The sequence below is a fragment of the Paenibacillus planticolens genome (assembly GCF_013141725.1).
GTDB classification, from domain to species: domain Bacteria; phylum Bacillota; class Bacilli; order Paenibacillales; family NBRC-103111; genus Paenibacillus_E; species Paenibacillus_E planticolens.
Window position 1 is genome coordinate 1 of the sequence record NZ_WHNZ01000086.1, and the last position, 115,343, is coordinate 115,343.

Consider the following 115,343-nt stretch of genomic DNA (forward strand, 5'->3'; position numbering starts at 1 on the left):
TTTTCCCTGATAGCTCAGTTGGTAGAGCACTCGACTGTTAATCGAGTTGTCACAGGTTCGAGTCCTGTTCGGGGAGCCATTTTTTATCCTATACCAGGCTTTTCATGGAGAGGTGTCCGAGCTGGCCGAAGGAGCACGATTGGAAATCGTGTAGGCGTCACAAGCGTCTCGAGGGTTCGAATCCCTCTCTCTCCGCCACTTAAAGCATGAGTACATAAGAAAAGCCTGTTTACGAGGCCCGTTGGTCAAGTGGTTAAGACACCTCCCTTTCACGGAGGTAACAGGGGTTCGAGTCCCCTACGGGTCACCATTCCTATCTTAGAAGTTTATTCCCATGGAGGCTTAGCTCAGCTGGGAGAGCATCTGCCTTACAAGCAGAGGGTCGGCGGTTCGATCCCGTCAGCCTCCATTTTTCCTTTTTTAATGACGCGGGGTGGAGCAGCTCGGTAGCTCGTCGGGCTCATAACCCGAAGGCCGCAGGTTCAAATCCTGCCCCCGCAACCAACCTCTTGTTGAGGTGCCTTTTATGTGTGGAGCCGTGGTGTAGAGGCCTAACATGCCTGCCTGTCACGCAGGAGACCGCGGGTTCGAATCCCGTCGGCTCCGCCATTTTTTATGCAGTATGAGTCATTAGCTCAGTTGGTAGAGCACCTGACTTTTAATCAGGGTGTCGTAGGTTCGAATCCTACATGACTCACTTTTTTTTATTTCCATTATATGCGGTCATGGCGGAATTGGCAGACGCGCACGGTTCAGGTCCGTGTGGGCTAACCCCCCGTGGAGGTTCGAGTCCTCTTGACCGCATCACCAAAAGCTTTCTTGCTTCCTTTTCGAAGGAGTAAGGGAGCTTTTTTTGTACATCCATCATCACTTTACTGTTGACATTGATTATTATTATCACTAATATCAGTATAGGCGGTAGATATGAGCGGTGGAGGTTGAACGGCATGAAAACGATTAAATACTGCTGTAGAAATGAGAAATTCGGATCCAAACAAATATACAAGTCATTGAAAAATGAATACCCGGACCTGAAGCAGAAAAAGAAGGATTGCTTAGGGAACTGCAGACACTGTAAGAAAGAATGTATCGCAATGATCGGCAAAAAGGAGCTGCTATGCGCCTCTTCGCCTGACTTACTATATGCGCAGCTCAAACAGATTATTGCTGAATCCAGAGCTGAAACCGTAATGGCTTAGACGATAACCTTTTTAAAAATTATGACTTCCGTTTGTATTTGTATGTGAAGTTCTGGTAATCTTGTATGTATGGGGAATACGCAATATATAACCATACAGAAGGGATGTGCAGCACATCATGTTAAAAGATGAACTAACGGAAGCGCTCAACGATCAGATGAACTATGAATTTTACTCTGCGCACGTCTATTTGGCGATTGCTGGTTATTGTGCGGCAGAAAGCTTGGATGGGTTCTCGAACTTTTTCACCGTGCAAGCGGAGGAAGAGAAGTTCCATGCCATGAAGATTTTTAAATTTATCAATGATCGCGGCAAAAAGGTTTCCTTCGCCGGCATGGATACGCCAGTGAATGAATACAAATCGATTCTGGACGCGTTTGAGCATGCTTATTTGCATGAACAGGAAGTTACAAGACGTATTTACCATCTGTCTGATTTGGCCCTCAACGACCGTGAGCATGCCACGATGCAGTTCTTGAAATGGTTCATTGATGAGCAGGTAGAGGAAGAAGCGATGTTCGACAGCATTATCAATAAGCTGAAACGAATCGACAAAGACAGCAATGCCTTCTTCATGTTGGATGCTGAGTTTGCGCAGCGTACGTTCACTCCACCGGCTGGGGAATAATTACATACAATTACTTAAGTGTACAAAGACTTACTCGTTTCGCGGTTAATCGCGAAGGGTAAGTTTTTTTCTTTTTTGCTGACGTATAGCTGTCAGGGGTTATTTTTAATGGGGGACCCGGATGGAGATGTCTTCGCAAATGCCTCTGAAGCGCTCTACACGCGTTCCTATAGTATTATGGGCATTTGTAAGAGTGAAAGAAAAGACTTTACTGTAGCCAAGCTGGAGGGCTTGTGGTGGGTAGATGGATATTGCGTTATCCTGTACAGGCTTTAGGAGTGGTGAAGGGGTGATTTTTGCGGTAAAATAGAAGAAAATGTCGGGCTAACGGGAGGGAAGGCGGATGCAGGCACGTCATATTTCTGCGATTAGTCATGCGCTCGGCGTTCTGGTGATTGTGATAGGATTCATGTTCCCTGTCTCTGCAGCCCATGCTTCCTGGCTCGATAGAGTGAAAGAAATTTATGAGCTCCCGGAGAATATGCAGCAAATTCAGAAAGATTACGAGGCAACGAAACAGCAATTAGAGGAGCAAAAGGACAAGCTTTCGGAAACGATCCGGCATTCGCAGGAAACGGAATCAAAGCTCCTTCAGCAAAACGAGACGCTTCAAAAGGAAAACCAGCTTCTGCAAGAGCGCTTAAAGACCATGGAGCAAGTGGCGCTGGATAAAGAGAAGCGGAATCGGAAAATAACGAATATGATTATCGCGGCTGTGCTGCTTGTCGTGCTTTATTTTATACTTGGACGAGTGTTTAGGTATGTGGTTTGGCGGAGACAGAAGCGTCATATGAGATAAAAGGGGTGAGTAGCATGGAAGTAGTTTTCGAATCTGCAAGCTCACTGGCAAAGATGGCCAAGCTGCGCATCGAGCAGGACGAAGCCATTCATGTGCTGCATCCGAACCAGATCGTAGCCTTTCAGGGTAGGTCCGAGCAACGGGAGGACTCCTTGATGAAGCTGCCCAGCATGTACCGCAAGAAACGTTTCATACAGTCGCGTGTACGCGGTCCTGCACAGCTCATGCTCGGGCTGCCCGAAGGCTACAGCATGTCTGTGGTGCCGATTGGCGCTGACGATGATCTTTTGTATGAGTTTCGCCATGTTTTGTTTTATACCGAAGGTGTCAGCTTCACTTCTCATCTGCAAAATGTTAAAAATACGCTCATTACGCAAGACCTCGTAAAAATGCAGTTCAAGGGACCGGGTACGCTAGGACTTCTGACCGCCGGCCCGTTGTATCAAATGACGCTGGATCCGAAGCAGCCCTTATATGTGGATATTAGCTGCCTTATTGCGTATCCGCGGAATGCCAAGCTGCGCCTTTGTGTGTACGGCAACACGTTAGCCAGTCAGCACATGAATTATCATTGGGAAATGACGGGACAGGGGCATGTACTGCTGCAGCCTTGCAAGCCGGATGCCAAGTTGGATGAGCATATGAAAAATGACAGCTTATTGCGACGAGTTGCCAGAGAAGTGATTCCGTTTGGCGGCATTTTTATAAAATAAAGATTGGCAACAAAAAACATTTGCATTTGTTCTGAAATCCTGATATATTATTCCTTGTCGCCTCTGAGAAAAGTTGATGAAGCGACATTCAAGACATACCGTGCGGAAGTGGCTCAGCGGTAGAGCATCGCCTTGCCAAGGCGAGGGTCGCGGGTTCGATCCCCGTCTTCCGCTCCATAAGCGCCCTTAGCTCAGCTGGATAGAGTATTTGACTACGAATCAAAAGGTCGGGAGTTCGAATCTCTCAGGGCGCGCCATTTCTATCAAGCAACATCATATATCGGGACGTAGCTCAGCTTGGTAGAGCACCTGCTTTGGGAGCAGGGGGTCGCATGTTCAAATCGTGTCGTCCCGATAAACACGCGGGTGTAGTTCAATGGTAGAACTTCAGCCTTCCAAGCTGGTAGCGTGGGTTCGATTCCCATCACCCGCTTCACACAAAGAAAGAGCCACCTTCGGGTGGCTTTTTCTTTTGCTGCGGTGAGGGAACGGTGCAGCGCAAAGGTAAGTAGGACCGCGCGCCATAGTCTAGCGCCGATTGTTTCCGCATGGAATATGTGCACGAATCGTAGTCGTGGAGCTTCCCTGGGAGTTCGAAAGGGAACTGAAGTCCGCTATTTGGGCCAGATCGGCCGGATTCCCAGTTTAGGGGGAACTACAGGGTCTTGTATGCTTCCTGCGGCTGATTTATTAGGCAAATTGGAGCAATAGAGGACCATAGTTCCCATTCAGAGGCGCAAGATGCCATCTTCGAGTAAATAACGGACTGTAGTTCCCCCAGCCTCCATATAATCATAATGCAGCGAGAGATATCTGCCTGATGCCCCTCATCTCTTGGCAAACAAAGATGAAAGCGGTATACTTTACATTGTTAACGTGTGCATACCGATGAGACAATAACCAATGAAATGAGGCTGACGACTATGAAGACGAAAAAGCTTGGAAATGCCGGATTTGACATCACGACGATGACATTTGGCTGCTGGGAGCTGGGCGGAGGCCCGTGGGAGTTTACGAACGATCAAAACAACATCGAGCTCATCCGCAAAGCATTCGAGCTTGGCATCACAACGTTTGATACGGCTGAAGGCTACGGAAATGGACATTCCGAAGAAATTGTCGGAGCCGCTTTGGCAGATATACGTAAGCAATGTATCATAACGACGAAGGTGAGCCGAAGCAATCTAAGTCCTCAGGATGTGCGGAGATCGGCAGAAAACAGTTTGAAACGTTTAAATACAGATTACATAGATATTTATTACATTCACTGGCCAAGCTTTGAAATCCCGGTGCAGGAAACACTTTCCGAATTTGTAAAGCTGAAAGAGGAAGGCTTGATTCGATCCATCGGCGTATCCAATTTCTCTTTGGAACAGCTGAAAGAGGCTGTGAGCTATGCGCAAATCGATGTGATTCAGCCGGAATACAGCTTGCTGCACAGAGCGATCGAGCAAGAGATTGTGCCTTTTTGCCGGGAGAATAGCATTGGTATAATGAGTTATAGCTCGATTGCGAAAGGGATTCTGACAGGGGCTTTCCACCTTCATGGCAGGACGCTGAAGGATGGAGACTTCCGCAAGGAGAGAAGGCTATTCCTTCCAGAGCATCTGGAGGCGGAGAAGGAACTTTTGGCGGTAATGAAAGAAATGGCGGATGCCAAGGAAACCAACGTTACACAAATCGCCATTGCGTGGCTGCTCCACCAGGAGGCGCTTACTTCAGCAATTATAGGCACGCAGGACGTACATCATCTTGAAAACAATATCCAAGCAGCATCACTCTCTTTATCTTCTTCAGAGCTGGAAACTTTGAACACGGTCAGCGATCAAGTGCTGTCTGTGATTGGCTACTAACGGCTGAACCGCCCGGTGGGGCGGTTTTTTCATGGGAAAATATCGCAGCAGCGCCAGTAAAAAAAGGTTGACTGGAAAAACTTACTACCACGCAAAAGTTGTATCTATCAAATAAACTATGCTAGTCTAGCATAGACAAAAAATGCCGAATCTTGGAGCAGCAAAAGCTCCGGTACGGGGGACTTCTTTACTTGGGGTGAATGAGCGCCGCTAATGCGAGCGTACTAGGGAAAACCTCTTCCCGAACCCGTCAACTAACCTCGGAGGCGTCAAGGAGGCAAGGTTTTGAAATCTTTTTCTTCACGTCTTATTTGTTCATGCGCAATTTTTTGCGCCGCAGTTCCTATGTTTACAGCACATGACGCCCAGGCTGCTGCACCTACGGACCGTTCTGTCAAGGTTCAGGTCAATGACGATCTGCTGCAGTTTCCGGAAGTGCAGCCTTACATTGATGACAAGGGCATCATGCAGGTGCCGCTTCGAGTTCTATCCGAGAAGCTGGGTTATCAAGTGAGCTGGAAGAAGCTGGAGAATGAGATTGAGGTCACACTGATCAATAAGCAGCAGTCGATCTTACTCGTTACAGATCAGCAGCAAGCGGTTGTAAACAGCAAGAGAATCAGTATGGAAAGCAGTCCAACCGTGTACCAGGGGAATACTTATGTGCCGCTGCGATTCATCACGGAAACTTTCGGTTCGCCGATTGAATGGAATGAAGCTAACCAGATCGCGATTGTGGATGTGGACGGAAAGTCGCACAAGCCTGCCTGGATCGCACCGCCGCCGGCACCCAAAGCCGCTGCTGCTCCTGTTGTTCCGTCTGTGACGGAGCAAATTATCCAAACAGCAAACGCCTATATGGGCGTGCCTTATGTATGGGGAGGAACAACGCCGAATGGATTTGATTGCTCCGGTTTTGTGCGGTTCGTGTACCAAGCGAAAGGGATCGACCTGCCTCGTACGTCAGCGGAAATGCACAGTGAAGCAGGCACGAGAGTTACGGATTTGAAGATCGGAGACTTAGTGTTTTTTGCTTCAAAAACTGTGAACCACGTGGGCATTTATCTCGGCAATGATCAATTCATTTCAGCGACTACATCCAGAGGCGTGGCTGTGGACAGTCTTTCGAGCTCTTATTGGAGCGCAAGGTATGTCGGAGCGAAGAGAGTTTTGTAAGGATAGGACTATCGAACACTTGTTTTCAATGTCATTCGAATGAGGGCATAGAAGGCGAGTGTTTTTTTTCGTCCGCGGAATCATGCGATTTTTATCGAAATTTTATGTTTTTTAGCCTATAATGAAGAAATGCTTGGAAGAAAGAAAGAGCAGGTGAACACGAGCACATGCAATTAAGTGTCTGGAAGAGCTGGTTATATAAAAAGAGACATTCGAATAAAGCAGATAGCATGTATACCGTGGATAAAGGTCCTGCGATGCCAGATGAAGTCCGGGAAGTCATTCAGCAATTTTTCCGTACTTACAATCATTTCAAAGGCGCTAGAAGCTTGCAAACGGATACGTTTATAAAAGAAGTATTTTACGCAACGAAGCAAGATCCGGGGGATCAAAGAACCATTGAAGAAATGGAATCCTATATCCAACATAAAAATGTGCTGCGATTGCGGTTGAAATCCTATGTCATCGATGAATATTTAAGCCTGGGCGAGAAGATCTGTATGATTGGCGTTACGCGGGAATTCAGCAACAATCATAGGAATCGCGTGCTTTATTTTCTAATCAAAGAAGGCCAGTCTTGGAAGTTTCACCATATCGCAAGGTCCCATCATGGCACTATCCTGGATAAATTTCAAATCAGAGAACAAACGGGTTTTGTCGTAGGCAATGAAAAAGCCGCTCTACTCTTCCTAACGCACTCCAGTTCCGCAGATGCCTCCACCTTTATAACGGGCGATTATGTGCATGCCGAGGGATATTTGGAAGTGGAGCAAGAGGCGAGCAGCCATTTGTATTATCGGGTTGTTCGAATGAACCGTGTTCACTAGAGAACTAGAATCTCGCTACAAGCCGTGAGGGTAAGCTTTGCTCTGTCGAGTAACGCTTATTTGGCGTTAAGATGCCTAAGCCCCTACAGGTTAGCGCCGGGTGTTTCTTTTTAATTCGCGAAGAGAATAGAAGGTTCCTCTCCAGTAAATCCCGCCTTGCTTCCAAGTAAGCCAAACGGAACGAGCGATGGTATATACCAGCAGCGAAGCGCTGACAGGCAGCAGATAGGCTTCATCCCCTTTCATGCTCATGAGGCGGGACATCAGCTTGCGGTAGAGCCAGATTTGCATCATAACAGCAACCGCATAGACGGAACCGCGCCAATCCCAGAGGAGAAGGAGACCGAACCACGGGAATATAAACAAGCCAAGCTGTCCTATGCAAGCGAGCAGGGCGAAGGTGTAGCTGTAACGGAAGCCGGAAAAAAGATTTTTCTCCAGTCCGATTACGGCTTCTTTAAGTGAAGGGTACCATTCGACCTGGAGCAAATGTTTGGCGGAGAGCACTCGCTGCCGGAAGCCGGATCTTTTGAGAAAAACGCCTAGCTGCAAGTCGTCGTCAGGTCTTAACGCGATCGCTCGATGCGTACCAATCGCTTCATAGGCATTCCGGCTCACCATATTGAAGGCTCCGATTCCGATGCCCGGCCCCCGGGAATTGTCAACGTTGGCACGCCAAGGCCGCACGAATAATGAAAATGAGAACAGAAAGAAATGAACGAAACCTTTGAGCAAAGGGCTTCTTGCAATCATATTCGGAGTCAGAGTGAGATGGTGTACGTCATTTTCCTTCATATAAGCGACAGCATCGGTTATCGTGCCCGGGTCAAAAATGATATCCGCATCCGTAAACAGCAAATACTGTCCCCTGGCTTGCAGATAGCCTTGATATAGCGCATGATTTTTGCCAAGCCAACCTTCCGGAAGGCGGGTGATGTGAATGATTTGCAGCTTGATATGCATGTCTTTTTTGCCCTCGGACCATTTGCGCAGCTCCTCCAATTGGACACCGGTAGCATCCCGGGAACGGTCGTTCACGGCGATGATCTCGAGGCGCGGGTAATTTTGGGAAAGAAGATGCCGAACGGTTTCGCGGATGGTGCCTTCCTCTTCTTTGGCAGCAATAATGACAGATACAAGCGGAGGCTTGTCCGGATATTTGGAAGATTTAGGCAGGGTTCGCAGGGCACGCAGTCCTTTTTGCACGTCAAAAGCGACATATAGCCAATAAAGGAGCGTTAGAATAGCGATGATACCGAGAGTGGACACACGATACCTCCTTGTGGAAGAATAGAAGTTGATCGCATTATATCATTCATCCTTAGTAGGGGGAAATTTTGCAAAAAGCTTGTGGGGGAGGAAATGATAGATGGAGGAGCCGCGCAGTACACCGGAGCAATTTTGGAAAAAAATGAATGGCGGGCAGTTGGCCCTGTTTCTTGAAGCCATTGGTAAAACGTCTGGGATGAAGCCGAATGCGCTCGCTTTCGTATGTATCGGGACAGACCGGTCGACAGGCGATGCATTGGGTCCGCTAGTAGGAAGCAAACTTGCTGAATTTGGGTATCCTCATGTTATAGGGACGCTGGAAGCACCTTGCGATGCCAGTAATATTGCGGCGCGGCTGCAGGAAATTCCGCAGGGCAGTATCGTTATCGCGATAGATGCTTGCTTAGGACAAAAGCTGTCTGTAGGCATGTATCAAGTGTCGAATCAGCCTCTGGCTCCAGGGAAGTCGGTTGGAAAAGATTTGCCTCATGTCGGCGATTATACGATTGCCGCAATTGTCAACGTCGATGGACCCAGACAGTACAATGTCCTGCAAACAACATCGCTTTACAGGGTTATGAACATGGCGGATGAAGTGGCGAAAGCGATTTCGCATGCTTTTCCCCTCGAATAGACAGACAGCTTTTGCAGCAGAATGGAGTGGTGTAAATGGGACCAGGCGGAATGGGACGTCTATCCGACAGGGATCGGCCTAAAGCGAAGCTGAAGGATGTTTCGGTCAAAAGAATTCTGACATTGTTCAGGGGTTACTGGGGACAATTGCTAGGCATTATCGGGCTGGCGCTGCTTGCGGCTGTGATCGGACTGATCCCGCCTTTGGTGATGAAGGAAATTATTGATAAAGCGATTCCGCAGGGAAGTATGAAGCTGCTCGCCGAGATGGCGATGCTCATGCTGCTGCTTCCGCTTTTGAGCGGTGTGCTTGGGGTATGGCAAAATCATCTCAATACGAAAGTAACCCAAGGAGTGATCAGGGATTTGGGTTTGTCGTTGTTTCAAAATTTGCAGCGGCAGTCGATGGCATTCTACACGGATGCCAGATCGGGCGAGATCGTTCAGCGGATTACCGGGGATGTGCAGGCGGTACAAGGGGTTGTCACTTCGCTTGTGGTCTCGTCCATTACCCAGCTGGTCATTGTCGCGACAACGATCGGCATTTTGTTTGCCCTTGATTGGAAGCTGGCCATTATCTCTGTGCTGATTCTTCCGCTATTTATGATGCCGGTCAAAAAAGTTTCCAAGCTGCGCAAAGCGCTCCGCATCGAAACGCAAAAGGTGCGTTCGGATATTACTTCGCAGCTGAACGAAAGCTTTGGCATCTCAGGCGCTTTGCTGACTCGTATTTTTGGCAGGGAGCGGCATCAGGAGGCCGAGTTCAAGGCGATGAACCAGAAAGTGATGGATCTGGAGCTGCGGCTCAATCTAGTCGGACGTTGGTTCGGGATGGCGACGAGCACGCTCGGACCGTTAGGGACGGCCATCATTTATTTGTATGGCGGTTATTCGGTCATTTCGGGCACGATGTCGCTGGGGGCGATCGTCGCTTTCGCCGCTTATCTGGGGCGTCTGTATATGCCGGTAGGCACGCTGCTGAACCTGCAGGTCGAGGTGGGGACTGCGCTGGGCGTGTTTCAGCGGATTTTTGAATATCAGGACATGGTGCCTGATGTGATGGATGCTCCCGGAGCGCGGCCGCTGCCCCAAGTCGCGGGACGTGTGGCTTATAAGCATGTTTCTTTTGCTTATAAGCCAGGGCAGTATGCGCTGCGGGACGTGACGTTCGAGGCGCAGCCTGGCGAAATGATCGCGCTCGTCGGGCCGAGCGGCGCCGGCAAATCGACGCTGATCGGGATGATTGCGCGGCTGTACGACCCGACGGAGGGGATCGTCGAGGTCGACGGCGTGAACGTCCGCGACGCCCGGCTTGCCTCGCTGCGCTCGCAAATCGCGTACGTGACGCAGGAATCGTTTCTGTTCCACGCGACGATTGGCGACAACCTGCGCTTCGCGAGGGAGGACGCTACGCGTGAGGAGATGGAGGCCGCATGCCGTCAGGCCTACATCCATGATTTTATCGTGTCGCTGCCCGAAGGGTACGACACGATGGTCGGAGAGCGCGGGCACCGGCTCTCCGGCGGCGAGCGCCAGCGGATCGCGATTGCCCGCGCGATCCTGAAGCGCCCGCGCATCCTCATCCTCGATGAGGCGACCTCGCACTTGGACTCGGAATCCGAGTCCTATGTGCAGGCGGCGCTCGAGGAGCTGATGCAAGGGCGCACGACGCTCGTGATCGCGCACCGGCTCTCCACGGTGCTTGCCGCCGATCACATTCTGGTGATCGAAGCGGGCAGCGTCGTGGAGCGGGGCACGCACCGCGAGCTTCTCGATCTTGACGGGCTGTACGCGCGGCTGTACAGCACGCAGTTCGCCAAGGCGGATGACGAGGCGTAGGGGGTGGCCCTGGAAGGTCTGAGACGACCTTTCGGGGGCGCTTTTTTTTGTGCCGTTATTGCAGCTGCAGGAATGTGCGTGCTGGGCAGGGGTAGCTATATTGCAGTTATAGGAGTGCGTGTGCTAGGTGGATAGTGTCTTTATGGCAGCTATAGGAGTGCGTGTGCTAGGTGGATGGCGTCATTATTGCAGCTATAGGAGTGTGTGCGTTAGGTAGATGGCGTCATTATTGCAGCTATAGGAGTGTGTGTGCTAGGTGGATGGCGTCATTATTGCAGCTAGAGGAGTGCGTGTACAAGGTAGATGGCGTTTTTATGCAGTTAAAGGAGTGCGTGTGCTAGGTGGATGGCGTCATTATTGCAGTTAAAGGAGTGCGTGTGCTAGGTAGATGGCGTCTTTATTGCAGCTAGAGGAGTGCGTGTACAAGGTAGATGGCGTCTTTATTGCAGCTAATGAATGCGTGTGCTAGGTAGAGGGAACTGTGGTCCGCTATTTTTGGCGAAAACCAGGTATATGGCTGGTGGTGGGGAACTACGGTCCTCTATTTTGTTGTTTTCGGCGCAAATGAGGGCAACCTGTGGCAAATAAGACCCTGTAGTTCCGCTCAAAGTGGGAAATAGGCCGATTCCGTAGAAATAGAGCCCTGTAGTTCCCCAAACGCCCCAGGGTTTTTGAGAATGCCAGGCGGGCGTTAACTTTTCGCGTCATAATGCGGTTACAGGAATACTCATGCTAGGTAGAGGGAACTGTGGTCCGCTATTTTTGGCGAAAACCAGGTATATGGATGGTGGTGGGGAACTACGGTCCTCTATTTTGTTGTTTTCGGCGCAAATGAGGGCAACCTGTGGCAAATAAGGCCCTGTAGTTCCCCCAATCACCCCAAGGGGTGTGAGAATGCCATGCGGGCGTTAACTTTTTGCGTCATAATGCGGTTACATGAATACTCGTGCTAGGTAGGAGACGTCTTTGCTTCATCTGCTGGTACACGCTGTGGGGCAAACCTCCTTAACAGAAAGCTGGCATGAGATCGCCATTGTAAACCATGGAGGATTCGCCGAAAAAATCGCCAAATATATAGTATTCCCAAACGACGGATAAAAGGACAAGGAGCCAAACCGATGGTAGAGAACAACCGTGTGCTGGAGGAAATCGTAAGCGATATCCATGCCAAGTTTGGCATGAAGGTAATAAATGTTCATCAGCTTAATAAGGGCTGGCTGAATGTGAAATGGCGGCTAACGACAGGCGGCGGCTCTGTTTTTGTTAAGTTTTATCATCCGGATCGATATAAGCTCCATGTCACGGAAAAAAGAGCAAAGATAGAGCAGACCCTGTATCTGCAGCAGCGATTGTTTAAGTCCGGCCTGTCCTGCCCGGAGGTGTACGCCCTGGAGGGGCGGTTTATTCAGGAGTCGCAGGGAGGCCACCGGTATGCGATTATGGATTGGGTGGAGGGAAGCGTTCCTGATCCCGGCAGCATCAGCAATTCCCACATGTACGAGCTAGGCCGAACTACAGGCCGAATGCATCAGCTGCTTCGGGATGTTCCTCTGGCCCGGCACGCTTGGCAACCGGATCAGAAGGCATGCCTGAAGGAACTGCAAGCTAACTTCGAACAAGCGGCGACTGTTAGAAATATGCCCCTCACAGGCCTGTTGGAAAAGGCGATCAAAAATGTTCAATCGCTAGATTTTGATGTGTTTGCAGAGAGTCCACGTGGCTGGATTCACTGGGATCTGTGGGCGGATAATCTGCTGTTGCGTGAAAATGGGGCAGCAGCGATCGTCGATTTCGACCGAATGGATGTCGCCTATCCGGAAATCGATATCGCTCGTGCTGTTTTGTCCGGTGCATGGGAGAAGGAGCGACTTCGGCCGGATGCCGCCGATTGTTTCTTAAACGGATATCGGGAGCATGCCGCCGCACCAAAAGGAACTCTTCTGCGGGCCGTTCACATGCTGTATCTGATTGAATCCATTTGGTGGCTGCGCACAGAGATCTATGAAGAAACCGGAGTCCCCGCGCGGTTTTTGCAGGAGTTGGCGTGGCTTACCGAGCAGTGGGATGGACTTCCGGAAATCTTTTCTCACATTTCGTAATTTCACCTGATTTGGACATGATAAGTGGAAATAGGAATGTCGACGAGAGGGTAGGATATTGAAAATTTGGCTGAACATCTGGATTGTCATCGTCATGTTGACCGCCGGTTATCATCCGGTTTATGCCGCTGACGGGGCTGAGGCGTTTGATATTGGGAAGGGTGAAGTCATAAAGACGATTACCCATTCGGCAAGTTTGCAAAGTGAAGTCGGGAAGTGGCTGGCTTCCATTACCGGTCCTGTAGGTTCCTTAAACATCGAGCCTGCCAGCGGGATAGCTATTAAGGTTGAGCTTGCTCCTCCTTTGAAAGTCAGCAATCCATGGGTAACAGGAACCGTTACGCAAGTGGTTTTATTTGTTGGGCAGTCGGCAGCGTATACCCCAAAGCTTTTAATTTTTACGCAGGCAAATGAGGTAGTCGCCGTAACTTTCAAGCATGATGTTAAACGGTTTTTAAAATCGAATGGGTTATACAGCCATGAACTAAACTTGGTTATGCCAAATTAGCGGACCGGTCCCGCAGGCGTAAGTCATTGTAGCGGAGTAGCTGCCGAAGTTCGGTGGCTTTTTTAGTAGATAAGAAAGTATAAGTTATATACTTTTGCTTCTCATCTACCTTGACAAACGCGCTCGTCCTGAAAGGACGACGAAGTCGTTTATCCTTGCGTTCGGGGTGTGGTACTATAGAGTTAATATTCTTTTATAAAAAAGGTGATTCGCGTTGGAATTAACGTATTTAAAAACGTTTCGTGAAGTAGCTAAATGGGGAAGTTACACGCGCGCCGCGGAAGTGCTTGGCTATGCCCAGTCGAGTATTACGACCCAGATTCAAAAGTTGGAGGAATCCTACGGGGCCGTTCTCGTAGAGCGTTACGGAAGAAGTATGAAGCTGACTCTGGCAGGAGAAGCGCTATTACAATATGCAAACGACATCCATAGGCTTCATGAGGAGTCCAAGGAGGTCATTTCCCGGCAGTCCAGAGGCATACTTTCGATTGGCACGATTGAAACTTTAGCCGCCTTCTTTCTCCCGCCACGACTTCAGACGTACCGGCAGCATTTTCCGGACATCAATGTCATGATCCAACCGGGCAATGAGCCCTTCATTATTGAAGCTGTAAAAGAAGGGGCGTTGGATGTAGGCTTCATTTTAGATCCTCCATTTGCAGATCCGGAGCTTCATTGCAGCATATTGAGAGAGGAAGAGCTGGTCATTATCGCTAGCCCTGCCCACAGATTTGCTGCTGCGCACGAAGTGCAGATTGGGGATTTGGAGAAAGAATCGTTCATCTTAACGGAAGAAGGCTGCACGTACCGCGCCATGCTGCTCAGGACGCTCAAAAGCAATCAAATTCCTTATTCCTTGTCGTACGAGTTTGGGAATTTAGAAGCGATCAAACAGTGCGTCATGTACGGACTTGGCATTGCCCTATTGCCGCGCATTGTGGTGGCTGAAGATATAGAGAAGGGGCGGGTCATCGCCGTTCCACTTGTTCATCCGGATTTTAAGTTCTACACGCAGCTCGTTTATTCGAAGAAAAAGTGGCAGTCCAAAGCGTTCCTCGGCTTTCTAGACGTTCTCGGCGCATCCAATTATCAAAATGAATGAAGTATGGTATCGAATTCTATCGATAACTCCATGGTTTGAGACTGTGTTATAGTCATTTCAAGTCATTCAGAACTTGAGAATAACATGCAAATGGAGGTCGTATTATGAATAATCAATCTGTATACTCGCTGGTGCTGGAAACGCCTGCTGCTTCGCCGGAAGCTGTGCATCGCCATTTTATGAACAAATTATCGGTAGAAACGGATGTAGCGGATGTGCGTTATGACATGCAGCATGGGGTGGACGATTTCCTGCTGATCGATGTGAGGAGCAGTAAGGCGTATGCCGAGTGCCACATCCCGGGAGCGATCAATTTGCCTTCTAACCAAATCAACGAGGTTACGACGGCTGCTTTTTCCAAAGAGCAAGTGATTGTCGTTTATTGTTGGGGACCGGCATGCAATGGCGGCACGAAGGGCGCTGCCCGTCTTTCCGGGCTTGGTTTTAAAGTGAAAGAAATGATAGGCGGGATCGAGTATTGGCGCAAGGAAGGGAACGAGGTAGAAGGCACGTTGGGGCAAGCGGCTCCATTAGTCGGATAATCGCATACGGGTGAAATGAGGACTGCCGAGAGGCGGTCTTTTTTTTGCGGCGCCGCGTCTGAAATTAATACACAGTCGTTCCACGTACACAACCTCGTTGGCGATTAGGGAAACTACAGGTCGCTATTTTGCCAGAAACGGCCAGTTGAGCGCAGGAGAGGGAACTAGGGTCCGCTATTTCGCCACCTGTGGGCACATATTTGGACGGTTGAGGTGAATAAGACCCTGTAGGTTCCCAATAAACCCCTGAATTCCAGCTTTACCTCGAAATAAGAGAACGAGGTTCCCTTATTCCAATCAGCACCTCAATGCGCTCTTCCGAGCACAGTCGTACCTTGCATTCTGGCTAAGTTGCAGGAGCGGGATGAGCGTATCTTTTTATGCTGATTACACAGGAAAAAGTTTAACAGATAAAACAATTGATATTGATTCTCACTATCAATATAATGATTTCAATAGGCGAACATCCAACAAATACCAGGAGGTGAACGGAAATTGTCTTTTCAGGAGCAAATTATGCTGTGGAATCATGCGGCACTGAAAGTGCTGGACGTTCGCCGTACGATTATGCAGCCGGGCGAAAACGTACTGGCGTATCAGCTTCCGGCGAGCGTGTTTTTGTATGCAACGCGGGGGCGGGCTCAGGTGATGCTTGATGACATCGTGTATACGGCGGAGAAATGCCATATCAGTCATGCGGGCAAAGGGACTTTTCTTGATATTGTCAATGTCTTGGAAACTTTTGAGTATTTTATGGTGTTCTATAGAGCCGTTCTGGCGCTGCCGGCAAGAAAAGATTTGCTTCGGTTGCAGGAGAAAAGCAATCCTTTTAAACTGCAATTCGGATTTATGCCGCAGCATCCGCTTTTGTTGTTTGGAAAGCTGGAGGAGATGCACCATCAGTGGATGCAGCTAGGGACGTTGGAAAAGTTTCATGTCAAAGCGCTATTTCACCAGTTTGTTTATGAAATGCTGCAGCAATTGCGGGAGCAGGGCAGTGAGATGACAGGTCCGGAGCCGGTCGGCCAAGCGATCCGTTATATGCAGGAGCGATACGCCGAACAGATTACATTGCAGGGATTGGCAGAACTGCTGGATTGCAATGCGCGGCAGCTGCAGCGGTTATTCAAGGCGAAGGTAAGTATGGGGCCGATGGAGTATTTGATGCAGGTACGGCTCGGGAAGGCGAAATCGTTTCTGCAGCATACGGACGTACCGCTTTCCGAAATCGCAGAGGATATCGGGTATACGGATAGTTACTATTTTAGCCGAATATTCAAAAAGCATGTTGGCGTTTCGCCGGGACGGTTTAGAGAGCAGTCCGGTCAGATCGATTTCCGTCGCCAAAATCCATGGTTTATGTCGCAATTACCCATTGTTCCCAGTAAATTGCAAAAGTATAGTGGGTTAGGTGAGGATGAATATCATTATCATGATGTGAGCGAAGGGATGACAGCATATGTCTACACAAGTACAAAACCTTCTATAGCTGTCGGCTTCATGCTGACGCTCGCCTTACTACTTAGTGTATGCTCAGGACCTGCAGCCGCTAGCGCTCAGGCGGGTGGAAACACGACGCATCCTAATATAGCTTTGATGCAATCCCAGGCAGGTATAGCAGTATCGAGCGAATTGATTGCCAGCGCTGCTCTGCATAAAGTCCGAACGATCAAACATCTTAAAGGCGAGCTGGTGCTGGACAAAGCGCCTGAGAAAATCGTTGTGCTGGATATGCAATATATCGACCAGCTTTTGGCACTAGGCAAACAGCCAGTCGGCAGTGTTATTGCGACTACGGATGCTTCGGAATTTCCGGCCTATATCTCCCAGCAGCTGAGTGGCATCAAAGTATTGGGAACCAAGGAGAAGCCTGATCTCGAGGCGATTAGGATGGCTGAGCCAGAACTTATCGTTTGTACGGAGTTCCAGGCGCACCTGTATGACGATCTTGTTCAAATAGCGCCAACGCTGCTGCTTGATCGGAATGCCGATTGGCGTTCGACGCTTCAGACGTTTGGACAGATTACGAGCGAGGAAAATGAGGTGCCGGGCGTACTGGAATCGTACCATCAAAAGATCGCAAAACTGCAGACTGCGTTAGCAGGAAAACTGACGGGCGAGACCGTTGCCTTAATCAGGCCGCGTGACAATCAAATTCGGCTTCACACGACTTCGCATCGCACAGCGGATATTTTGTACGGCGATCTGGGGATGCAAGCTCCGGATTGCGCAAGAGATACGGGGAGGTCCAGCAAGTGGATTTCGCTTGAAGCTCTGCAGGATGTCGATCGTCTATTTGTTTTAACGGACGATTCGAATCAGGCATTGACCGGGGAGTTTCAACAATCCGAGATATGGAAAGGTCTGCGAGCCGTACAAGCCAACCATGTATATACATGTAACACAACAATGTGGATCGGATACTATGGCCCTATCGCCATCGATCTCATCGCGGATGAAATAGCAGAAGCTTTGCTGGGAGAAAATACGGGATGGGGAGAGAGAATATGACCATAACGAAAGTGCGACTGATCATCGATTCCAGTGCCGGGGATGAACTGGCGCGCGCGAAGCTGGTCGATCTGCATCAAATTGTCGTTGATCAGGTGATGCGGCTGAAAATGAAGGAAGCGGTGAAAGTTACGATTGAATATGGGGAGGCCGATCCGGATGATCGGCTTTCTTCGCAGGCGACAGACGGCGTTGAGAACGATGGGGGCGGCTTGCAAGCCGGGAAAATGGACAGCTTAAGCGAGAGGCAGCGGCAAATCGCCGAGATGCTGTGCAACCATTATTCGATTAAACGAATAGCGGATGAGCTTTATGTGAGCGTAAATACGGTTAAGAAACATATTCAGAACATGAAAAAGGCGCTGGGTATCGACGCTTCGGGCGCAGATTTTATATATACGGTGAAACAAATGCTGCAAAAGGGGGGCAATGACGAAAAGGTCATGCTTCAATCGGAGTAGCGATATTATCTGATTGGAGAATTTACTTGGTTCAGACTTGTTTGGTATTCTTAAAACATATTAATTGATAATGATTATCAGTATCAATTAACTAAAAACAAGGTCTGAAGGAGTGAAGCATACCATGGTCAATCTTACTGTCACGGAACAGTCCCAAAATACGCGCTATCTCGAAAGCCAATCGCAGCGGGAATCCAACGCGAGATCGTATCCCAGAAGGCTTCCGATTGCGATACAAGAAGCGGAGGGAATTTACGTAAAAGATATGGACGGCAAGGTGTATTACGACTGTCTTGCCGGTGCCGGAACGCTTGCACTCGGTCATAATCATCCTGTGGTCGTTGAGGCCATCAAGGAAATGCTGGACAGCAAACGACCGCTGCACACGCTGGACCTGACGACTCCGCTGAAGGAAAGGTTCGTAGATGAGTTGTTTGCCAGCTTGCCGGACGAGTTTGCTAAGAACGCCCGCATCCAATTCTGCGGCCCGACAGGCGGGGATGCCATTGAAGCAGCGATTAAGCTGGTCAAAACAGCAACGGGCAACCGCAGCATCCTGTCCTTCCAAGGCGGATACCACGGATCAACGCATGCGGCGATGAGCCTCAGCGGAACGCTTGGGCAGAAAGAGAAAGTGAACGGGCTGATTCCTGACGTACACTTCATGCCGTACCCTTACGCATACCGCTGCCCGTTTGGCGTTGGCGGAGAGCGGACGCAGGAGATCTCCTCCCGCTATATCGAGAACTTGCTCGACGATCCCGAAAGCGGCATTGTTTCGCCGGCCGGCATGATTTTTGAAGTTGTGCAAGGCGAAGGGGGCTCTATTCCTGCACCTGTGGAATGGCTGCGCGAAATGCGCAGAATCACGCAGGAGCGGAACATTCCGCTCATTATTGATGAGGTGCAGACGGGACTTGGGCGAACCGGCAAGCTGTTCGCTTTCGAGCATGCCGGCATCGTCCCGGATGTGCTGGTGTTGTCGAAAGCGATTGGCGGCAGCCTGCCGCTATCGGTCGTCATTTACCATAACAAATTGGATGTATGGAAACCTGGTGCCCATATCGGTACGTTCCGGGGCAACCAAATGGCGATGGCAGCCGGTCTTGCCACGCTGAAATATATCAAAGAACACGATATTCCCGGCAAAGTGGAGAAGCTCGGTGAACATCTTCGCAAACATTTGAATGCGCTGAAGCTGGATGTGACTTGTATCGGAGACGTGCGTGGCCGGGGATTAATGGTCGGTGTAGAAATCGTCAACGCCAAAAAGACGTTGGACCCATTAGGCCATTATCCGCAGTATCCTGAGTTGGCCAGACGGATTCAGCAGGAATGCTTCCATAGAGGCTTAATTCTTGAAGTCGGCGGCAGACATTCCTCCGTCATGCGTTTCCTGCCCCCGCTCATCGTCACGCAGCAGCAATTGGATGAGATTGCACGCCTGTTCAGCGAAGCCGTTCAAGCGGCTTACACAGCTTTGGATGCATGATCGGAGCCGGTAGAGAAAGGAGAGATCGACCACGGATGTTACAACAGCAAACGGACGCAGCCGCAAAAAGCGCTGAGCTGGCCGAAAAGGCAACCATACGCGCATTACTGAACTGTTATTTGAGAGAGACCGGGGAAAGAGATCCAAGAGCTGCAATCCCCGGATTGCGTTATTTCATCGAATCCTTCCCTAAGCAGGGCGACCCGTTTATGCTGCATCTTCCAATGATCGGCAAAACGATTGCCGGGGCCATGACTTACTATTCGGCCATTGGACAGCACGTGTATGGCGCGTTCGTATACGAAGCGGTATCCGGTGGAGTATTTCGCGAACTGGATATGGCGCGATTGCTTACACTGCTGCTCTCCGAGCTGGGATGCCGTGAAAAAGCTGGCGATCGCGAGGCGCACGAGCAGATCATACGAACGCGAATCGAGAACAGCTACCGCCAAATGAGCCGGTATATGAAGCATTTCCTTCATCAAGGACAAGCGGAGCAAGCCTGGAAGCCGGAATGCGTCCGTTCGGAGCAGTCGCTCTATACCGGCCATCCGTTTCATCCCTATCCGAAAAGCACCGAAGGCTTCGACTTCAGCGAGCTTGCGGCATACAGCCCCGAGATGGGCGCCTCCTTCCAGCTGCATTACTTTGCAGTCCGCAAGGAATTCGTCCATGAAGAGTGGCTGGCCGGAGAAGAAGATGGGGCGATTCCGCCGTCTGCCATTTTGCACGCTCGTCAGCAGTTGGGGGAGGCAGCGGGCGACTACCGCCTGCTGCCCATGCATCCATGGCAAGCGGATTATGTGATGCGCCAGCCTCAAGTACGGCAATGGCTGAAACAATCCGCCATCATTAGTCTTGGCTTGTGCGGGCCTGTCGTATATCCGACTTCTTCGGTAAGAACAGTATGGGAACCGACAGGAGGCTACGGCTTCAAGCTGCCGCTGCATGTTCGCATTACGAATCTGCTCCGCGAGAATACGCAAGAGCAAGCTGAGCGGACGATGGATGCGGCTAGAGTACTGCATCATCTTAAGCATGAATGCCAAACCGATTGCTTCCAGATCCTGTCGGAGACAGGCTACAGCAGCGTTAGGCTGAAGGGGATGCCGGAAGAATGGTCATCAAGCTTCACGGTCATCTACCGTCCGATGGAACTTCCTAACCCGTTCACCTATGTACTGGCATCGCTCTTGGAAAGTTTGCCGGAACAAACGGAGCCCAAGCTGATCCAGGCCATCAGACGAAGCGGGCAGGGAGTGCTTCCTGATTTGCGCGACTGGTTGGCAGTCTATTTGCGAATTTCAATGGTATCGCTGCTGCGGCTGTTAGCCAAATGGGGAATCTCCTTCGAGGCGCATTTGCAGAATTCGCTGGTGTCCCTGAAGAATGGCATGCCCGACTGCTATTATGTGCGCGACCTCGAAGGCGTCAGCATCGATCACCGCAAGGCAGCCGGAGCGGGCTGGATAGGCAAGCTGATCGCAGAGAGCAGTCCAGTGCTGTACGAAGAATCCGAAGCTTGGATGAGGACCAAATATTATTTCTTCGTGAACCATTTGGGTTCACTGATTCATACGATAGCGGCCTACAGCCGTGAAGGCGAAGAACATTACTGGCGCATAGTTCAACTAGTGCTCCAACAGGAGCGTTTAGATGCGGACGACCCCATGCTCCCTTATATCGACGATTTACTGCACAGCGAAAGTCTGCCGGCGAAAGCCAATTTCACCAGCTGTTTTCTGGCCAGAGGAGAAAGACCGCTGTTCGTCGACATCCCCAATCCGATGAAGGTATAGCCGTGGACAAATGGAAACGCAACTTGTACATCATCTATGTCGGTCAATTTCTGGCTATGGCTTCCACAAGCAGCATTACCCCTTTTTTACCGCTGTATTTGCAAGATCTTGGACTAACCGATCCGAAAAAAGTGCTTTTCTGGTCAGGGATGATCTACGGAGCGAATCTATTGACGGCCTTTCTGTTCTCGCCGCTCTGGGGGAAGCTGGCCGACAAGTGCGGTCGCAAAGTCATGCTGGTGCGCTCCGGCATCGGCATGGCCGTTACGATCACCTTGATGGGCGTTGCCACCAGTCCTGTGCAGCTGCTGCTGCTGCGTCTCGTCAACGGCGTGCTTTCCGGGTTCGGTCCGGCAGCCATTGCCCTTACGGCAACGAATACGCCCAAAGAGCGCAGCGGGTATGCGCTGGGCATGTTACACTCCGGCGCGGTAGCCGGTACGATATGCGGGCCGCTGCTAGGCGGTTTGATGGCCGACCATTTCGGTCTGAGAGAGGTGTTCTTTTATACGGGCATCAGCATTTTCGTTGCGGCATTAATCGTTATTTTCGGCGTTAAGGAAACGTTTGAGAAGAAAGAAAGAACCGAGAAGAAGACGGGGATGATACAGGATTTTAAAACGATCGTGGCTAGAAAGCCAATCGCCTCGCTATTCGTCTCCTCTGCCCTGTTAAGGGCGGCAATGATCGGCACCCTGCCGCTCATTCCGCTGTATGTGCAGCAATTGGCGGCCGGATCCAATAATCTGGTCGTCCTCGCAGGCATAACCTCGGCAGCTATGGGCATTGCCAATATGATCACGGCTCCGCATCTGGGCAAGCTGGGCGACAAATTCGGTTCGCACCGGATCTTCCTCTATGCGGTGTTTGGCGCGATTGTTTTCTCGATCCCGCAAGCGTTCGTCCACCAACTGTGGCAGTTAATCGTGTTAAGGTTTTGCACGGGTGCCTGCATTGGCGGCATGATGCCGTCGATGAATGTGCTCATCCGGCAGTATGCGCCGGCAGGCATGGAGAGCCGGACATACAGCTATGTCAATTGCGCCGTGCTGCTGGGCGGTTTGGCAGGCTCGCTCGGTATGGGCGCAGTAGCGTCCGGCTTCGGCTTGCCGATGATTTTTCTTTGTGCGGCAGTCCTGCTCATCATCAGCAACATTTGGATGAAAGTGAAAGTGTTCCCTTATATCGTGCAGCGCAATGAATCGGCCGTCCTGACAGGCAGCCAGGAAATATACAAATGAGGTGTAACGAATGACCAACACACAATGGGTATCTGCAAGCCAGTCTGATATTGAAGCAAAAGTGGAGCAGCGGGTGCTTGGCCAGTTGATTGAAGCTGTTCTTTATGAAGAAATAGCCGTGCCTTTAAGCGGAATACCGGTTTCCGGATTTGACGGTGAGCTTGTTTTGCAGGGACAGACGGCTGCAGGTGAGCCGGTTAAGTATCGTTTTAAGGCGAAGCGGAAATTTACCTTTGACCGCATACGTATAGCCAGAGAGAAGATCGAGCGGCAGAAAGGGAATGGAGAATGGGAGGCTGCGCAGGTATCCCCGTTCGTAGAAGAAGTTCTCGGTCAGGTTCAGCCGGATCAAGAGCGGCTGGTGATGCTGCAAGATGAGCTGCGGAATACCTTCGCGAAAGACGTGCAGGCTCAGACTTACAGAGCCTCCGTGCCTGAATCGGGGCAGCAGCGGAGCTATGATGAGTTGGAAAGCTTGCTGGACGGACATCCGTATCACCCGTGCTATAAATCGCGAATCGGCTTTAGCGCGGAGGAGAACGCACAATACGGTCCGGAGTTTAGAGGAGACCTGCAGCCTGTATGGCTGGCGGTTTCCAAGGCTGAAAGTCAGCTGTCCCTTCTGGAGGGGGAAGATTACCCGGCCATCCTCCGGTATGAGCTTGGGAGCGAAACCTATCGGCAGTTCGAGTCTGTTTTGACGGACAAAGGGCTGATTGTGGAGGACTACTTGTTCATGCCTGTTCATCCGTGGCAGTGGGAGCATGTGATTGCATCGGCTTTTGAGCAGCAGTTAGCGGAATCTAAGATTGTAAGGCTTGGTCATGGGGCGGATGTGTATCATGCGCAGCAATCCATTCGCAGTTGGGCAAATCAATCGAACAAAGAGAAAGCTTATTTGAAAATGGCGCTGAATATCACGAATACGTCGACGAGACGCATGCTCGCGAAGCATACCGTTCTGAACGCACCGCTTGTCTCACGTTGGCTGCTGTCGCTGACGGAGAACGATGCAGTAGCGCAGAAGCTTGGTTTGGTTTTTCTGGCGGAGTTCGCAGGGATCACTTATCAGTATGAGAAGCTTCCGGAAAACTTGCAGCCGCAGGCGTACGGGAACTTAGGGGTTGTGTGGAGACAAAGCGTACACTGCTTTTTGAAAGAGGGCGAAGGCGCCATTCCGTTAAGCTCGGTTACGTATATAGACGGCAAGCAGCCATTCATTGAACCTTGGGTGCAAAAATACGGCATCAAAGCATGGACGCGCCAACTGCTGGATGTGGCCATCACTCCACTTATCCACATGCTATATGCGCACGGATTGGCGATGGAGTCGCATGCACAAAATATCGTCCTCCTTCATAAGGACGGCCTGCCCGCCCGGCTGGCATTGAAAGATTTCCATGATGGCCTGCGGTTCTCCAAAGCGCAGCTGCCGCAGCCTGAGGCTTGCCCGGATCTGAACCTGGAGCCTGCGGCGCATCGGGCGATCAACCGCCATTCCTATATGCAAACCGACGATTTGGATGCGGTAAAAGATTTTCTGCACAGCGCCTTTTTCTTTGTGTGCTTAGGCGATATCGGCCTATTTTTGCTTGAACGGTATGGGCTTGCAGAGTCGGAATTTTGGCAAATGGTCGCTGATGTGATTCATCAGTATCAGCAGGAGCACCCCGAGCATGGGGCTAACTTTGAAAAATATAATCTCTTCTCCGATACAATTCGGATCGAACAGTTAGCGCGGAGAAGGTTGTGGAAAGACATGGAAGTCGATCCCAAGCATGTTCCGAATCCTTTATCTCACTTTCGTTTCTCACAAGGAGGCCAAGCCTAATGCCAAACAAACTTACGAGAGATAGAGCCGAACAACGTGTCATGGAAGATTTGGTGAATGCGCTGCTGGCGGAACAGTTTCTCGACGATCATGCGTCTGTAGAACGCCTATCCAAAGGGGAATGGGACGCGATTATCACGCAGGATGCGCAGATGAAGGCGGTTCAGGAGCAGTTTGGCGCCGGAGCGGATCTGGCAACGCATGTGTATCGATGGCACCTGGAGGATGCCGTCATTGTGTTTCCCGTGCGGGCGTCCATCGCACAGCCTTATTGGTTTGAAATTTCTTATGGATTGTGCAAAGCAAGCCTCCATGCCGGCAAGGCTGCACTGCTGTCCAAACCCAGCCCTTTGGAGCTGATGGGGCATGTCGTTATGCTGTATATGAACGATCCGGTGGCGGTTGATCCGTACGGTGCGGTAAAGTTCCTGCATATGATCGAGCAAACGCTGCTGCAAACATCATTCTCGCTTGAAAATGAACAGCCGGCTGCGCACATTCTCGGGCTGCCGCAGCGTGCATCCCTTTTGGCAGCCGAACGAAAAGCAGGCTACCGCGACAGGCCGTTCCACCCGGTGTCGAAGGTGAAGCAAGGCTGGGCCTATGACGAGTGCAGCAGCTATACGGCGGAGTTCGGCCGTCGGATCAAGCTGAATTGGATGGCGGTGAAGCAAGATTATGTCGTATCCGGGCTTGAGGAAGGGAAAGAATTGTTTCCTGTCGACCTGCTGCTCTCGGATGAAGAGCGGAGCCAGATCAGCAATGAACTGAACAGACGCGGTCTGGGTGAAGGGGCTTATACGGCTATTCCTGTGCATCCGTGGCAGATGTCGGCCATTTTGCCCGAGCAGATCAAAAGGGAGCTTGAAGAAGGGATTTGCATTCCGTTGGAGACAGAGACGGGAACATTTTACGCTACGTCATCCGTCCGCTCGTTAATGCCCGAAAACGAGAGCCCTTACCATGTCAAACTGCCGTTAGGCATTTACTCGTTAGGCGGGCTGCGCTATTTGTCGGCGATCAAGCTGATGAACGGTCAGCAGGCGGAATGGTTGATGAGGCAAGCTGTGGAGCGGGATGCGGTGCTGAAGACGAAGCTGTTTCTATGCGATGAAACGAAATGGTGGGCGTATTTACCGGAGGATCGCGATTTGTTTGCCGACTATCCCCGGCATCTGTCAGCGCTGGTTCGGGAATATCCCGCCGAACTCGTGCAGGATGCCGACATTCGGCTGCTGCCGATGTCTGCGTTATCGGTTTACGCTTCAGCGGAAAACGGCCATGTTCTCGATGAGTGGCTAAAGCTGATGGGATCGGATCGAAGCGAACCAGCCGCAGTAGTGCGGTTATTTCATGAAGTTCTGGTGTCCTACTTCGAGATCTGTTTCCGCTTATTCCGACTCGGCATGATGCCGGAAGTGCACGGTCAAAACTGCGTGTTGGTTTGGAAACATGGCAAAATCGAAGGGCTGCTGCTCCGCGATCACGATGCGCTGCGTGTGCATGTGCCGTGGTTAAAAGCAAACGGTCTGGAGGACCCTGCTTATACGCTGCGCGCTGGCTACCCGAATTCTCTGTATCACGAACATCCGCAGAAGCTGTTGAGCTTTTTCCAGATGCTCGGCATTCAAGTAAACATTTACGCGATTCTGCGCAGCGTTTCCCAGTATTACGGATTGAGCGAGGAATCCTTGTGGGAAGAGCTGCAAACTTGCTTGGAGGAAGCCATACAGAAAGCAGAATTGCCGGATGAGGTTGCAAACGTCTTGCAGGAGGCTCTGTTCGTTAAAGCCGTATGGCCGTGGAAGCAGGTTGTGCGTCCGCTTCTTAAGAAGCAGACGATGCGCGTACCGGGCAGCATGCCTTATGGGCAAGGTGAAGTGGCGAATCCATTTCACATATTAAATGATTTTAAGAATAGGAGAGATCGCTTATGTTTCGTATTCAACCAAGAGTACAAGGTGTAACGCCTGAGCTGCTGGAGCTGTACCGGGAGATAAGTCCCTCCACCATCGGCCACTTGACGGATTTCGGGTTCCTGCACGGCGCACAGCCGCTATTCCGGCCGATTAGGCTGCTGGGAAATGCCGTTACGGTGCGCACTCCCCATATTGACTCTAGCGCGATTACAAAGGCGATGGAGCTGGTGCAGCCCGGGGATGTGCTCGTCATTGACATGTCCGGCGACGAGCAGCGGGCCTGCTGGGGGGAATTCAGAACCTATGCGGCGATAGCCCAGAAGGTTGCCGGTGTGATTGTTTCCGGCTGCGCTGCGGACGTTCGGGCGATTACAGGGCACGGCTTTCCCGTCTATTCCAAGGGAATCAGCGCGCTTACTACGCGGACGCTGAAGCTTGAAGGCGAGGTTAACACGCCGGTTAGCGTATTTGGGGTCAGCGTCCAGCCCGGTGATTTAATCGTGGGGGACGACGACGGTGTTTTCGTTATTAGTCCGGGTGAAGCGGCAGAAATCGGTATCAAAGCTTTGGAAAAGCAGCGGAAAGAAGAGCAGAGAAGACAAGATTACGGTTATGTGCTGTCGTCGCATGTACTGCCGTCACAGATAAATTAAGTACCCGAGGTGATTCAAGTGAAAAAGCCAAAGAAACAGCTGCATTTGAACCTATTTATTTTGAGCACGGGCCATCATGAAGCCTCATGGCGGCATCCGGACGCACAGCCGCAGCTTGCGACAAGTCTGAGCTATTACCAACAGCTGGCCCAAACGGCCGAACGCGGCAAAATGGACGCTATTTTTTTGGCGGAAAAATATCGGTTAACCCCATTAATTAAATATCGGGTCATTCCCCAACTGGAAGCTTTTACGCTGTTGTCCGCCATTGCGGCTGTGACCGAACGCATCGGTCTGACGGCTACGGCATCAACCACATATAACGAGCCGTACCACATAGCGAGAAAATTCGCTTCGCTGGATCACATTAGCGGCGGCCGTGCGGGATGGAACATTGTGACTTCCACGGGGGATGCGACGGCGCAAAATTTTGGCCGGGAGCACCATTTGGACCATACTGTCCGCTATGCGCGAGGGAAGGAGTTTGTGGAGGTTGTTAAGCGCTTGTGGGCAGGATGGTCCGAAAGCTCGCTGCTCATCGATAAGCAGTCAGGCCTTTATGCCGATATCGGCCAGATCCAGGGAGCAGAATTTAACGGTGAGTTCTTCTCTGTCAAAGGGGCCTTGAATATCCCTCGTTCGCCGCAGACGCATCCCGTCTTAGTGCAGGCCGGATCATCCGAGGATGGCAAGCAGTTCGCTGCAGAGCTGGCGGAAGTCATATTTACGGCACAAAACACAATGGAGGACGCCGCTCTGTTTTATGCCGATGTAAAAAGCAGACTGCGAACGTTCGGCCGTTCCGAGGAGCAATTGAAGATTTTGCCGGGCTTTATCCCATTCGTGGGCGATACCGAGGCGGAAGCCAAGGATAAAGAGAGGGAGCTTAATGAGCTGGCGGTTTCGGAGTATGGCATTAAGAGCCTCTCGGATTTGCTCCGAGTCAATATGTTCAACTACCCGCTTGACGGACCCGTACCGCTGGATGATCTTCCTTCCGTTGACGAAATTCAAGGGCAAAAAGCGCGTTTCCAGCTGTACGTTGACTTGGCGCGCCGGGAAAACCTGACGATCAGAGAGCTGATTATTCGGACTGCAGGCGGCAGAGGTCATTTCACATTTGCCGGCACTGCCGTGCAGATGGCGGACGAGATGCAGCGCTGGCTGGAGAACGGGGCGGCTGACGGCTTTAATTTGATGCCTGCGCTGTTGCCGTGTGGCTTGGATGATTTTGTGAATAAAGTTGTTCCCGAGCTTCAGAATAGGGGCATTTATCGGACGGAATACACGGGGGCGACATTGCGAGAGCATTTGGGATTAACGCTTGATGACACGTTTGCGGTACGCAGTTAGACGGTTTTGAGCGTATGGTTGTCAGAATCGTACAAAAAAGCTGTCGCAAATGTCCATTTTCATCGCGAAGCACTTCCGTATAATAAGAATGAGAATCAATATCATTAACTGAATATAAATTTAGGGGGATTAACAGAAATGGTACGGCAAAAAAAAGCAACACTGCTGCTCGCTGCAATACTGACGATGGCAGCCATCTTCACCGGATGTCAGCCTAAGCAGGAAGCGGCTCCGGCAGCAGCGTCAACGCAAGCGCCGGCACAGGCGACTGCGGACGCGAATAGCGTGAGAGTTATCAAGCATGCAATGGGCACGACTGAAATCAAAGGGACGCCTAAGAAAGTTGTTACTTTGTTTCAAGGGGCGACGGATGCCGCTCTGGCTTTAGGCGTGAAGCCGGTAGGAGCGGTTGAGGCTTGGATCGAGCAGCCTTGGTACAACTATATAAAGGACAAAATGAATGGCGTTACGAACCTTGGATCGGAAAACCAGCCGAACTTGGAGAAACTGGTTGCTCTTCAGCCGGATTTGATTATCGGGAGCAAGTTCCGTGATGAGAAAATCTATGCTCAATTGTCGGCTATCGCACCTACAGTCATGACGGAAGATATATATTTCTGGAAGGATTCTTTGAAGGTGACAGCAGAAGCAACGAATATGAAAGATGCTGAGAGCAAATTTTTGGCGGATTGGAACAAGAAGGTAACGGATTTCAAAGCGAAAATGGGGGATAAATCGAAACTGGAAGTGGGTATCGTTGACTTCCGTGTGGATCATGCCCGCATTGTGTACACAGGGTTCTCGGCATCTGTTCTAGAGGAGCTCGGTATCACGCGTCCAGCCAACCAGAGGGGCAAAGATTGGGGAATTCAGCTTCAATCCAAAGAAAATATTACGCAGATGGATGCTGATATTATTTTTGACCAGACGGCGAATCGAACAGACGGCCGCTTGGAATTGAGGAAAGCGTGGAGCGACTCTCCGTTGTGGAAAAACTTGAGAGCCGTGAAAGCCGGTAAAGTCTTCGAGGTTAATGCGGCGACATGGAATAACGGTTCCGGTCCGCTTGCGGCAGTCCTAATGATCGATGATTTGTATGGCTTCTACGGTTTAACGAAATAGTTGTAAGTTCAAGGCTGTTGACCTTCTATGTCAACGGCCTTCCCTTAATTTTAAAGCAAGTAGATCAAAGGAGGATCCCTGTGAGACCATTATTGCACCAGACACCCTATAAAGCGCTGGGTTTGGTGTTTGGCATCGTTATTTTGCTAGTCTCGTTTGCATTAAGTGTTGTGCTTGGTTCGTCGCATACGAGCTTGGCTTCGGTTATCCAGTCGCTGACTCATTATGATGTCAATTCGAACGAGCAAGTGATTATCCGAACGACCCGGCTTCCGCGAGCGTTGTTTGCTGCGCTGGTAGGAGGCAACTTAGCCGTAGCAGGGGCGCTTATGCAGGCGCTGACACGGAATCCGCTAGCTTCTCCGAGCATTTTTGGCATTAATGCGGGCGCTATTTCTTGTGTCGTCATCGCGATTACGTTTCTCCCTCTTACGTCTATCACCCAATTGATATGGGTGGCCTTTGCGGGGGCAGGCATTGCTGCGTTTGCCGTCTATTTCCTCGGTTCCTTGGGAAGAGAGGGATTGACGCCTGTTAAAATTGTTCTGGCCGGTTCTGCTATGACGGCACTGTTCAGTTCGTTCACGCAAGGCATGCTCGTCGTTCGCGAGGCCACCTTGCAGAATGTGATGTTCTGGCTGGCCGGATCGGTCGCGGGCAAAAACGTGGATACGTTGATCCCCGTGCTGCCCTACATGCTCGCTGCCGGGGTCGCAGCCCTGGTGCTGGCGCATCCCGTGAACATTCTTTCTTCTGGCGATGATGTCGCCAGAGGCTTGGGACAGAAGCTTGGGTTGGTGAAAGTTTCCGTTGCGATCACAGTGATTCTTCTAGCGGGAAGCTCCGTAGCCGTAGCTGGGTCGATCGGGTTCGTCGGTCTCGTCATTCCGCATATCACGCGATCTATTGTCGGCATCGATTATCGTTGGGTGATTCCTTATTGCGCTGTATTGGGGGCTGTTTTGCTGCTATTGGCCGATCTTGCAGCCCGGTTCGTCATCATGCCCGGCGAGCTGCCGATCGGTATTATGACCGCTATGATCGGTGTGCCTTTTTTCATCTATACGGCGAGAAAAGGGCTGGGCTCGAATGGAGGGAAGCCATGAGGCGGTTAATCGCATTTCGAAGCAAGGCCGACCGTTATTCTTTTCTTATTCATGGGAGGACGCTTCTCGTTATTTCCGGTTTGACGCTGCTTACCGTCCTAATATTTTTTGTCAGCACGGGGCTTGGCACCAATTTCACTTCACCACAGGATGTGTTGAAAACGATCTTTGGACAAGGTACCCCGCAGCAAGAGCTGGTGATCGGAACGCTAAGGCTCCCTCGGATTATTGTGGCAATCCTCGTGGGAGCTTCGCTAGGTGTTGCAGGATCGATTCTTCAAGGGATGATCCGCAATCCGCTAGCCTCGCCTGATATTATTGGCGTTACCGGAGGAGGGACCTTGGCGGCCGTTACGTTCATTACTTATTTTGCGGGCACTGTCAGCATTCATTGGATGCCGCTGGCTGCTTTCGTGGGGGCTGCCCTGGTGTCCCTTATCATTTATTTATTGGCATGGCATAAAGGGGTTACGCCAACGAGACTTGTCCTGATCGGGATCGGGATTTCGGCGGCGACCAGTTCATTAACCATGTTAATGATTGTGCTCAGCCCTATGAATTCCGCGAGCAAAGCCTATACATGGTTGACCGGGAGCGTCTACGGCGCTTCTTGGGACAACGTGTATACGTTGCTGCCTTGGGTCGTTGTGTTTATTCCGCTGGCGATTTATTTCGCCAGACAAATTAACGTGCAGGAGCTGGGGGATGATCTGGCCACAGGGTTGGGAGCCAAAGTTCAGCTTCACCGCCTCATGCTGCTGTTCATTAGCGTGGCGCTGGCCGGTTCTGCGGTGGCTGTTGCGGGAGCGGTTGGCTTCGTCGGATTAATTTCCCCGCATATCGCCAGAAAGTTGGTCCCTCCCGCTTATGGGGGACTCATTCCGGTGTCGGCGCTGATCGGCAGCCTCTTGGTCTTGATTTCCGATACGGTGGCGAGGACGGCTTTTCCTCCGCTGGACATCCCGGCGGGAGTGTTTACGGCAGGGGTTGGTGCTCCGTTTTTTATTTTTTTGCTATATCGGAATCGGAATCGATGACGGGGAGAGGCGAAGGGGGTGAAGTGGTCCCTCTTAGCTCATGAATTAACGGGATTTTCTCCCGGTAATTTGTTTGTTTTCGGACACGCTGGGTATTTAAGAGGAAAAACTCCCGTTAATTTGATCTAGAAGTTGCATTTTTTGCCAAACCTGCTTGTTTAACGGGAGAAATTCCCGTTAAATGCTGGGTGGCTACAAATGCGTGGATTTTAACGGTAGTTTTTACCGTTTTTCGGATGCCACTGTGTTTAGGGACATAGCTTTACTTGGCGATACATGAAAGGTAGGGAATGCGGACGGCGTGAGAGGTCCGAAAAGGCTGTCTCGCGGGCGCTGAGCGGTGAGATAGGGCCGAAAGTCGGCGCGAGAGAGTGAAAAAGGCCGTCTCAGACGCGGAGAAGGCATGGAACGGCAGTGAGAGGTCCGAAAAGGCTGTCTCGCGGGCGATGAGCGGTGGAATAGGGCCGAAAGTGGGTGCGAGAGATCGAAAAAGGCCGTCTCAGAGGAGGAGAAGGCGTGGAACAGCAGTAAGAGGTCCGAAAAGGCTGTCTCGCGGGCGATGAACGGTGAGATAGGGCCGAAAGTCGGCGCGAGAGAGTGAAAAAGGCCGTCTCAGACGCGGAGAAGGCGTGGAACAGTCGTGAGAGATCGAAAAAGGCCGTCTCGCGGGCGATGAGCGGTGGAATAGGGCCGAAAGTCGTGTCGAGAGATCGAAAAAGGCCGTCTCAGACGCGGAGAAGGCGTGGAACGGCCATGAGAGGTCCGAAAAGGCCGTCTCATGGGCGAAGAGTGTTGAGAGAGCGAAAACGCGTTTTTCCACGCTATCACAAAGCAGAGCAAAAAGGGGATGGCTGGTGCCCCCCCGTTAGCACGCAGGAGGCTGCACTTGATGGTCGATCCGGCTGCAATCGATATACATCGGGTAAACGACTTCTCTATTCTGAACGGACAATAGCTCCTCTGAGGCTCCAAAATCCTCAAGTCCCTCAAACACCTCAATGACCTTCACGGATCTTTCACTGTTTTCATTCCCATGTTGACTCTGATAGGAGAGCATCATCGACTTGTTCTTTATGAGCACATCTACAAACATGCACAACATGATACCTATAACGAACACACCCAATGCTATGAATCCCAAATCTCGCATCATTGTTGTCCTCCTATGAATCATTTTTCATAGGTTAACGTACTTCGGCTAAAATGTCGCTCGAATGCCGTTGTCGTATTCTGGGTATTTTTCAACAAATAAGGCAGCCTCAAAAGGTCTATGTGCTTTCGGACCTGGAGGGCTGCCTCGTTTTATTATTTTACAGCCTGAGGGCTGGAGTTTTCGCCGCCGGAGACATTGGAAATCGTTGCATTCGCATCCAACTTGGTTTCTTCCCGAAGCAGATAGCCGAAAAACAGGATGTAGTAGGACACGATGATGAAGAAGACACCCGCGGTTACCGGATCTTTGGTGAATTGTGATGGATCGGCCGGATTCATGCTGGCGGGGTTGGCGGAAAGTCCGATGAAAGCCAACCGATAGGCGATACGGCTAATAAACAGCACGAGCACAGCGATTTCGATCCACAGGTGAGTGCGGTAGTACCAGCCGTCCGCCCGATGCTCAAACCGGGTATGGCGAATCGCGGTGAGCCCGAGTCCCGTTCCGGCGGCCAAGCCGATGATATAGCCAATGAAATGAATCGGATGGATGAAGCCCAGCAGGAAAATGAATATACCCAAAATACTGAACAGCGTGAGCCGGAACCTGAGCCGGCCTTTGGACAGCTTTTGAAAGCCGATGGTGCGTTTGGTTCGACGGTAAATAAAAAAGCCAATGAGAACAATCGGGATGGCGTAATGCATCCAATCTTGCATAGGTATTCCTCCATTTCGTTTGCAGCATTTTACTTATTGTAGCAAATTTAGGCAGCTTGTCATGATAAATCTTATTCCGTTTACAAAAAACTGTCATACACTTAATAGTAGTGCTATAAACTTACTATTACACAGAAAATGCGCCGCAAGGAGTTGACATGCAAATGGCTCTAATCACTCACGTTAATGTATGTAATGCAGACAATGAAATTTACTGTTGTCTTCGGAATAAAGTTGTAAAGCTGGATGCCCAGCAGAAGAAACATTTCTGTCAAGGCTGTAAAATGTTTGCCGGCGATGCAGACGCCTATGGGCGCGGCGTAACTTGTGCATGGGAAGATCTGAGAGTCGTCAGCAATCCCCATATCGTCAAAGACCCGCTTGAAGAATTTTCCCAAAACCAAATCAAAGAAGTGCCGACTGAGGGGCCGGCCCTGTTTCTATATACAACAGAATGGTAAAACATATCCTATTTGATTTCGATGGGACACTTGTCGATTCCAGAGCTTTGCTTGTGAAGTTGTACAATGAAATGGCGGGACAGCATCAGTTTCGCAAAATTCGCGAACAGGACCTTGCGCTTCTCAGAACGCTTTCCATTGCGGAGCGGGTCGATCACTTGGGCGTGCCGGCCCTGCAGATTCCTAAGCTCATCATCGCCGGAAGGCAGCTTTATCAGGATAATATTCGTGCGCTTCATGTCGTGCCGGGAATGAAAGAGGTCATAGCCAAGCTCTCCTCCCAGGGGGTGAAAAGTTCTATTCTCTCTTCCAATTCGGAAGCGAACATTCGACTGTTTTTGAAAAAAAACAAGATGGATGGCTTCTTTAAGGAAATTATTTCCGCCAAGCTGCTTTTCGGCAAGCATCATGCCATTCGCAAAGTGATAAAGCAGTGGGGGACAACGGCTGCGCGGATGATTTATGTCGGAGATGAACTAAGAGATATTGAGGCCTGCAAGAAATTAGGCGTGCCGATTGTGGCGGTCACATGGGGGTATGACGACCCGCGTCTGCTGCTTAGAGGACAGCCCGATTATTTTGCAAATTCCCCAGGGGAACTGTTGAAGACTCTTCAGGGGTTAGTATGACTGCGTAAGCTGCCTAAGCACCATAGAGGCGGCTATTTGCGCTTCCGGCTGAGGAGAGCGGGCATGCCTGAAGGCGCAAAATTCGCAGTACCGGCCATGCATCATGTAAAATGGCAAAGAGAGGATATTTTTGATGAAGGGGAAGTGTCATGTTATTTTATTTCATCTTAATTTTGGTTACCGCCGTTGATCAAATATCGAAGGTCTGGATTCGTTCCATGTTGAAAGTGGGGGAATCCATGCCGTTCTATAAGGACATCATTTCGTTTACATATTATCAAAATACGGGAGCGGCAGGCAGTTCGCTGCAGGGATGGGGCCGTTATCTCGGTATTTTGGCCATCGTTATTGTCGCTGTCATTCTCTACTTCCGGAAAACGGGGCGCATCCAAGGCTACCTCATGCAGTCTGGAGCTGCTTTTTTTGCGGGCGGGGCAATAGGAAATGGGATTGAGCGCCTGCTATTCGGGAAAGTAACGGATTTTATCGTTTTCCGTTCGGGGAATGGCATCATGAATGTGGCGGACTTGGCGATTAATTTGGGCGTAGTCTGTTTTGCCTTGGAAATGTTATTCTCATTTCTTCGGAAAAGGTATGGCAAAGAAAAAAGCCTCTCGTAAATATAGGTCTAATATACTATAATTATAGATCTAAAGAACTATAATTATCCTTTTATACGAGAGTATGAATAGGGTTAATGTTAGACTGGAGATGGTTGTGTGAGTCCGGAGAGAAAGGCCTTGATCGATGAATTTTTTGCTATGATTCGTAAGTTGAATCGGACAGGCGCTGATATTATACATGTAAGGGATTTTTTCTGGAAATCTTCCGAAATGCGCAGCTTCGTTCCTCCGACAGTAGAATTCATGACGGTTCTCAAGACGTATAACGCCGTTTTATTTCATGAATTCCGCAAATCGCTCGTCCCCAATACAAGTATGAATATATTGGCGAATGTTCACATGGAAGCGGGAGAAGCGCTGGTTAGCTTGGGGATTACAAGCTTGGAGCAGCTGGAGTTGGCGGTAAAAGGCAAAGTTACGGTACAGGCGAATCAAGCATAAAAAAAGCTGCCCCCAAAGTCATCGTAGATGACTTTGGGGGCAGCTTTTTGCATATGGTTCGTATAAAGGTAACTACTAAGAGGCTATTCTTCCTTGCTCTGCTGCATGGCCGCACGAAGCTTGTCAGCGAGCGAGTTCCCGATCCCTGCTTGATCGGAATACTGCTCGATTAATTGACGATTCGCTTTGGCTGAGGCACGGCGGCCGCCGCCGGAAGCTTCATTGTCCACCTTCTCGACCACGTTGCAGGGACGGCATTGAAAATACTTGCCGGATTTGCCTGTGTGAATCTCCATCTTTTTATGACACTGGGGACAACGGTGATTCGTCAGCTGTCCGTCCGCTTCCCGCTTGTAGGAACATTCCCGGCTGGAGCAAACGAGATAGCGGCCTCTTTTTCCTTTTACTTCCTGAAGAAATTGTCCGCAATCCGGACATTTGCTGCCCGTTAAGTTATGCGGCTTATATGCAGCGTCGCTTTTCTTAACCTCGCTAACTAATTCCACGGTTTTTGCACGAATCCCGCTTAAAAATTGCTCCATGCTTCCTTTGCCTTTGGCAATGCGTTCGAGCTCCTGCTCCCAACGCGCAGTCAGCTCAGGGGAACGCAGCTCTTCCGAGGCGAGCTCAATAAGCTGCTTGCCCTTGCCTGTCGGAATGAGCTGGGAACCTTGACGCTCGATAGTGTCGGAAGCGACCAGCTTCTCAATAATATCCGCCCGTGTTGCCGGCGTGCCAAGGCCCCATTTCTCCATCTGCGACAGCAAAGAGGCTTCATTGTATCTGCCCGGCGGCTTGGTCTGGCGGTTCAACTGGCGGGCCTGTTTGACGGTAACGGGATCCTTCTCTTTGGCCTGCGGCAGCAGTTGAGACGCATCGTCATCCGTATCCGTTTCTTCCCGGTCAGGATCGGAGAAATCGTTAGCGCCGTAAACTTCTTTCCAGCCTGCCTGCTTCACTACTTTGCCTGATGCATACAGCTTCTCGCCGGCTATGTCGACGGTCAGCTTCGTTTCGTCGTAGCGGCAAGGGCCATAGAACAAGGCCAGGAATCTGCGCACGATCAGATCGTAGAGCCGGCGCTCGTCCGCACTTAGAGTGGCAAGCGAAACCGCTTCGCCGGTCGGTATGATCGCATGGTGGTCGGATACTTTGGCATCGTCGACAATGCGCTTGGTAATCGCTAACGGCTTGCGCAGCAGCGGAGCGGCGAGCGGAGCATAGGGACCGATCGCTGCGCCCTTGAGTCGGCCAGCCAAGGTCGGAGCCATATCCGAAGTCAGATAGCGTGAATCCGTCCGAGGATAGGTGACGATCTTGTACTGCTCGTACAATCTTTGCAGGACGTTCGATGTCTGTTTGGCCGAAAAGCCAAACTTGCGGTTGGCGTCACGCTGAAGCTCGGTCAAATCGTAAGCAAGCGGGTGGGGAATCTGCTTCTCCGTTTGTTGAATCTGAACGATGCGGCCGCTTTGGCCCTGCAGCTTCGCTTTCAGGCTGTCTGCGCGCTCGCGGTCGAAAATGCGCGTGTCTCCCGTTTTGGGGTCCCGCCATGCCGCGCGGAAAGAGCCCAAATCGGCTTCGATTAACCAGTAGTCGACGGAACGGAAATCCCGGATTTCCGCCTCACGGTTAATCATCATGGCCAGTGTCGGCGTTTGCACACGCCCAGCTGATAAGGATGCGCCGAACTTGCTGGTCAGCGCGCGGGTCACATTCAGGCCGATCAGCCAATCGGCCTCGGAACGGCAGACGGCTGCTTGATACAGCCGGTTGTAGTCTGTGCCCGGCTTTAGCTTCGAGAAGCCTTCGCGAATGGCCTGATCCGTCTGCGAGGAGATCCAAAGCCGTTTGAACGGCTTCTTCCAGCGGATCAGCTCCATAATCCAACGGGCGACGAGCTCGCCTTCCCGCCCGGCGTCCGTCGCAATGACCAGTTCGGCGAGATCGCCGCGCCGGCTCAGCTGCTCGATCCCACGGAACTGATGCGACGTTTCCTTCATGACTTTGAGCTTCATGCGCTCAGGGAGGATAGGAAGATCCTCCAGATTCCAAGTTTTGTACTTGGTGTCGTAATCATCGGGCTCAGCGAGGGTTACAAGGTGGCCTAGCGCCCAGGTAACGACATATTTGGCGCCTTCGTAATGATGTTTCTGTTTCTGATTGCAGCCGAGGACGCGGGCAATTTCTTTGGCGACGCTCGGTTTTTCAGTGAGCACAAGAGTTTTCATAGGAATAATGACCTCATTTCTTATTACAAATTAGCATAAGCGAAAGACGATTTCTTTTCAAATAGGGATGAAATATGGGTAAATAATCCTAAAGAAATTTGTCGAAAAACGATCGATTTTGCCTGCTTTTGTCCTAATTTCAAGGTATAATAAACGTACGTATGAGATAAGAAAGGAGCTGACGCCGGATGGGACGCAAATTTGCTTATTTCTCCAGTCAATCGATGAAGATGAGGTTTCAAGTGTGGATTGGCGTCGCTATTTTAGCTCTGGCCTTTTCAATTATCGCTCCTTTTTACTGGATAGAAAAGAAGAACCTGATCAATGAAGCGGAAAGTCAGCTTAAACAAATCATTGCGTTGCAAAGCTTATATATAGAAAGATGGAATCAGGAAAAGCTGGATGCGATCAAACGGTTCGCTCTTTCGGATAATGCCAAATTTCACCGGATCGGCGATTTAAAACGGGAGTTCCAGAATTATGCAGGTGTCAATTCCGAGTTTGATTCGCTTAATTTCGTGGAGAAGGACGGGACTATCCATGCGGGCAATAACTCTTTTATGTATGTAGGAGACCGGCCTTTTTTTAAATATGCGCTCGAAAAGAAAAGCTTTATTTCCGGTGTCGACATATCGAAAGAGACGGGCAAGCCGATCATCACGTTTTCAGCCCCCGTACTTGGCGATCAAAATGACTTTAAAGGCGTTGTGATGGGCGTAGTCACGTTGGACATGCTGGATCAGCTAATGCAACAGCTCCGCTTCGGTGAAACGGGAGAGGTTTACGTCTTGGATGCGAAAGGGCAAATCATAACCGCTTCAGGGGAGTCGGGTATTAGCGGCTCGGCCCTTCACACCACAATGTCATCTGAAATTATCCAAAGAGCCAAGATCGGCAGCACGTCGAGCGAGGTGTATACAGGCTTTCATGGTGAAAAAGTATTCGGACAATATCAATGGTCGACAGAGAAAAACTGGATTGTCGTCGGCGAAATCACGCAAAAGGAAGTTTTTCAGAAATTAAATCAATTGATCATCACGATCATTTTCATTTCCCTTCTCGCCTTCCTTGTCAGCATCCTTGCAGCGGTAACGATAGCTTCGCGAATTGAGAGACCGATACGTTATTTGCTTCGTGCAACCCAGCACATCCGCAAAGGAAATTACCACTACCAAATAGATCCAGGTGAAATCAGAAGCGCTCCGGTCGAGCTGAAATTGTTGGTCAACACATTTAATTTGATGTCTGAAAAGCTGAAGCAGACGATTTCTCTTCTAGAGGTTTCCGCTTTGGTTGACCAATTGACAGACATCCCTAATCGCCGGTATATGATGTCCGAAGGGTATGAGCAGCTGAAGGCGTGTATCGCAGCGGGGCATACGTGTTCTGTCCTGATGATGGATATCGACCATTTTAAAAAAGTGAATGATACGCATGGGCATTTAGTGGGAGACCGCGTTCTGCAGCATGCAGCCTCTCTGTTGAAACGGCTGGCGGACAACCAGACGATTGTGGCGCGTTACGGAGGCGAAGAGTTTATTTTATTATGCCTGTGGAAAAATGCGCAGGACAGCGCACTTATGGCTGAGGAAATCCGATCGCGGATCGAGATGGAACCATACAGGGATGACAAGGTTACGGTACAGGTAACAGTCAGTATCGGGGTTGCTGCATTTTCGCCGAAGCTGGAATACGGCACCATCGTGCTTGAAGATATGATCTCCAGAGCGGATCATGCGCTGTATCGTGCAAAAACAGCCGGACGCAATCGGGTAGAGCTGGATCGATGAGAAATCATGGGTCCGGCTTTTTTTCATTTTAAACTTATTTTTTATGTAATTTAGTGGTCAGAACCCCAAAGGATTAGTGTATAATAGTCAAGGAGTTAAAGAATTACCAACATTTGGGGGGTTAACCATGCAAAACGTATCCTTAAGACCGATGGGGATTGGAAGAATCTTAGACCGCAGCTTCCAATTGTATCGTAAACACTTCTTAGTATTAACACTTATCATGCTGATTTTATATGGTCCATTTTATCTCCTGCAGCACCTATTGACCTATCAAGAAACCGCAATGACTTCGGGGTCGATTTTGGAGCAAATTCGAAATGGCGGCTCGCTGGAGGATATGTTTGGACCAAACTCTACTTTCCTGCAAAATGACCCGGCTTCTCGTGGTGAAGGATACTTATGGAGAACACTCACTTTGGTGCTGGTATTGTTCCCGATTATGATGTTAGGCCTCATGCCGGCCTCGATCGCATCTGTCGTTCATCTTGTGAAAGCCAGTCTGTATGGGGAAGAAACGCCCGGCGTAGGGCAATTATTAAGGAAATCGTTCGCTAGATTCTGGCCGCTCGCAGGCAGTACGTTCTTATTCGGACTTATTGTAATCGGAATTTATTTGGGGATGGCTATTATAGTAGGTATTTTTGCTATTATTTTTGCTGTAGGCGGAAGCTTGTCGAATGCTGCAGGCGGCTTTGGCGGCGGTGCGTTAGCGTTTACCATCGTATTTTTTGCCGCTCTTGGTTTGGGATCGCTATTCACGTTTGCATATTTTGTTATTCGTTGGGGTTACTGTTTGCCTATAGTTGCTCTAGGGGAGGAGTCCGTTGGCATTGGCCGCAGCTGGGGATTAACGCGCAAAAGTTTCTGGCGTTTATTCGGGATGTATGTTGTGCTTACCCTAATTTTGTATCTCTTTCTGATCGTTGTTCAGCTTATCGTTGCCGCTGTTTTCGGTTTAGGGCTTGGAGCGCAGCTGCTGCAAAGCTTGATTTCTATCCTGGTTATGTCGCTTTGGTTTCTGCCGTATGCGGTGAGCTTCTTCGATTTGAAGGTGCGGAATGAAGGATTGGGCCTTCAATCTTTAATCGATAGCACGATTCCTGAGGCAGCGAACGAACACATACAAATTCCTATTGATCTGGATAAAAAGAATGATTAATGCTTCTATTTCTTCTTTGCAGGACGATAAAGAGCAATTGCTGGAGATATTGAAACAAAGTGAATATACGGCTTATGAAGCGAAAAAAAACGGATCGCTCTGGTCATGGCTGGAGCCTGTATTTCGCAAGATCAAGAGCTGGTTTCCTCATTTTGAGGTGTCTGACACGGTTACGGATTGGCTGACTGTAGGGGTCGCTATTCTGCTGCTGGGTATTGCCGCTTTTGCGATCTATTGGTTCGTGAAACAAATCCTCTGGCAAAAGAGGGTTCGTTCCCAAGCTTACTTGCCGCAAGGCCAAGTAAGCCGATCTTATCGCTATTATTGGCAGCAGGCAGCGGATCTTAGGGGAGTGGGCGACTGGCGGGAGGGAGTGCGTTCCGTCTTTCTGTCCCTTCTGTTTTACATGGAAGATGCGCGATTGATACGTGTGGAAAAATGGAAAACGAACTGGGAATATGCGGAGGAGCTGAAAAGCGCAGCTTCTTCGTTTGTTCCTTTGTTTGAGGAGAGTTCGCTGCTTTTCGAACGAATCTGGTACGGGAAGGAAGCTGTGACCGAACAGCAGTTTATTTGGCTGTATGAACAGGTTGCCCGGGTTATCGGCAGGAAGGGGGAAGAAGGCGATGACGAAAGGGCCGAATAAGCTGTATGCAGGACTAGCTCTCAGCATCGTGCTGTTTCTCGGACTAGGCTACTGGCTGGTGAAGCCGAAGCTTCCGGACCAACCGCCCTATCTTTCCTTCTCAGCGGACGTAGACGGGACGAAAGCCTGGAAGGAGCTGCTTGGCACGAAGCAGACTGCGGTTAAGGAATGGCGGCTGGATTGGAAATACTTGCCTAGCGGTCGTTCGATGCTGTTAGTCGCCATTCAGCCGTCTGCTGTGACGAAGTCGGACCGGGAGCAATTGCTGAAATGGGTTCAAGCCGGCAATGACGCCATTTTGTTTGATCGCGATCCTGAAAGGTGGACGACTTGGGAGGTCATTCCGGTGGAGGGGAGCGCGAAGGATAACAGCCTCTCGACGATTCGGGTCCAGCCGGGCTATACGCCAGCGGAGGGGACGCTGACAGGCAGAGTGGATACTCGCTACAGAATTATGCCTGACGACGGCGGGCAGGTGCTGTTCGAGGATGACCGCGGCGTGCTCGCCAGCCGCGTACAGGAAGGGGCTGGCAGTATCACTGTGGTGCTGACCCCGGAGTGGATGCAGAATGGGACAATCGATGAAGCGTCCCATTTCGAACTGGTCTGGCCGCTGTTCGCGAAGTCCTGGGACGCCGTGTGGGTCGATGAGACCCATCACGGCTTCGGGACGAAGCCCGGACTGCTGGCCGTCTATCCCGCGTGGCTCGTGCTCGCCAGCGTGCAGCTTGGCCTTGCGCTGCTGCTGTGGATCTGGCTGCGCGGCAAGCGCTTCGGTCCCGTCCATACGCCGCGGGCGTGGACGGTCCGTCGCGGCGACGAAGGCGTGCACGCCGTCGCCGCTTGGTACGAGCGCCTCGGCTACCGGCACGAGGCGCTGGCCCAGCAGCAGCTGTTCCTGCGGCAGCTGCTGCATCAGCGCTGGGGGCTTAGCCCCAGCGCCAGTCCTTCGCAGGCCGCGGAGAGTGCGCACGGCCGGATGTCGGAAGCGCAGGCGGCGCAGCTTGCGCGCCTGCTGGAGCCGCCGCCTGCGAGCGGCGGCGTGAGCGCCAAAGCGTTCGTGCAGCGAACGCGGGAGATGGGCGAGATGATCGCCTACTTGGAGAAGGAGTGAGCGTAATGAATGAACTTATACAAGCGATGGAGCAGCGCGTGCTCGGCCAAAAGCTGAACACCAGGCTGCTCGTTACAGCCCTGTTAGCCGGGGGACATGTCCTCCTGGAAGGGGTGCCGGGCCTTGGTAAAACCAAAATGGCGCGCACGCTGGCGGAATTAGTAGGCGGCGAGTACCGCCGCATCCAATTTACGCCGGATTTGATGCCCGGAGATATTACAGGCAGTGTGATTTATCAGATGCAGGATCACTCGTTTAAGACGATTCAGGGGCCGATTTTCACTCATGTGCTTCTTGCTGATGAAATTAACCGTTCCGGTCCAAAGACGCAAGCGGCTCTGCTCGAAGCGATGGAAGAGCGGCAGGTGACGATTCAGGGGAACACGTACAAACTGCCTAACCCGTTCTTTGTCGTAGCGACCCAAAATCCCGTTGAATACGAAGGCACTTACCCGCTGCCGGAAGCGCAGCTCGACCGCTTCTTGTTTAAACTGGTGCTTGATTATCCCGGCGAAGAAGCCGAGGTCGCCATTCTTCGGGGACATGTGCCGTTTCATCAGCACCAAGAGGAGCCGCTTCAGGCTCTGCTGACTCCTGAACGGATCACAGAACTGCAGCGGAAGCTGTCGGATGTGGTGGTGGAGGATTCCTTATACACTTACATCGCAACGATCGTCCGCAAAACCCGCGAGTCCAAAAAAGTTCAGCTGGGGGCAAGTCCACGGGCCGGTATCGCGTTGCTGATGGCGAGTAAAGCATGGGCTTTGCTGGATGGTCGGACGTATGTCACGCCAGACGATATCAAGCTTGTGGCGCGGCCTGCGCTGCGGCACAGACTGCTGCTGACACCGCAAGCGGAACTGGAGGGCGGAACAAGTGACCACATCATCCAAGAAACGCTCGGTTCTATTCCGGTTCCTAGATAAAACGATCTTTCAGGACTTCATCCTGCCTACGCGAAGATTTATTGGCATCGTGCTGATTGGCGCTGTCGGCATGCTGATCGTCGCTCCTCTGGATGCGGTCCTGCCTGTCTTCTGGTGCTTCAATGCGCTGCTGCTTGTGCTGAGCACGGCGGATCTCCTTTTGCTGCCCAAGCGCGGCAGTTGGAGGTTGCGCCGCACGCTTCCGGAGCAAGCGGATTTGAGAAGCACTTTTGACGTAAATCTTGAGCTTGAGAATTCGGAGCCTTCTTCTGTTCACATAGAGCTTATGGATCATGTGCCTTACACCTTCCGTTTGGTGAGCAGCCGATTAAGCGGAGTCTTTCGCGGGACCTATGCAGCTTTCGGTTATACGACAACGGCGCTCGAAAGAGGCAAGTACGATTTTGAATACGTGTACCTGCGCTATTCGGGTGGCATGGGACTTTGGCAGAAGCAGGTGCGAATAAGTTCCTGCGATGTGATCGAGATTTATCCGGATTTGTCTCAGGTGCGCGGAGTGCTTAGCGCCGTTCAAGATACTCTAATTTTAGAAGGCCACCGTGTGTTTAAAAAGCAGCGCAGCGGCTCCGAATTTCACTATATTCGCGATTATGTGCAGGGGGATGACATCCGGCATATCAATTGGATCGCGTCGGCGCGAACGACGAAGCTGATGACGAACCATTTTCAACCGGAAAAAGGGAAGATTGTCACGCTCGTGCTGGATTGCGGCAGGCAAATGGCGATTGAGCTGGATGGGCAAGTGAAGCTGGACCGTACGCTGGAAGCTGCTTTGACGTTGGCTGCCGTAGCTCTCAAGCAGGGGGATCAAGTAGCGCTCATCGCTTACTCGAACGAAGTCAAAGTGTATGTGCCGGCGGGGAAAGGACTCTCTCATTTGCAGACATTGACGAAGGCCGTGTTTGATCTAAGCACCGATTTCGTTGAATCCGGCCCGCAGATCGCCTTCACGCATGTGCTGCGCTTTCTGAAAAAACGCTCGCTCATCGTATTGTTTTCCGATATGGAAAGCTATTTGTACAACGGGGAAATGCTGCCTTACGTGCAGCGGCTCCGCAGAAGTCACCATGTGCTGCTCCTCTCCTTGCAGGATCCGCTTCTTCATCAATGGGTGCGCATCCGCGCAGAGGACAGCCGGCAGGCTTACAGGCAGAGCGTGGCTCACAAATTTGCGACGGATCGTTACGCTTACGTAAACGAAATGGCCGGCAGAGGCATCCCCGTGATGGATGTCCCCGCCGACCAACTGACGCTGAGCGCGGTTAATGCGTATTTGGATTTGAAAGCGCGCGATCGCTTATAGCGTTAATTGCGGTTGCCCCTTGGCTCTTTTGCGGCTGCCATATACATAATATAGAGCCAGGAGCAGCAACGTAATGCCCGCGATGATGTATTTCATTTCGAGAGATAACGTAGAAGGTGTAATGTAGCCTTCAATGATTCCTGCGATGATGAATAAAGGAATCGTGCCGATCAGAAGCTGGGCGGATTCCTTGGCCGACTCCAGGAAGCGCAGCTTGCGCGGATAGGGTCCTGGCACGAAGAAGCGATAGCCCATGTACAAACCGGCTCCGCCCGCGATAAAAATAGCGGTAAGCTCAATGATGCCATGGGGCAAAATGTACGCCCAGAATACATAGCTTTTCCCGGATTGCATGAAGACAGCGGCTAAGGCTCCGACGAGCAGGCCGTTGCTGATCATGAGGTAGACGGTACCTATGCCAAGCGTCACGCCGCTGATGAAGGCGAGGACGGCGACCCGGATGTTGTTCGTCATGATGGCTGTTGAAACAAGCGGGGAATGTAAGTCGCCGCGGGGATCTGCCGTTTTGGACGGATCGATGCTATCTGCCATGGCTCCCGGCATAATAAGGGACAGATTGAGCGGATCTTTCCAGACCGATAGGAAGCCGAGTAAGCCTCCAAGCAGAAAAAGGACGAAGGCCAAACCGACGAACAAGCTTCTGGCTTGAATCAGCGAAGGGAAGTAAGTGAGGAAGAATTCCTTCAGCTGTGTGCTGCTTTTATTTCCCTCTTTATACATCGCATTGTGCGCTTGGGAGACAAGGTGATTCAAATAAACCGTTGTTTCATGCGCCGGCGAGTACGTTTGCAGCGTTGCCAAATGGGCGGATACGATTTTGTATAACTCGGTAAATCTGTTTATGTGACTGGCTTGTAGGCTGCGTTTTCTCTTGCTGAGCTGGAGCAGCAGCTCTTCGAGCTCCGTCCATTGCGATTTGTGTTCCCGGATAAAGCGCGAGATGTCCATGAAAGCCTCCTAAGCGTTCTACTTGGCAAAACGTAATCGTTGTTGTAAGCGTAAGTGTAGGCTCCCGTTTTGCGTTTAACCTGTTTATTCTATCATATTCAAGTCTTGGATTACCATAATTTTGCAATGTTAAGGAGATGCTATGAACGAGTCTCTGGATAAAGAAGTAACCATCATTACCCCTGAGCAGGTGCAGCTGCAGTTCCAAACTGCCGGGATTGGCAGCAGGACGGTGGCGCATCTCTTGGACAGCCTCATTTTGGCAGGGATTAATGCGATATTGTTTGTATTCGCTATTCTGGTGAGCCGGTTATATTCAGGCGATTGGCTGCCAGCCCTCGCGGATTATGTTCTTGCGATTACCATAGTTTTATGGATTATATTGAACCTTGGTTACTTTATTGGCACGGAAGCTTTTATGGGCGGGCAAACGCCAGGCAAGAGAATACTCGGGCTGCGCGTCATTCAAAACAACGGCCAGTCGGCTACGATTTTATCCATTCTGATTAGGAATCTGTTTCGTTTGCTGGATATGATGCCGGTTTTCTATTTTATAGGAGCAGTCAGCATCTTTTTAAGCTCGAAGGATAAGCGGGTTGGGGATATGGTTGCCGGAACGATTGTTGTGATCGAAGCTCGTTTTGAACGGATTAAACGCCGGAAACAACTGGATAGGGCGATTTCTAGAAAAAACTATCCTGATATCGTGTTGAATATCGAGGATGCTTTCAGACAGGAGATCACCGCGCAGGATTGGCAGCTACTACAGGCTTGGGTGGAGCGAGTACCTACGATGCATGCAGTAAAATTGGCGGAGCTGGCTGCGCCCATTGCGCACTATTTTGCCAATAAGTTGAATCAAAATCCTGGGATTGCCCAAGATGCTTCTGCGTTCTTAGTCAAGGTTTATGAGACTTTGCGAGAAGATTGGGAGATATAAACGTAGGAATGACGTACCAATGCAATTGGCCGTAAATAGGGCTGCTCAGAGGAGGGAAAGTATGGGAACGTCAGCTGTCGTAGCCGGAGGTACAGGGTTAGTGGGACGCGAGCTGATCCGGTTGCTCTTGGAAGATCGTACGTACGATAAAGTTATTGCGCTCGTTCGCAGGGACATGCAAGCCGGTCATCTTCGGGGGCATGAAAAGCTGGTCCAAGTTATTACCGATTATAACCGGTTGGATGAGGTGCTTGAGCCTGTGACGATGGAGGATGCTCACGTATTTTGCACATTGGGAACGACCATTAAAAAGGCGGGCTCTCAAGAGCAGTTTCGCAAAGTAGACTTCGAATACCCGATGAAGCTGGGGGAAATCGCGAGCAGGGGGAAGGCGGGGGTTTTTGCCATCGTGACGGCAATGGGAGCGAACCCAGCGTCGTCTATTTTCTACAATCGCGTAAAAGGCGATGTCGAGCATGGGCTGCGTTCACTGAACCTGCGTTCGCTCTACTTGCTTCGTCCCTCTCTGATCCTGGGGGACCGGGATGAGGTCCGTGTGGGTGAACACCTTGGCAGCCTGATTTCCCGGGCGATTTCGCCGCTGATGATTGGCGGGCTTCGGACTTACCGCCCAATTCATGCGAGCACGATTGCCGCCGGATTAATTGCCTCTGCGAAGATGGGCGAGGCGGGTGCTCACATTGTATTGTCCGCCCGTATTGCTGAGCTGGCTGCGAAGTAGGGGCAGTTGAGGCCCCTTGCCAATATCGACGAATATACATCTTCCTGATATGATTAGAGACGTTAATCATAAACGTGCCAAAATTGTTTGGGGAAAGCAGGTTTTATACCATGATCGATCATATTGTACTCGTGAAATTCGGAGAAACAACAACGCAGGAGCAGCTTCAAGAAGTCGTTGACCGTTTTAAAGCGCTTCGTCCTCATCTGACGGGGATCGTCGATATTCAAGCGGGGCTTAACTTTTCGGAGAAAAATAAAGGATATCAAGTGGTTTTATCGGTCCGTTTCGAGGACAGAGCTGCGCTGGAAGCATATGGTCCAAATCCAGAGCATCAAGCGGTTGCGGCCTATATTCGTGAAGTGGGCCGTGAAGATAGCTTGATTGTTGATATTGAGATTTAAACGGGAGAAAGCTTTCCGCCCCTTATGGGATGGGGAGCTTTTTTTATTGTTGAAGGGGCATTGTGATGCCCCTCTCACGCGCTGCTCAAGTTAACACTGCAGAACTCCCTTATCTCTCCCAGCTCGTGCCCATCCGCCTCTCACGCTCACTCACCTGAAAAAGTCACCCTTACTTTGTCCGTTCCTTCCGATACACGGAAGGTGCGCTGCCGCTCCATTTGTGGAACTGTTTGGAGAAGTAGAGCGCATCGTTGAAGCCGACGGAAGAGGCCACCTGGTCAATAGTCATGGCCGTTTCCAACAGTTGCTTGGCGCGTTCCATGCGGATTTTGAATAAGTATTGCATGGGGGAGAGGCCCGTGGCTTGTTTGAACATTTTGCATAAATATGTTCGGTGGTAGCCTAATGTGCGGGCGAGCTGCTCGATGGAGACGGTTTGCGTGTACTGCAGCTCCAGGTAACGGACCGCCTGATTGACTTGCCGCTGGATGTCCGTTTCTGTGGCGGGCTTCTCCATCACATGAGGATTGCCCGCCCGGCCAAGCTCACGGAGCAGCAGACGAAGCCAGCCGGCGGCTGCGATATCCTCAAGCGCCGGCTGCATCGACGGATGAAAACAGGAGCGGATGCGGCGGTAATAGTGACGGATGGAGCGGGGGGAGCTTCCCGAAATGACGGCATTTTGCGGGGAAGCGCCAATTTGGGTCATCGTCATGCCCGCACTCCGGCCATTAAAAGCGACCCACGTATAGTGCCAAGGCTGCTCGGCATCCGCGGTGTAGCTAAACAACTCACCGGGGAAGATGATGAAGCTGTCGCCGGTTTCGCATGTGTAAGTGCGGTTATGCATCTCGAAAGTACCTTTGCCGGAATGTACGGTATGAATCAAATAGTAATCGTGGACGGCCGGTCCCATCTTGTGAAGAGGGTGAGGCTTGCCTTCTCCGCTAAAAAGCACGGACAGCTCGCTATTGCTCTCATGAGAATTAATGCTGACGGTATAAGAGTTATGTTCCGCAATCATGGTTGCCTCGCATGTTTTTATTTTTAAGTTACCGCAATAAACTACAAATGTCCATATCGGAATTCGTTCAATCCATATGCTTCCTTGAATGCCTGCGTTATAGTGAAGATATGATAACGACTACATATTGGAGGTTGTTCCTACATGTCCAAAATTACATTCCTAGGCGCCGGAAGTACAGTGTTTGCTAAAAACGTGCTTGGAGATTGCCTGCAAACTCCCGCATTGCAAGGCTTTGAAATCGCTCTCTTTGATATTGACCATGAGCGCCTGCAGGACTCGGCAAACATGTTGAATAATATCAAAAAAACGGCCGGAAGCACGTCGATCATCCAAACGTATACGGACCGCAAGGAAGCTCTGCGAGGAGCGAAATATGTGGTGAACGCCATCCAAGTAGGTGGCTATGATCCATGTACGATTACGGATTTTGAGATTCCGAAAAAATACGGTTTGCGGCAAACGATCGCGGATACGGTCGGCATTGGCGGTATTTTCCGAAATCTGCGTACGATTCCTGTTATGCTGGATTTTGCGGCGGATATTCGCGAGGTATGCCCGGATGCTTTGTTCCTAAACTATACGAATCCAATGGCTGTATTAACCAATGTGATGAATACGCATGGCGGCGTTCGCACCGTCGGCCTCTGCCACAGCGTGCAGGCATGCATTCCTGAGCTGTTTAAAAGCCTTGGCATGGAGAAGGAAGGCGTAAAAGCCAAAATCGCGGGCATTAATCATATGGCTTGGCTGCTTGAAGTAACGAAGGACGGCGTCGATCTGTATCCGGAAATCAAGAAGCGCGCGATTGAGAAGCAGAAAGAAAAGCACCCGGATATGGTCCGATTTGAAATGATGCTGAAATTCGGCCATTATATTACGGAATCCTCCGAGCACAATGCGGAGTACCATCCGTACTTTATCAAACGGAATTATCCGGAGCTGATTGACCGCTTTAACATTCCGCTTGACGAGTACCCGCGCCGCTGCATCGAACAAATCAGCCGCTGGAAGCAAATGCGCGAGGATCTCGTGAACGATGCGAATTTGACGCATGTGCGTTCTCACGAGTATGCGTCGTACATTTTCGAAGCGATTGAGACGGATATTCCGTTCAAAATCGGTGGCAACGTGATGAATACCGGCTTAATTACGAATTTGCCGCGCGAAGCTTGCGTGGAAGTGCCTTGTCTCGTTGACCGCAACGGGGTTACGCCTACTTATGTTGGCGATCTGCCGCCACAGCTTGCGGCGCTCAACCGTACGAACATCAATACGCAGCTGCTGACGATTGAAGCGGCGATTACGCGCAAACGCGAGCATATTTATCACGCGGCGATGCTGGATCCACATACGGCGGCTGAGCTGTCGATGGACGACATCGTAGCGATGTGCGATGATTTGATTGCCGCTCATGGCAGCTGGCTGCCTGAGTTCTCCTAATCCTTTTCAGAAAAAAAGAGGATGTCTCATAAATAGGTAGGCGAGGTAAGATAAAGGGAAAATATCCCACTAAATGGCTCGAATGATGACCTTGCAGAGATTTAGAGGGAAAACTCCCCTTAATTTGACCGGAAACAGAGAATTCTTATGAAATTGGTGCAAATAGAGGGAGTTTTTCCGGCTAAATGGATATGACAGTCTTCTGCAATCAGATTAGAGGGAAAATTTTCCTATAATCTGACTACAGAAGCAAAATTGCACAAAGAGGATAACCCATAAAGCAGCAATAGACGCAAAAAGCAAAGGAGTTAAGCAGTTACAAGCCGCTTAACTCCTTTACTCATTTAAAAGTCCATTCTCCCTGAATATAATCTGAGTCCCGCGCCTTTAATTTTCACTTATGGGACGGTCTCTTTTTACTTACCCGCCAAATGCATCGCGAAAGGCGCTGTTTAGGGCTGCTGGATCAACTTTCCAAATAGGAGCAAGCTCAGGTCCGACATTGACGTCAAACCAGTCGGATAGCGCTTTACGGTTGGAACCGTTCTCCACGATGAAGGGGAGATTGAGCATCACCTTTTTGACATACAGCTCCTCGGCCTCTTTGATTTGTTCCGGGGTTAGCCATATTTTCAACCGTTTCACGGTCCGGTACAGCTCCTTGCTGCAAGCTCTCCGAATGCTGCGGGCATTGGGCAGCTGCTGCTTATGTTTCTCACTTTGTTTGTTGTTGATCATGACTGCAACCACACTCCCTCTATGTTATTTGTATGCATAGAGTGGGCTTGGAGCCACTAGGGACAGGAACCTAAGGAGCCCAAGTTGCTGTGTGTCTTACAGCTGCACCGTTTCGGCGTTCCGCTCATTCGAATTGTAGGAGAGGAATATGAACGGAGGGTGCATGTTCGTTTACAATCGAGGGAGACGCACCTTGAACGAGGTGCCTTGGCCCAAATCGCTTTGGACGTCGATGCGGCCATGATGGAGCGCAATAATTTTCTGCGCGATCGCCAGCCCGAGACCGCTTCCGGCATTGGCGCGGTTTCTTGCTTTATCGGCTTTGTAGAAGCGGTCGAAAATTTGCGGCAGTTCATCTGCAGGAATCCCGATGCCGGTATCGCTGATTTCCACCAGAATGTCCTTCTCCCTCAGCTGAATTCCGATCCTCAGGCTATCTCCCGGCCGGCAAAACTTGATGCTGTTCGTAATGAAATTTTGCCACACTTGGTGGAGCAGCCCGGCATCCGCGGATATGGTGACCTCCGGCAGATCAAGCTCTATCGCAATCTCCTTCTCGCTCCACTGCCATTCGGTGACGATGAGAATTTGGCGAATCTGCTCGTCCAGCCGGTAGACGCTCCGCTTGACGACATGGCTTTCTTTGTCCAACGAAGCCAATGTCAGGAGCTGTTTGCTAAGGGAGGAGAGCCGCTTGCTTTCTTCTAAAATGACATGCAGATACCTTTCCTTTTCCTCCTCAGAGGTGCCTTTATCCAGAATTGACTGCGCGAAGCCTTGTATGGACGTCAAAGGTGACTGAATCTCATGCGAAACATTGCCGACGAACTCTTGCCGCATCTCATCCAGCTGTTTGAGCGACTGTGCCATATAGGTGAAATCTCTGGCCAGCTCGCCGATCTCATCCTGCCTGGAAACGTCCATGGCGATGTTGTAATCGCCCCCAACGATCCGTTTCGTAGCTTCCCGCAGCCTTTTGACCGGCTTCACAATGTACTGCGAGAAAATAACGATGAAGAGGATGCTGAATAGAAAGGTAAGCCCTAGCAGAAAGGCCATGAGGACGCGAACGCCGCCGATTTGCTGCTCCAAATTAGGCCGCACGAATAAGGCATATGGCTTTCCCTGCACCTGAAGAGGGACTCCAATGCTGTTTCGCAAACTATTTTCAAAAAAGCCGGTCACCATAAGGAAATGACGCTCGACAAGAATGCCGCGGTAGGTTTCTCCGTTCAACACCTGGCGGATTTGTTCGGGATCAAGCTGATTATGCCGGAAAGGAGCCCCGTAGAAGGTGCCTTCCATTCGATCGTTAACCGCATAAAGCTGAAACCCCATGCCCGCGATATGCGTGAAAAAGACGCTCGGTTCCAGTTCAGGCACCTGTTCATATAACGAGCGGATTTCGTTCGTCACTCGCCAGATTTGTTCTTCATTTTCGTCCCGTAGTTTAGCTGAGTAATAACTGTTTGAAAGCAGCAGGGCCAGCATGCTGCTGACCATCGCAATGACAACGAAGGTCATGACGATCCGGAAATATAGCGTCTTCACCCTCCGGCCACCTCAAGCTTGTAGCCAAGCCCCCGAACCGTTGTAAGAATGAAATCGCCGGTCATGTCCTGGAATCGCTCCCTAAGCCGCTTAATGTGCACATCAATGGTCCGGCTATCGCCTTGGTAGTCGGTTCCCCAGAGCATTTGAATCAGCTGCTCCCGCGTGAAAATACGACCGGGATGGCTGGCCAATTGCGCCAGCAGCTGAAATTCTTTGAGCGGGAGAAGCATCGTTTGCCCTTGGGAAGTCACTTCATAGCTTTTGAGATTGATAACGGTCTGGTTTAACGTAATCTTTTCCGAGGAGACAAGCTGGTAACGGCGCAATAAGGCGCGGACGCGAAACAACAGTTCCTTCGGTTCGAACGGTTTTACCATATAATCATCGGTCCCGGACGCAAAGCCTCGCTCTTTATCTTCAAGCTCTCCCTTCGCGGTTAAAAGAAGAACCGGAATATCGTAATGCTCGCGAATTTCTGCGCATAGGGCCAGGCCATCCCGATTGGGCATCATCACATCGACAACCGCTATATGAATTTGCTCGTGAATCATTAATTCTGACGCTTGCTCGCCGTCCGCTGCTTCAAACACCTTGTAACCTTCCTTGGAAAATACGAAACGAAGCAGTTCTCTAATGTGAGCATCATCATCGGCAACAAGAATCTGGGTTATCAGTTTGCGCACCTTCTTTTCGATAATCATTAAGCTTGGCAACAGTGTAAACGAAAAGAAAGCTTATTGCTACTTTTGTATGCCGATGGAGGAATGGCTAGCCGCTAATCGACGACCAGATAACCGATCATCGGACCGCTATGGGCAATATCGGCATGCGTCATACAAATAATGCGGTAGGTGCCTTCCTGTTCGGCGGTGAAATGGACGACGGTTTCTTTTCCTTTTTTGACTTCACCGCTAATGTTGAGTCCTTCAATCAGAAAAGGATGGCTATCGCCGTTGACGCCGTAGATGCTCAGTTTGATTCTCTCGCCTTTTTGGATAAGGACTGTGCCTGGATCCCACCGGTACGCTTCGATCGTTTTGCCGTCTTTGGTCGTCGATTTAAACTCCCCCACAACCATGTGGATGGTTCTTTCGGACGCGGGCTCGGCCAGCGTAGGGACGATTTTCCCGCGGTTCAAATAGAGCACGCCAGAAAGAAGCAGCAGCAGTACGATGGCTGCCCGATAGAAATGCTTGCGTTTTACAATCCATACTTGGGACATAGGGACCCGCCTCCTGTACAAACATACTTGTACATTTTATGCAGAGGCTTGTCAGCGCATGAATATGTTTATGTACTCGCTGCTGCCAGGCGGCGGGAGAACGGCGAAGCTGGTTGATCAGAGCCCGTCTGTGGTAGAATGAAGGGTAGATTCGGAATGGATAATAGAGGGAGAGAGGGTTCAGGAATGGGTGAGTTGATTCACAATGTTTTGCTTTACTTGGAAGGGCTTGGGTATTGGGGGATTTTCCTCGGATTGATGCTGGAAGTAATTCCGAACGAGCTGCTTCTTGCCTATGCCGGCTACTTGGTATCCAAAGGCGAAATTCATTTTTTTGGTGCTATTGTTTGCGCGGTTGTCGGCGGGACCCTGGCACAAATCGTGCTTTATTGGATCGGACGTTACGGAGGCAGACCTTTCCTGGAGAAGTACGGCAAATACTTGCTCATTAGCAAGCATCATATCGATGTAGCTGAAGCATGGTTCAACCGCTATGGTACGGGCATGATTTTTACAGCCAGATTCATTCCCATTGTTCGTCACGCGATATCGCTTCCTGGTGGCATGGCCAAAATGCCGCTGGGCAAATTTACACTGTACACAGGTCTAGCTTTAATTCCTTATTCTTTTCTCTATGTTTACTTGGGCATGAAGCTCAAAGATAACTGGGAAACGATTGATGAAATCGCAGGACCTTATATTAAACCATTAATCATTGCAGCAATTATACTGACGCTTTTATATGTGGGATATCAAATCTATTTGAAAAGAAAAGCAAAGAATTAGCTTCCTGTATTTGGCGCTTTCGAAGCAATTTGTTACAATAATAAAGAAGAATCATGAAAAAGGAGATGGGTAGCGATGAGCACGAATCTTGCAAGCAAACTGCGCACAGGCTTAAAGCCTCAGCAATTCATTGACAGCATGGAGAAAAATCAAGAGCAATTTCTGGCGTATTACAATGGATTTGAATGGGACAATGAAGAGGACAAGGAATATTTTGATTCTCTCAACAACCGCGACGATCTGCGCTGTCTCATTATTGCTGCAGAATGGTGCGGCGACGTCGTTCGCAACGTGCCTGTCGTATTCAAAGCGCTGGAGAACAGCGGTGTGCCTGTAGAAGTGTTGATCATTGAGCAAAACTACGACGTCATCGACCAATTCCTGACAGGCGGCGGCCGCGCGATTCCGATCGTTGTGTTTACCGATACCGGCGGCTTTGTGCTTGGACACTGGGGACCTCGTCCGAAAAACGTACAGGCGGTCATGACGCAGTTCAAGAAAGAAAATCCAGATCGCGAAGCGCCCGATTATAACGAAAAAATCCAAGTAGCCAGAGCCGAAATGGGCCGTCAATATGGCGAAGGTAACGGGTACCATGCTGTTATCGTGAAGGAACTTCGTGACTTAATCGAGTCGTTCTAAGTGAATTCCAAGGTGAGGGCATATGATTAACATAGATACATTTGTTTTGGGACCTGTAAGCACAAACGCCTATTTATTATCCGATCCGGAAACAAAAAAAGGCATTATCATCGATCCTGGCATGAATCCGAAGTCGCTTATCAAGAAGATTGCCGATTTGGATATTGAAGCGATTCTCTTGACGCATGCTCATTTCGATCATATCGGCGGCGTTGAGGAAATTCGCAAGCTCAAAAACTGTCCCGTTTACATTCACGATCTGGAAGCCGATTGGCTGACGAATCCGAAGAAGAACGGCTCCGCGCGTTGGCCTGAGCTGGGTGTCCTTATTGAAACGGAGCCGGCGGAATACGCGCTGGATGAAGGGCAAACCTTAGACTTTCTAGGCGTCAAATTCAAAGTTTTCCATACGCCAGGCCACTCTCCGGGGAGCGTTAGCTTCCTGTTAGACAAACATTTATTCTGCGGGGATGTCCTGTTTAAACTGTCGGTAGGCCGGACGGATCTGCCAGGCGGGGATAACAATACGCTGCTGGATTCCATTCAAGATAAGCTGTTCGTCCTCGAAGACGATGTCATCGTCTATCCGGGACACGGCGGCAAAACAACAATTGGTTTCGAAAGAGACAACAATCCATATGTGTAAGGCAAGACGGTGTGTCGGGAGTTTGTTCCTGACCGCCGTTTTTTTATTGCACTGCAGCCCCCCGAATGGACTGTCCCACATGTACAAGCGGGCTTATGCCGGAGGCTCGTTCGCCCATGATACGTAACCATTTTTGGGTAAACTGGGTGTTTACCGTGTTCGTGGTAGGTGCTACCCCATAGACTGATGTTGTAAGCTATTCACCCAACATTATCAATAACAACATGAGTTTAATGCTTCATAATTCTAAGGAGGTGCTCCACCATGGAATATGTTAAAGCTCCAAATTATCCAATTGCACCGATGGCGGCTCCAATGCCAATGCCAGCCCCTGCTCCGATGCCAATGCCAATAACTATGCCGATCGCACAACAGCCAGCCCCAATTATGCATCATCATAAACCGGTGCACAATGATATTCACCTGCACGCATCGTACCAACAAACTTCGTTCGTTTTCCCTAAACCTGTTGCCGCAGCTCCGGTAGCCAAAGTTTGCTCGCACCACGGCCACAATAATCTAGGCAGCATTCTGGTTCTGTTTATTTTGCTTGTTATCATTACTCGCTGTATTTGTAAATAATAACAGTCAAAAGAAACAACACGAAATGGACCCACGGCAGGTTGACACCTCTGTGGGTTTATTTTGTTGAACCGCAATGTAGTATCATTTTTTCACAACGTAGAGTCACATTTTCCCCCTTTATCTTGATAAGCTTGAATTGTTAAGAAGGACGATGCAGCGACAATTCAATGATGACAGGGGACTAACGCGATGCAAAAAAATGATGGCATGAATTACGCACCAGTCGGTACATTTAACTCCGTTTGCAAACCGGGGGAGTTTATATTTGCAGCAGCAGCTTTGGATCATGGCCATATCTACGGCATGTGCAACGGGCTTCGCGAAGCGGGCGGCGAGTTGAAATGGGTGTACGATCCCGATTCGGCGAAGGTGGATAAGTTTGTGGCCAAATTCCCGGGCGTTCGCGTCGCAAGCTCCTTGGAAGAGATTCTCCAGGATCCCGAAGTCAAGCTGGTCGCATCTGCAGCGATTCCATGCGATCGCGGACCGCTGGGACTGAAGGTTATGGATAGCGGCAAAGATTATTTTACGGATAAAGCGCCGTTCACGACGCTGGAGCAGCTGGAAGCGGCACGCGCGAAGGTTGCAGAGACGAAGCAGAAGTATGCTGTTTACTACAGCGAGCGTCTTCATGTAGAGAGCTCCATCTATGCAGAGCAGCTTATTAAGCAGGGAGCGATCGGACGCGTGCTGCAGGTGATCGGCCTTGGCCCGCATCGCATCAGCCTGTCGAACAGACCGGACTGGTTCTTTGAGAAGGAGAAGTTCGGCGGCATTTTGTGCGATATCGGAAGCCATCAGATCGAGCAGTTTCTGCAGTTCACCGGCGCGAAGGACGCCAAGGTGGTGCACAGTAAGGTTGCGAATTACCATTACCCGCAGCACCCAAGGTTCGAAGATTTCGGTGACGCGACATTGGTCGGCGACAACGGGGCGACAGGCTACTTCCGTGTAGACTGGTTTACACCGGATGGATTAAGCACATGGGGCGACGGCCGCATGACGATCCTCGGAACGGATGGCTACATCGAGCTTCGCAAATACGTGGATATCGCCAGAGAGCAAACGAGCGACCATGTGTATCTTGTGAATGGAGATGGCGAGCAGCATTTTGCCGTGAACGGAAAGGTTGGGTTCCCTTACTTTGGCCAACTGATTCTCGATTGCTTGCATCGTACGGAGCATGCAATGACGCAGGAGCATGCTTTCAAAGCAGCGGAACTGTGCTTGATTGCGCAGCGGGATGCAATGAGAATTACAAGCAACTAAAACTTTGGTTATGAATTCCGGATAATTCCAATAAGGGTATCGTGTGAGAAGAAGACTTCTGCTGATGAGGCGGTCTTCTTCTTTTTTGTCTTTGGTTTTATGTGGAGTTGGACTTTGAATGTATCTTAGAGTTATTCTGTAAGGTATAATTAACTTTATATTCCCAGAAGAATAGATCGATGTACAAGATATGGACGAGCAAAGATATATTCTTTCAAGCAGATCAAACGGAGGGGAAGTACTGTGCAATCGAAATTTAAATTCGCTGTAGGCATATCCATTGTGGGATATGTAGTAAGTCTTTTAACGGCTCGATTTCTACCGGGCGCACTTAATTTATTAGTGCCGACCACTTTTTCGTTAGGAAGCATTCTCGCACTTAGTCGTCATGATGCCGCAAGAAAAGGCCCCAATATCCCGGATGCTACCAGCGTATCTGCACCGAACACAGAGCCTGCGCGCAGTTCCAATCCGGATAGTAAAGCGGAGCAAAATGTGGAAAGCGATCCATTCTGGGAACCCATATCTGAATATATTCATGTGATCGAAGAGACCGTTATTTCCGAGGGGCAGAAGAGCACTTTAGATGATGAAATCGTTGAAAAGACGCTAAGCTTGCTTTCCAGAGTAGGCCGGTTAATCCCGCAGCTGAAAGAGCTTAACGATCCAAACATGAATCATAACATCCAACGTTTAATTTTCAAGGACCTTAATGGCGCTATTAACCCATTCTTAAAGCTTGGCGGAGAAGCGAAACGATTAAATCGCCGGCTGCTTTTATCCGGGATCAAGGATATCAACTCGCAAATCTCCACTTACGTTGAGACCATTGAACAGAAAGATTTAATTGAACTGCAAACGCGAATGGAACTCATTCAACAACGTTATCGTTCAACAGACTAAAGGAGGAACCGAAGATGTCAACCCAACTGGTACAATTGAAGTCTACAGATTTGCAGAAAGTAGAACAGGAAGCAAAAGAACTGCTCCAAAAGGTATCTGCTACGGATACGATGGAATTAGAAACATTAATGGATTCCATAGGACGTATGGGTTCAAAAACGATGGAACAGGCCGGACAATCTTTGGCCATGCTAGAGCGCCCAGTCAATGAATTGATGTCTGGCAAACGTTCAGAGGTCCAGAACAACATCTTGAAGCTTCGCAACGAAATCGATTCTTTGAGCAAGAGCAAACAACTTGGTTTTTTCGAAAAAATGATGAAAAAGACGCCTCTGAAAAATTATATCTACAAATATCAGTCTGTGAAGACAAACGTCAATGCCATTGTGCAATCCCTGCGCAACGGCAAGGAAACACTCGAAGAAAATATGGCTTATATGAAAACATTGAAGAAGAATTCCATCGAATCTGTCTACAATCTTCAAATGCGGATAGCCATGGGTGAGAACTTAAAGCAGCTCTTTGAGCAAGAGATTGCCAAGCCCGAAAATGAAAGCCGCAAAACGCATCTTGAAAGAGGGCTTCGCAAGGTTGTGACCCGCATACAGTCCTTTCAGGAAATGGTCATCCTCTATCAGCAGGCGATTGCCGGTACGGATATCATAAACGACAATAACGATAAACTGATTGATGCGGTTAATGCGACAATCGATAAAACACAGAATCTTCTTACCGTTTCTGCGATGATTTCTATGGCGATCGAGGATCAGGTACAGACCATTGATGCTGTAAATTCGGCGAACGCGACGCTGAATAAAATGTTTGAGGACAATTCGCGTTTGTTGAAAGAAACGACTCAGAAAACGAACGAATTGCTCGGAAAACCAGGCTTGCAGATGGAATCCATTGAACGAGGCATGACAGATCTCTTCAGCGCCTTGGATATGTTTGAACAGTCCAATCGGACAATTATCCAATCAGCGACAGAGCATACCAAACGTCTCGGCGACATTAGCCAGCAAATGACACAGCGGCTTGGCTTAATGCCCGGAAATAAAACGAATGCGGAGAAAGCATCAGAACTAAGCGGTCTTTTAGAATAAAAAGCTCCGTCTTTAACGGACAAGCCCGGTGCTTTCAATAACGATTTGTGTTTTAACTTGAAATTTGACGGATGAATAGACGGATTGCCAATGTTCCCAGTCGTCTTCTTGACCGAAATATTGGCTTAGGTAGTGAAGACCGAAGCCGTAGGGGTCAACATTGGCATCCCGGATTTTATAAAGCAGCTCTTCTGCCGTCTTGTTGACGGTTGTTTCAAGCCTTTTTTGGACTTCGCGGAGATTGGAGTTCAACACTTTGATCGGACTTTGCTCAATCATTCCGTTCATTTTGAGTGAATACACGACTGTTGGAATTTCATCGTTTGTTATGGAAACATGTTTGGATATCCGTGAGACGTAGAAAGCCAACCGCTTCCCTTCGTAGTCAATGGGGATACCTGAACGGCTGAACTCGTTCGCAGTCATGTTATAGAGGATGGTTTCCATCGGACTTAACCGAAGCTGTTCTTTCGTCTTGTTCAGTAAAGAAAGTTTCTCGACAACGTAGGAATCGCCGTCAAAGCTGACGATGGGAAGGTAGGGATCGAGTCCCTTTTCTTTAAATCGGCGAAAATTATCGAATAAGTGTGCGGTTACGGTGTAGGGGGAAACCGTACCTTCTTTGCCGAAGGTTAAAAAGAAGGAATTGCCTGCCAACCTCTCCGTTGACGGATTTGCCTTTAACAGCTTATTTGCGTTCGGTTCCGCTAGGGCCATATAAGAAATCAGTTGAATGTCTCTTCTTCTGGCGAGCCAATTCAGCGGCTCCTCCATGGATTCCCTCACTAAGCTGTCTCCAAACAAGAACACCCGGCAATGACCAAAATCGAGTTCTTTATCGACATGAGCTTTTATATTCCTAACCGCTTCCGCGATGCTTTTGGCTTCCAAATGTTCGATTTGGCTCTCTGCCATTCCCTCACCGACCTTAGAGGCTGGTATAGCTAGCCGAAGTGTGACGAGATAAGGATTTTCCTTTTTCCCGGTCCAATCCATGCCCATAGCAACGACGAAGAATCTCTTATCAAGGTCCTTGAACCCGCATCCTCCCAGAGATAAACAAATAAACAGCAAAGAAACAGGCAGTAACAAAATCCTCATGCACATACGTTCTCCTTCTTTTTCCTCCATACAAAATAGAGCATCATAAAGAGGAATAGGAATTCCATGAAAAACCGGGCAACGAGCCATGTCTCAGAAATAACCTGGTTCATCTCTAGGCTCACAAATCGCATAAAGACGAAAGATAAGATCCCGGCACCTAACGCTAGCCATTTATTCATATTGGGAACCGGGTCCTCTTCTAAAGCCACAGAACGATTAATGGAATATCTGATCAACATGATGGTTGTATGCCATGTATTCATGACAAATAGCAGCGACAATCCAGTAAAGAGCAGCAAAAAGACAAATAAAACCCGATTAATGAATCCGTACTCCATAATCATGGAATCCGCTGTCATGCTCCAAAGGTAAACGTAATCTCCTACACCTACCGTACCATGAAAACCGATGGGTACGAAGAAAGTAACCAATAAGAAGAAACACCCGAATAAAGGGACGATCCAGCGAAACCGAAAGCGAAACCCTTCAACATGCAAGCGATTCAAAAGAAAAAGGGAGAAATGGCCGGAAAACAAAAAGGTAGCTGAAGCCATGGATACGAAGGATGGCGGCTTGTTCACGTATCCGGCAACGTAACGGACGGCATCCCAGTTAAAGCTATCATTAACAATGGCTTTGATCAGAAACAAAAGCAGCAATGGAGAGATGATCAGCATCATGATTTCATGGATAAACTGGACGGATCGGGTTGACCGGGAGCTTGCCCATACGCCAGCGCTAACCATGAGAAACAAATTTAAGTAAGGATTCATGTCCGGATAAAAGAACATTCGAACCGTCTCCGAAAAGGCGAAAATAACGATGGTTCCTGCCGGCAGCCAGATCAACAAACCAGCCATTAAGCTTAAGGTAACGGTAAGCCATCTGGGTATGTATCGATCGCATATTTCAGGAAAGCCCAGCCCGGGAAACTTCTCAAAAGAAGCCATCATCACGTAAGCGATCACGGAGCCAATCACCATTGCGATAAGCATGCCGGAAATTGCGCCTTGAAATCGATCCCTTATGAGCATTGTCGGCACGAACATCATAATGTTAATCATTCCAACATAGAGCACATGATAATAGGTATATCGAGACATGACTTACTTTGTCCCCTTTCCATGATGATGCACCTTCGCCTCTAACTTCGGAATGTAGAGCGCTAAATAGGGTTGGCCAAAGCTTCGAAGATTGCACCAATATACGATTAATGCAAAAAATGAAACGACGACCCCCAGCAATCCATAAAAAATGGAGACGATCACAAACAGGTATTTAATGAAACGCACGGAGTAACCAAAGCCGTTGTTCGGGATAACAAAATTAGAGATGGCGACAACGGAAGTTACGATAATCATGATGCTGCTCACTAATCCCGCCTCTTGAATGGCTTGGCCGAGAATTAAACCGCCGACGGTTGTTGCCGTTGAACCGATGTAGCGCGGCAGACGAAGACTGGCCTCATTCAAGGCTTCAATCATAAAAAGCATAATAAAGACTTCGATGAAAGAAGGGTAGGGGACGACGACTCGGCTGCCGGCGATTGACAGTGTTAATTGAACCCGCAGCACCTCAGGATTATAAGAGACAATAGCGATGTAGAGAGCAGGCAAGGTAATAGTTAGCAGCATGGCAACATATCGGAGGATGACCAACGATTGGCTCATCCAGAATGATTCGTAGTCATCGTCCATCGCGTGAAGGAAGTCAAACAATCGAACAGGGAGCACAAGACCGAAGCGGCTTCCGTCTTGAAGGAGCGCTATTTTTCCGCGTTCGAGCATGATGGCGATCCGGTCGGGTCTTTCTGTCTGGAGAATGATCGGGAAAAACCGGTGCCTTTTCCCGGTTAGTGCTTGTAACAGCTGCCCGGCCGCACGGAGAATCTCGATTTGCAGCTTGCTAATCCGCTCGTTTAATACAGCAAGGACTTCTTCATTCACCAGATTTTTGTCATATAGCACACTTACGCGTGTTCTGGAGTTCTCACCTATGATGTGCTGATCGACAGAAAGAGAGGGTACATTATAACGCAAACGTACAAGGCTGATGTTAAGATCCAAATCTTCAGTAAGTGCTGTCTGAGGACCTTGAAGAGAGGCCTCGATTTGAACGGAATCAGGCTTGTCCTGAAACTTCCTTTGCACATTGAAGCGGTAGACATTGTCTTCGATTTTGAATAAAAGTGTGCCATTGAGCAGCAGCTGCGTCCAATTTTCGGGATCATCAGCGATACCGAAGTTGGGATTGGAGTTGATCATGCGATCGAATTCTTCCGGATCGAAACAATAGGAATATGGAATGAGCAGCCCATCTTTGATCGATGACTGGTCACAAAGCGCAGGAAAGTAAATAAGATCCATCTGGAGGTAACCGTTATCCAGCGTGTCATAAGAAAGATCGGATGGGTTATTAAGTTCAGCGCGGATTTGTTCGATCATGCTATTCCCTCCAATTCCTCACTTTACCATTCGGTTTATCGTACCCTGGAAGTAAATGAACCATACGAGTAAAAGAAAAAGAAACAGCCCGATCGAAAGACCGCGCTGTTTGACCTGATCTGGAGGACACGTATTCCCACCGTATTATAATAAGTATCGGACATAAATATAAATGCTGGCTAATGCAACGGAGAGCAGCATTAGGGGGAAGCCGTATTTCATAAAGGTTATGAATTTAATAGGATGACCTTCCTTAGCAGACAGCCCTGCTGCGATTAAATTGGCGCTGGCCCCAATTAATGTGCCATTTCCACCCAAGCATGCACCGAGAGCCAGACTCCACCATAGAGGTTCCAGGTTGTCTACGCCCATATTGCCCATTTCTTGAATCATCGGAATCATCGTCGCGACAAAAGGGATATTGTCTAAAAAAGCGGAAGCAATCGCACTAAGCCATAGAATTAGCATAGATGTAGCGATGGGATTGCCTCCGGTCAGTTCGATGGCTTGCGCGGCTAATTTGGAGATGATGCCGGTTTCCACAAGACCTGAGACAAGTACGAACAACCCAACAAAAAAGAAGATGGTGGTCCACTCCACTTTAGAGAGGGCATTTTCCATGGCGTGTTCGCCGGTTAGAAGCAGCAGGATAAAGGCACCTGTTAAGGCGACGGTCGCTGATTCCAGATGAAGCATTTGATGCAAGAAGAAGCCGACGATCGTAAGCCCTAATACGGAAACACTCTTAATTAACAAGGGACGGTTCGTAATCACTTCTTTTTCATCCATGTGCATGATGCTCATCTTAAGCTCTGGCGTGGTCTGGATTTGTTTGCGGAACATAACGACGAAAATAGGCAGTATGCATGCCATAATAACAACGACAATGGGTGCAAGGTTATTAATGAATGCCATGAACGTTAATTCTTTAACTGCGCTGCCGATCATAATGTTCGGCGGGTCTCCAATTAAAGTAGCTGTGCCGCCTATATTGGAAGCCAGTATTTGCGTGATAAGAAAAGGCACAGGGTTCACTCGAAGCTGCCTGGTGATGCTAAACGTAACGGGTACCATCAAAAGAACGGTAGTCACGTTGTCCAGGAAGGCTGAGCCGATTGCAGTAATGAGAACGAGTGAAATCAAAATGCGGACCGGGTCGCCCTTCGCTTTTTTGGCGGAAATTAGAGCGATATATTTGAAAAGCCCGGTTTCTGCGGTAATGTTAACAATGATCATCATTCCGATCAATAGCCCCAGCGTATTAAAGTCAATATGGTGCAATGCCGTTTCTTGATTAACAATGCCAAGGACGACCATAAGGACGCCGCCGAGCATAGCGACGATCGTACGATGAATTTTCTCGGCAATAATCAGGCCGTAAGTAACTAAAAAGATGCCAATGGCTAAAATTGCTTGTTGTTCCATAGTAAATCCTCCCACATGTTATTTGGGTTGAAATGAAAAATAGTCAAGTAGTGACTTTGCGCCGCGGATATAAGTAATTTGATGAGTTCATTCGTATATTATTCTCCTTTCTCTGCATAAAAAAAGAGCCCACCAAGGGCTCGGCATGTCAAAAAAAGACCAAAAGGAGCCCTTGGTGACAGGCTCCTCCAAATTACAGTCATATTCAATTCTTACATGATAGGAATGGCTAATGGTTAATATTTGTTAGCGTAATAAATTTACACTGAAGCCGAGATGATTGTCAAGGGTCTTTGAAAGTGAGGGCACATTTGATATAGTAAAGAACTATGAACCTATGAGTACCTATGAGTGAAAGAGAGAGGGAGTAGAACGTGAATAAAATAAACATATCGATACGTACCCAATTGATTACTCTGTTTATATTTTTCGTCTGTATCCCTTTGTTAGTATTTGGTAAATTATGGTACGACAAATCCACTTTATTCATAGAGAAATCGGCTATCAATTTCAATGAACAGATTGTTAAGCAAGTAAACGGACATTTGAACGATTATTTTCTTGAACTGGAGCGGACCACGTTTCCTCTTATTCTGCATCCATTAATCCAGGAATTTATGACGCTTACTCCGGAACAAACGTTTGAACGATTTATGATTACGAATAAAATTCAGAATGAGCTTTTGCAGCAGATTGTTTTCGGAAGGCCGGAAATGTATTCGTTTACAATTTTCTCGAAGCAAGGACTTTCGGTTTCCAGTTTGGGCTCATCCATGGTGGAGAAGCGGTATCAGGCTTATTTGGACATGCCAAGCAGCGAGAATTACTCCCTTTTAGGCATTCGCTGGGAAGGCAATACGCCGCTTTTAACGATCATCCGCAAGTTCAAGGATGCATCGACCTACCAAACATCAGGCGTTTTGATTATCGATTTGAGGTTGAATGTCATATCTGAAATCGTAGATCAAATCGAGGTCGGCGATACAGGATTCTTATGGATTGCAGATGCACAAGGACAGATGATCTATCATCCGGACAAAACGAAGATGGGAGCTAAAGCGCCTGATTGGTATTCCAATCAAGTAAAGAATCTTGATAAAGGCGCGTTTATCCATTCCGAGCACAATGTGAAAGATCTGCTTGTTTTTCATAAATCATCCTATACGGACTGGATCATTGTCTCGCAGGTTCCGATTCATGAGTTGACCGCTGAGTTAATTTCTTTGCGTAATGTGACCATATGGGGAGGACTTGCGCTAGTGCTGCTTGTCATCATCATCATTGGCGGTTTCTCACTATCGTTGACAAACGGACTTTCTAAGCTTAAGCGATTAATGAGGAGTGCGGAAAACGGCAACTTTTTTATAACGGCACCTGAACATCACGGGAATGAAGTGGGAAGCCTCTACCGGGGATTCAACAAGATGGTCCGCGAACTGCGCAGGCTAATCGATGAAGTGCATACGTCACAATTAAGGGAAAAAGAGCTCGTTATCAAACAGAGAGAATCCATGTTGAAAGCGCTCCAATCGCAGATTAATCCCCATTTTCTATATAATACACTCGAAATGATTAATTCATACGCTATCGTAGAAGGTGTTGCTCCTATCAGCCGAATGTCTATTGCGCTTGCTGATTTGTTTCGGTATAGCATTAATGATTCGATGAAAATCGTTTATTTGCAGGATGAATTAGAGCATGTTCGTACGTATTTAGACATTCAAAAGGAACGATTTCCGTATTTGGACATTGATTTCGATGTCGATAAGAGTATGATAACGCATGCCAAAGCGGTAAGGTTGACGATTCAACCGTTGGTGGAGAACAGCTTCCGGCATGGTTATGAGAAGCATCGGATGAAGCCGGTTTATATCGGGATCACGAGTGAACGAAATGAGAACGGTTACCTTTTGCGGATTATTGATAAGGGAAGAGGAATGAAGCGGGAAACGATGGATGCGTATAACGATTCTTTTATGAATGACACGAATACGTCATCTGGAGAAGCAGGTATGGACGAAGCCTTAACAAGTATAGGGCTCTGGAACGTGCATCAACGGGTTCGCTTGTTGTTCGGTCCTCCGTACGGTCTGCAAATTATACAATCAGATGAGCAGGGAACTGTCATTCAAATGATGCTGCCGGGCGTTTCGGAGGAATGATACAAGAGGGGAGAGGATCTGTGATGTATAAAGTACTTATTGTCGATGACGAGCACATGATCAAACGAAGCCTGTACAAAATGATCTCGGAAAGCGAGCACGGGTTTACCGTAGTTGGCGAAGCGGAAGATGGGCAGGAGGCATTGGAGCTTATTAGCCAAACGCAGCCGGATTTAATCATTACGGATATTAGCATGCCGATTATGGATGGGCTTGAGCTCATCAAGGAATGCAGAAATCGACAATTGGCATGCGAGATCGTGATTCTTTCAGGTTATGGGGAGTTTGAATATGCCCGGCAAGCGCTCCATTCTGATGTTGGGGAGTATTTGCTAAAGCCTATTCGGCCAGATGTACTGGACAACGTTCTGAAAACGGTGCGGGAAAAGCTCGACTTGAAACAAAAAGCGTTGTTGGAAAGAAGCAACTGGATGTGGTATTGCAAAACAATTGCTATCCGCATAGCAAGCTTGATTTGGGATCTGGATGAAAAAGAAATTCAGCAGGAACTGATCAGCGTTCATCGTACATATAGGGAACAGTCGGGAGATACCACTTTGTTCAAGCATCTTTGTTATGAATTGCTGACGTTTATTGAGAAAGAATTAGAGCAACGCGCGGGGACCGGCGGAGTGGTTAATCAGACCGAATCTGCCAGGTTTTACGAGGTGTCGGATCCGGCTGAAGCATGGCGATTATTAGAAGTAAGCATCATGGAACATGTGAAGGCTATACAAAACAAGCGAAAGCATGGCGCCTCTCAAGGCATCAAAACGGCCGTTGCCTTTATTGAGCAGAATTACATGGAAGAGGATTTATCCTTGCAAGTGATTGCCGAACGGATGCATATCTCTTTGTCCTATGCGAGCCAGTCTTTCAAAGAGACAATGGGCGTTAGTTTTACGCAATATTTGACAAGTCTTCGTATGGAGAAAGCGAAGGAAGTGCTTCTTCAGGACCCGAATTGCAAAACGTACGAAGTGGCGACCGCGGTAGGATATAGCGATTATCCGCATTTTACGAAAACCTTTAAAAAACATTTCGGCTATTCACCGAGGGAGTATAGAAAGAGAATAGGATTCGACTAGGACCTTGAGAACCTGCAAGGTCTTTTCTTTTTTTGAATGTCCAGAGGACGAAATTTCTCAGTCATGTATTTTAAAAAGTCACAGAAAAAAGCACAAATTTATTAAATAAATGACATGTACGAAGGGAATGAAAGCGATTACGATTAGGGTATCAAAAGTTAAGACATGGAGGAGTCATATGGCCGAGATCAATCTAGCGGAAATGGACAGCGCAAGTTATCGAGTCCCCATTGTCCCGCACAGCAAGAAGAGATACCTGCTCAAGAATTGGCAAATCTATTCCATGATTCTGCCTGGAATCTTGTTCTTTATCATCTTTCGATATATCCCTCTAGCTGGAAGCATCATTGCTTTTCAAGATTACAATGTATTTTCGGGGCTTTGGGGCAGCAAGTTTGTCGGGTTCAAGCATTTTGAGGCGCTGTTCACGTATCCGGAATTTTTTAGTATTTTACGCAACACGATACTAATTAGTTTATATCAACTCATTTTCGGATTTCCCGCGCCTATTATTTTGGCGCTGCTTTTAAATGAAGTACGCAAGATGATGTTTAAGCGGGTCGTTCAGACAGTCATTTATTTGCCCCATTTTCTTTCATGGGTCATTGTCGGTGGCCTCGTAATTAACTTTTTGTCCCCCAACTATGGCATTATTAATCAACTGCTCGGTAATTTTGGAATTGAGAAAATATTTTTCATGCAAGAGCCGGGATATTTTCGAAGCATAGTCGTCATTTCGGGGATTTGGAAGGAAGTCGGTTGGAGCACGATCATTTACTTGGCGGCTGTTGCAGGCATCAATTCAGAGCTTTATGAAGCTGCGGATATGGATGGAGCCAGTAAATTCCGGCAAGTATTCAGTGTTACTTTACCGGCGTTGATGCCAACGATTATGGTTCTGCTCCTGCTTAGAATCGGGCATATTCTAGATTTGGGTTTCGAACAAATTTATATTCTGCTTAATCCGCTAGTCAAAGACACAGGGAATATTATCGACACTTACATCTATGAAGTGGGTTTGCTAGGTTCGCAATTTAGCTACACTACCGCAATCGGTATTTTTAAATCTGTCATTGGTCTGATTCTAATATTAGGCGCTAATCAACTCAGCAAGAAACTAAGTGGCAATTCACTATTTTGAGGAAGGGGGATGTGTTTCATGATTGGAATGGGGACTGCAAGAAAGTGGTTTGTTTCGTTGAATTATATCGTTTTAGCGCTTACCGGCCTCGTGATGATGCTGCCTTTTGTCAACATATTGGCAGGTTCTTTTAGCGGAGGAAAAGCTATCTTACAAGGAAGCGTAACCATATTTCCCGTAGATTTTACTTTGGCCAACTATGCCTCCGTGCTGAATAATATAGCCATTTGGAAGTCATTCGGAATAACGGTCTATGTGACTGTTTTGGGAACGACGCTTAATCTTCTATTTACTTCTACGATGGCTTATGGACTTGCTAAAAAGGATTTAAAGGGGCGTTCTTTCTTCATTCTTCTTGTACTTTTTAGCATGATTTTCACGGCACCCATCATTCCTTCGTATTTGCTCGTGAAGTCATTCGGCATGTTGAATACGTTATGGGCATTGATGATTCCGGGCTTAATTGGCGCGTTTAACCTGATTATCATGATTTCGTTTTTTCAATCCATCCCGGAAGGGCTTACGGAAGCTGCCAAAATAGATGGCTGTAACGAGTACCGCACGTATTGGAGCATTGTCCTGCCGTTATCCTTGCCATCCTTGACCACGATTGGGTTATTTTATGCAGTGGCTCATTGGAACGGGTATTTCTCAGCAGTCATGTATTTAAGAGATCCGGGGCTGTACCCACTGCAGGTCAAGCTGCGACAGCTCATCGTCGACAACGATGCGGCTAATGTCATGCAAAGCGTACAGATGACATTACAGTCTGCGGAAGGTATTAAAATGGCGACAATTATCGTAGCCACTGTCCCCGTGTTGTTAATTTACCCGATGATTCAGAAGCATTTCACTAAAGGAGCAATGCTCGGATCGCTTAAAGGGTAGTTCTCATATGCCAACTACTATAAAAAAGGGAGTGCGTTATGCTTATGAAGAAAAAGAATTTGCTATCAGGGCTTAGTTTAGTCCTCGCTGTTGGATCGGTCATTGGCTGTTCAAATAAAGCGGAGACCGGTGACAGCGGTAAAACTGCGCAGCCTGCAAAGCCTCCAGTCGTCAAAGTTACTTTGGGAACGAGGGGTCTGCCCTATGTGGAAGGATCGCCTAATATTAACGAAGATAAGTTTGTGAGGAAGCTCCGGGAGCTGTCCAAGACAGATGTCAAGTTTGAACTTATTCCTCACCAGGAATTCAATAAGAAACTCACCTTGCTTTTGGCCGCAGGGGACCTTCCAGACCTTCTTCAGATCAATGGCGTTAACTCTCCCGAGGTGGCCCCAGCTGTAAACAATGGCGCATTTTACGAGTTGAACGATTTGATTGACAAATACGGCCCTAATCTGAAAAAGAATATTTCACAAACGACGTGGGATTCACCTATGGTTAGTAATAACGGAAAGATTTATGCCATTCCACTCGAGAACTATATACGGAATACACAGGTCGTTTATGTACGAAATGATTGGCTCCAAAAGCTGAACTTGAAAACGCCGAAAACCATCGACGAATATGTGGACATGTTGAAAGCGTTTAAAGAGAAAGATCCGAACGGAAACGGAAAAGCGGATGAGATTCCATTCTCAGGTCGACAAAATTTCGCTTTTAGCGAAGTGTTCTTCGCTGCCTATGATGCGATTCCGGGAGGATGGAAATATGAAAACAACCAGTTAATCCCGAACTTTATTCGACCGCAAATGAAGCAAGCCCTGGAGCTGCACCGTAAGTTATACCAAGAACAACTAATGGATAACGAAATTTTCGTTCAGCAAGGGAAGGATTGGGACGCTAAAATCAAAGGAGCTGCTAGGGTTGGCATGTTTGTGCATGATCCAGGGTATCCGGATAAATGGCGCTCGGAAGTCAAGCAGGGTGACTCTAATGCGGATGTCATTAATATTCCTGCTCCCACAGGCCCAGATGGCAAAGGGGGTCTGATGATCGGTTCCCCTGTCAATATGGCATGGTCGATCCCGAAATCGAACAAACACCCGGAAGAAGCCATTAAATTCTTGAACTGGTTTTATTCGGACGAAGCTCAGAAATTCCTTGATTACGGCTTGGAAGGCGAAGATTATACGCTGGATAATGGGAAAGTGAATTATAAATATCCGACAAATCCGGATGAGATCAACAGAGAAAATATGCATCTTATGTTCCTGCGCTTGGTAGGGCCTTCCTATTTGGCGAATGAATCCTTTATGAAGGGGCGTAAGGACGGGGATATCATCGCAAACGCGATTCAAATCGCTAAAAGCGAAGGTCGTCAAGACGATGGGGTGGATATGCCGATACCGCCTACCTTGCAGTCGAAGCCAGAGCTTGGCAAAAACGGTTTGTGGATGGAGACAGCTGCCAAAATCATGACCGGCAAAGAACCGATCGACAGCTTTGATAAGTTCGTAGAGGACTGGAAAAAGCGTGGCGGGGACCAAATCATTAAAGAAGCAACGGAATGGTACAACGCAAAAAATAAAAAGTAAGATGATGGCTCCCTCCTTTCCTTAGATGGAGGGAGCATCTTTAATTATCAGGGGGTAATCACTTTGAATCATACCAATCAGCTCAATGGGAATTTCACAAACGGCCAGCCTATAACGGCGGTAATCGTAGGTGCCGGACATCGTAGTCTGCTCTATGCTTCTTATGCTACTAAACATCCGGATCAGCTGCGTATCGTTGGTATCGTTGAACCTGATCCTGTTCGCAGACAACTGACTGCAGATAAATTCGGCCTTACGTCCGAATGCTGCTTTGAATCGGTGGAGCAGCTGGTCGCGGGGCCTCGGATTTCGGAAGCGGCAATCAACGGAACAATGGACCATCTTCATATCCAAACGACGATTCCGCTGCTTGAGGCCGGCTATCATGTGCTATTGGAGAAACCAATAGGAACGACCGAAGAAGAAATTTATGTGCTGCATCAAAAAGCGAAAGAACATAACCGCATTGTGATGATCTGCCATGTATTGCGGTATGCCCCATTCTATGCGGAAATTCGCAAAAGAATTGAAGCGGGCGACATCGGAGAAGTCGTCAATATTCAAACGGCGGAACATGTTAGTTATCATCATATGGCGGCTTCCTTCATTAGGGGGAAGTGGAACTCCAAAGAAACATGCAAATCATCTATGCTGATGGCGAAATGCTGTCATGACTTAGATATTATTAGTTGGATGACGGGCGAAATAAGACCAACGAGAGTAAGCAGCTTCGGAGGTCTCATGCATTTTAAAGCTGAAAATGCACCTGAAGGCTCGGGAAAACGCTGCCTGGTCGACTGCAAGATCGAAGAAAGCTGTCCTTATTCGGCTAAAAAGCATTACATTGAACAAGGGCGCTGGGGCTTCTACGTTTGGGAAAACGACTACTTCGGGATAGCGCCGACGGAAGAGGAAAAGCTGGATATCCTGCGTACAAGCAGTCCGTATGGCCGATGCGTCTGGCATTGCGACAACGATGTCGTCGACCGCCAATCCGTTATCGTGGAATTCGAGAATGGCTCAACGGCTACGCACAGTATGATCGGGGGGACTTCCAAACCATGTAGAACGCTATTCATCGTCGGGACGAAGGGAGAAATTCAGGGAACTTTGGAAGATGGTTCATTTGTAGTCCGACACCCCGATGCCCGTGCTGGGCATGAATACACAGAGGAGCGCGTAACCGTAAATGTAACCAACGACAGTCACGGTGGGGGAGATTTACTGCTCGTGAATGATTTCGTGCGTGTGCTGCGAGGGGAAAAGCCTTCGATATCAAGCACTTCTTTAGAGAAATCCGTATATGGGCATCTCATCGGATTTTCTGCAGAGTGTTCCCGGCGGGAAAACAGAATTGTGGAGATTGGGGCTTTGTAAGGGAAGAAGAGAAATAAAGTGTGCTTCATTAACAGGCAATGAGATTTGAATGAAAGAGTCTCCTTGGTATGATGTTTATGGGCCCCAGATGCTTGCCAGCGAACGGGTCCATAGCAAAACCAAGGAGACTACAACATGCATGCTATCTAGACGTTCTATTTAATAATCAGAGCTTGCTTTTGGGTCGACAATTCATGCTTTGTATTAGAATTGTTCTCTGAGACATCAAAATTAGCGACGGCCCAAACTTCATATTCGCCATGAGTGATGCGTATATCGCTATATTTGTAACATGGGAGAATTAGCACTATCGTGTCATCTAATTAATCCTTTCTTATTAGAGGAAATAGACAATCTTGAGCATTACATTGATCATGAAAATATAGACCACGAACTAGGGCGAGCTGATATTGATGAACAAGGTCTTCGCAATTTAATCCCCTATGCTCGTCGGAAAGTTTGGTTAAGTAACTTCCGCATACACTTTAAGTAACACAGATCGGCGAATTGTGGTTTCGTACCAGCACGACTCAGTTGTTGAACACTACTTGTCCATATAAAGAAAAAAGAAAAATACCGTCAGTTTGTCTTTGAGACACTTTGACGGTATTTTTGTATTTGCAGGAGAGCTTACAGGCGAGAGTGCGGTTGATGTTCTGAAAAAAAAGGAAAGTTGAGAAATTTCCCAGAGAAAAAAAGTCCAATTGCCGCAAGAAGGCTGTTCTCGTAGGCTAGGGGTATCAACTCGAACGCAAGAGAAGTGGGGAGGTGTAAAATAAAAGAATGAGCCGTGAATATAGTCATCCTATCCCCTCGGAGATCAGGACTCCTACAGCCAAGCAGCGATCTCGAATGTGGGCTATCATAAAACGGGATAAATATCTGTATCTGTTAGCAATGCCGGGTATCCTTTTCATGATCTTGTTCAAATATGTACCCATGTGGGGGATAATTATTGCTTTTCAGAATTATTCTCCTTACAAGGGGGTGCTTCACAGCGATTGGGTAGGGCTGGAGCACTTTATCCGTTTTTTCTCAAACCCGGACTTTATGCAACTGTTCCGCAACACGATGGCGATCAACTTGATGAATCTGGTTTTCTACTTTCCACTGCCGATTATCGTTGCTTTGCTGCTGAATGAGGTAATGGGCAAATCCTTCAAAAAGCTGATTCAGTCCATCGTGTATTTGCCCCACTTCCTTTCCTGGGTCATTATTGTGGGGATCACCTTTTTAATGTTATCGCGCACCGATGGTGCAATCAACAACCTGTTTATGTATGTGGGATTCAGCAAAGTTGATTTCCTGACAAACCCTAAAGTCTTCTGGATATTACTTACGGTACAATCGATCTGGAAGGAAGCGGGATGGGGCACAATCATCTTTCTTGCAGCTATGGCCGGGTTGGATACGCAATTGTACGAAGCTGCCAAGATTGATGGGGCAAAACGACTGCGGCAAATTTGGCATATTACGCTGCCAGGAATCCGCAACGTGATCCTAATTTTACTCATATTGCGAATTGGTAATATTATGGATGTCGGATTCGAGCAAGTGTTCCTCATGGGCAATGGGGCGGTATCGAATGTGAGCGAGGTCTTCGATACGTATGTCTATCGCCTCGGAATACAACAAGGCCAGTTCAGTTTCAGTACGGCTGTCGGGCTTTTCAAGTCTGTGGTGGGGCTTGTGCTGGTTGTAATCGCCAACAAACTGGCCAAACGCTTTGGCGAAGAAGGCGTGTATTAAGGAAGGGGATGCAGGATGAGAAAGAGCACAAAGGACCTCTTTCCGGTTTTTAACTACGTGGTGTTGTCGTTAATCGGGCTAATAACGTTGTTCCCGCTTTATTATGTGGTTGTCGTCTCGTTTATGAGCCCGTCGGAATATTTAAAGGGAGGGTTAAGATTGTTTCCCTCCGATTGGTCTCTGGCCTCTTATCAATATTTGTTATCGACGAAGGCGTTCCTAAGCGCTACGATGATCAGTGGATTTCTGGCTATTGTCGGCACAATCTGCAGTCTGGTTATCACGGCGGCACTGTCTTATGCCTTGTCACGCCGTAGAATGCCAGCCCGCCGAGCGATTCTATTATTAATTCTGTTGACGACACTTTTTAATCCGGGAATGATTCCACCGTATTTGCTTGTGCGCGATCTGCATTTGATTAATAGCATCTGGGCACTTATTATTCCTGTGCTGACAAGCGGTTGGTATGTGATTCTAATGAAGGGCTTCTTCGACAGTATCCCGGACAGTCTGGAAGAAGCGGCCCAGATGGACGGTTGCAATGATCTCGGCATTTGGTTCCGAATCATTTTGCCACTATCCTTGCCATCGTTGGCGGCCTTCGGCCTCTTCTACGCAGTTGCCTACTGGAATACCTTCTTCTCGGCTGTACTGTATATCACAGACTCGTCCAAGTGGCCCCTGCAAGTACTGCTTCAGAACATGCTGATCGATTCCTCGACAGCTGCGGGTGGAGGCGCTGCGCAGGAGCTGATGACCGAGCAGTCGATTCCTCCAGAAACACTTAAAATGGCTGCTGTTGTCATCGCGACGGTCCCTATTTTATTCGTCTATCCGTTTCTGCAAAAGCATTTCGCCAAGGGTGTCATGGTTGGTTCGATCAAAGGGTAACGAAACATTCGAATATTATAGGGGGTTCTCCAATTGAAATATCAAAAACATGGTATAGTAAAAAGCACAATCCTATTGACGGCTGCGGCCGTGGCGCTATCAGGCTGTGGGGGAGATGGCGGCAAAGCGTCCCAAAAGACAACTGAGATCTCCATCATGACCAACTTCAGTACGCCGGAGCCGCCGGGCGCGGACAATGTAATCGTTCAGGAAATCGGCAAGCGCACGAATACGAAGTTAAATATTCAATGGGTATCTTCCAATAACTATGCGGAAAAAACGAAAGTAACGCTAGCCTCCGGTGATATCCCAGATCTGATGTTCGTCATGGACCCTTTTGACCCGCTAGTCATGCAGATGGCCAAAGAAGGAGCGTTCTGGGAGTTGACGCCAGAGCGGGTGAAAGCTTACCCGAACCTGGCAGCTTACCCGTCCGCGGTATGGGAGAATTCCAGAATGCAGGATGGTAAAAATTATGGTATTCCGGCGGTTCGTCCTATGGGAGGCTGGTCTTTTATCAATATTCGCAAAGACTGGTTGGATAAGCTCGGTCTGAAAATGCCGCAGACGACCGATGAGTTATTTGAAACAATGAAGGCCTTTACCTATAACGATCCTGACGGCAACGGAAGGCAGGACACATATGGACTTGCAGGCAACCAAGGCTCCTTCCTGTTCGAGCCGCTGTTCAACTCGACGCAGGGCAAGTGGAAGCTGAAGGACGGCAAACTGGCCCATATTTACCTGGAGCCGCAAACCCGTGATGCGCTTTTGTTCGAGAAGAAGCTGTACGATGAGAAGGTTATTCCTGAGGATTTTGCGGTGCTCAAGCTTAGCCAGTTCGAAGATATGGCCAAGGGCAACAAGGCCGGCATGTGGGTCGATACAGTAGAAGCTTCCTGGCGTCCGACGGAAGAGCTTCGGAAGACGATTCCTAATGCGGACTTTCTGCCGATGACGTATTTGATCAGCCCTGAGGGCAAGAAGATGGCGTATCAATGGCGGGGCTTTAATGGCATTTTCCTGATACCGAAGAAAGTGTCCGAGGAGAAGCTGAAGACCATTCTGCAATTGATGGATTATGGTTCGTCCCAGGAAGGCACGGATCTGGCTTGGTACGGCTTCAAGGATGTTCACTATACAGAGAAGGATGGCATCAAGCTGGCGACAGAACAGGCGAAGAAAGATATCGTCTCCCAAAGTGCGCTGGGGAAAATCTTCAGTCGGGATGAGAAGTACCTGTGGGCTTACAGAACGGGCATGCCTGCCGATGTCTTTGAACGCAATAAGAAGATCGTCGATGCTCGGGTGCCATATCTCGTCGGAGATATCGGCAATGGGCTATACTCGGAAGCAGCGAGCAAGTTCGGTGCTGAGATCGATAAAAAGGTGGATGATCTGCGGGTTAAGATCGTGATGGGTAAGGAGCCGATCAGTGCTTGGGACGATTTCGTGAAGAATCTGTCTAAGGACGACAATTTCCAGAATATCATTAAGGAAGTAAACGATTCTTACCAGAAGAGAATAGCAGGGAAAAAGTAAGGAAATCAGCAGGAAGCGGCTCTTGAGACATTAGCTCAGGAGCTCGTTTCCTGTACGAGCATACACGTTGGGATGGGTGAGCATGAAGAAGCGGATTGGGAAGGGATTACTATCATATCGGGGACATACATTCCGGCGGAGCTTGCTGCTCATTTTGATGGTCACAACCATACCTACCCTCCTTATTGCAGCTAGCAGTTATTATATTGGGGTCAGCTATATTGAACGTGAAGTCGAACGGACGCATAAGCTGCAGCTTGACTACACGGTTAAACAGGTCAGCGACGCATTGGGACATTTGCAAGTCGGCATGAACCAGTGGACGCTGAATCCGCTGATGAGCGATAAGCTGAGAGGCATCGATTTTAAAGATAATTATGCGTTCAGCAAGGATTTCTTTGAATCTCTGACCGTCTTGAACAACAGCAGTGCGCTAATCGATCAAGTCTTTGTGTATCTGGAGAGCCCGCCTCGCATCATCTCGGACAGTCAAGGGATTCACAAACTGGTGGACAGTGGAGCAAAGCCATACCACGAGCTGCTTACGGTCAAGGAGCGATTATTTTGGCGCGTGCTCCAGGCGCCTGCCCTGGAAGGGCTGTTCGTCATACACAAGCTGCCGGTCATCGGCGAGCCCTTCGGTTCGATCATGGCCCGAATCAATGAGAAGCAGCTGCTGAATCTGGCTGGCTTTGACCCTAGCTTGGGTGGCACAGCTTTCATACTCAGCAGGGAAGGAGCGCTAATGTCACGCGATCTGTTTTCGCCTGCCGTCTTGAGAATGAACGAGGAATTAGTCCAAGAAATAAACGGCAAGCAGGACAAGTCCGCTTCTTTCCGCTGGAGCTGGGACAACGAGTTGTATATCGTATCGACGGCAACTATACCTGTTACTGGTTGGGAACTTGTGTCGGCGGTGCCGCTCTCCGAATTTCTGAAACCGATTTTGATCGTATCCCGGCTGATCATGGCAGTAGGGCTGGTTAGTCTGCTGTTTGTTCTGCTCAGCTCCTGGTATGCGTCTGTCCGACTCGTCCAGCCCATTCATCGGCTGCTCCGTACGTTGATCTCTCCGGTTGGGACCGATCCGCTGCTCGTTCCTAAGGACGAGATCCAGTTTATCGAAGAGCAGTGGCGGAACTTGAGTACAGAAAGTCATTTACTGCAGTCTCGGCTGGAAAATCAACACTCCTCGCTGCGGATGGGGTTCCTGCTGCAATTGGTGCAGGGTCACCTGCAGCTGCTGCGGGAGCCGGAGATCAGGCAGCGCATGGAGCAGTACGGGTGGGAGCCGGATGGCCAGCAATTCGTCGTTATAGTTGTGCAATTGCTAGGCTTCTATCGGCTGCAGGGGTCCTTTCGCGAGGATGAACAGCCACTCGTTACGTTTGCAGCAGTGAACATCATTGAAGAACTGACGGGGAGTGACAATGTATCCGTCATGAACCTGCACGACTTGTCTGTTGGCTTGTTCATCATGTTTCCTCGAGAGGCATCCCCTGCTGAGGTAGCCGAACGCCTGAAGCAAATGGCTTCAGAAATTGGCCAGAGCTTGCACCGCATTCTGAAGATGAATACCGTAATCGGTCTGGGTCAGACGGTGTCTGCCATCAGTCGCATTCCAATCGTTTGGGCAGAAGTGCAGCAGGCGCTGCGGCACAGAAAGCTGGATGTGCCGAATCAAATTATCGACCTGAACGAACCGATGGGCGTGCATGCGGAGTCGAGATACCCGTTTACACTGGAACAAGACCTGATCCACGCAATGTTAAGCGGGCTAGGTGAAGAGAGCCGCCGGCTATTAGGCGAGTTCTATCTGGAGCTGAAGGTGCAGGCGGAGTTGGAACTGGTCTTGCAGCAGGGAAGCCTCAGGCTGTTAGGAGCGATGCAGGGGGCTCTGATGAAGTCGGATGTGATGCAGGCAGGCTCCTTATTCGATTGGGGGCAGCTCTATGCGGAGCTGCTGGCGCTGAAGGACAGTGACGAAATGCAAGATTGGTTCGTCGGAAGGATCATGGAACCGCTGATAGCGGAATTGACGCATCATCAGAATGACAGAGCTCGCATGCTGGTTGAGAGGGTGGTCGGGATGATCCGTTCCGAATACCGAACGGATATCTCGCTGGACTTGTGCGCCGACCGGCTAGGGATCTCTTCGTCGGGGCTGAGCAAGCTGTTCATGCAGGTGACAGGCGTGTATTTCGTCGACTACTTGACCAAGACGAGGCTGGACCGAGCCAAAGAGCTGCTGATTGGTTCCGAGCTTAAGATGCAGGAGATCGCCGTGCAGATTGGCTATCAGCCAACGTATTTCAATCGGATTTTCAAGAAAATGGAGGGCATGACGCCGAAGGATTTTCGCGAACACCATAAACTGTAGCCCCGTCGGGGGAAGAAGGGAGCAGAATCTAACATGATCATGGAACGTCTGGATCAGGTGACCGATCCGATCCGCTCAATTGAGCTTTACCGATATGATGTAAACGTTCAGCGGCAATTCAGCCATGGGGCGTGGACCAATCGCATCCACGGATTTATCCGCATTGCGGCTGGGGATCGAGGCGGCTGGGGAGAAAATATCATGGCGATTAACCGCGAGGAGCTGGATTTGAATGAATGGCTCAATCCGCTGCAGGATCTGATCGGGATGACGATCGGGGAAGCGGTTCGAACCGTTATGAGCCGTCTTGTAGAGCTGGGCTCTAAGCGAGCAGAAATGGTGGAGATGGCGCTGCTGGATCTTGCAGGCCAACTGCTCGGTCAGTCCGCCCTCGAACTGCTGGAGCTTGACGGCAAGGAGCCTGTCCCGGGGCTGTTTTGTATTCTGGAAAAAGACCCTGAGAAAGTTCGGGAGCGCGCCCAAGAATCTTGGCATCAAGGCTATCGAACTCACGTAAAGGTTAAGCTGTTCGGAGACACTCAGCTAGATAAGAAGGTTATTGAGGCGGCCCGCGGCATCATGGGCCAGGAGACATTCATCATTGGGGATGTGAATGATGGGTATCGGCCGAAGAAGAGCGACGACAGTCTTGATGGAATCGTGGTGGCGTTGCGTGTCTTGCAAGAGGCTGGCTTGAATGCCTGCGAAGACCCGGCTAACCTGACTGTACCACAATGGGTTGAACTGCAGCGCCAGGTAGGCGTTCTTGAGCTGTTGCCGGATGCTCCGTTGCGGCCGGCGGTCGATGCTGTGCGTCTAGCCGTCACAGGCATGGGCGGCATCTATAATATTCATCCGGGCTGTGCCGGCTCCCTGATTCATGCCGTAGAGCTAGCCCGCAAGATCCGCGGGTTCGGTGCCCGTCTCATGATCGGTGACGACAGTCTGGTCGGCCCGGCTTGTACCGTCTGGCAACAGATCGCAATCGGATTATCGGCTGATTGGGTCGAGGCGCTGGAGAAGCCGGGTGAGTCCGATGCTTTCGACGCCTGCGTCACTGCTCAGGATACGTACAGGACAGCTGATGGGCGTGTAAGTATGAGTGGTCGATCGCCGGGCTTCGGCCTTACGATGGATGAGAAGCAACTAAGGACTTGCAGCAGGGATTACAGCAAATTGGAAGCAATTTAATTTTAGAGATATTTAGGAAAAATGTATACTTAAATCAAGTAGCTGTCGGTATGGCCGACGGCTTTTTTGCGTCCGATAAACTCCATCACTCCTCACTAAGTAGGACTCTTCAGGAGCCAACGGCTTAACTCTTTTTCCATTGACAGCATGCAAGAGCCGATCTATAATTTAAACAAACGTTTAATTAAAACGATCATTTAAATTTCAGTGGGAGTGGTACATATGAAACAAGCATTAGGCGCATTTTTTAAGCAAGGCACGACGAAGGTCGGAATTATTACAGCTATTACGTTCCAGCTGTTATTCAGTTTGATTTGGATGACTGGCTACGCAGGCGTGTCTGATAACACGAAGAATTTGAAGATCGCCATTGTGAATGAAGATCAAGGTTTGGGGAAGACAGTGGCAACCAACTTAAAAGCGAATCTGCCTTTTCAGACGGAACAAGTAGACTCCAATGATAAGGCGCAAGACATGCTTAACAATCGTGACGTGCAGATGGTTATGCATATTTCGGCTGATTTTTCTAAAAAGCTTCAAACACCGGGTCAAACAGCTCCAATTACGTATACAATTAATGAATCCAATCCGTCGATGACAAAGTCTGTGATGCAGGCGGTAGCAGGAAATGTAACAGCAACTGTGAACAAGGAAGCTGTGGCTGCAGGAGCATCTGCGGTATTGACTCAAATGAACCCGAATCTGCCGGCAGAGCAAGCAGGGCAAATCGCCCAAGGGCTCGCTAGTAAAGTAACCTCGGATATTCAAAGTACGAATAAAGTGAAAGATATGCCGAATCAGATGCTTCCGATGATGCTTGTGCTTGCTTCTATCGTAGGAACGATGATCATGGGGATGAACTTTAGCGTTTCTACGACCATTCTCGGCGCATCGGTTAATAAAATGAGTAAAATGGCCGCACGCATGGTGCTGACCGTTATCGCCGCAGTGGTTGTCGGACTTATCAGCGCGACGATGGTTGTTGCTTTGGGCGGTCATGTGGAGAAAGGATTTTTCGCACTATGGTCGTTCGAATCCTTATTCCTGCTTACTTTTGCGTTCGTTGCTCAAATGTTTTTGACTTTGTTTGGGAACGCAGGTATGCTATTTAACATCGCGATGTTGTCCCTTCAATTAGTGTCCTCCGGAGCTATCGTACCAAGGGAGCTTCTGTCGAGTTTCTATCATTCCTTAAGCAATGCCTTCCCGGCTACTTATGCGGTGAACGGTTTGATGAATATTTTGTTCGGCGGTCCTGGCGTGGGTAAAGAAGCCGGATTCCTGTTTCTGATTGCGGCTATTGCTCTAGTTATTGATATTGTGGTCGTGTCTTTGAAAAAAGTGAAGGCACCTGCCGCTGGACATCGCTCGCAAGCCGTGTAATTTTGTATGCAAGGAGGGCGCTGAAGTATGGCACATCAAGAATTAGACATGAAGATGAAAATTGTACTGGCGGCTAAAATGTTGTTCGCCAAGCATGGCTATGATGCGACTAGCGTTCGTCAAATATGTGAGGAGGCCGGGGCCAATGTGGCTCTGGTTTCCTATTATTTTGGCGGAAAAGAGAGCGTTTTCTACGAAATCTTCCGTCAATTTTTTCCGAGCCACAAGCTATCCGGCTTTTTTGATATTGATGATCCTGTCATAGGGATTAAGGCAATTATTGAAGAAGTCATTTTACTTCGCAATAAAGATCCGCAAATGATCAGCCTGCTTCAAATGGAGATTATTACGATGTCCCCACGCATGGAGAAGATGAGAGAGCTCGTTTTTCCGGTATGGGAAAAAGTAAGATCCCTGTTGGAAAAGGGCAGACAGGAAGGTCTTTATCATTTCGAGTCTCTGGATAGCACGTTAATGTTTGTATTGGGTTCGATATTTTTCTATAAGCAAAGAGAGTTTTTTGAACCGCTTTTTACGGATCCGCGGCCGGATATGGACACGCTCATCCATCAAACAACAACCTATGTAATGAATGCATTGGGCTATCAAAGTAAAGGGGAATAAGGACTTATGAGTAAATCCTATATCGTTTGTTTAGGTGAGCTTTTAATTGACTTCGTGCCTGAAGTGAACGGACAGGCTTTGGCCGACGTGACAAGCTTCCAGCGGGCGGCGGGCGGAGCACCGGCCAATGTGGCTGCGGCGGTCGCCAAGCTAGGCGGCGACGCAAGGTTTATCGGCAAAATCGGCCGGGACCCTTTCGGCGATTTCCTCGTGCGCACGCTTGACGAAGTCGGTGTGCAGACGGCTGTGATCCAGACCGATGAGGCGAAGACAGGTCTGGCTTTTGTTTCGCTGCGCGCGGATGGCGAGCGCGATTTCCTGTTTTTCCGCGACCCGGCGGCGGACATGCTGCTGCGCGCAGACGAAGTCCAGACGCAGTGGCTGGAAGACGCCGCCGTCTATCATTTCGGCTCGGTGTCCTTGATCACTGAGCCTTGCCGCACCGCGACGCTGGATGCAGCGCGCCGAGCGAAAGATCTTGGCGCATTGGTGTCCTACGACCCCAATGTGCGCCTTGCGCTGTGGCCGAGCGCCGAAGCGGCTCGAGCGGAAATTCTTGCGCAGCTTGGGCTTGCGGATGTGGTCAAAGTCAGCGAGGAGGAAATCGAATTCCTCCTCGGCGTGGACGCGACCACAGGAGCGCAGCAGCTGCTGCAGCGCGGACCTAAAGTGATAATCATCACTTTAGGTCCTGACGGCTGCCGCGTTGTGAGCGCGCGGCAGGATGTCGTCATCCCCGGAACGCTAGTGGCTGCCGTGGATACGACAGGCGCCGGCGACAGCTTTGTCGGCGGCATGCTCTTTCAGTTGGCGTCGCTGGGCGTGACGCCTGCAAACATCGTGGACGCGCTTGCCGAAGCTGGTGTCGCCGAGCGCGTATTTGGCTTTGCCAATCGCGTGGGCGCTATCACCACAACGCGGCGCGGCGCGATTCCTGCGCTTCCGACGCTTGCGGAAGTGCAATAAACGGCAGCTTTTACGAAGACTCGCTCTATTCCATTCTGTGGGATAGAGCTTTTTTGTTGTATATATTGAAGGCGCTTGCATTGCGGAGGGGTTCTTCTCCATTTATGATTTCTGTTATATCTACAAATCCCGAAGTTAATATGAACCTCTAAATACGGCCATTCCATGGGGATGGCTGGTTTAGAGGTTTTTTTGCGTCTCCTCGTGTAAGTAGGGGGCAGGGAGTTTTGGCTCCACTAATGTAAGTTCTGTGTAATTAAATATTACATTTTACTAAGGGGGATCCTATTGATTTCGCTTTTCTCAGTCGAATTTGCATAAATAATATTAAAATGTGTCATATATCATTACATTATTTCGTTGACACCTGATAAACGAGAACATATAATTTGATCATAAAAACAACAAAACAAACTTATTTTATATTAATTAAGTTGTGTTTATTTGTTTTTATATAAAGATTTGGGGGGGCTTTGATCGAGGCAATCAATCCTATTTATTTATAAGACTCGCTAGTTTCGTTATATCTCCTGATTTTCCTCTGCACGCTCCACTATATTTACAATTTCACAACATCAAATTAACACTGCACGAATGAAAAACCAATAAAATACAATTAAATACCAACAAAAGCAACTGTTAAATTTAATTTTTCATGTTTTTGTGTTGTTTTATTAAAAAGGGAGGATGGAATTCAACAGGTCAGTCAGAATTTTATGCCGGGGCTGTCATTGTCAATGTACATGAGGCTGCACGGATTATGAATCTACGTTAATAGAAGGAGGACTCATCATGTTAAATACCAAGAAATTCGTATCCGCATTAATGGCATGTACGATCGCTTGCTCGGTTGTTTACTCATCGGGAGCAGGTTTTATCCCGGTTGCCGTTGCCGCTGTCACTGTTGAAAAGCCCGTGCCTTCAGTTCCGGCAGGCCGCTATGAACAATCCATCAATGTTGCGCTTAGTTCCACGGCAGGTGCAGACATTTATTACACGCTTGACGGCACATTGCCTGATGAGACCAGCTTCAAGTTTGATGGAACACCCATCATCCTGACGGAATCAACGAACCTTTCAGTGATTGCTGTGAAAGACGGCGTTTGGAGTACAGCCGGGACTTACGGCTATATTATTAAGACTGCCGAGAAGCCACTTCTGAAATTCGCTGCGATGGGGGATGTCCATGTCTCACATGGTACAGCTGAAGAAGATGATCGAAATCGTGCAATTTGGGCGAGTAATTTTGATGTCCTCGGCTCTGTTCTGCCTGACCCGGATGCCATCGTATTTGCGGGTGATATGATCAATGATAATGACTTTACAACAGGTGCCAATCATACATTCGTTTACGACATTTTAAAAAAGCAGATGGATCGAAAAGGCTGGAGCGATATGCAAATGCAGATTGCTATCGGCAATCATGACGCATACGTTTCCGATGTGCAAAAAGGGTATCCGGCAGAATGGTTCACGAGCCAGTCAAACGGTTATTACGAGAAGACAATCAAAGGGTATTCCTTCTTCTTCGTGAACGCGAACAACTACAACGGCGACACGACACAAAGAAACTGGCTAAAGGGACGGCTTGCGGAGATAACTGCTGATCCGGCGAATCGGAACAAGCCGATCTTCCTTACTTTGCACCATCCGGTTGCCAATACGGTTATGGACGGACAGCAAGCTTCCAATCCGAACCTGAATACGGATCTGAAGGATTTCCCGCAAGTCGTTGTGCTTTCCGGTCACTCGCACTTGAACATTAACGATCAGCGCTCCATTTATCAAAAGGACTTCAGCGTAATTAATGTCGGATCGATGTCGTACATCGAGGCAGAAGGCGGGTATTCCGTTGTCACAAAAGAAGAAGGACTGAAAGCGGAAGATTTATTCGCAGTGACTCAGTCCCCAGTTATTGAGGTGTACCAGGATCGTATAGAGATCGAGCGTATTGAGTACAACGGCGATCCGGGTAATATTCGTCCTTTTGGTAAATGGGGGGCAGGATTTAAAGCTCCACCTTACAATAGCGCCGGCGCATTAGCGGGTAAGAAGTGGGTCATTAAATTAACTGGCAACACCAACGAAGAAATAAAAAGCAATTTTACGTATACGCCAAGCAATCGCAATAAAGTAGCACCAAAGTTCCCGGCGAATCCAGATATGAAGGTGCAGATGGGAGCGGATAACGTGCCGGTGCTTTCGTTCAATCAAGCCAAGGACGATGACGCCATGCATCACTATGAAATTAATCTGTATGATCAAAGAACAGCCCAATTGGCAAAAACGTACAAAGTTTTGTCGGATTTTTACTTCTCACCGATTCCGAACAAAATGAATATTCCAATGAAGGATCTCAATCTGGCTAAGTCTTATGTTATTTCCGTAAAAGCAACAGATGCTACTGGTAACGTAAGCACTCCGGTGGAAATGTTCTATGCTTCTCAAGTTGTACCGCCTGCGCCGACACCAATTGACCCGGCTACGATGTGGAATCAGCTCGTATCGGATATGAAGTTCGACGGTAATCTGAATGAGGATGCTTCAGGCGCAACTGGTAAGGCTACCCAGGCAGGTTCGGTTTCATTCGTAACAGGCAAATCCGGACAAGCTGTCAGCATTGCAGCAGGCAATTCCAATTATGTCGATCTTGGCGACAGATTGGACTTGAAGTTCGGAAATGGCGACTTCACGATCTCGTTCTGGCATAAGGGTGATTTGAAAGGTGATCAGACGGTCCTCTCCAACAAAAACTGGAATTCAGGTAAGAACCCGGGCTGGTACATCGGTCCGGCGGTTTCGAACAGCATGACCCTTAACATGGCTGACGGAACCAACCGAATGGATTATTCGCCTCAAAATGTGGGGCAGGATTGGCATTACTTTACGATATCGGTTGACCGAACAAACAAGACGGCTTCCACGTATGTTGACGGCATCTTGGGGGCATCAAAAGATATCTCCACATTAGGCACATCCAGTATGGATACACCTTATCACATCATTCTCGGAGCAGACGGCAATAAAGGCAATGGCGGTGCGACCGTCACGCTGGACGATTTGAAAATATGGAAACGCGTCTTGTCCGCAACGGAAGCCAAAGCGCTGTCAGACTCGTATCAGTCGGCAAATTTGTACAACTTTAGTCAGTTGACGTCCAAAATTCAAGAAGCAGAGCAGTTCACTGCGTATGTTGCTGGAAAAGCCGGAATATCCATTCCTGCACAAATGCAAAATGATCTGACGACCCGGATTGCTGCGGCAAAAGCCTTAACGTCAGGCTCCGATGCGGCTGTGATCGACCAGGCTTATCTGGATTTGCTTTGGGTCTTGCAAACTGCCCAGAGCAACCTTATTTACACATTCATTCCGAAAACCGATTTCTCGATCGATTCTTTCAGTTCAGAAGATCTAGAAGGCAGTTATGCAAGCAATATTCTGGATGGTTCAGAAACGACCATTTGGCATTCCAGATGGGAAGCGCCTGCTGCTCCATTCCCGCATTGGGTCATCATCGATATGAAAAGCTCATATAAGCTGAGCGGCATTCAGAGAAAGAGTCGTCTCAATCAAATTAAGCTGGAATTCCCTAAAACTTTTGAATTGTACGTCTCGGACAGTAAGGCCGACCTTAACGATCCTACATTCCTTGGCAATACGGCTAACAAAGTTACCGGCACGTTTAACAAGACCTGGACAGGGACGGTGTATAAGGACTTTGTTACTTTGGATAAAACCGTGCAGGGCCGGTATGTGAAATTTGTCGTTACCGGAACCTATGATCCAGTCGCAACCTATACCAGTATGAGCGAGATTGATTTTACGGGCCAAAAGATTTCAAACGGCGATGCAACTTTGACGGATTTGAAAGTAAACGGCGTGACGCTCAGTGGTTTCGCACCGGACAAACTCAACTATGCGTTGTCGGTGCCATACGGCACAACGGCGACAAGCGTAACCTATGCGGCTGCCGATCCTGCTGCAACAATCGTGGTGAGCGGCGGTGAGAATTTGATCGTTGGAGCCAATCCTGTCACTGTTACGGTGACGGCGCAAGACGGCACTGTGAATGTGTATGCTATTGCGGTAACCAGACAGCCGCAACCGCTATCGTCCAACGCAAACTTGATTGATTTGCGAGTGAACGGAGCAACATTGAGCAGTTTTGCACCAGACAAGCTGAACTACTCGGTTGATGTTCCTTATGACATAACAGCAGCAAGCGCGACCTATGAGAAGGCAGATTCTGCGGCGACCGTAGCAGTGAATGGCGGCGAGAATTTGATCATCGGTGATAATACAATCACCGTTAAGGTAACGGCGCAAGACGGTACAGTGAAAACTTATACCATCGTAGTAACTAGACATGCTCAACCGTTATCGTCCGACAGTTCTTTGATTGATCTGCAAGTGGGCGGAACGGCGGTAAGCGGATTTGCACCGGATAAATTCGACTATGCATTGTCGGTACCTTATGGTATTACAGTGACAAGCGTGACCTATACGAAAGCTAATTCTGCTGCTACCGTAGCAGTGATTGGCAGCGAGAATTTGATCGTCGGCGATAATCCAGTCACCGTTACGGTGACGGCGCAAGACGGTACCAGCAAAAGTACGTATACCATTGTGGTAACCAGACAACCTCAAATGGCATCGTCCAATACAAACTTGCTTGATTTGAAAGTGAATGGAAAGACGTTGAGCGAATTCGCACCGGACAAGCTAAACTATGCGATGTCGGTACCGTATGGCACAACGGTGACAAGCGTAACCTATACGAAAGCGGACCCTGCTGCAACCGTAATAGTGAGTGGTGGCGGCAATTTGATTGTCGGCGATAACACGGTCACGGTTAAGGTGACGGCACAGGATGGTACGTTCAAAACTTATGCAATTACGATTAAACGTTTATCAAATCCAGGTACAGATTCAGATCCAGGTTCAGATCCGGGTCCGGGCTCAGGCTCAGGCTCAGGTTCATCAACTTCATCAACTTCATCAACTTCATCAGGACCATCGACAACGCCGGATAAACCGAAGCTGCCGGAAGACGCAGCAACCATCAAAGACGAGGACATCAAACAGAGCTCTGCCTCCGTATCCGTCGGACTACCGGAAGGGAAGAATCGCCTGATTATTGGGATGGAGCAGGCCGAGAAGCTTGACGGACGCTCTCTGCAAGTTCAGGCTCAGAACGTAAAACTGATCGTTCCTGGCGATCTCTTGAAATCTGCAAGCAGCCTGCTGCCGGCACCTAGCGACAAGGCTGAGGTTACTGTGAAAATCGAACCGGTTGCAGCAGCGCAAGCGGAGCGGACGCTGCAGGAAGCAAGCCGCAAGGACAACGGTATTTACAAGCTGGGCGGACAGATGGTTGATCTCTCGATCTTTGCAACAGACGCAGACGGTAAACAGTTTGCTCTCGATAAGCTTGAGAAGCCGGTAACGATGACGTTCCCGATTCCTGTGGGCATGGATCCGAAACTGGTGGGCATCTACGAGATCAAAGAAGATGGAAGCCTTGCCTACTTGGGAGGAAAGTGTGTTAACGGAAATACCGCCATCGAAGTCGGTACTGACCGACTTAGTCAATATGCGGTGCTCTCCTTGGAGAAGACCTATAATGATGTGACCAACCAGCACTGGGCATACTCGACGATTCGAGAGCTGTCCGCCCAACATATCGTAAACGGGGCGACGGAAGCGACGTTTGCGCCCGGCAAAGATATTTCCCGTGCCGAGTTTGCAGCCTTGCTGGCCCGGACGCTAGGTCTTGCATCTGCCGAAGCGTCTCCGTTCGGCGACGTAACAGGAAATGACTGGTATGCGAAGGAAGTGGCTGCCGCCTATAAAGCGGGAATCATTTCCGGCAATTCACAGCAAGCTTTCGAACCGAATCGCAGCATTACCAGAGAAGAGATGGCTGTTATGCTCGTGCGGGCTTATGAGCACCGGACAGGATCGATACTTGAGCCGTCCTCAGCAGCAAGCTCGGATGCATCCGAGATTAGCGATTGGGCCTTGCCATATGTAAACAGCGCGCTGAAAGCGAAGTTGTTGACAGGGCGTCAAGAAGGGCTATTCGTACCGGATGAGCATACGACGCGTGCGGAGGCTGCACAAGCCATTTATAACTTGATGAACTAGATAAATACAAAAAGATCGCCAAACCCTGTATAAGCAGGGGAATGGCGATCTTTTTTTAGGATGCACTAGGTTCCATATGTCTACTTAGATCACACGTTCGAGAAACCAATAAATTCCGAATACGCCAATTATGCTTGAAACGCCATAAACCGTCTGGACTTTCCAGCGAGTTTGCCCAATCTTATGAATGATCGGCAACAGAACAAGCAAGACTGCCAGTTGTCCCAGTTCAATTCCGAGATTGAAGGAAAACAATGGTAATGCAACGTCCCCTGAAAAACGACCTTTTAGAAGACCCGCGAATCCGAATCCATGAATAAGACCGAATAATGCTGTAATCAGCCAGCGCCACTTATACTGCTTGCGTAACATATTTTCCGCTGCCACAAACACGATGCTTAAAGCAATTAAAGGTTCAATGATTGCCCCGGGAATCTCAACGATTTCCAGCGCTGCTAAAACCAAAGTTATGCTGTGTCCGATTGTGAAAGACGTGATGATTTTCAAATATTCATTCCACTTCAGACGGACAATAATCAGACCTAAGAGGAATAACAAATGATCATACCCTGTGAATAGATGCTCCATGCCCATCCAAATATAACTCCAGACCGTAAATAGCCATTCGGGAATCGATAATTCCAACATTACTTTTTCCTCCTTGTTTTTTTCATTCTTTTAAAAAAGATTATTATGATTATCATCACTGCTCCAACAAGCAGCAGCATCATAAACAGAATCCATATTGGAATCTTGATATTGACTAGTTGGTTAACAAGAGCTTTCGGGCTGTTGGGGTCCATATAAAGATTTAAGATTCGATTATTTTTCTCGAAATTATGCTCTTTTGCCGAACCGTCTAGTGATGTAACCGTTGCAAGGTTGCGATGTAACGGACTTATGTTGAACAAGAGGTTATAGTCAATAACCACTTCATCGACTTTCTTTCCAAAAGAATAGTCAATATTTAACTTAACCATCGGAACTCCTGGACCTCGTTGAGTGATCTCCAGAGATTCAAGATGCGACTGCAATTCGACATCATCCGCTTTGATGGACAACGATTGTGCGACCAATTTCTCTAAATCTGGTTTCATTTGATTGGCTTCTTCCATTGTAACTGCACCGTCTCGATTCAGATCTAGACTAAGAAGTGGACTCATTTCATCCGGAAGGAGCAACAGTTCGTACCGCAGACCGTTTTCCTTGAGTGTGATATTAGAAAAACCGATATCTAAATTGTGTGCTGTTGCTGATCTCGGCAAGAAGAAGCAAACCATTGTGCAGACCATTACGGCAGCAATGAACTTGTTGGTTTTGGGCAATTAAATTCCCTCCTTTTTGCTTGCGGGGTTAAGATGAGCTTACCTTTTTTGGATGCGCTAGCTTCCAAAGTAAGCATTTTGGTAAACATACGGATTTGTCGGCTCTTTCTGTGTATCAATGGTTTTGGCAACGATCGTTAGCACGCCTTTACCGTCGAAATTTCGTTTTTCGATGGTGCCGAGAGCGACAATATACATATCGTTTTTCCATTGCTCGGGATTATCGGTTTCAACCAGGATAGCAAGAGGCACAGAGTCCGCAACACAGCACCGCATTGAAAATCTTCCCAAGGCAAATTGGTTTTTGTTCATGTTGTCCAGGCGGTAAACATAGCCTGATATCTGCACCTTTTTGCCGATAAATTGATCTTGATACAAATCTAGCGACGTTAGCGATTCTATATACAAATCATCGTTAATCAACACGAGTGGCTGGTTGTACATATCCGCAGCCCGCTTGGCATATGGCCTGGTGTAATCGTTAAACGGAAAAGCCGGACCCGCGTCTAATTGCAGCTTATCATTCGGAACCAGGTTTGGGCCTGCATCGCCGGAATTGTTGGCGACCAATATGCCCGAAGGCGTAAAATTTAATCCTTTTTTGGCTGCCATCTGACTTCCTAATACCGCATTGGGAAATGAAAAGGCAAGGATAAGCGGGATGATCAAAACCCCATACATGATTATTACGCTTGGTTTCCATTGATCGTGGCTATGGCTATGCGCCGAACATGAGCATGCGATTGACGCCGTTTTCTCCTTGGAGCGGATATCCCGAACCGCCAAATAGAGCTGGTGCATAGCCAGAACATACATGCCGACGGCAAGACTTTTCACCCAGAGTGCCATTCTCGGAGCCACATAATAGATTAATGCGTCTGAACGGCTTATCTGGACAATAAAAATGACGAATGCGATTAATACGGCAGCTCGAATCGTTCGATGCGCGAACGTAGACCATTTTTGCATAGTTGTTCCTCCATTTTATAAGTACGAATACAGCCGATCGAATGCGATCGATCCCAACAGAACGACAACGGCGGATAGGATCATGACCGTTACGACGGTTTTGACACGGAAAACTTTTAGCAGCATCAAGGTGCTTTTGATATCGAGCATGGCGCCAAAAACGAGAAAGGCGAGCACGGAGCCCAGACTAAAACCGGGAATGAACGTAGCGCCAACGAAAGCGTCTGCGGTGGAACAGATGGAAAGAACATAGGAGAGCCCCATCATAAACAAATGCGGAGTGAAGTCCCCATCGCTTAATGCAAGCAGCCATTTCTTGCTTACGACCGTTTGCAGTAAAGCTGTAACGGTAGCGCCTAATACCAAAAATTTGCCTACATCGAACATTTCGATGGCGGCGTGTTCAAGCGTTTCATGCCATTTACTTTTCCATGCTGCTGTTTTTGGAGTTTTGGTGGGGAGTGGGCGTTTGAGGCTTTTTTTGTTCGGTGCGGCTTGTTCATGCGTGTTGTTCACCGGCGTGCGAAGGATAGAATTGCCATCGCCACGAGCAGCCCACAGCCCGATAAGAGCCGCTGCGATAAACGCCAGCACCATGCGGGCGACAGGCATCTCCGGCTGAGCCCGAAAAGCTACGAACGTAGACGTGAATACGACCGGATTGATGATCGGCCCGGCCATCATGAATACGAGTCCGATATAAGGCGGCATGCCTTTGCGGATCAGCCGATGCACGACAGGAATGATTCCGCATTCGCAGAGCGGGAAGATGATGCCCAGCAAGCATCCGAAAAGGATGCCGGGAATCGTTTTTTTAGGGATCCATCGCTGTAGGGTCTGATCGCTAATAAAGGTTTGCAGCAGCGCAGAAATGACGACGCCGAGCAGAATAAAAGGAAACGACTCCAGTAAAATGCCGAGCACCATGGTGCGAAAATCGCTTAGAAAACTCATTGAGTCGCCTCCTTGACTAACAACTAAGAACAACTTTTTAGTATTGTTTTTAATTTGTTTATTGTGCTTTTTATACTAATTTTAGCAGTCAATTGTTATGTCTACAACACCTAATCGTTAAGATTTGATTAAGAGATTTCGTAAGCAACATTTGCTGATACGAAGGGATAATTATCGGTTAATGGGGTCAATGACATATTTATGTTGAAAAATGGAAGTTTCTATGATATTTTTAAAAGGCGAAGAACGCAGATTTCGGATGAATGTCCGAGAGCTGCGTTTTTTTGTTTTTATCGCTGAATAAGTAGCGGTGGGCTATTTGCAAAGGAGGTGAGAAGGTGAATCGCAGGAGAAGCCTGCTAATCGGGTTGGTGTCTGCAATCATGGCAGCTATGCTCGTGTACGGGGTTTATGTGCTGCAAGTCAATCAGGTTGAGCTGCAGCAGACGGTTCAGGTGGCTATTCCGAAAGATTTTATCCGGGCCGGTGTTTTGATTCAAGCGGATATGGTGGAGCTGAAATCGGTTCAAAAAGGGAGTTACACGAGCAGCATGATGTCGGATTTGAATGAGATTGTCGGGCTGGAGACGTTGATTCCGCTAGGGAAGGAGGAACCGATTTTAAAATGGAAGGTGAACCGCTATCATTTGCTCCCGACGGAATGGCAGGCGACTTTTCAAATTCCTAAAGAATATGTGCTGTCCGTATCTAATGGCATTCGCGCGGGAGATCGGGTCCGGATCTATGTGTCTGGTAGCGATGGCAGCAGTTCAAGGCGGCTTTTTGATGAAAAAGAGATAAAGGTTGCCTCGGTCAAGTCATCCGCCAATGTAGAAGTGGACAATCCGAAGAATCCCAATCTGCTGTCCAAGGTGGAAGGGGATAAGGAGAAAATGTATGCTTCCCGATTGGAAGCGAACGGGGCTATTGACCAGATTAACCTGAATTTAACGGAGAATGAATGGCTGGAGATCGATCGCTTATGCAGTTCGAAGAAAGCAAAGCTGGTGATTGCATTCAGTTCCTCTTCCATTTTGAGAGAAGATTAATGTGATTAGAGAATGGAAAGGAGGTAGGAGAGGTGAATGTCGGATTACTTTCAACCGATCAACGATTAATTGACGAAATTATTCACGTCGTTTATCGACAGCCCGTGAACTGGGTTGTTTCACCTTCTGTGGCTGAGTTGGCCGCCAGTTTAGGGGAAGAGAAGGCTTTTTCTCATGTGATTATTTCGGATCGCGAGCTTGATTTTGGCGGTTTGGAGGAGTTTCTGGAGCATATACAGCAGATGAACCCTGAACTGAAAATGATCGTTATGCTATCCAATTATCATGACGTATCGATGAATGAAAAGTATGTCAAGATGTGCAGGCTGATGAAGCTTGACTACATTCAACCAGGACGCAGCACAGCGGTTATTGCTGACGATATTCGGGCTTGGGTGGATGGAGGGACGGGAGAACAGGCATACCAACAGCCGGCGGGGAAATTACTTACTTTTATCGGCTCGACCCCCAATATAGGTACGACACTTGCCTCTTTTGGCGTTGCCTGTTTGTTGGCTATGGAGACGAGTGTAAAGGTCGGTTATCTTTGCTTAAATTTAAAAAGCTCAAAGCTTCATCGCTATTTAGGAAAAGACGATCAAGTATTTACACTCGATGGCCTGAGGGCGGAACTAAAAGCTCAAAGTCTCACACCAGAAAGGTTGCTGCTCGTTTGCGATCAACCGCGAGAAGCGCAGGGACTGCATGTGCTGTACGGGAATATGCTGCGTGAGCAGGCGGAATTTTTCACGCCATCGGAAATTGTACATTTGCTGCGCGTAGCCAGGCGTGCTTTTGATATTTGCATAATCGAGGTTAATGCCTATTGGGACAATGCGGCAACGGTCTGTGGATTATTGGAAGCTGACAGCAAAGTCGTCGTAACAACGGCGGATATTGCACAATTTCAAGAGGACTTTTCGAGGTGGATCAGGCAGGTTGGTTCGGTGTTTGGGCTGCAGCCGGATCGTTTTGAGCTGATGGCGGTTCAAACCGAGAAGCATGCCAAGCACAACGAGTTTACGATTAAAGATATTCGGAAGGAGACGCAGCTGCATCTGATGGGGCAAGTATCCAGGCATGGCGATGCGCTTTCTCGCTGCAATCAAGGTAAGCTGTTCGACATGCTAAGTCCAAGCCATCTGATGTACGAGGAGGTTAGAGAGGTAGCGTTGAAATTCGCCGACTTTTATAAGCTGCCGAGGAAGGAGAATATTCGGCAAGCCACCTGGCTGCAGAAGCTTATGACAGGGAGAAAAACGGCCAGTTAATGAACCGGGAATGAGGTGAGAGGAGTGAGCGAGGAAAGGTTTTCGATTATTACCTATATGCATGAACGGAAAACGGAGGAACAAGCTGACACAATAGGTTTGCAAACGGATGTGAGATCGGGCCGCATGTTAGGAAGGTCTCTTGGCACAGAGATCGAAGACGTGATTTTTCAACAATGGGTGCAGGAAATACGAAGCGAGCTTGTTGGGATGAAGGGCAGGACGGATGAGGAAAAACAGCTCTATAACGAGACATTGAATCGGGCTATTCTTGGATATGATGAGGAACGTGGCAAGCTTCTTGCCATTATCCATGATATTGTGTCGAAAAGAAGACTCACGGGCCGGCCTCCCCGGACGAGTGGGTATACGACGCTGCCGGAGGCGATTTTTGCCGAGATCATCGGGATGAATGTACTTGAACTTGTGCTCAAGCAAAAGGAGGGACTTGAAGAGATTCAGGTTGTCGGCAGACAAATTTTTGAGGTGAGAGGCGGATACGCCTTGCCTTCGGGTTATGTCCTGCCATCTGTACGCGAATTGGAAAGAATTCAGCAGAATTTAGTGCTTTTTAATAACGATACGCTGAATCCCAGAAAAAAATGGGCCGAGGTCGTGCTGCGTGACGGATCCCGTGTGACGATGACGGGGTTTGGGTTCACGGCTGAACCGACGTTGACGATACGTTTTTATACGGTGAAGCGATTTGATCTGGCTTTGCTTGCTTCTGCTGAGCTTGCCACGATGGACGATCGCATGGAAACGCTGATTCTGTGCTTGATCCGGTCGTATTTCAATATGGTCGTTATCGGTCCGACGAACTCTGGTAAAACCAATCTCATTAAAGCGATTATTGCTGAAATGGATGATAACGAAAGGATTATTACGATCGAATCGCGGTTCGAATTGAATTTGAAGCGGGATTTTCCGCACAAAAATATCGTCGAATACGAGATTGATGACGAGGATCCGAGACATTCCGGTTTGCAGGCTTTTAAGCTGGCTTTAAGGCAATCGCCGAAACGGATTTGTCATGCCGAAATACGGGACGATGACGCCAATCTTTATGTCAGGGCTTGCACGCGGGGACATGAAGGCAGCATCACTTCTGTCCACGTCAGTGAGTTGGAGGATGTGCCGGATGCCATAACAGATATGTGCATGCTGGATGGCCGAGGGATGAATCCGCTCCGTTTAAGGAAAAGGATCACCGAGTTTGTGACACAAATCGGGATGGAAATGGCTGTCGTTCACGGGAAAAGAAAAATTGTGCGGATCGTCGAATATCGGTTCGAAAATGAAGAGGTTTGCGTCACGGATCTCGCAGTTTATGACAAGTCGACAGATGGGTGGAAATTTCCCGGGAAATTGTCGCAACCTGCATCGCGGAAAATCGGTAAGGCTGACCAAGAGGGGCATGCTTTGTTGTCAAAGCTCGGTTTTATTGAGAAAGAAGGCGAGTAAAGGGATGATTATTGTTAAATATGTCTTTCTACTCTTGCTGTTCGTATTGATATTTTTAGTTATTAGGTCGGTTTTACACATCGTTATCCGACAGCGGAAAGCCAGGTTCAGGCTGCATTATGTCAAAATGTCCGCGTTCGGCCATCGTTTCAGCGAATATTTGGGAAATAGGAGCCGTTTGTTTAAGCATGTGAAGGAGATGATGGAATCCGTCGAATTGGGCATGAGCATGCAGACGATGCTGACGCTAAGCCTAATTTTATTTCTCGTCGGACTGCTGGCAGGGGCGTTTTTTTTCCAGTCAGTGAAAGGCGTGCTTGTTTTAACGTTTATCTGCATGTCGCTCCCCTATATGCTGCTCAGACTTAAGCTGGTCAGTATCAGGCTGCAAACCCGGTTGGAGTTTCTGCCGGCAGTGGAAGTCTTCTATCAGTACTATATGGTCGATCCTCATAAAAACATCAAGATGGCATTGAAGTATTGCTTAGAGGAGAACCGTATTTTGTATCCGATAAAACCTGTTTTTGAACAATTGTACCGTAATTTAATGACACAAAGGGATACGGAGGAGAGCTTGCGCATTTTCTCCCTCACTATGGGCCACACATGGGGGGATTATTTTATCGGCATTCTGCGTGTCGCTTTGACGGAAGGGAGCTATGTCGGCGATAGCTTCAAGGAATTGATTGTCGATATGAGGAAAGCCCAGCGTTTCGATCAGTTGGAGCGAAATCGGTTATTGGAAATTCGGATCGCTAATTTTACGCCGATTCTGTTTCTTGCTTTGTTTCTATTCATTAATTTCAAGGTTAATGCAGACAACGCTTATTTGTATTATATGGTTGATCCTGTTGGGCGAAATATGCTGCTGGATGCGCTATTGCTTATTTTTGTTTCGTTCTTAATGGGCATATATCTTTCAATGCGAAGAATGTGAGGGTGAGTAGGATTCAAATCATATTTCATGTGCTGCTTTTTGCGCTATTGATGATGGCCGTGTATCACGGGTTTATGCTTCTTCCCGTTCGGGCGAAAAGGTGGAGATCGTTTGAAGTCTTACGTGATCTGAAGGAGGCACAGCTTCCTCCATGGCTATTCAAGCTTTTGAGATTGAGATTGAAGTTGGTGGAAGAGAAGCGGCAGCTTTTGCTGGGTTGTGGATTTCGGGTAAACGCCGCCCTCTATGAAGGGACGAAGAGATTGTTGATCTGTGCGGCTTTATTGGTAGGGGGTGCGGGATATATCGCTTTGAAGCATCCGATGTTCACTTTGAATATGGAACCTGCCTATGTCATGGCGGCGGCGCTGTGCATGCTCATTTTCCTGTTTTTCGATAAAAAGGTGCTGGTTCAATTGAAAGCCAAAAGGGCACATCGTATAGTTCGGGAGATTTATGTCATTAGTCATCATTTGCTTTATTACAATGACTCGCGAATGAGTTTGCATGCCAAGCTTTCTTTGTGCGCAGCGCAGACACGGTCGATCAGAATGCAATTCGGTCTTCTGCTGAATGAATGGTATCAAGGTGCTGAAGCGGCGATCGCCCAGTTCAAAATACGGCTTGGAACAGACGAAGCGCATAGCTTCGGTGAGACCCTGAATGCGCTTAGGCTGAATGAACATGCCGATTATTACGAACTGCTCAAGCAGCGAATTCAAGACTACAAAGAGAAGATGGATTTGGTCCGCGACAGCAGGAAAGAGACGGTTTCTTACGTGCTGTTTGTGCTTGCGGGACTGCCAATTTTGAATACGTTTCGGGTATTTATGTATCCGTGGGTTGCAGAAGGCCAGCGATTATTTCATGGGATTAATTAAGGAGCGTGCAGGACAATGAGGAATATTTTAATCACGGTGATGATGCTGATTGTGGTAGCTTTTCTTTTTACATCCATTGTTAATGACGGTTCGACAGGATTAAGACGGAATATTTCGACACATGGTTCGAAGGCCAATTCGGATATTACGGCATTAACTCCTTAGGGAGGAAGGTTAGTGTGAGGTCGATCTTAGTGACGGTGATGCTGATTGCGGTGGTGGTTGTTTTATACAACAGTATTGTTGGGGGGAGTATGGGAACACGAAAGCAGGTTGGCCATAGTGGGGCGAAAATCAATGGAACGATAGAGCGGATTGATCCATGAAGCAGATTCTGGTTTTCGTAATGTTGGCTGCGCTGCTTTGTTGGTTCATGTTTGCACCGGTTTATAAGCATGTGTTGATTGTGCGGCAGGCTGTCTTGCAAAAAGAGGTTGACTATTTGCTGGAAGTAGGCGCTAACGGCAGGCATGGGTATATCGATAGCGCGATGATCAAGGATTCGAGGACTCGCATGAAAGCAAGAGGCTTCGTTCCGGGTGATCTTGTGTATACGGTAGAAACGACTGCCGGCGTCGGGGGAACGGATGCAAGTGCCCCTGTTTGGCGGGGGACGGGATTGCAACTGAAGCTGACGTATCCGTATCATCGGCTTTTTGTTATTGATCGTTTGGTCGGCATTACGGTGCCTTCCGAATCTGACCGTATGGGGGCAACGGGGATGAAAATGAGCGAATATGTGCCTTAAGGATGGAGCAATTGAGGTGGTGCGTTGTACAAGCTGCTTTTAACGGTGTTAATGAGTGTGCTGATCATGTCGATGTATGCTTTGCAAACCGATCAGGAGGTGGCGATGCATACGCTTTTTTATGGGAAGCATGCGCTGAATCGTGCTGTTCATGCGGCGGCTCAGCAAAGCGATCAAGCGAAGCTGGCAGAGGGCATTCATGCCATAGATGAGACGAAGGCGAGGGATGCGGCACAGCAGTATTTGCAAGCGAATTTGCGGCTGGATGCGGCGAATGAGCCGCTGCCGGGAACATTTCTGCAGAAGGGAATTATCGTGGAGTTATTTAAGATTGTTAATCATGGGGAGGTGTTTCCATATACGTATACGAATTCGGTCTACGGGTATTCGGTTACACTGAACCGGCCGGGGGTGATCATGTTCATTCGTATGGAGTACCCTCGAACCTATACGGTTCTACAGCCAATTGCCTGGACGGTGAAGTGTTCTGCGGAAATGGTATTTTGAATGTATAATAGAAGGTGAGGTGTACATTCTTGGCAGTGTAAGGAGAGGTACGAATGACGATTTTTCGGGAAAGGCAGCTTTGGCTGCAGGGGGAGTTGCTAAAGCGAGGGTGGTCGGGCTTCCTGGTCACCCACCATGTGGATATATATTATTACTGCGGCTCGATGCAGACGGGGTATTTGTTCATACCGGCGGAGGGCGAAGCGCTCTATCTCGTTCGCCGCAGTTTGACCCGCGCAGAGGAGGAAGCGTCAGCGGACGTGGAAGCGCTGGGCTCCTGGAAGACGCTGGCTGAGCGTCTTCGCGCGCGTGGGTCGGCAGCGGATGCGCCGCTGCGGATCGCGACTGAGCTGGACGTGTTGCCCGTCCAGCTCTATGGTAAGCTCCAGGCCGCGCTGCCCGGCGCGGTCTGGGAGGACGGCTCGCTGCTCGTGCGCGAGCAGCGGATGATCAAATCGCCGGACGAAGTCTCGGCGATTCGCGAGTCCGCGCGCGTCGTCGACGCGGCGCTGGAGGCGGTCATCCCTCACGTGCGTGAGGGGATGGCGGAGTTTGAGCTGATGGCGCTCATCGAGCATCAGCTCCGGCTGCGCGGGCATCAAGGGCTGATGCGCATGCGCGCGTACAATTCCGAGTTGATTACCGGAATGGTCGCGGCAGGCGCGTCGGCAGCGGTGCCCACTTATTTCGACGGGCCGGCCGGGGGCACAGGGCTCCACCCGTCCAGCCCGCAGAGCTCGGGCCGCGCGCTGATTGGGCGCGGCGAACCGATCCTCGTCGACATCGGCTGTATGACGAGCGGGTATTTGATCGATCAGACGCGGACGCTGGTGATCGGCGATTTGGACCCGGAGCTGCAGCGTGCCTATGACGTGGCGGAGGAGGTGCTCCGCGCCACAGAAGCCAGGCTGCAGCCTGGGGTGATTGCCGAGCATCTGTATCTGCTCGCGCTGGATCAAGTGCAGGAAGCGGGGCTGAGTGCCCACTTCATGGGGTACGGCGCCGACCAAGTGAAATTCCTTGGTCACGGCATCGGGCTCGAGATCGATGAACTGCCTGTTCTCGCCAAAGGCTTCAAATACCCGCTGGCGCCCGGCATGGTCATCGCGATTGAGCCCAAGTTCACCTTCCCCGGACGCGGGGTGGTCGGGGTTGAAGATACGTATCTGATCACGGATAGCGGATGGGAGAAGCTGACGGTATCGAGGGATGGCATAATCCGTATATAAGATATCCATATACCTCAGGTGGGGTTGTCCCGAAAGTAGACTATGCTGCTTTCGAGACAGCCCCTTCCTTTTGTTGATATATTGATTGCCAAGGGATTCTTGTGCAATGGGAACTACAGGGCTCTATTTGAGCCAAATGAGCTGCTTTTATGTATATGGGGAACCTACAGGGTCTTATTTGCTCCATGATGGCCTCAAGCTGCATAAAAGTGGGGAAATAGCGGATCATAGTTCCCGCTGATTGGCTAGATGACAGTTCTTTGAGGAAATAGCGTACCATTGTTCCCATTGGCTATTTCTCCGCGCAGCTTTTTTCCGCTCTGCTTGTCTCCGCACTGCATTTTTTTCACTTTGTTTTCTTCCGCTCTGCCTATCCCCGCTCTGCATTTTTCCACTCAGTCTTTTTCCACTCTGTCTTCTTCTACTTTGTCTTCTTCTACTTTGTCTTCTTCTACTCTGCCCTCTTCCGCTCTGCTCTGCTTAACGGTTCAGATCGTGTCACCAGAGACAGCGATCTATGCTGTCCAGCTGTTAAAAAAAGAGCCCCAGAGGGCTCTTTCATTTATCCATTACATTAGATTCTCTCAATAACCTTATCAATCAAGCCATAAGTTTTCGCATCCTCAGCTTCCAAAAAGTAGTCGCGGTCTGTATCCAGTTCGATTTTCTCAATTGGTTGTTTTGTCGTATTTGCCAGAATGCGGTTGAGGGTATGGCGTGTTTTGAGGATGTGCTGAGCGCGAATATGAATATCGCTGGCTTGCCCTTGAGCACCGCCCCATGGCTGGTGAATCATAACTTCGGCATTCGGCAGAGCGAATCGCTTGCCCGGTGCGCCGGCCGTCAGCAGAATGGCACCCATGGATGCTGCCATACCGACACAAATTGTAGATACGTCAGGCTTAATGAAATTCATCGTATCATAAATGGCCAATCCGGACGATGTGGAACCTCCAGGGGAGTTAATGTAGAGCGAAATATCTTTCTCCGGATCTTCAGCAGAAAGAAAAAGCAATTGGGCAATAATCGCATTGGCGACCTGATCGTTCACTTCTGTTCCGAGGAACACGATTCTGTCTTTAAGCAGACGGGAATAAATATCGTAAGAGCGCTCTCCGCGCGACGTTTGTTCAACAACCATAGGTATGAAACTCATAGGAATCATCCTTTCTTTTGTAAGAGATAACTGATTTTAGGCAGCGGCCATGCTTTGCACCGTATGATGGGGAACAGGCAGCTTTTGACCAAACCCGGAGGAAACGACGATGAGACGGATTGGTTCCTCGCCTTGAAAGGTGGGGAAGGTACGAACGTTAAATGTAGCTTCTGATTCAGACTCACTCTGGCGACGATAAGCGTCGAGCGGAATCACCTTGTTGTTTTCGTGAATTGGCCTTTCTACTAAAGCTTGCTCCCACGTGATTACAGGTGATCCAGGGACAGCGTCCTTCAGCGGCGTACTCGTTTCATGCTCATGATTATTGCTCATTTTAGGCAGCCTCCTCATTCTTTCGGTTTCGGGTACACGGCTAACAAAACCTGATAGGGATCATGTTGCTCTTTGCCCGCAGGCATAGCGTAGCGTTTCACGAGCTGTTCCACCAAAGAGGCATACTCTTCGATGAAAGCTTGCCTTTGCCCCTCATCGGCTAGATGGACCTGCAGTTGAAGGGTGGCGCTAGGAATGATCTCTCCCACATCGGACTGCTCCATGAGCAGCATCGCATCTCTTCGGATGCGTTCCGAGGTCGTGACAAGATGCGCTAGCGAGCTCTGGTCTTTCAGCTTTTGCACGGTTTCCGGCTTCATGCTGAGCGAGTCTGCCAGAACGAAGGTTTTGGCGATGGCCCTGTACAGCACTTCCACCAGATTGCGCACCTGACGCGTGCCGACTCGCTGAACGAGGCCTGCTTTCTCCAAAGCTTTCAGATGATAGTTGATGCGCTGTGCAGTTTCTCCGAGCGTTCGCGCCACTTCAGCGGCAGATCCCGGCTCCAGAAGCTGCGCGATGATCTCGCCGCGAATCGGGTTCAGCAGGACTGTTGCTTGTTCGGGAGACTCGATGTAATACCTGTCTTGGATATCTTTTAGCATGGAGAGGTTTCCTCCAGTACAGTGATTATGTTACGTAAAAATATTTTATTACGTGGAGAGTGGAATGTCAATGGGCGGTGTATTTGCTCGCATCCATCTATCGGTTGACAAATAAGTTTTGAAGTGACAAATAAAGTTCTAAAGTAACAAATAATGTTCTGAAATTAAATGGCGTGCACTCATTGAGAGTGAACGCCTATTTAATTTCTTCTTGTATAGAGAAATAATGTGTTCGTATAGAAGCAGCAAGTTAGTTAACCGGAGGTGGCGATAAACTAACTGGCAACTGTTAAATTAAATTAAATTAAGTAATGAATATTTTTCTCTAAGAAACCGGTTACGTAAACAGCTCCTTTTGCTGTATATTCAGTTCGATGGGTGGGTATTTTTGTAGTTAATTAACATCTTCTACATCCAGATATCGGGTGAGATCTTTTGTAACCCGAATATCTAGGACATTCATAAGACATAACAGGTTATGGCTATCCGGAGACGTTTTACCAGATTAGCATTTCTGATAGGACCTGACCGACGCCCCGATTGCTTCTGATACTTCTTTTTGTGTATAACCTTCACGATCTCGTATCCGCCGAAGCTCTTCATTATCGAATACCATTAGTTACCATAAGCAAAATGGACAAACACTGGATAATACATCCAGTACCTGAAGAATAAACAGCAAACCAAGCGAGCCCAGGAAATTGATAGTAATGAAGAAACACGGACAGGAATATTGCACAACTGAGCGTGTTCGGAAAATGTAGTGTGCCCAGAGGTTGGCTACAAACTAAAGTTCAAGTTAAATCACGTTGGTGAGCCTTATGCTTAGTAGGGCACGTGCGGTTCGATAAGGGGGAGCCATGAGCGTGGTTCCCCTACTTTCTTTATTTCATCATGACAATAACTGTTCTCGGTGATAAATTTCGGTTGACGAAGTTGCCAGCACGATGATGACGTTGTTTCTGAGATCGCCAAAATAGGCCCAATACAAGAGAAATCTAATGTAACTTGTTAACTCTATGAGTGGATCGTCGGTGTACTGTCCACCTGTGATTTCACTTTTTGTAAATGTTGTTTAGATTTTATCACTTGCATGGCAGCATGCCGTCAAAACATAATGAAAGCGTTGACATTTTGTGGCGTGGAACATAAGGATTACTGCTTCACTACTAAATGGCACACATTTTATTAAGAAGAGAGGTGACAGATAAAAAAAGGAGAGTGGAGCTTGCTTGATTAGATCGCCAAATGGGCTTCACACCGACGGTTGTTAGGTTAATTTCAATAATGAATATGCGAAAAGGAGGAATTGTGTTGTTCAAATTAAAAGGGTTAACTATGTTGCTTGTAATGTTTCTATTGTGTTCATTGTTGATTCCTGTAAGTACCATAAGTGCGGCAACGGAAGTTCTGCCTGAATCCTTCGAAGGAGCTACAATCCCTCCAGGGTGGTCTGCTGTAGGAGGCGGCTCTGTGGTGATTTCTAACCTTCATGCCAAGACAGGCTCGAATTCATTGATGTGGACTTGGTTGAATGGAAGCAAGCTGCAGTCGACCAGCCTTCCCAATATGTCTGAGGCCATAGGCAGCAACGGGGGCATGAAAGTATGGGTGTACAATGAACAACCGATGGCCGACAAGTTTCTAACGTTCAATCTGGGAACTGGGGCGGAGTTGTCGGAGGGCGTCCCTCGGTATACGTTTAAATTCTACATGAATTTTACAGGGTGGAGAACGATCTGGGTCAGATTGAATACGGAGGCCAAAAATCCGTCCTACAGCGGAGATGCAGTTCCTACTACGATGGAGGTTGTTGCACCGTCCACACCAGTAACCGCCAACGTCTATCTTGATCATTTTCAGCTTACCGGTTCGATCCCCTATTCGTATTCGGCTGATAACCAGGCTCCGTATATGAGCACTGTCAAGTATAGTCAGACCTATCGCGCATCCTTGAAGCAGCCTTCGCTGCCTGCGGAAACACAGATTACGATGCAGCAAGAACAGGATTTCAACACCATCATGAGCCGCCTAGATGCCTACATCTATGGTGAAAATTTGGATTATGCAAATTTGCCTGACGGTCCTGTTAAAACTCGTTATAACGCCTTGCTTGCTAAGTTGCCGACGTATATTGCCCAATACGATGCATTCAACATTTCCAAGGATGAAAACGGTATATTTCATGGTCCTGGCATCTTTGTCGATGAAGAAACGAGTGCTACCGAGGATCCGTACCATGGACTCTCGCAGAGCAAGTTTGAAAAGATTTGGTTGGCCTTGGTCCATGATTACAAGCTTAACGGGAATGAGCAAAGTAAACAAAAATACTTTGATCTCCTGGATTATTTCCATGATCAAGGCTGGGCTGATGGCAGCGGTATGGGCAGCCAGGCCTCTATTAAATTAAGGTTGTCTGGCTATGCTTATGCGGCCTATTTGATGAGGAATGAATTAAAGGCAGCGGGCAAATTCGATCGGGAAATGGCGACCTTGCGATGGTTCAGCAAGGTTGGCGACGCCTTAGACTTCCATCCTGAGGTTATCAATAGCATGGATATGGTGAATACCGATGAAATGAGAACAGTAACGATGTACAATTTGATGTACATTCTTATGATGGATGATTCACCAGAGAAAGTTCGTTATATGAAGAGCTTCCTCGATTTTGTGGATAAGGAGTTGGCTGTTTACTCCGGACATACCGAAACGCTCAAACCAGGCTTCACGGGTTACCACCATGAGGGCCTATATATGAAATCGTACGTGCCAGATGCGATATTTGTCGGTTCTTTGATTCGGTATCTCATTCATGGAACCAGCTTTCAGCTGGATCCCCAAACGACAGAGAACATCAAGCAGTTCTTACTCATGCAGCGTTCCTTGGGAAATAAATACGAGATGTCGCATAGTCTGTCCGGGCGTTTCCCGCAAACTCTGTCCACGTTACAGACGCAGTATATCTCCTATGCGCTCAACGCGCTAAGCGGAGATGAGGAGCTCAAGGGAGTCTTCCTGGACCTGTGGGATCCGAACGACCCGCTCATTGCCTCCCAATTTGCTACCAAGGTAGAGAACTCCATCATTTATAATGCAACGCTTGGAGAACTGCAGATCTCGGAATCCGCTGCTGCCCAATTTAGACAAGAGGGGATAGCGGCGCAAAGTCCTGCCCCCGGTTTCAAAAACTTTGACTACGGTGCGATGGCACTGTTCCGAAAAAATAATTGGTTAGTTACGACTAAAGGGTTTAATCAGTATAACTGGGACTACGAACAAGACAGCACCAACAATGTATTCGGCCGTTATATCAGTTATGGAAACACGGAGATTATGCTGCCTGGAGGCTTCCAAAGCAGCGGCCTGGATATTTCTGCGGGCTGGGACTTCAACCGCTGGCCGGGCACTACAACGAAGCATATCCCGATTCTACAGCTGGAAAACGCAAAGCATCGCTCCTACTCGGACGAAACGTTCGGCGGCGGTGTGAGCAGCGAGGGGCAGTATGGCGTATTCAGCATGAGAATGCATGATACGGCCTTCGATACAACCTTCCGGGCGAACAAGTCGTGGTTTTACTTTGGAGATGAAATTATTGCCTTGGGATCGGATATTGTCAACAGCGACACCGTCAATCGGACGGAAACGACCCTGTTCCAATCAAATATGAACGGCACCGTAATGCCTTTCTACAAGAATTCTACCAGCGCAATTAATACGTTCCCTTATAGCAGCACGACGACAACGAATTCGAAGGTATGGATGGTGGATCCGTTCGGTAATGGCTATATTATTCCGAATGCCAATGGTCTTCACGTGGAGCGTGGGGTGCAGGATTCTTACACCAAGAAAGCAACGTATGAGGAGACGCAAGGAAACTATACAACAGCATGGCTTGATCACGGAACATCACCGACGGGACAAGGCTATGAATATGTCATTCTCCCTCAAAAGACACCTGAACAAGTGGCAGCAGCAGCGCAAGCCCTGGATTATTCGGTACTCAGGAAGGACAATATGGCGCATATCGTTAAGCATAATGCGAGTAACGCCATAGGTTATGCCTTGTTCAATCCGACTACTCCGCTTACGTATGGTGTATTGAAAAGCGTGGATACGCCGGTACTGGCAATGGAAAGAAACAAGTCTGACAACCACATGGTGTTCAGCCTCTCGGATCCTGATCTCCGACTTGTGAAGTCAAAAAAGATCGGCTCTTTAACGGAGGCAGAATTAAAAACGCCAAGTCAACACAAGACGGTATTGGCCAAGTTGAACGGTGACTGGAACTTCTCAGGCGCTGCGCCTGCCGGTGTAACGCTTGTGGGGTATGACTTGGCGACCAATACGACGACACTTTCTTTTGATTGTGTGGACGGCAAAAACTTTGATGTTGATCTAGTGACAAGGACATCGATGTTCAGTGATGGCTTTGAGGATGGATTAGGGAAGTGGGTCAACACAACGAATGCAAAGCTTCGCAATACCGATGTAAGCCTAACCAACAGCAATGCGATGAGAAGCGCCGACGGTGCTGAATGGACCGAGTATACCTTGGAAGCAGATGTTACGATTCAAAGCAGGCAAGGCGGGCTCGTATTTCGGGGGCAGAGCACTCTGAGTAATTACTATTTGCTCGATGTCAGAAACTACGACAATAAGATCAGTCTGTTTAAAATGTCAGGGTCGGGAACCTTGCTTGCCAGTACGAATTTTACAGTGGAGTTAAATCGCTTTTATCATCTTAAGATTGCGGCAAGCGGACAGACATTCACGGTGTTTGTAGACGGGGTTCAGGTGTTGACAGCGTCAGACAGCACCTATACGAGCGGGAATGTAGGTTTTCGAGTACCTGGTACGACCGCCACGGCCAAATTCGATAATATCAGAGTGACCTCGTCTGCCGGTGTAATTTTGAAAGAAGATGATCTGGAAAATGGCTTGGGAGGTTGGCAGAATACGACCAACGCTACTACGGGGCAAGTAGGTCCGGTCTCGACCGATCTCAGCTTGACAAGCAACAACGTGATGAGATCAAACATAGGCTCCACCTGGACAAATTATACGTTGGATCTGGATGTTACCGTTCTTAATAAGCAAGCGGGCATCGTGTTTAGGAGTCAGGACAGTACCCATTACTATTTGCTTGATGTCAGAAGCTATGATCATACGATCAAGTTCTACAAGTTTGCTGGATCCGGTGTGCAGCTATCCAGCTCGCAATTCAATGTAGAACCGAACCGAAAATATCGAATTCGCGTGGTTGCAGATGGCAGCAACTTGACCGCTTATGTCGATGGCGTACAGGTGCTGACAGCGAACGACAGCAGCTACACCAGCGGAAATATTGGATTGCGCATGCCTTCCGCGGATTCGCGCGCGGTATTTGATAACGCAGCTGTATATGGGGAGTATGATACAGAGTAATCTGTAGCGTTTACTACAGCAACTTTTACTCCGTTTAAGCCGGAAGGACAAATAACCAGCCACGTGATCGTCTAACAACAAACCCCCGCCGATTCTATGGCGGGGGATTGTTGTCTTCCACATCACCTATATTGCAATTACTTTCTACGTATTAACAATGCCTTTTTTAACATTTGAAAGTGCAGTTTACATTTTATCTGTATACGTTAAAGCTAAGCCTATCCGATAATGAAAGCGTAACCCACTAGACTATGATGAAACTGAGAGGTGAAACTAACATGCCGTCGACTCCCGAGAAGAATCAACTCCAACAGCGAGCAATAGGAAGTATTTCCTATGCTGCGGGAAGCACCATGTACCAAGGCGCGTATGAACGTTAGCTAAAGAGATAATGTAAGGCATTCATCAGGAGAAGTTGGATTCCCTTGTGCTGGGGGAGCAAGCGTCCCTTTTTATGGATTTGAGAGAGGTGGATTTTATGGGTATGCAAGGCATCGTGAAAGAACTGAGGACGAATAAATACATCTACATTATGCTCGCTCCCGTCTTGTTGTATTATGCGATTTTCAACTATGGTCCCATGTACGGTGCCATTATCGCATTTAAAGATTTTAGCCCCGCGCTTGGGATTTGGGGGAGCCCTTGGAGTGGATTTAGTCATTTCGTCGATTTTTTTAATGGCATTTATTTTTGGCGCATTTTAAAGAACACGATTTTGATTAGTATATACGAACTTGTATTCGGATTCCCTGCGCCAATCATACTAGCGCTGCTTCTTAATGAATTAAGATCCGCTATGTTTAAGCGTATGATACAAACGGTTACGTACATGCCGCATTTTATATCGCTTGTCGTCATTTGCGGAATTCTGAAAGATTTTACAAGCTCAGGCGGCATTATCACGTTAATTTATGAGTGGATTACTGGCAGGGACCTTGGGGAGAGTCTTCTGTTGCAGCCCGAAATGTTCCGAACTATCTTTGTATCATCAGGAATTTATCAGCACATTGGCTGGGGGACGATCATTTACTTGGCAGCTTTGACAGGAATTGATATGGAGCAGTATGAAGCAGCCAAAATGGATGGAGCGAACCGTTTTCGTCAGATGCTCCATATCACAATACCGGGTATCCTTCCTACGGTTATTATCATGCTCATATTAAATTTAGGTCACATGCTCAGTGTCAGTTTTGAGAAAATCATTCTACTCTATACACCGGTCACCTATGAGACGGCCGATGTTATTTCTTCCTATGTGTATCGGATAGGCTTGCAAGATTTCAACTACAGTCTCAGCGCAGCGGTAGGTTTGTTCAATTCCGTGATTAATTTCATCATGGTTATTCTTGCCAATGCTTTAAGCCGTAAGTTGAATCAAACCAGTTTGTGGTGAAAGGAGGGAAACTTCATGGAGAAACGGACACTAAGCGGCGTCCTTTTTGACTTGGTGAATTATGTTGTGTTAGCGGGCTTGATGGTACTAACGATCTATCCAATCCTTTATGTATTTCTAGCATCGGTCAGCGAGCCCAGTGAAATGCTTTCTCATAGCGGCCTGTTATGGAAGCCTCTCGGTTTTACTTTGCTCGCTTACAAGAAAGTGTTTGAAAATCCTATGATTCTGACCGGATATATCAATACCGTTACTTATGTGGTAATTGGATTGGGGATTAACTTGCTGCTAACTTCACTCGGTGCTTACGGGCTGTCCCGTCCCCAAATAAAATATAGGAAGCAAATCACGTTGTTCATTATCTTTACGATGTTTTTCAGCGGTGGATTAATTCCGTTTTACCTGGTTGTGAAAGGCATAGGTTTGAATAATACATTATGGGCATTAGTCCTTCCGAATGCGATCAGCACGTTTAATCTCATGATTATGAGGACTTCCTTCGAAGCGATCCCTGCCAGCCTGGAGGAATCTGCGCGCATGGACGGGGCGAACGATTTGGTTATCCTGTTTCGTATTATTCTCCCGTTATCGCTCCCGGTGCTTGCGGTCATGACGTTGTACTATGGCGTTAGCCATTGGAACTCATGGTTTAATGCCATGATTTTTCTCAAGGATCGGTCGCAATATCCGCTCCAGCTGATCTTGCGGGAGATCTTGATCCAGAATGATACCAGTGCGATGTCGTCAGGTCTGGACATCGGCCAATCCAGTATAGTCGGCGAAACCATTAAATACGCTACGATTATTGTAGCGACTGTACCTATTCTTCTTGTGTATCCGCTTCTTCAGAAATATTTTGCCAAAGGTGCATTGGTTGGAGCTGTTAAGGGATAATGCTTACCGAACTTAAATTAGGAATATACCATTGGAGGTTATACGATGAGCCAGAAAAATACGACAAAAGAACAAGAGCAAGTACCCATTGTTAGACGAGGTGTCCATAGCTATAGCAAAGCTGAGCAGTGGGTAAAGCCCGAGAGTCCGCTTCTACTTGAGCGACTCGAATGGTTCAAGGATCAGAAGCTGGGTCTCATGATGCACTGGGCGCCTTACTCTCAGCTTGGTGTCATATCATCGTGGCCGCTTAGCGATGGGGATGCAGCTTGGTCACGCGCTAATATTGATTGGGGTGTCGACGCTGAGGAATTCAAGCAGCAGTACTACGCATTAAATAAAACGTTCAACCCAGTTCGTTTTCAGCCAGAGCTATGGGCAGACCTGGCTGCGGAGAACGGATTCAAATATTTAAATTTTACGACCAAGCATCATGATGGCTTCTGCATGTGGGATACCCAGACAACAGACTACCGAATTACAGGTCCGGATTGTCCATTCCATACACATAAGTACGCCGATGTTTGCAAGCAGCTCTTCGATGCCTTTCGCGCGAAAGGTTTAGGAATCTCAACCTACTTCTCAAAGGCCGATTGGCACACGCCGTCCTACTGGGCGCCAGGAATGGCATGTGGAACCGTGACGTCGCGAGGGGCTTCTTATGATCCAAAGGAATATCCTTCGCTTTGGGAGCAATTCGTGCAGTTCACCCACGAGCAGATTATGGAGTTGATGACGAACTACGGCCGTATTGATATGCTATGGCTCGACGGAGGCTGGGTCAGAGAGAGCAGGGGTGAGAACATCAGACTGGGTGAAGTCGTGGAAAAAGCCCGGGAGATCCAGCCTTGGCTCCTAACAGCGGACCGTGGCATCGGCGGACAGTATGAGAATGTGATCACTCCGGAGCAGACTGTGCCCGAGGGGGCATTGGATGTTCCGTGGGAAAGTTGTATTACGATGGGGGCGGGGTGGTCTTTCCGCTATGAAAATGAGCTTGATTATAAATCCGTTCGGCAGTTGATTCATTTGCTCATCGAAGTTGTAGCAAAAGGCGGAAATTTGGCTCTTAACGTCGGGCCACAGCCTGATGGAAGGTTGCCTAAAACGGCCATTTCAAGGATCAAGTCCTTGGGGGAATGGTTGAAGGTTTATGGGGAGGGAATCTACGGAACGCGCATTTGCGAGCCATATTCGGCGGGCAATAGCTATTTTACGAGAAAAGGTGATACGATCTATGCCTTCTACTTGTATAAAGACGAGAGTGAGGCTGTTCAGGAAGAAGTACTCCTTCCAATAACGCAAGCCTTTGACCGCATTGATTTGGTGGGCGGACAAGACAATCTAGAATATCGCCGGAGCGAGCACGGAATCGTCGTTCGGGTATCCGATAATGATCGGATTGCTCAAGCACCGATTGCTCACGTATTCCGAATTAGGTAGCAAGATGATGAATTTGGTTGAGAACAAGTGAAGGGGGGAGGTATACAATGAGAAACATACTTATTATCGTCTCTGACCAGCTTTCATGGAAGGCCCTGCCTGTCTACGGTGGTATTGCAGAAACTCCGAATATTGACAGAATAGCGAAGGGGGCTGTGGCATTCGACAAATGTTATACACCGGTTCCGTTGTGTATGCCTGCACGGGCTTCTTTCTGGAGTGGTGTTTATCCTCACGAGACAGGCGTTTTGTCCAATTTTGGAGAGTATGCTATTCCTGCTGGTCTACCAACAATAGGAGAGGTGTTCAGTCAAGCGGGGTATGATACGGTTCATTTTGGAAAGACTCATGCTGCTGGTGCGTTAAAGAGCTTTTGGTGTGAAGAAGAAGGCTCATTGGAGGTAGAAGGTACACAGGCATGGCCCGTATCTAAGGATACCAAGCGGGATCGTTTTACAGCGGAAAAGTCTGTGGCATATCTTGAAAAGATCAAAGATTCTGAAAAGCCGTTCTTTATGATTGCAGATTTTGTGAACCCACATGACATATGTTCTTGGACTGGTGAAAACAAGGGGGTACATGATGATGTGAACCCGGGTTGTCCGTTGCCGCCTCTGCCGCCAAATTTTGAGTTTGATGATATTGAGAACAGGCCAGATGCAGTCAAATATATTTGTTGTTCACATACCCGTCAGGCTCAGGCATCGGAGTGGAGCGGCGAAAGTTTTAGGCATTATCTGGCGGCATACTATCACTATATTCATCGGGTGGATGCAGAAGTCGGTCTGGTTCTGGATGCGCTTGAGAAATCAGGCAAGTATGAGAATACGCTTATTCTTTTCATGTCAGATCATGGCGATAGCATGGCATGTCATGGCAAGGTGACAAAGGATGTTGATTTTTATGAAGAAACCAACCGTGTACCGTTTATTTTCAATTTTCCGGAGTACCGCAATCAGCCTACACGTCAGGAACATGCTCTGACAAGCCTGTTGGATCTTTTTCCGACCCTTTGTTCCTATGCAGGAATTGAACAGCCAACAACGCTGCGTGGCGAAAATCTGATGCCCTTAATTAAGGGTCAAGGGATGCTGGACCGTGAATATATTATTGGCCAATGGTATTCAGAATGGAATTTATCCATCAGCCCCGGAAGAATGGTCCGGACAGAAGGCTATAAATATACGCATTATATTCATGATGGCGAAGAACTTTTTGATCTTGTAAAGGACCCATATGAAACGAAAAATGTAGCTGGGCATGCTGCATATGCCGAACAGATGGAGAGACATCGCAGACTTCTGGAAGACCATATTGAAAGGACAAGGGATAACTTTAAGGACTTACACTGGCAGGAGTTGAATGACGACTTGCGATGGAGAAGTCATGATGTTGGTTATGGAAAGCATCAGGGACCGTCTGTAGGAGAGGTTGGAAAGGGATTGGTCAGGGGTTAAGTAAATTACAAATTTGATTGGGGTGTCGTTGCAGAGGATTTCAGCAAGTTAATCAAAGGAGAGAACGTGAAATGAATGCACAACCGAACGAATTATGGATGGACGAAGCATGGAGCAAGATCATTACGAAAATCGATCAAACGAGCCAGACGATCGGTGTCGGATTTCCACATGTATCCAAGGAAGGCAAGTACGATTGCACGGTTCCTCATTTCTGGACAGCTGGCTTTTGGCCTGGGATCTTGTGGCTCGTTTACCGTGATACGAACAACGGGGAGTTGAAGCGGATTGCCGAGGCTTGCGAGAGCGCAATGGACGTCTGTATCGACGAGTATACGAGGCTTCACCATGATGTCGGCTTTATGTGGAGCTTGACCTCAGTTGCTAATTTTAAGCTGACGGGAAGCGAAGAGTCGAAGCTGCGCGCTTTGAAGGTGGCAGCATGGCTAGCGAGCCGATTCAATATCCGTGGCAATTTCATCCGCGCCTGGAATGGGAACGATCGTACTGGATGGGTGATCATCGATTGTATGATGAACCTGGGCCTGCTGTTCTGGGCTTCCGAGGAAATAAAAGACCCGCGGTTTAAACATATTGCAGTGGAGCATGCGAACACCGTTCTACGCGAATTTATTCGCGAAGACGGCTCTGTCTACCACATCGTAGAGTTCGATTCAGAGACCGGGGAGCGCGTCGGAGCATTAGGCGGCCAGGGGTTTGCTCCGGAATCGGCATGGGCGAGAGGTGCGGCATGGGCGCTGTACGGCTTAGCGCTTTGCTACAAGTATACGAAGGATGACAAGTATGTGCAGGGAAGCAAGAAGGTGGCTCACTTCTTCCTGGCCAATTTGCCGGAAGACCTCGTTCCATACTGGGATTTTCGGTTGACAACGCAAGAGGGTGCGCCAAGAGATTCCTCTGCCGCTTCGATTGCGGCAAGCGGTCTGCTGCTGCTGGAAGAGCTGCTGCCAGCGGAAGAAGGACGATTATACGGAACGTCGGCGAGACGCATGTTGAAATCGATGGCGGATCACTACTTGATCTGGGATGCGAGCGACGAAGCGATACTCCCCCATGGCACAGGGCATTGGCCTGCTGGCAAAAATATCGATGTCGGCTTAATCTACGGCGATTATTATTTCGTGGAGGCGTTGGCCAAACTGCGTGGACAGACAGAGTTGTTCTGGTAGTGAAGCAAGACCAAGTTTGGAGAGATCGAACAAACAACATGCGAAACTATTACTTTTTTGGAGGAAAAGCATGAACAGTCAAGTGTCAATAAACGCTGGTTATAACGATGGAAATC

The 115,343-nt window shown here is 48.7% G+C and carries 99 protein-coding genes, 12 tRNA genes and 1 riboswitch (1 of these 112 running past the window's edge); of the genes, 90 read left to right on the forward strand and 21 right to left on the reverse strand.

The genetic code is table 11. The annotated features are described in order from the left end of the window. The first annotated feature begins 3 nt into the window (after positions 1-3). The 19 genes from GC097_RS32660 (at position 4) to GC097_RS32750 (ending at position 7,195) form a co-directional block, all read left to right on the forward strand. Positions 4-79, forward strand: a tRNA-Asn gene (locus GC097_RS32660). Positions 80-106: 27 nt separating this feature from the next. Beyond that, positions 107-198: transfer RNA gene (locus GC097_RS32665), tRNA-Ser, on the forward strand. 37 nt (positions 199-235) lie between these two features. Beyond that, positions 236-310 (forward strand) — tRNA-Glu (locus tag GC097_RS32670). Between the two features lie 26 nt (positions 311-336). Further along, positions 337-409: transfer RNA gene (locus GC097_RS32675), tRNA-Val, on the forward strand. 18 nt (positions 410-427) lie between these two features. Then, positions 428-504, forward strand: a tRNA-Met gene (locus tag GC097_RS32680). 28 nt (positions 505-532) lie between these two features. Beyond that, positions 533-609: transfer RNA gene (locus GC097_RS32685), tRNA-Asp, on the forward strand. A 15-nt stretch (positions 610-624) separates the two neighbouring features. Further along, positions 625-697 (forward strand) — tRNA-Lys (locus GC097_RS32690). A gap of 22 nt (positions 698-719) precedes the next feature. Then, a tRNA-Leu gene (locus GC097_RS32695) sits at positions 720-804 on the forward strand. Between the two features lie 143 nt (positions 805-947). After that, the gene (locus GC097_RS32700) at positions 948-1,199 is read left to right on the forward strand and encodes a DUF1450 domain-containing protein (protein WP_171687447.1); all 252 of its coding nucleotides are present in this window, start codon (positions 948-950) and stop codon (positions 1,197-1,199) included. Between the two features lie 118 nt (positions 1,200-1,317). Then, positions 1,318-1,827 (forward strand): ferritin, encoded by a 510-nt coding sequence (locus GC097_RS32705; RefSeq protein WP_171687448.1) that lies wholly within the window; start codon positions 1,318-1,320, stop codon positions 1,825-1,827. Positions 1,828-2,170: 343 nt separating this feature from the next. Continuing rightward, positions 2,171-2,626, forward strand: coding sequence for an SH3 domain-containing protein (locus GC097_RS32710; protein WP_171687449.1), 456 nt, complete (start codon positions 2,171-2,173; stop codon positions 2,624-2,626). A gap of 14 nt (positions 2,627-2,640) precedes the next feature. Further along, positions 2,641-3,339 carry an AIM24 family protein gene (locus tag GC097_RS32715; RefSeq protein ID WP_171687450.1) on the forward strand — a complete coding sequence of 233 codons (699 nt, stop codon included), beginning with the start codon at positions 2,641-2,643 and terminating at the stop codon, positions 3,337-3,339. A 102-nt stretch (positions 3,340-3,441) separates the two neighbouring features. Continuing rightward, positions 3,442-3,516: transfer RNA gene (locus GC097_RS32720), tRNA-Gly, on the forward strand. A 3-nt stretch (positions 3,517-3,519) separates the two neighbouring features. Continuing rightward, positions 3,520-3,596: transfer RNA gene (locus GC097_RS32725), tRNA-Arg, on the forward strand. Between the two features lie 24 nt (positions 3,597-3,620). Then, a tRNA-Pro gene (locus GC097_RS32730) sits at positions 3,621-3,694 on the forward strand. A 7-nt stretch (positions 3,695-3,701) separates the two neighbouring features. Beyond that, positions 3,702-3,772, forward strand: a tRNA-Gly gene (locus tag GC097_RS32735). A 490-nt stretch (positions 3,773-4,262) separates the two neighbouring features. Continuing rightward, positions 4,263-5,192 (forward strand): aldo/keto reductase, encoded by a 930-nt coding sequence (locus GC097_RS32740; RefSeq protein WP_171687451.1) that lies wholly within the window; start codon positions 4,263-4,265, stop codon positions 5,190-5,192. Positions 5,193-5,325: 133 nt separating this feature from the next. Then, positions 5,326-5,476: riboswitch (cyclic di-AMP (ydaO/yuaA leader) on the forward strand. A gap of 61 nt (positions 5,477-5,537) precedes the next feature. After that, positions 5,538-6,368: a C40 family peptidase gene (locus GC097_RS32745; protein WP_171687452.1), complete on the forward strand. Its 831-nt coding sequence runs from the start codon at positions 5,538-5,540 to the stop codon at positions 6,366-6,368. 167 nt (positions 6,369-6,535) lie between these two features. Further along, on the forward strand, positions 6,536-7,195 hold the full coding sequence (locus tag GC097_RS32750; protein WP_171687453.1) for a hypothetical protein: 660 nt from the start codon (positions 6,536-6,538) through the stop codon (positions 7,193-7,195). Between the two features lie 90 nt (positions 7,196-7,285). Here the strand turns inward: GC097_RS32750 and GC097_RS32755 are convergent, their stop codons facing one another. Continuing rightward, positions 7,286-8,464 (reverse strand): glycosyltransferase family 2 protein, encoded by a 1,179-nt coding sequence (locus GC097_RS32755; RefSeq protein ID WP_171687454.1) that lies wholly within the window; start codon positions 8,462-8,464, stop codon positions 7,286-7,288. 100 nt (positions 8,465-8,564) lie between these two features. On the opposite strand from GC097_RS32755, the gene yyaC reads away from it, so the two are divergent. The 18 genes from yyaC to GC097_RS32845 all read left to right on the forward strand — a co-directional run bounded on the left by yyaC (position 8,565) and on the right by GC097_RS32845 (position 31,712). Then, on the forward strand, positions 8,565-9,098 hold the full coding sequence (gene yyaC, locus GC097_RS32760; RefSeq protein ID WP_171687455.1) for a spore protease YyaC: 534 nt from the start codon (positions 8,565-8,567) through the stop codon (positions 9,096-9,098). Positions 9,099-9,133: 35 nt separating this feature from the next. Continuing rightward, positions 9,134-10,936: an ABC transporter ATP-binding protein gene (locus tag GC097_RS32765; protein ID WP_171687456.1), complete on the forward strand. Its 1,803-nt coding sequence runs from the start codon at positions 9,134-9,136 to the stop codon at positions 10,934-10,936. A gap of 1,118 nt (positions 10,937-12,054) precedes the next feature. Beyond that, positions 12,055-13,035, forward strand: coding sequence for a phosphotransferase enzyme family protein (locus GC097_RS32770; RefSeq protein WP_171687457.1), 981 nt, complete (start codon positions 12,055-12,057; stop codon positions 13,033-13,035). Between the two features lie 58 nt (positions 13,036-13,093). Beyond that, positions 13,094-13,543: a hypothetical protein gene (locus GC097_RS32775; RefSeq protein ID WP_171687458.1), complete on the forward strand. Its 450-nt coding sequence runs from the start codon at positions 13,094-13,096 to the stop codon at positions 13,541-13,543. A 214-nt stretch (positions 13,544-13,757) separates the two neighbouring features. Beyond that, positions 13,758-14,645, forward strand: a complete 888-nt coding sequence (locus GC097_RS32780; protein WP_171687459.1) for a LysR family transcriptional regulator — start codon at positions 13,758-13,760, stop codon at positions 14,643-14,645. Positions 14,646-14,749: 104 nt separating this feature from the next. Beyond that, positions 14,750-15,187, forward strand: coding sequence for a rhodanese-like domain-containing protein (locus GC097_RS32785; RefSeq protein WP_171687460.1), 438 nt, complete (start codon positions 14,750-14,752; stop codon positions 15,185-15,187). A gap of 495 nt (positions 15,188-15,682) precedes the next feature. Further along, complete coding sequence (locus GC097_RS32790; RefSeq protein ID WP_171687461.1) at positions 15,683-17,698, forward strand: AraC family transcriptional regulator; 2,016 nt, start codon at positions 15,683-15,685, stop codon at positions 17,696-17,698. Next, on the forward strand, positions 17,695-18,159 hold the full coding sequence (locus tag GC097_RS32795) for a helix-turn-helix transcriptional regulator (RefSeq protein WP_171687462.1): 465 nt from the start codon (positions 17,695-17,697) through the stop codon (positions 18,157-18,159). The genes GC097_RS32790 and GC097_RS32795 overlap by 4 nt, the downstream gene beginning before the upstream one ends. Positions 18,160-18,283: 124 nt before the next feature. Next, on the forward strand, positions 18,284-19,651 hold the full coding sequence (locus tag GC097_RS32800; protein ID WP_171687463.1) for an aspartate aminotransferase family protein: 1,368 nt from the start codon (positions 18,284-18,286) through the stop codon (positions 19,649-19,651). 35 nt (positions 19,652-19,686) lie between these two features. Further along, on the forward strand, positions 19,687-21,450 hold the full coding sequence (locus GC097_RS32805; protein ID WP_171687464.1) for an IucA/IucC family protein: 1,764 nt from the start codon (positions 19,687-19,689) through the stop codon (positions 21,448-21,450). Positions 21,451-21,452: 2 nt separating this feature from the next. Next, positions 21,453-22,691, forward strand: a complete 1,239-nt coding sequence (locus tag GC097_RS32810) for an MFS transporter (protein ID WP_171687465.1) — start codon at positions 21,453-21,455, stop codon at positions 22,689-22,691. Positions 22,692-22,701: 10 nt separating this feature from the next. Continuing rightward, positions 22,702-24,522 carry an IucA/IucC family protein gene (locus GC097_RS32815; protein ID WP_171687466.1) on the forward strand — a complete coding sequence of 607 codons (1,821 nt, stop codon included), beginning with the start codon at positions 22,702-22,704 and terminating at the stop codon, positions 24,520-24,522. Further along, positions 24,522-26,489, forward strand: a complete 1,968-nt coding sequence (locus GC097_RS32820; protein ID WP_171687467.1) for an IucA/IucC family protein — start codon at positions 24,522-24,524, stop codon at positions 26,487-26,489. The genes GC097_RS32815 and GC097_RS32820 overlap by 1 nt, the downstream gene beginning before the upstream one ends. Continuing rightward, the gene (locus GC097_RS32825) at positions 26,456-27,094 is read left to right on the forward strand and encodes an RraA family protein (RefSeq protein WP_171687468.1); all 639 of its coding nucleotides are present in this window, start codon (positions 26,456-26,458) and stop codon (positions 27,092-27,094) included. Before GC097_RS32820 ends, GC097_RS32825 begins: the two co-directional genes overlap by 34 nt. Before the next feature lie 18 nt (positions 27,095-27,112). After that, positions 27,113-28,447 carry an LLM class flavin-dependent oxidoreductase gene (locus GC097_RS32830; RefSeq protein ID WP_171687469.1) on the forward strand — a complete coding sequence of 445 codons (1,335 nt, stop codon included), beginning with the start codon at positions 27,113-27,115 and terminating at the stop codon, positions 28,445-28,447. A gap of 138 nt (positions 28,448-28,585) precedes the next feature. Next, complete coding sequence (locus GC097_RS32835; protein WP_171687470.1) at positions 28,586-29,569, forward strand: ABC transporter substrate-binding protein; 984 nt, start codon at positions 28,586-28,588, stop codon at positions 29,567-29,569. An 80-nt stretch (positions 29,570-29,649) separates the two neighbouring features. Then, a complete protein-coding gene (locus GC097_RS32840; protein WP_171687471.1) occupies positions 29,650-30,675 on the forward strand; it encodes a FecCD family ABC transporter permease in 1,026 nt (341 codons plus the stop codon). Beyond that, on the forward strand, positions 30,672-31,712 hold the full coding sequence (locus GC097_RS32845) for a FecCD family ABC transporter permease (protein ID WP_171687472.1): 1,041 nt from the start codon (positions 30,672-30,674) through the stop codon (positions 31,710-31,712). The genes GC097_RS32840 and GC097_RS32845 overlap by 4 nt, the downstream gene beginning before the upstream one ends. Positions 31,713-32,577: 865 nt before the next feature. Here the strand turns inward: GC097_RS32845 and GC097_RS32850 are convergent. Together GC097_RS32850 and GC097_RS32855 are read right to left on the reverse strand one after the other, a co-directional pair. After that, positions 32,578-32,865, reverse strand: a complete 288-nt coding sequence (locus tag GC097_RS32850; RefSeq protein WP_171687473.1) for a hypothetical protein — start codon at positions 32,863-32,865, stop codon at positions 32,578-32,580. A gap of 152 nt (positions 32,866-33,017) precedes the next feature. Beyond that, positions 33,018-33,581, reverse strand: a complete 564-nt coding sequence (locus GC097_RS32855) for a CcdC protein domain-containing protein (RefSeq protein WP_171687474.1) — start codon at positions 33,579-33,581, stop codon at positions 33,018-33,020. Positions 33,582-33,745: 164 nt separating this feature from the next. Between GC097_RS32855 and GC097_RS32860 the strand changes: the two genes are divergently transcribed. From GC097_RS32860 to GC097_RS32875, 4 genes are all read left to right on the forward strand, one after another. Then, positions 33,746-34,042: a hypothetical protein gene (locus tag GC097_RS32860; protein WP_171687475.1), complete on the forward strand. Its 297-nt coding sequence runs from the start codon at positions 33,746-33,748 to the stop codon at positions 34,040-34,042. Continuing rightward, the gene (locus GC097_RS32865) at positions 34,036-34,671 is read left to right on the forward strand and encodes an HAD-IA family hydrolase (protein WP_171687476.1); all 636 of its coding nucleotides are present in this window, start codon (positions 34,036-34,038) and stop codon (positions 34,669-34,671) included. Before GC097_RS32860 ends, GC097_RS32865 begins: the two co-directional genes overlap by 7 nt. A gap of 149 nt (positions 34,672-34,820) precedes the next feature. Next, a complete protein-coding gene (lspA, locus tag GC097_RS32870; RefSeq protein ID WP_171687477.1) occupies positions 34,821-35,291 on the forward strand; it encodes a signal peptidase II in 471 nt (156 codons plus the stop codon). A 99-nt stretch (positions 35,292-35,390) separates the two neighbouring features. Further along, entirely contained in the window at positions 35,391-35,735 is a 345-nt protein-coding gene (locus GC097_RS32875) for a hypothetical protein (RefSeq protein WP_171687478.1), read from the forward strand. Between the two features lie 83 nt (positions 35,736-35,818). On the opposite strand, the gene GC097_RS32880 is transcribed toward GC097_RS32875, so the two are convergent. After that, on the reverse strand, positions 35,819-37,966 hold the full coding sequence (locus GC097_RS32880; RefSeq protein WP_171687479.1) for a DNA topoisomerase III: 2,148 nt from the start codon (positions 37,964-37,966) through the stop codon (positions 35,819-35,821). A 188-nt stretch (positions 37,967-38,154) separates the two neighbouring features. On the opposite strand from GC097_RS32880, the gene GC097_RS32885 reads away from it, so the two are divergent. The 6 genes from GC097_RS32885 (at position 38,155) to GC097_RS35125 (ending at position 44,928) form a co-directional block, all read left to right on the forward strand. Continuing rightward, positions 38,155-39,756 (forward strand): sensor domain-containing diguanylate cyclase, encoded by a 1,602-nt coding sequence (locus GC097_RS32885; protein ID WP_171687480.1) that lies wholly within the window; start codon positions 38,155-38,157, stop codon positions 39,754-39,756. Positions 39,757-39,883: 127 nt separating this feature from the next. Next, on the forward strand, positions 39,884-40,918 hold the full coding sequence (locus GC097_RS32890; RefSeq protein ID WP_171687481.1) for a hypothetical protein: 1,035 nt from the start codon (positions 39,884-39,886) through the stop codon (positions 40,916-40,918). Beyond that, positions 40,911-41,564, forward strand: coding sequence for a DUF4129 domain-containing protein (locus GC097_RS32895; RefSeq protein WP_171687482.1), 654 nt, complete (start codon positions 40,911-40,913; stop codon positions 41,562-41,564). The genes GC097_RS32890 and GC097_RS32895 overlap by 8 nt, the downstream gene beginning before the upstream one ends. Further along, the gene (locus GC097_RS32900) at positions 41,545-42,678 is read left to right on the forward strand and encodes a DUF4350 domain-containing protein (RefSeq protein WP_171687483.1); all 1,134 of its coding nucleotides are present in this window, start codon (positions 41,545-41,547) and stop codon (positions 42,676-42,678) included. Before GC097_RS32895 ends, GC097_RS32900 begins: the two co-directional genes overlap by 20 nt. Before the next feature lie 5 nt (positions 42,679-42,683). Continuing rightward, the gene (locus tag GC097_RS32905; protein WP_171687484.1) at positions 42,684-43,604 is read left to right on the forward strand and encodes an AAA family ATPase; all 921 of its coding nucleotides are present in this window, start codon (positions 42,684-42,686) and stop codon (positions 43,602-43,604) included. Then, positions 43,555-44,928 (forward strand): DUF58 domain-containing protein, encoded by a 1,374-nt coding sequence (locus GC097_RS35125; protein WP_171687485.1) that lies wholly within the window; start codon positions 43,555-43,557, stop codon positions 44,926-44,928. Before GC097_RS32905 ends, GC097_RS35125 begins: the two co-directional genes overlap by 50 nt. Here GC097_RS35125 and GC097_RS32915 read toward each other — a convergent pair. Further along, on the reverse strand, positions 44,923-45,897 hold the full coding sequence (locus tag GC097_RS32915; protein WP_171687486.1) for a stage II sporulation protein M: 975 nt from the start codon (positions 45,895-45,897) through the stop codon (positions 44,923-44,925). The genes GC097_RS35125 and GC097_RS32915 overlap by 6 nt on opposite strands. 142 nt (positions 45,898-46,039) lie before the next feature. On the opposite strand from GC097_RS32915, the gene GC097_RS32920 reads away from it, so the two are divergent. The 3 genes from GC097_RS32920 (at position 46,040) to GC097_RS32930 (ending at position 47,983) form a co-directional block, all read left to right on the forward strand. Then, a complete protein-coding gene (locus tag GC097_RS32920) occupies positions 46,040-46,837 on the forward strand; it encodes an RDD family protein (RefSeq protein WP_171687487.1) in 798 nt (265 codons plus the stop codon). A gap of 61 nt (positions 46,838-46,898) precedes the next feature. Then, entirely contained in the window at positions 46,899-47,579 is a 681-nt protein-coding gene (locus GC097_RS32925; RefSeq protein ID WP_171687488.1) for an NAD(P)H-binding protein, read from the forward strand. A 110-nt stretch (positions 47,580-47,689) separates the two neighbouring features. Beyond that, positions 47,690-47,983, forward strand: coding sequence for a Dabb family protein (locus GC097_RS32930; RefSeq protein ID WP_171687489.1), 294 nt, complete (start codon positions 47,690-47,692; stop codon positions 47,981-47,983). Between the two features lie 169 nt (positions 47,984-48,152). On the opposite strand, the gene GC097_RS32935 is transcribed toward GC097_RS32930, so the two are convergent. Further along, positions 48,153-49,007: an AraC family transcriptional regulator gene (locus tag GC097_RS32935; RefSeq protein ID WP_171687490.1), complete on the reverse strand. Its 855-nt coding sequence runs from the start codon at positions 49,005-49,007 to the stop codon at positions 48,153-48,155. A 144-nt stretch (positions 49,008-49,151) separates the two neighbouring features. Between GC097_RS32935 and GC097_RS32940 the strand changes: the two genes are divergently transcribed. Next, positions 49,152-50,450, forward strand: coding sequence for an alpha-glucosidase/alpha-galactosidase (locus GC097_RS32940; RefSeq protein WP_171687491.1), 1,299 nt, complete (start codon positions 49,152-49,154; stop codon positions 50,448-50,450). Positions 50,451-50,870: 420 nt separating this feature from the next. Here GC097_RS32940 and GC097_RS32945 read toward each other — a convergent pair whose 3' ends face one another. From GC097_RS32945 to GC097_RS32960, 4 genes are all read right to left on the reverse strand, one after another. Continuing rightward, positions 50,871-51,188: a dehydrogenase gene (locus tag GC097_RS32945; RefSeq protein WP_171687492.1), complete on the reverse strand. Its 318-nt coding sequence runs from the start codon at positions 51,186-51,188 to the stop codon at positions 50,871-50,873. 171 nt (positions 51,189-51,359) lie between these two features. Then, on the reverse strand, positions 51,360-52,739 hold the full coding sequence (locus GC097_RS32950) for a sensor histidine kinase (protein ID WP_171687493.1): 1,380 nt from the start codon (positions 52,737-52,739) through the stop codon (positions 51,360-51,362). Further along, complete coding sequence (locus GC097_RS32955; RefSeq protein WP_171687494.1) at positions 52,736-53,443, reverse strand: response regulator transcription factor; 708 nt, start codon at positions 53,441-53,443, stop codon at positions 52,736-52,738. The genes GC097_RS32950 and GC097_RS32955 overlap by 4 nt, the downstream gene beginning before the upstream one ends. A gap of 74 nt (positions 53,444-53,517) precedes the next feature. Then, positions 53,518-53,964: a cupredoxin domain-containing protein gene (locus tag GC097_RS32960; RefSeq protein WP_171687495.1), complete on the reverse strand. Its 447-nt coding sequence runs from the start codon at positions 53,962-53,964 to the stop codon at positions 53,518-53,520. A 186-nt stretch (positions 53,965-54,150) separates the two neighbouring features. Between GC097_RS32960 and uptA the strand changes: the two genes are divergently transcribed. The 7 genes from uptA to GC097_RS32995 all read left to right on the forward strand — a co-directional run bounded on the left by uptA (position 54,151) and on the right by GC097_RS32995 (position 59,898). Further along, positions 54,151-54,750 (forward strand): undecaprenyl phosphate transporter UptA, encoded by a 600-nt coding sequence (uptA, locus tag GC097_RS32965; RefSeq protein ID WP_171687496.1) that lies wholly within the window; start codon positions 54,151-54,153, stop codon positions 54,748-54,750. Positions 54,751-54,825: 75 nt separating this feature from the next. Next, positions 54,826-55,392: a thioredoxin family protein gene (locus GC097_RS32970; RefSeq protein WP_171687497.1), complete on the forward strand. Its 567-nt coding sequence runs from the start codon at positions 54,826-54,828 to the stop codon at positions 55,390-55,392. 22 nt (positions 55,393-55,414) lie between these two features. Further along, complete coding sequence (locus tag GC097_RS32975) at positions 55,415-56,038, forward strand: MBL fold metallo-hydrolase (RefSeq protein ID WP_171687498.1); 624 nt, start codon at positions 55,415-55,417, stop codon at positions 56,036-56,038. Between the two features lie 264 nt (positions 56,039-56,302). Then, complete coding sequence (locus GC097_RS32980; RefSeq protein ID WP_171687499.1) at positions 56,303-56,620, forward strand: hypothetical protein; 318 nt, start codon at positions 56,303-56,305, stop codon at positions 56,618-56,620. 192 nt (positions 56,621-56,812) lie between these two features. Next, positions 56,813-57,892 (forward strand): Gfo/Idh/MocA family protein, encoded by a 1,080-nt coding sequence (locus GC097_RS32985; protein ID WP_171687500.1) that lies wholly within the window; start codon positions 56,813-56,815, stop codon positions 57,890-57,892. 243 nt (positions 57,893-58,135) lie between these two features. After that, positions 58,136-58,795, forward strand: a complete 660-nt coding sequence (locus GC097_RS32990; protein ID WP_171687501.1) for a hypothetical protein — start codon at positions 58,136-58,138, stop codon at positions 58,793-58,795. A gap of 14 nt (positions 58,796-58,809) precedes the next feature. Continuing rightward, a complete protein-coding gene (locus GC097_RS32995) occupies positions 58,810-59,898 on the forward strand; it encodes a toxic anion resistance protein (RefSeq protein ID WP_171687502.1) in 1,089 nt (362 codons plus the stop codon). A gap of 12 nt (positions 59,899-59,910) precedes the next feature. Here GC097_RS32995 and GC097_RS33000 read toward each other — a convergent pair whose 3' ends face one another. The 4 genes from GC097_RS33000 to GC097_RS33015 all read right to left on the reverse strand — a co-directional run bounded on the left by GC097_RS33000 (position 59,911) and on the right by GC097_RS33015 (position 64,871). Further along, entirely contained in the window at positions 59,911-60,999 is a 1,089-nt protein-coding gene (locus tag GC097_RS33000; protein WP_171687503.1) for a Ger(x)C family spore germination protein, read from the reverse strand. Further along, positions 60,996-62,105 (reverse strand): SLC5/6 family protein, encoded by a 1,110-nt coding sequence (locus GC097_RS33005; protein WP_171687504.1) that lies wholly within the window; start codon positions 62,103-62,105, stop codon positions 60,996-60,998. Before GC097_RS33005 ends, GC097_RS33000 begins: the two co-directional genes overlap by 4 nt. A 3-nt stretch (positions 62,106-62,108) precedes the next feature. After that, entirely contained in the window at positions 62,109-63,446 is a 1,338-nt protein-coding gene (locus tag GC097_RS33010; protein ID WP_171687505.1) for a spore germination protein, read from the reverse strand. 144 nt (positions 63,447-63,590) lie between these two features. Beyond that, a complete protein-coding gene (locus GC097_RS33015; protein WP_171687506.1) occupies positions 63,591-64,871 on the reverse strand; it encodes an ArsB/NhaD family transporter in 1,281 nt (426 codons plus the stop codon). 374 nt (positions 64,872-65,245) lie between these two features. Between GC097_RS33015 and GC097_RS33020 the strand changes: the two genes are divergently transcribed. The 15 genes from GC097_RS33020 to GC097_RS33090 all read left to right on the forward strand — a co-directional run bounded on the left by GC097_RS33020 (position 65,246) and on the right by GC097_RS33090 (position 89,995). Next, on the forward strand, positions 65,246-67,033 hold the full coding sequence (locus GC097_RS33020; protein WP_171687507.1) for a sensor histidine kinase: 1,788 nt from the start codon (positions 65,246-65,248) through the stop codon (positions 67,031-67,033). Positions 67,034-67,056: 23 nt separating this feature from the next. Beyond that, entirely contained in the window at positions 67,057-68,121 is a 1,065-nt protein-coding gene (locus GC097_RS33025) for a response regulator (protein WP_171687508.1), read from the forward strand. Positions 68,122-68,299: 178 nt separating this feature from the next. After that, positions 68,300-69,262, forward strand: coding sequence for an ABC transporter permease (locus GC097_RS33030; RefSeq protein WP_281364432.1), 963 nt, complete (start codon positions 68,300-68,302; stop codon positions 69,260-69,262). Positions 69,263-69,280: 18 nt separating this feature from the next. Next, entirely contained in the window at positions 69,281-70,150 is an 870-nt protein-coding gene (locus GC097_RS33035; RefSeq protein ID WP_246294599.1) for a carbohydrate ABC transporter permease, read from the forward strand. 44 nt (positions 70,151-70,194) lie between these two features. Further along, on the forward strand, positions 70,195-71,745 hold the full coding sequence (locus tag GC097_RS33040) for an extracellular solute-binding protein (protein WP_171687509.1): 1,551 nt from the start codon (positions 70,195-70,197) through the stop codon (positions 71,743-71,745). A 63-nt stretch (positions 71,746-71,808) separates the two neighbouring features. Next, a complete protein-coding gene (locus GC097_RS33045) occupies positions 71,809-73,122 on the forward strand; it encodes a Gfo/Idh/MocA family protein (RefSeq protein ID WP_171687510.1) in 1,314 nt (437 codons plus the stop codon). Positions 73,123-73,905: 783 nt separating this feature from the next. Further along, entirely contained in the window at positions 73,906-74,871 is a 966-nt protein-coding gene (locus tag GC097_RS33050) for an ABC transporter permease (RefSeq protein ID WP_171687511.1), read from the forward strand. Positions 74,872-74,886: 15 nt separating this feature from the next. Further along, positions 74,887-75,762, forward strand: coding sequence for a carbohydrate ABC transporter permease (locus GC097_RS33055; RefSeq protein ID WP_171687512.1), 876 nt, complete (start codon positions 74,887-74,889; stop codon positions 75,760-75,762). A gap of 33 nt (positions 75,763-75,795) precedes the next feature. Further along, positions 75,796-77,304, forward strand: a complete 1,509-nt coding sequence (locus tag GC097_RS33060; protein ID WP_246294600.1) for an extracellular solute-binding protein — start codon at positions 75,796-75,798, stop codon at positions 77,302-77,304. An 82-nt stretch (positions 77,305-77,386) separates the two neighbouring features. Further along, positions 77,387-79,684 (forward strand): helix-turn-helix domain-containing protein, encoded by a 2,298-nt coding sequence (locus GC097_RS33065; RefSeq protein ID WP_171687513.1) that lies wholly within the window; start codon positions 77,387-77,389, stop codon positions 79,682-79,684. Positions 79,685-79,717: 33 nt separating this feature from the next. Next, positions 79,718-80,875: an enolase C-terminal domain-like protein gene (locus GC097_RS33070; RefSeq protein ID WP_171687514.1), complete on the forward strand. Its 1,158-nt coding sequence runs from the start codon at positions 79,718-79,720 to the stop codon at positions 80,873-80,875. Between the two features lie 222 nt (positions 80,876-81,097). Further along, positions 81,098-82,258, forward strand: a complete 1,161-nt coding sequence (locus GC097_RS33075; protein WP_171687515.1) for a YhgE/Pip domain-containing protein — start codon at positions 81,098-81,100, stop codon at positions 82,256-82,258. 27 nt (positions 82,259-82,285) lie between these two features. Next, positions 82,286-82,882 carry a TetR family transcriptional regulator gene (locus GC097_RS33080; RefSeq protein WP_171687516.1) on the forward strand — a complete coding sequence of 199 codons (597 nt, stop codon included), beginning with the start codon at positions 82,286-82,288 and terminating at the stop codon, positions 82,880-82,882. 6 nt (positions 82,883-82,888) lie between these two features. Further along, the gene (locus GC097_RS33085) at positions 82,889-83,848 is read left to right on the forward strand and encodes a PfkB family carbohydrate kinase (RefSeq protein WP_171687517.1); all 960 of its coding nucleotides are present in this window, start codon (positions 82,889-82,891) and stop codon (positions 83,846-83,848) included. A 792-nt stretch (positions 83,849-84,640) separates the two neighbouring features. Beyond that, positions 84,641-89,995 carry a cadherin-like beta sandwich domain-containing protein gene (locus tag GC097_RS33090; RefSeq protein WP_171687518.1) on the forward strand — a complete coding sequence of 1,785 codons (5,355 nt, stop codon included), beginning with the start codon at positions 84,641-84,643 and terminating at the stop codon, positions 89,993-89,995. A gap of 84 nt (positions 89,996-90,079) precedes the next feature. Here the strand turns inward: GC097_RS33090 and GC097_RS33095 are convergent, their stop codons facing one another. Genes GC097_RS33095 through GC097_RS33110 form a run of 4 tightly spaced genes read right to left on the reverse strand, consistent with a single transcriptional unit; the run spans position 90,080 to position 93,243 of the window. Further along, positions 90,080-90,643 (reverse strand): HupE/UreJ family protein, encoded by a 564-nt coding sequence (locus GC097_RS33095; RefSeq protein WP_171687519.1) that lies wholly within the window; start codon positions 90,641-90,643, stop codon positions 90,080-90,082. Continuing rightward, entirely contained in the window at positions 90,643-91,320 is a 678-nt protein-coding gene (locus tag GC097_RS33100) for a hypothetical protein (RefSeq protein WP_171687520.1), read from the reverse strand. Before GC097_RS33100 ends, GC097_RS33095 begins: the two co-directional genes overlap by 1 nt. A gap of 57 nt (positions 91,321-91,377) precedes the next feature. Beyond that, the gene (locus GC097_RS33105; protein WP_171687521.1) at positions 91,378-92,289 is read right to left on the reverse strand and encodes a TIGR03943 family putative permease subunit; all 912 of its coding nucleotides are present in this window, start codon (positions 92,287-92,289) and stop codon (positions 91,378-91,380) included. Between the two features lie 15 nt (positions 92,290-92,304). Next, the gene (locus GC097_RS33110; protein ID WP_171687522.1) at positions 92,305-93,243 is read right to left on the reverse strand and encodes a permease; all 939 of its coding nucleotides are present in this window, start codon (positions 93,241-93,243) and stop codon (positions 92,305-92,307) included. Positions 93,244-93,581: 338 nt separating this feature from the next. Here GC097_RS33110 and GC097_RS33115 point away from each other — a divergent pair, with 338 nt between their 5' ends. Genes GC097_RS33115 through GC097_RS33160 form a run of 10 tightly spaced genes read left to right on the forward strand, consistent with a single transcriptional unit; the run spans position 93,582 to position 101,329 of the window. Further along, entirely contained in the window at positions 93,582-94,292 is a 711-nt protein-coding gene (locus tag GC097_RS33115; protein WP_171687523.1) for a CpaB family protein, read from the forward strand. A 32-nt stretch (positions 94,293-94,324) separates the two neighbouring features. Continuing rightward, positions 94,325-95,563: a CpaE/TadZ family protein gene (locus GC097_RS33120; RefSeq protein ID WP_171687524.1), complete on the forward strand. Its 1,239-nt coding sequence runs from the start codon at positions 94,325-94,327 to the stop codon at positions 95,561-95,563. Between the two features lie 57 nt (positions 95,564-95,620). Next, positions 95,621-97,027 carry an ATPase, T2SS/T4P/T4SS family gene (locus GC097_RS33125; RefSeq protein WP_171687525.1) on the forward strand — a complete coding sequence of 469 codons (1,407 nt, stop codon included), beginning with the start codon at positions 95,621-95,623 and terminating at the stop codon, positions 97,025-97,027. Positions 97,028-97,031: 4 nt separating this feature from the next. Next, on the forward strand, positions 97,032-97,964 hold the full coding sequence (locus tag GC097_RS33130) for a type II secretion system F family protein (RefSeq protein WP_171687526.1): 933 nt from the start codon (positions 97,032-97,034) through the stop codon (positions 97,962-97,964). Between the two features lie 29 nt (positions 97,965-97,993). Then, positions 97,994-98,845 (forward strand): hypothetical protein, encoded by an 852-nt coding sequence (locus tag GC097_RS33135; RefSeq protein ID WP_171687527.1) that lies wholly within the window; start codon positions 97,994-97,996, stop codon positions 98,843-98,845. Between the two features lie 15 nt (positions 98,846-98,860). Further along, positions 98,861-99,010: a hypothetical protein gene (locus tag GC097_RS33140; protein ID WP_167066988.1), complete on the forward strand. Its 150-nt coding sequence runs from the start codon at positions 98,861-98,863 to the stop codon at positions 99,008-99,010. A gap of 14 nt (positions 99,011-99,024) precedes the next feature. Next, a complete protein-coding gene (locus GC097_RS33145; RefSeq protein ID WP_171687528.1) occupies positions 99,025-99,171 on the forward strand; it encodes a hypothetical protein in 147 nt (48 codons plus the stop codon). Continuing rightward, positions 99,168-99,593 carry a hypothetical protein gene (locus GC097_RS33150; protein ID WP_171687529.1) on the forward strand — a complete coding sequence of 142 codons (426 nt, stop codon included), beginning with the start codon at positions 99,168-99,170 and terminating at the stop codon, positions 99,591-99,593. The genes GC097_RS33145 and GC097_RS33150 overlap by 4 nt, the downstream gene beginning before the upstream one ends. A gap of 24 nt (positions 99,594-99,617) precedes the next feature. Further along, positions 99,618-100,100, forward strand: coding sequence for a hypothetical protein (locus tag GC097_RS33155; protein ID WP_171687530.1), 483 nt, complete (start codon positions 99,618-99,620; stop codon positions 100,098-100,100). Between the two features lie 53 nt (positions 100,101-100,153). Then, on the forward strand, positions 100,154-101,329 hold the full coding sequence (locus tag GC097_RS33160; protein ID WP_171687531.1) for a M24 family metallopeptidase: 1,176 nt from the start codon (positions 100,154-100,156) through the stop codon (positions 101,327-101,329). Positions 101,330-101,903: 574 nt separating this feature from the next. On the opposite strand, the gene clpP is transcribed toward GC097_RS33160, so the two are convergent. The 3 genes from clpP to GC097_RS33175 are packed head-to-tail and all read right to left on the reverse strand — an operon-like array spanning position 101,904 to position 103,423. Beyond that, positions 101,904-102,485: an ATP-dependent Clp endopeptidase proteolytic subunit ClpP gene (gene clpP / locus GC097_RS33165; protein ID WP_171687532.1), complete on the reverse strand. Its 582-nt coding sequence runs from the start codon at positions 102,483-102,485 to the stop codon at positions 101,904-101,906. A 36-nt stretch (positions 102,486-102,521) separates the two neighbouring features. Then, positions 102,522-102,818, reverse strand: coding sequence for a hypothetical protein (locus GC097_RS33170; RefSeq protein ID WP_171687533.1), 297 nt, complete (start codon positions 102,816-102,818; stop codon positions 102,522-102,524). Between the two features lie 14 nt (positions 102,819-102,832). Continuing rightward, positions 102,833-103,423 (reverse strand): ArsR/SmtB family transcription factor, encoded by a 591-nt coding sequence (locus GC097_RS33175; protein WP_171687534.1) that lies wholly within the window; start codon positions 103,421-103,423, stop codon positions 102,833-102,835. Positions 103,424-104,773: 1,350 nt separating this feature from the next. Between GC097_RS33175 and GC097_RS33180 the strand changes: the two genes are divergently transcribed. The 7 genes from GC097_RS33180 to GC097_RS33210 form a co-directional block, all read left to right on the forward strand. Then, positions 104,774-108,850: a chondroitinase family polysaccharide lyase gene (locus tag GC097_RS33180; RefSeq protein ID WP_246294609.1), complete on the forward strand. Its 4,077-nt coding sequence runs from the start codon at positions 104,774-104,776 to the stop codon at positions 108,848-108,850. 454 nt (positions 108,851-109,304) lie between these two features. Then, positions 109,305-110,243, forward strand: a complete 939-nt coding sequence (locus GC097_RS33185) for an ABC transporter permease (RefSeq protein ID WP_171687536.1) — start codon at positions 109,305-109,307, stop codon at positions 110,241-110,243. A gap of 15 nt (positions 110,244-110,258) precedes the next feature. Next, a complete protein-coding gene (locus tag GC097_RS33190; protein WP_171687537.1) occupies positions 110,259-111,137 on the forward strand; it encodes a carbohydrate ABC transporter permease in 879 nt (292 codons plus the stop codon). A 45-nt stretch (positions 111,138-111,182) separates the two neighbouring features. Further along, positions 111,183-112,580 (forward strand): alpha-L-fucosidase, encoded by a 1,398-nt coding sequence (locus GC097_RS33195; RefSeq protein WP_171687538.1) that lies wholly within the window; start codon positions 111,183-111,185, stop codon positions 112,578-112,580. Positions 112,581-112,627: 47 nt separating this feature from the next. Further along, entirely contained in the window at positions 112,628-114,037 is a 1,410-nt protein-coding gene (locus tag GC097_RS33200) for a sulfatase family protein (protein WP_171687539.1), read from the forward strand. A gap of 71 nt (positions 114,038-114,108) precedes the next feature. Then, complete coding sequence (locus GC097_RS33205; protein ID WP_171687540.1) at positions 114,109-115,227, forward strand: glycoside hydrolase family 88 protein; 1,119 nt, start codon at positions 114,109-114,111, stop codon at positions 115,225-115,227. 70 nt (positions 115,228-115,297) lie between these two features. Further along, positions 115,298-115,343, forward strand: partial view of a Gfo/Idh/MocA family protein gene (locus GC097_RS33210; RefSeq protein WP_171687541.1) — the 5' end (the start) only. It continues 1,268 nt past the right edge of the window; the window shows 46 of its 1,314 coding nt (coding positions 1-46); its start codon is at positions 115,298-115,300; its stop codon lies off the right edge, out of view.

Coding starts and splice junctions, on each gene's coding strand:
- GC097_RS32925 (WP_171687488.1), top strand. CDS start 46,899: ATGGGAACGTCAGCTGTCGTAGCCGGAGGTACAGGGTTAGTGGGACGC.
- GC097_RS32815 (WP_171687466.1), top strand. CDS start 22,702: ATGACCAACACACAATGGGTATCTGCAAGCCAGTCTGATATTGAAGCA.
- GC097_RS32960 (WP_171687495.1), bottom strand. CDS start 53,964: ATGTCCCAAGTATGGATTGTAAAACGCAAGCATTTCTATCGGGCAGCC.
- GC097_RS32710 (WP_171687449.1), top strand. CDS start 2,171: ATGCAGGCACGTCATATTTCTGCGATTAGTCATGCGCTCGGCGTTCTG.
- GC097_RS32700 (WP_171687447.1), top strand. CDS start 948: ATGAAAACGATTAAATACTGCTGTAGAAATGAGAAATTCGGATCCAAA.
- GC097_RS32865 (WP_171687476.1), top strand. CDS start 34,036: ATGGTAAAACATATCCTATTTGATTTCGATGGGACACTTGTCGATTCC.
- GC097_RS33170 (WP_171687533.1), bottom strand. CDS start 102,818: ATGAGCAATAATCATGAGCATGAAACGAGTACGCCGCTGAAGGACGCT.
- GC097_RS32940 (WP_171687491.1), top strand. CDS start 49,152: ATGTCCAAAATTACATTCCTAGGCGCCGGAAGTACAGTGTTTGCTAAA.
- clpP (WP_171687532.1), bottom strand. CDS start 102,485: ATGAGTTTCATACCTATGGTTGTTGAACAAACGTCGCGCGGAGAGCGC.
- GC097_RS32980 (WP_171687499.1), top strand. CDS start 56,303: ATGGAATATGTTAAAGCTCCAAATTATCCAATTGCACCGATGGCGGCT.
- GC097_RS32835 (WP_171687470.1), top strand. CDS start 28,586: ATGGTACGGCAAAAAAAAGCAACACTGCTGCTCGCTGCAATACTGACG.
- GC097_RS32740 (WP_171687451.1), top strand. CDS start 4,263: ATGAAGACGAAAAAGCTTGGAAATGCCGGATTTGACATCACGACGATG.
- GC097_RS33180 (WP_246294609.1), top strand. CDS start 104,774: ATGTTTCTATTGTGTTCATTGTTGATTCCTGTAAGTACCATAAGTGCG.
- GC097_RS32705 (WP_171687448.1), top strand. CDS start 1,318: ATGTTAAAAGATGAACTAACGGAAGCGCTCAACGATCAGATGAACTAT.
- GC097_RS32955 (WP_171687494.1), bottom strand. CDS start 53,443: ATGATTATCGAAAAGAAGGTGCGCAAACTGATAACCCAGATTCTTGTT.
- GC097_RS33035 (WP_246294599.1), top strand. CDS start 69,281: ATGATTGGAATGGGGACTGCAAGAAAGTGGTTTGTTTCGTTGAATTAT.
- GC097_RS32895 (WP_171687482.1), top strand. CDS start 40,911: ATGATTAATGCTTCTATTTCTTCTTTGCAGGACGATAAAGAGCAATTG.
- GC097_RS32995 (WP_171687502.1), top strand. CDS start 58,810: ATGTCAACCCAACTGGTACAATTGAAGTCTACAGATTTGCAGAAAGTA.
- GC097_RS32715 (WP_171687450.1), top strand. CDS start 2,641: ATGGAAGTAGTTTTCGAATCTGCAAGCTCACTGGCAAAGATGGCCAAG.
- GC097_RS33200 (WP_171687539.1), top strand. CDS start 112,628: ATGAGAAACATACTTATTATCGTCTCTGACCAGCTTTCATGGAAGGCC.
- GC097_RS32845 (WP_171687472.1), top strand. CDS start 30,672: ATGAGGCGGTTAATCGCATTTCGAAGCAAGGCCGACCGTTATTCTTTT.
- GC097_RS33205 (WP_171687540.1), top strand. CDS start 114,109: ATGAATGCACAACCGAACGAATTATGGATGGACGAAGCATGGAGCAAG.
- GC097_RS33190 (WP_171687537.1), top strand. CDS start 110,259: ATGGAGAAACGGACACTAAGCGGCGTCCTTTTTGACTTGGTGAATTAT.
- GC097_RS33105 (WP_171687521.1), bottom strand. CDS start 92,289: ATGCAAAAATGGTCTACGTTCGCGCATCGAACGATTCGAGCTGCCGTA.
- GC097_RS32880 (WP_171687479.1), bottom strand. CDS start 37,966: ATGAAAACTCTTGTGCTCACTGAAAAACCGAGCGTCGCCAAAGAAATT.
- GC097_RS32905 (WP_171687484.1), top strand. CDS start 42,684: ATGAATGAACTTATACAAGCGATGGAGCAGCGCGTGCTCGGCCAAAAG.
- GC097_RS32855 (WP_171687474.1), bottom strand. CDS start 33,581: ATGCAAGATTGGATGCATTACGCCATCCCGATTGTTCTCATTGGCTTT.
- GC097_RS33175 (WP_171687534.1), bottom strand. CDS start 103,423: ATGCTAAAAGATATCCAAGACAGGTATTACATCGAGTCTCCCGAACAA.
- GC097_RS33005 (WP_171687504.1), bottom strand. CDS start 62,105: ATGTCTCGATATACCTATTATCATGTGCTCTATGTTGGAATGATTAAC.
- GC097_RS33075 (WP_171687515.1), top strand. CDS start 81,098: ATGAAACAAGCATTAGGCGCATTTTTTAAGCAAGGCACGACGAAGGTC.
- GC097_RS32860 (WP_171687475.1), top strand. CDS start 33,746: ATGGCTCTAATCACTCACGTTAATGTATGTAATGCAGACAATGAAATT.
- GC097_RS33010 (WP_171687505.1), bottom strand. CDS start 63,446: ATGATCGAACAAATCCGCGCTGAACTTAATAACCCATCCGATCTTTCT.
- GC097_RS32825 (WP_171687468.1), top strand. CDS start 26,456: ATGTTTCGTATTCAACCAAGAGTACAAGGTGTAACGCCTGAGCTGCTG.
- GC097_RS33070 (WP_171687514.1), top strand. CDS start 79,718: ATGATCATGGAACGTCTGGATCAGGTGACCGATCCGATCCGCTCAATT.
- GC097_RS33050 (WP_171687511.1), top strand. CDS start 73,906: ATGAGCCGTGAATATAGTCATCCTATCCCCTCGGAGATCAGGACTCCT.
- GC097_RS33040 (WP_171687509.1), top strand. CDS start 70,195: ATGAAGAAAAAGAATTTGCTATCAGGGCTTAGTTTAGTCCTCGCTGTT.
- GC097_RS32890 (WP_171687481.1), top strand. CDS start 39,884: ATGCAAAACGTATCCTTAAGACCGATGGGGATTGGAAGAATCTTAGAC.
- GC097_RS32820 (WP_171687467.1), top strand. CDS start 24,522: ATGCCAAACAAACTTACGAGAGATAGAGCCGAACAACGTGTCATGGAA.
- GC097_RS32765 (WP_171687456.1), top strand. CDS start 9,134: ATGGGACCAGGCGGAATGGGACGTCTATCCGACAGGGATCGGCCTAAA.
- yyaC (WP_171687455.1), top strand. CDS start 8,565: ATGGAGGAGCCGCGCAGTACACCGGAGCAATTTTGGAAAAAAATGAAT.
- GC097_RS32970 (WP_171687497.1), top strand. CDS start 54,826: ATGAGCACGAATCTTGCAAGCAAACTGCGCACAGGCTTAAAGCCTCAG.
- GC097_RS32985 (WP_171687500.1), top strand. CDS start 56,813: ATGCAAAAAAATGATGGCATGAATTACGCACCAGTCGGTACATTTAAC.
- GC097_RS33160 (WP_171687531.1), top strand. CDS start 100,154: ATGACGATTTTTCGGGAAAGGCAGCTTTGGCTGCAGGGGGAGTTGCTA.
- GC097_RS33025 (WP_171687508.1), top strand. CDS start 67,057: ATGTATAAAGTACTTATTGTCGATGACGAGCACATGATCAAACGAAGC.
- GC097_RS32935 (WP_171687490.1), bottom strand. CDS start 49,007: ATGATTGCGGAACATAACTCTTATACCGTCAGCATTAATTCTCATGAG.
- GC097_RS33030 (WP_281364432.1), top strand. CDS start 68,300: ATGGCCGAGATCAATCTAGCGGAAATGGACAGCGCAAGTTATCGAGTC.
- GC097_RS32930 (WP_171687489.1), top strand. CDS start 47,690: ATGATCGATCATATTGTACTCGTGAAATTCGGAGAAACAACAACGCAG.
- GC097_RS33080 (WP_171687516.1), top strand. CDS start 82,286: ATGGCACATCAAGAATTAGACATGAAGATGAAAATTGTACTGGCGGCT.
- uptA (WP_171687496.1), top strand. CDS start 54,151: ATGGGTGAGTTGATTCACAATGTTTTGCTTTACTTGGAAGGGCTTGGG.
- GC097_RS33085 (WP_171687517.1), top strand. CDS start 82,889: ATGAGTAAATCCTATATCGTTTGTTTAGGTGAGCTTTTAATTGACTTC.
- GC097_RS33125 (WP_171687525.1), top strand. CDS start 95,621: ATGCATGAACGGAAAACGGAGGAACAAGCTGACACAATAGGTTTGCAA.
- GC097_RS32770 (WP_171687457.1), top strand. CDS start 12,055: ATGGTAGAGAACAACCGTGTGCTGGAGGAAATCGTAAGCGATATCCAT.
- GC097_RS33095 (WP_171687519.1), bottom strand. CDS start 90,643: ATGTTGGAATTATCGATTCCCGAATGGCTATTTACGGTCTGGAGTTAT.
- GC097_RS32945 (WP_171687492.1), bottom strand. CDS start 51,188: ATGATCAACAACAAACAAAGTGAGAAACATAAGCAGCAGCTGCCCAAT.
- GC097_RS33055 (WP_171687512.1), top strand. CDS start 74,887: ATGAGAAAGAGCACAAAGGACCTCTTTCCGGTTTTTAACTACGTGGTG.
- GC097_RS33000 (WP_171687503.1), bottom strand. CDS start 60,999: ATGAGGATTTTGTTACTGCCTGTTTCTTTGCTGTTTATTTGTTTATCT.
- GC097_RS33065 (WP_171687513.1), top strand. CDS start 77,387: ATGAAGAAGCGGATTGGGAAGGGATTACTATCATATCGGGGACATACA.
- GC097_RS33110 (WP_171687522.1), bottom strand. CDS start 93,243: ATGAGTTTTCTAAGCGATTTTCGCACCATGGTGCTCGGCATTTTACTG.
- GC097_RS33130 (WP_171687526.1), top strand. CDS start 97,032: ATGATTATTGTTAAATATGTCTTTCTACTCTTGCTGTTCGTATTGATA.
- GC097_RS33195 (WP_171687538.1), top strand. CDS start 111,183: ATGAGCCAGAAAAATACGACAAAAGAACAAGAGCAAGTACCCATTGTT.
- GC097_RS33140 (WP_167066988.1), top strand. CDS start 98,861: ATGAGGAATATTTTAATCACGGTGATGATGCTGATTGTGGTAGCTTTT.
- lspA (WP_171687477.1), top strand. CDS start 34,821: ATGTTATTTTATTTCATCTTAATTTTGGTTACCGCCGTTGATCAAATA.
- GC097_RS32785 (WP_171687460.1), top strand. CDS start 14,750: ATGAATAATCAATCTGTATACTCGCTGGTGCTGGAAACGCCTGCTGCT.
- GC097_RS32915 (WP_171687486.1), bottom strand. CDS start 45,897: ATGGACATCTCGCGCTTTATCCGGGAACACAAATCGCAATGGACGGAG.
- GC097_RS33185 (WP_171687536.1), top strand. CDS start 109,305: ATGGATTTGAGAGAGGTGGATTTTATGGGTATGCAAGGCATCGTGAAA.
- GC097_RS32920 (WP_171687487.1), top strand. CDS start 46,040: ATGAACGAGTCTCTGGATAAAGAAGTAACCATCATTACCCCTGAGCAG.
- GC097_RS33150 (WP_171687529.1), top strand. CDS start 99,168: ATGAAGCAGATTCTGGTTTTCGTAATGTTGGCTGCGCTGCTTTGTTGG.
- GC097_RS33090 (WP_171687518.1), top strand. CDS start 84,641: ATGTTAAATACCAAGAAATTCGTATCCGCATTAATGGCATGTACGATC.
- GC097_RS32795 (WP_171687462.1), top strand. CDS start 17,695: ATGACCATAACGAAAGTGCGACTGATCATCGATTCCAGTGCCGGGGAT.
- GC097_RS32850 (WP_171687473.1), bottom strand. CDS start 32,865: ATGATGCGAGATTTGGGATTCATAGCATTGGGTGTGTTCGTTATAGGT.
- GC097_RS32975 (WP_171687498.1), top strand. CDS start 55,415: ATGATTAACATAGATACATTTGTTTTGGGACCTGTAAGCACAAACGCC.
- GC097_RS33015 (WP_171687506.1), bottom strand. CDS start 64,871: ATGGAACAACAAGCAATTTTAGCCATTGGCATCTTTTTAGTTACTTAC.
- GC097_RS32900 (WP_171687483.1), top strand. CDS start 41,545: ATGACGAAAGGGCCGAATAAGCTGTATGCAGGACTAGCTCTCAGCATC.
- GC097_RS32745 (WP_171687452.1), top strand. CDS start 5,538: ATGTTTACAGCACATGACGCCCAGGCTGCTGCACCTACGGACCGTTCT.
- GC097_RS32800 (WP_171687463.1), top strand. CDS start 18,284: ATGGTCAATCTTACTGTCACGGAACAGTCCCAAAATACGCGCTATCTC.
- GC097_RS32750 (WP_171687453.1), top strand. CDS start 6,536: ATGCAATTAAGTGTCTGGAAGAGCTGGTTATATAAAAAGAGACATTCG.
- GC097_RS32805 (WP_171687464.1), top strand. CDS start 19,687: ATGTTACAACAGCAAACGGACGCAGCCGCAAAAAGCGCTGAGCTGGCC.
- GC097_RS32885 (WP_171687480.1), top strand. CDS start 38,155: ATGGGACGCAAATTTGCTTATTTCTCCAGTCAATCGATGAAGATGAGG.